Below are 115,343 nucleotides of genomic sequence, written 5' to 3'. Positions count from 1 at the left end.
CGCGGCGGCGCGGCGGATGACACCGCTGCACCAGCGTCTGGCCGTGCACGCCGCGCTGCGCCGGCGGCGAATCGAAAAATCCGCCGCCGAAGCAGGTCAGCCCTGCGGAATCAGCGTCGCCATCACGTGCTCGACATAGGCATCGAACTCGTCGTGATGCAGACGCGGTTGCCCGAGCTGCAACGAGAGCTGCAGGAAGCCGACGTAGGCGGCATAGGCCAGGCGGGCACGGTGCTGGGCATCGGCGCGCGCCATGCCGACCTGGCGGAAGGCCAGCATCAGATAGTCGAGGCGGCGCTTGGAGACGCGCTGCATCACCGGCTGCACCACCGGATGGTCGAGCGCCTTGAGCAGTTCGGAATAGATGGTGTGCGAACGCACCTCGTGCGCGACGCGGCGGAACAGCTCGCGCAGGCGGTCGCGCGGGTCCTCGACGGCTTCGACGCGGTTGAAGATCTCGTCGAGTTCCACCGTTTCCCAGCGCGCCAGCGCCGCGCCGAGCAGGGCGTCGCGCGACGGGAAATGCCAGTAGAAGCTGCCCTTGGTGACACCCAGCCGGCGCGCCAGCGGCTCCACCGCGACCGCGGCCACGCCGTCTTCGGCGATGAGATCGAGCGCGCCGCGCGCCCAATCGTCGGCGGACAGGCGCGGGGCGCGTTCGAGTTTCTTGTCGGCGGCAGGCATCGGGGGAGTCTAAACGGGTGCCGGGGGTTTGCAACGGGCGGCGGCGCCGAGCGGTGCCGCACGCCAGCGCACCCCTCCAGCGGAGAATTCCTTCTCCCGCCGGGAGAAGGTGGCGGCAGCCGGATGAGGGACGGGCGTCGCACGCTTGATGTCGAGGTGGCTGCCGCGCTCGTCCCTCATCCGCCTTCGGCACCTTCTCCCGCCGGGAGAAGGAAAAAATCGTGCCGACGGGGCGGCCGGTTTGGCCCAGGCCAACCACATGCTCCGGCCATTGCCGCAGGACACAAGCAACCATACGCATGCGTATTGACAGCGGCGCCAGACAATACAATACTGCCCCGTATGGTATCTGCCGCCCGCCATCGCGTGTCCGCCGCCGCAACCGCCCACGGGACGCACGTCCCCGCGCCGTTGCCGACCGCGCTCGCGAGCGACCGCTTCCCCGGCAATCCCGCGCAGCCGTCGATCCTCTACGCCCACGGCTTCGGCCAGACTCGCCAGGCCTGGAGCGCGAGCGCTGCGCGGCTGGCGGCGGCGGGTTTCGCCGGCCTGGCGTTCGACGCGCGCGGCCACGGCGACAGTCCGTGGAACGCGGCCGACGCGGCTTATTCGATGGAGCAGTTCATCGACGATGCGGTCGATCTGGCACTCACCCTGCCGCCACGCCCGGTGCTGGTCGGTGCGTCGATGGGCGGACTGCTCGGCCTGTTCGCCGAAGGCCACGCGACCGCCCCACTGTTTTCGGCCCTGGTGCTGGTCGACGTGACGCCCCGCTGGGAACCGCAGGGCGTCGAGCGCATCCTCGGTTTCATGAGCGCGCACCCGGACGGCTTCGGCAGCCTCGATCACGCCGCGGACGAAATCGCGCGGTACCTGCCGCATCGCCCCCGCCGCAAGACGCCCGACGAACTCGCACGGCTGCTGGTACGGCGCCCCGACGGCCGCTGGCGCTGGCACTGGGATCCGCGCCTGGTGGACGAAGTCGCCCGCCACGCAGACCGCTACCAGCCCATGCTGGCCGAGGCCGCGCGCCGCATCGGCATCCCCGTGCTGCTGGTCAGCGGCGGACGCAGCGATCTGGTCTCCGACGCCACCGTCGCGCATTTCATGGACCTGGTGCCGCATGCCCGGCATGTGCGCATCGAAGACGCGACCCACATGGTAGTGGGCGACAGCAACGACGCGTTCACCCAGGCCATCCTCGATTTCCTCACCGCGCTGCCCGGTGCCTCGGCCCCGGGCGGCGCACGCACCGCACCCTCCCAGGGAGTTTCGCCATGAGTCTCGTGCTGCCCTTCCTCGCCCTGCTGCTCGCCGGGCTGATCGCGGCGTACTACCGCGTCTCGCTCAAGACGTGGGCCGCACTCAGCGTCGCGGGCCTCGTCATCGCGGCGTTCTTCTCGCACTGGATCGCCACCACCGTGGCCGCCGTGCTATACGCCGCGGTCGCCGTCCCGCTGCTGCACACCGGCATCCGCCGCGCGAAGATCACCGCGCCGCTGCTGAAGATCTACACCCGGATGCTGCCGCAGCTCTCCGACACCGAAAAAACCGCGCTCGAGGCCGGCACCGTCGGCTTCGAGGGCGAGCTGTTCTCCGGCATGCCGAAGTGGCGCGACCTGCTGGCGCAGCCGAAGCCCGAACTCACCGCGGCCGAGCAGGCCTTCCTCGACGGGCCGGTGGAAGAGGCCTGCAAGATGACCAACGACTGGGACATCACCCACGTCCGCGCCGACCTGCCGCCGGAGCTGTGGGAGTACCTGGGCAAGAACAAGTTCTTCGGCATGATCATCCCGAAGGAATACGGCGGCCTGGGCTTCAGCGCCACCGGCCACTCGCGCGTGATCCAGAAGCTGGCGTCGATCTCGAGCGTGCTCTCGTCCACCGTCGGCGTGCCGAACTCGCTCGGCCCGGCCGAGCTGCTGCTGCACTACGGCACCGACGAGCAGAAGAACCACTACCTGCCGCGCCTCGCCGACGGGCGCGAGATTCCGTGCTTCGCGCTCACCGGACCGAGCGCGGGCTCCGACGCGACCTCGATTCCGGACTACGGCATCGTCTGCGAAGGCGAGTGGAACGGCGCGCGCGTGCTCGGCGTCAAGCTCACCTTCGACAAGCGCTACATCACGTTGGCGCCGGTGGCGACCGTCATCGGTCTCGCGTTCCGCCTGTACGACCCGGACAAGCTGCTCGGCGACCAGAGCGATCGCGGCATCACGCTCGCACTGATGCCGCGCGAAACGCCGGGGCTGCAGGTCGGCCGTCGCCACTTCCCGCTCAACTGCACCTTCCAGAACGGTCCGGTGCGCGGCCGCGACGTGTTCCTGCCGCTGTCGGCGCTGATCGGCGGCGAGGATTACATCGGCCACGGCTGGCGCATGCTGGTGGAGTGCCTCTCGGTGGGCCGCGCGATCACGCTGCCGTCCACCGCCAGCGGCGCGATGAAGATCGGTGCGCTGGCCACCGGTGCGTATGCGCGCATCCGCAAGCAGTTCGGCCTGTCGATCGGCCGCTTCGAAGGCGTGGAGGAGGCGCTCGCGCGCATCGCGGGCCACACGTATGCGGCGAGCGCGCTGTCGGGCGCCACGGCCGCTGCGGTGGACCGTGGCGAAAAGCCGGCGGTGCCGTCGGCCATCGCCAAGTACCACTGCACCGAACTCGGCCGTGAAGTGGGCAAGGACGTGATGGACGTGCTCGGCGGCAAGGGCGTGATCCTCGGACCGAAGAACTACGCCGGCCGCGGCTGGCAGGCGGCGCCGATTTCCATCACGGTGGAAGGCGCCAACATCATGACGCGCAGCCTGATGATCTTCGGCCAGGGCGCGATCCGCTGCCATCCGTGGGTGCTGAAGGAAATGGAGGCCGCCCAGCATCCGGACTCGGCCACCCGCCTGAAGGAATTCGACCGCAACCTGTTCGGCCACATCGGCTTCGCGATCTCCAACGCAGTGCGCAGCCTGGTGCTCGGGCTCACCGGCGCGGCGTTCGGCAAGGTGCCGGGCGATGCATACACGCGCCGCTTCTACCGCAAGCTCAACCGCTACTCGGCCAACCTCGCCCTGGTGGCGGATACCTCGATGCTCACGCTCGGCGGCAAGCTCAAGTTCAAGGAGTCGCTGTCGGCGCGCCTGGGCGACGTGCTGAGCCAGCTCTACATCGCAAGCTCGATGCTCAAGCGCTACGAGGATGCGGGCCGCCCGGCCGGCGACCAGCCGCTGCTGGCGTGGGCGCTGCACGACGTCAACCACAAGATCGAACTCGCGCTCTCCGGCGCGCTGCGCAACTTCCCGATCCGTCCGGTCGGTTACCTGCTGTGGATGCTGGTGTTTCCGTGGGGCCGCCGCGCCACCGCGCCGAGCGACCGCCTCGGTCACCGCATTGCCGCGCTGCTGCTCACGCCCAGCGACACGCGCGATCGCCTCGGCAACGGTGCCTTCCTGACGCCGGGCGCGTTGAACCCGGCCGGGCGCATCAACGCGGCGCTGCCGAAGGTGGTTGCGGCCGAACCGGTGGAACGCAAGTTCCTCAAGGCGGTGAAGGCCGGCGACATCACCGCACGCGAGTTCGAATCGCAGCTGCACGAGGCGCAGCTCAAGGGCGTCATCGGCGCGGACGAGGCGGAGCTTCTGCGCGAGCTGCAGGCGATCACGCTCGATGCGATCTCGGTGGACGATTTCGAACACCACGAGCTCATCGCCGCCACCCACGCCGAGGCCGAAGCCGCGCGACGCGGCCGCGCCGCGGCCTGAGGCCGGACACAGGCGGAGCCAGGTCGTGGACGAACGTCTGCCGATCTGGCTTTGCGGCGTGCACAGCCTCGGGTTTGCCCTGTTCCACCTCGCGTTCTGGCGATTGTTCGACTGGCCGCGCGACCTGCGGAGCTGTTCGGTGGCAACACGCGCGGTGACGCAGATCCTCAACCTGCGCCTGACCTATGTGTTCCTCGCGGTCGCCGCGGCGTGCTTTTTCCTCGCCGACGATCTGCTCGGAACGCGCCTCGGGCACTGCTTGCTGGGCGCGATGTCGCTGTTCTGGCTCGGGCGGTTGATCGAACAGGCCCTCTTTTTGCGTTTCAACCACTGGGGACTGCATGTCCTGTCGGTGTTGTTCGCGCTCGGCGCGGTGCTGTTCGCGTGGCCGTTGCTGGCCGCCTAGCGGACGCCTGCGACGAGTCGCCTCCACGTCACCGTCACGCAGCACCTCACTGCCTTCTGTCCCCCATCGTCATCGCGGCGAAGGCCGGGATCCGGCGACGTGGTTCTGCCAACATCAACACCAAGCAACGCCGCTGGATCCCGGCCTTCGCCGGGACGACGAGCAAAAGAATCGAGTCCAACCATGCCCTCCGTCCTCGCCCTGCACCGCCGCCTCGCCCGTTTGCCGCTCGGCATCTGGCTGTTCAGTCGCCTGGTCTGCTTCAAGGCACCCTACTTCGGCACGATCCGCCCGCACATCGACGTGCTCGAACCTGGCCGCTGCGAGGCCACGATTCCCGACCGCCGCGCGGTGCACAACCACATCGGCACCGTGCACGCGATCGCACTGTGCAATCTCGCCGAGCTCACCGCCGGGCTGATGACCGACGCTTCGATTCCCGGCAGCATGCGCTGGATTCCGAAAGGCATGCAGGTCGAGTACGTGAAGAAGGCGGTCGGCCGCCTGCGCGGCATGGCGACGCCGGAGTTCGCCCCGACCGACGCCGTGGCCGGCTACGACCTGCCCGTGAACGTGCAGGTGCGCGATGCTGCCGACGAGATCGTGTTCCGCGCCCGCATCCTCATGTGGGTGTCGCCGCGTCGCTAGCGGGCGCATCGCGCGGCGTGGCGGGCAGCCGCGCCTGTGCGCGGATCACGCGCCACGCACCGACGGTCATGCCCAGCGCCACCAGCGCCCCGACGCCGAACACCGCGGCGGACCCGAACACCGCCAGACCCTTGTAGACCCACGCAAACGTCACGTCGCCGGCACGGTAGATCACGGTGTCGATCGCTGCACCTGCTTTGTAGCGCCATTCGCGCGGCACCCGCGTGTAGATCGTCTCGCGCGCCGGTTTTGCCAGCGAAAACTCGCCGGCGCGCGTGGCCACCTGCACCATCCATACAAGGATCGGCAGCGGCGACGCCGCCAGCAGCGAGAAGCCGAGCAGGATCGCGAACGCCGGAATCAGCAGCGCGGGTGCCACGCCGTAGCGCGACAGCAGCCAGCGCGTCAGCCCGAGCTGGATGACGAGCGTGAGGGTATTGATCGCAAGATCGATGCGGCTGAAGAACGCCGTGGCCGCATCGTTCGTGGCGTAGGCCGCGCGCGCGATCGCGTTCTGCTCGTTGTAGAGCAGCGTCCCCACACCCACGCCGAAAATCATCAGCACGGCGAGCGCACGCAGCAGCGGCTCGCGCGCGACCAGCTTGAGACCGGCCATGATCTCGCCACCCATCGGCACCTCGCCGCTGGCAAGGCCCAGGCGCCGCTCGCGCGCCACCGCATACGGCCGCAACTGCATGATGAAGACGATGCACAGCGCAAGAAACACGGCCGAGACCAGCAGCAGGTTCGCGATGCCCACGCGCTCGACCAGCAGGCTGGTCAACGTGGGGCCGAGCATCGCACCCAGCGTGCCGCCGGCGCCGATGTAGCCGTACACGCGACGCGCATCCACATCGGCGAACACGTCCGCCATGAAACTCCAGAACACCGTGACCGCAAACAGGTTGAATACCGTCAACCACAGGAAAAACGCCATGCCGCGACCCGGCAGCTCCATCTCGAAGGCCAGATGGAACAGCAGCAGGCACGCGATGAAGACGCCGTAGACGATCGGCAGGAAGACCCGGCGCGGATAGCGGCTCACCAGCGCGCCGTACACCGGCTGCAGCGCGATCATGATGAAAAACGTGCAGGTGAACAGCACCTGCAGCACGAATTCCTCGAGCGCGACGCCGCGCGTGGCGAACCAGTCGATCATCGCCTGCGGGAACAGTGCGCCCAGATCGCGCGATGCACCCATCGCCTCGCGCACCGGACGCAGGATGTAGTACGCGGTCAACAGGAAAAAGAAATACAGGAACGCCCACAGCAGCGGCGGCGACTCGCGCAGCGTGTCGCGCACGTGCTGGATTCGGTGGACGGCACGCTCGGTCATGGATCGGCACTGCGGACGACGTGCGCGGACGTTAACCGACGCCCGCGCCGCATGCCAGCGCTGCGTTGCAGCAACACCGGTCGCGCGACCGCAGAGCAAAAGCTCTAGCGCACGCAACCACGATCGGCAATCCGCTCGCAACCGACCGCACGCCGTGACCGCAGCCGCGCCGCAACGCAAGGACTACGACTACATCATCGTCGGCGCGGGCTCGGCCGGCTGCGTGCTGGCCAATCGCCTGAGCGCGCGCCCGGAGATCCGCGTGCTGCTGCTCGAAGCCGGCCCGCGCGACTGGCACCCCTTCATCCACATGCCGGCCGGCATCGCAAAACTCGTCGGCAAGAAGGGCGTCAACTGGGACTACAGCACCGAGCCCGAAGCACAGCTGCACAACCGTCGTCTGTGGTGGCCGCGCGGGATGGTGTTGGGTGGATCGAGCTCGATCAACGCGATGTGCTACGTGCGCGGGAACCCGGCCGACTACGACGACTGGGCCGCGGGCGGCGCCACCGGCTGGGACTGGAACGGCGTGCTGCCGTGGTTCAAGCGCGCCGAGGGCAACACGCGTGGCGACAGCGCGCTGCACGGCGGCAGCGGGCCGCTTGGCGTCAGCGACCTGCGTTACACCAATCCGCTGTCGAGCGCGTTCATCGAAGCGGCGCAGCAGGCCGGCCTGCCACGCAACGACGACTTCAACGGCAGCACGCAGGACGGCGCGGGCTTCTACCAGGTCACGCAGCGCAACGGCGCACGCTGTTCGGCCGCGGCCGCCTACCTCGCGCCGGTGCGCGGTCGGCGCAACCTCACCGTCGTCACCGGCGCGCGCGTCAGCAAGTTGCTGGTCGAACGCGGCAGCGCCCGTGGCGTGATCTACTCGGCCGGCGGCGCGGCGTACTGTCACGTCGCCGCGCGCGAAGTGCTGCTGTGCGGCGGCGCGCTGAACTCGCCGCAGCTGCTGATGGTGTCGGGCATCGGCCCGGCCGACCACCTGCGCGAACACGACATCAAGGTGCAGGTGGACAGCCCGAACGTGGGCGAGAACCTGCAGGACCATCTCGACATCTGCACCCTGCAGCGCTGCCTGCAGCCGATCACCTACGACCGCGTCAGCGACTTCCGGATCGCCTGGAGCTACTACTTGCACCGCAGCGGCCCGGGCACGAGCAACATCGCCGAAGCCGGCGCCTTCGTACGCAGCCGCCTCGCCCCCGATGCGCGTCCGGACGTGCAGTTCCATTTCGTACCCGCCCTCCTCGACGACCACGGCCGCCATCGCATGCCCGGCGACGGCTACACGCTGCACGCGTGCGCGCTGCGGCCACGCAGCCGCGGTCGCCTGCGGCTGGCATCGCCGAGCGCGGGCGACAAGGTGCGCATCCATGCGAATTATCTCGGCGATCCCGAAGGCTTCGACCTCAAGATGATGCTCGAAGCCTTGCGCCTCTCGCGCGAGTTCCTCGCCCAGCCGGCGTTCGCGCCCTACCGCGGGGAGGAGATCTACCCCGGTGCGGACACCACGAGCGAGGCGGACCTGATCGACTATATCCGGCACAAGGCCGAGACCATCTACCACCCGGTCGGCACCTGCCGGATGGGCGACGATGCAGGCGCCGTGGTGGACCCGCAGCTGCGCGTGCGCGGCGTGGACGGCCTGCGCGTGGTGGACGCATCGGTGATGCCGACCCTCATCGGCGGCAACACGAATGCGCCGACGATGATGATCGCCGAGCGCGTGGCGGATCTGATCCTGGGCGAATCCGCGGTCGGCGCGGCTGCGGCCTGACGCCTCGCCGAAGCTCGCCGCGGAACTTCCCTTCTCCCGGCGGGAGAAGGTGCCCGGCAGGGCGGATGAGGGCGCCACCTCGCAGCGTGCAGCGATCTCTCACCAGGCAGCACTGCCGCACGTGCGTGGCGGAATGTCGAGGCGCGTCACCACGTGGCGCCCTCATCCGCCTTCGGCACCTTCTCCCGCGGGGAGAAGGAAAAAGCTAGCGCTCGAGCATCGGCGGCAGCGGGCAATGCAGGGCGGCGCAGATCATGCGCAGCAGCTCGGCTTCGGCGAGCGAGACACGGCCGTCCTGCGAGATCGCCGCCACCAGGCCCGCGACCAGCAGTTCCTTGCCACGCGGCTCCAGTGCGTCCAGGCGCGGCAACGCGGCACCGAGCGCCGCCGCCCAGTCGGCCGGCGGCGCATACCGCAGCGTGTCGTGCGGCAGCACCTGCGCGAGGCCGACGATGAACGCGCGCTGCGCGGCAACCGCATCGTCGTGCCCGTGTTTTGCGACGATCGAGAACAGCGCCGACAGCTCGGTCTGCAGTTCGACCAGCTTGCGCCGCCCGGTCGGCGCATGGCGCGAGGGGTCGAGCGCTTCGACGGTCTGCCGACGCAGCAGGCTCGCAAGACAGTACTCGAACAGGCCGATCGTGCCGTCGAGATGGATCAGCACGTCGACGCACGCAAGAAAGCGTTCGAGCTCCGGACGCGGGCGTCGCCGCAGCGCGGGAAACGCGAGCGATGCCAGCGGCAGGCGCAGCATCGGGTGCAGCGCCTGCGTGGCCGGTCGCCAGCGCGACACGGTGTCGGCGGTGTCCTCGTCGATGCGCGTGGCCACCTCGGCCAGCTGGCGCGCGGCGATGGCGGCGTCGCCGTCGATCAGCAAGGCCAGCACGACCGCCATGGCCTGGTCCTGGCGTTGCGCGGCGTCGTGCAGGGCCTGCGGCATGGCCGCGCCGATGGCGCTGGCGCGGCGGTAGTCGTCTGCAGCCGGCGTGCCCACCTGCGCGGCAACGCGTTGCGGATCCACGACGACCGAGGCCCGTCCGTCCGGCAACAAGGGGTCGGACGCGAGCCGGCTGCCGTCCGGCGCAAACCCGAGCGCGAGGTCTTCCTCGGCTGCGGACGGCACGTGCTGCGCCCAGCGTTTTGCCAGCGCTCCGAGCTGCTCGGGGCGGAAGCTGCGGTCCAGCGCGCGGATCCGATCGAGCAGCGGCGGGTGCGTGGCGAACATCGACGAGAACCCGATGCCGTCGCCGAACAGCATGTGGCTCACCTCTTCGGTGTCGGCCGCGACGAGTCTGGAACCCGCCGGCAGGCCGCCGATCTTCTTCAGCGCCCCTGCGATGCCGGCGGTCTGCCGCGTGAACTGCACCGCCGACGCGTCGGCCAGGTACTCGCGCGAGCGCGACACGCCAGCCTTGATCATGCGGCCGAAGAACACGCCGATGTAGCCGACCAGCATGATGCCCAGCGCCACCAGCAGGATGACACCCATGTTCCTGGAGTCGCGCCCGCCGCGCGAATGCTCCAGCACCTTGCGCCCCACGATGCCGAGCACGAGGATGCCGAACAGCAGCCCCATCAGACGGATGTTGAGGCGCATGTCGCCGTTGAGGACGTGGCTGAACTCGTGCGCGATCACGCCCTGCAGCTCGTCCCGATTGAGCCGCTCCAGCGCGCCGCGGGTGACCGCGATCACCGCGTCGTTGGCGCTGTAGCCGGCGGCGAAGGCGTTGATGCCCGCTTCCTGGTCCAGCACGTACACCTCGGGCATCGGCGTGCCGGACGCGATCGCGATTTCCTCCACCACGTTGCGCAGGCGGCGCAGCTTGAGGTCGGTGGTGTCGGCGTTGACCAGCGTGCCGCCCATCGAGCGCGCCACGGCGCTGCCGCCCGCACGCAGGCTGCCGATGCGCACGAGGCTGGCGATGCCGATGACCGCGAGCGTGATCAGCGAGGTCACAACGACGACGCCGACGACGGCGTCCATCGACATCGCGCCGACCGCGCGCTCCACGTCGTCGCCGCGCCGGGCGACACCGAGCGCCGCCAGCACGATCGCGTCGATCACCGCCACGATCGCGAGCACCGCGATCGCAAACAGCAGGACCAGCCGCCGGGAGGCCTTGCGCGCCCGGGCCTGGGCTTCGAAGAAATTCATCGCTGCTCCGTTGCGCTGCGGGACGACGCCGGGCGCCGCCGCCGGACCGGCCACGCCGCCCGGCAATGCCGGCGCGGCGTGGAAAACCGCGTTCAACCGCCGAACGAAACCTTCGGCGCTTCGCGCTTGTGCGCCTCGTCGGCGGCGATTTCCAGCAGCGCAGCGGGCTGGAAGTTGAACATCCCGGCGAGGATGGTGTTCGGAAACACCTCGCGCTTGTTGTTGTAGGTCATCACCGCGTCGTTGTAGGCCTGGCGCGCGAACGCGACCTTGTTCTCGGTCGAGGTCAGCTCTTCGGTGAGCTGCATCATGTTCTGGTTGGCCTTGAGGTCCGGATAGGCCTCGCTGACCACCATCAGCCGGCCGAGCGCGGCACCGAGCCCGCCTTCGGCGCCGGCCAGCTGCTGCATCGCGGCCGGATCGCCCGGGTTGGCCTTCGCGGCGCCCAGGCCCGTCATCGCCGCGGCGCGTGCGCGGATCACCGCTTCGAGCGTATCGCGCTCGTGGCTCATGTAGCCCTTGGCCGTTTCGACGAGGTTCGGGATCAGGTCGTAGCGGCGGCTGAGCTGCACGTCGATCTGCGCGAACGCGTTCTTGTAGCCGTTGCGCGACTGGATCAGGCCGTTGTAGATGCCGATCGCCCAGGCGCCGAGCACCACGGCCACCACGATCAGCAGGACGAACGAGAGCAAGAGCGAGGTCATGGGGAGTCTCCTGTGATGAATGCAGCGGCGCGCGGGCGCGGAAAACACCGCCGAAAACCGCGCTAGAATGCGATCACGCACCCAAGCATACGCAGGACATGCCGCGTACGATAGTCAGACTCCCGACGCTGCCGCGTGTGACGCGCGGCGTGCTCGCCGCCACGCTGCTGGCCCTGCTGCTGCCGACGGCGCAGGCGGACAACGCGGGCCAACCCCGCCCGCTCGCCGCCTCGCACCGCGCGCTGCTGTCCGAACGCGACCAGGGCGCGCTGGCCACCCGCATCGAAGCGCTCGGGCAACGCATCATCGACGATGCCAAGGTCAGCGGCATGGCGATCGCCATCGTGCAGGACGACCAGGTGCTGCTCGAACGCGGCTTCGGCGTGGTGCAGGTCGGTCGGCGCGACCCGGTGGACGCGGACACCGCGTTTCGCCTCGCGTCGCTGTCGAAGGCCTTCGCCGGCACGCTGACCGCGCTGCTGGTGCGGGACGGCGCGCTGCGCTGGGACACGCGCATCGCCGACCACCTGCCCGCCTTCAAGCTGCGCAACATGCAGCAGGCGCAGACACTGACGGTGAAGGACATCCTCAGCCACCGCGTCGGCCTGCCGCACAATACGCACGACCGCCTGCTCGAGGACGACGAACCCTATCCGCTGCTGGCCGCACGCCTGGCCGAAGCCAAGCCGATCTGCGATGCGGGCCAGTGCTACAGCTACCAGAACATCGCCTTCAGCCTGATCGGCGACATGACCTTCGCGGCCACCGGCGACTTCTATTCGCACCAGGTCGAGAAGCGCATCTTCCACCCGCTCGGCATGTACGGCGCCACCTTCGGTCGCGAAGCGCTGGAGGCAAGTCCGAGCTGGGCACGGCCGCACGTCAAGGCGCGCGGCGGCGGCTGGATGCCGGTGCGGCCGAAGGAAAACTACTACCGCATCCCGCCGGCGGCCGGCGTCAACGCCAGCATTCGCGACCTGTCGGTGTGGTTGCGCGCGCAACTGGGCGAGTATCCGGACGTCTTGTCCGACGACGTGCTCGCGAGCGTGCAGGCGCCGCTCGTGGAGACGCCGGGCGAAACCACGGCCTCGCCGTGGCGCCGCGAACGCCTGCGCGGCGCCCACTATGCGCTGGGCTGGCGCGTGTACGACTACGCCGGTCACACCGTCGTCTATCACGCCGGGGCGGTGCAGGGGTATCGCGCGATGATCGCGTTCCTGCCGGACAACGGCTTCGGCATGGCCGTGGTCTGGAACTGCGAAAGCGCGGTGCCGAGCGGCCTGCTGCCGACCGCGCTCGATCGTTACCTCGGCCTGCCGCAGCAGGACTGGCTGGAGCTCGACCGCTTCAAGACGCGCACGCGCAAGCGCGGCTGAGGCTGCACGACGCGAGGCAAGAGCCATATCGGTCGGCCAGGCTGTGCGTGCGGCACGCGATGCCGATCCGCAGGACGGATCCCGGACATCGCATCATGGGAACCCCTTCGATGCTTCGGATGTCGGATGTCGCGGCAGTCGCAGGCGTCCGGTCGGTGGCGGGCGGCGCGCCGATCCTGCGGGCGGCTCGAATCGACGGCGGCGCGCGCCGTGTCGATCACAGCCACGCAGGGCGGCACGCGGACATGAGGTCGATGCGGGGTCGAATCGGCGGACGTCGAATCGGTTGACGTCGAGTCAGATGAGATCGCTCGGGTGACGTCCGGCCTGGCTGCGCCGGCGGACGGGTCGGCTCCGTCGGAATGCTTGCGGCGCGAGTGCGCGTTCGATCGATTCCGGAAAGGCCTCTCTCCCCGCCTGGGCAAACGGGGAGAGAGTCCAGGGCGCGTTTCGCGCCGTCCGGCCTCAGAGGGCCGGTGCCACCGGAGCCGCCGGCATCATCGGGGCAGGCTTCTTGGCAGGCTTGCGGGCAGGCTTTTTCGCGGCCTTTTTCGCAGCGGGTTTCTTCGCAGCCTTCTTGGCGGCGGGCTTTTTCGCGGCTTTCTTGGCAGCCTTCTTGGCCGGCGACTTCTTCACGGCCTTCTTGGCGGATTTCTTCGCAGCCTTCTTGGCCGGCGACTTCTTCACGGCCTTCTTTGCCGCGCTCTTCTTCACCGCCTTCTTCGCGGCCTTCTTGGCCGGCGACTTCTTCACGGCCTTCTTCGCCGCGCTCTTCTTCGCGACCTTCTTGGCGGCGGTTTTCTTGGCGGCCTTCTTGGCCGGCGATTTCTTCGCGGCCGGCTTCTTCATCGCTTTCTTCATTGCCATGGTGAAACTCCTCGTCAGTTGGCTTTGGTGGAACAGTTGCCCAGCGGGCTATCGCCCTTGCTGCACGGCGCTCGTCACGCCGCATACGAAAACGCCCGGGCTCGTTCGAACCCGGGCGTCGTATTCGGAGAAAAGGGAGGCTTTCGCGAAGGTCGCGGCGCGGAATTCGGAGGAGACGGAGCCCCGAACCACCGGGGTGGAGTTCGTCGCGACATGGATGTCGCGTGCGTCGCTCGCTTTGTTGTCGACTCGAATCACCGCTTCTCTTGGAAGCTTCAGTTGCGCGAAACCTAAACATGCGTTGTGCGACTGTCAACAACCTTTCACAAACTTTTTTTCGCGTGCGCGCAGCGCGACGCAAGCGACCGGTGCCGGCACGTGCACCACGGCGCGTGCGCCGCGTCGCGATGCATGCGTGCGCCGCCGCGTGTGTCGCACGCGCGTTGCGAAAAGAGCACGGAAAAACAGGGCTCGCACCGCGTCGGGCACACGCGCGGTGCGCAGCGGCGACGTTGCCGCAGGGTCGCTTCGCATGCCGCCGCGGTGCGCGCGCGGCGACTGAATCGTTCCCGCTTTTTTTTCCGCACGGCGTCGCGCGCGCGCGGATTTCCTGCGCCGCACAAGCGCAAATGCGCAAAAGTGCGCGAAAAAAATCGACGTGCGGCGCGCGCCGGCGTGACGATGCACGCGCTCTGCGTACGCGGTGCGCGGATGCAGATGCAGCGGAGGCATCGGTCGACGATCGATCGCACATGCCGGCGACGCGCTCGCCGGGTTGCCGCCCACGACGCCCCGACCACGACGCCTCCGCACAGACCTACCCGCGGCCGGATGCCACCGATTCCGGTCGCCGGAAACGACTCCGGCCGCACAAGGCGGCCGGAAAATCGATGCGGACGATGCGCCGGGGCGCGATCAATGTTCCTCTTCCTCCAGCAGCGCGGCGTACTCGTCCGGGGTCAGCAGCTCCTCCATCTGACCCACGTCGTCGGGCTCGATCGTGAAGATCCAGCCGTCGCCGAAGGCGTCCTCGTTGATGGTTTCGGGCTTGTCCGACAGCGACTCGTTGACCGCCACCACCTTGCCGGCGATCGGGCTGTAGATGTCCGAGGCGGCCTTCACCGATTCCACCACCGCGCACGCCGCGCCCTGGTCGACGTGGTCGCCGAGGTCCGGCAGCTCCACATACACCAGGTCGCCGAGCTGGGCCTGGGCGTGCTCGGAGATGCCCACGGTAACGCGGCCGTTGTCGTCGATGCGCGCCCACTCGTGCGAGCGCAGGAACTTCAGATCGCCGGGAATTTCGTTCATCGCTCAAGCTCCAGGAAGGGGTCGGATCGCAGGCGCGGCGGATTGTACCTTGGCCCTGCGAACCGCGGCACGGGGTCGACGCGTCGCGCTCAGCCTTCGACGCCCGGCGCCGCCTTGCCGTCGCGCACGAAGGGGTACTTCACCACGCGCACCGGCACCTGGCGGCCGCGGATGTCCACCGTCACCGCGCCGACCTCGCCCGCCGGCACGCGCGCGAAGGCGATCGATTTGCCGAGCGACGGCGAAAACGTGCCGGAGAGGATCTCGCCGGTGCCCGATGCCGCCGTCACGGCCTGGCCGTGACGCAGCACGCCCTTGTCGTCGAGCACCAGGCCGATCAGCTGGCGCGGCGCACCGCCCGCCTTCTGCCGCTCCAGCACGTCGCGGCCGATGAAGTCGCGGCCTTCGTCGAGCGCCACCGTCCACGCAAGACCCGCTTCGAACGGCGACACGTCCTCGTCCATGTCCTGGCCGTAGAGGTTCATGCCCGCTTCCAGGCGCAGGGTGTCGCGCGCGCCGAGACCTGCGACCTTCACGCCCTCGCCGAGCAGCCGGTCCCAGAACGCGACGGCCTGCGTCTGCGGCAGCACGATCTCGAAGCCGTCCTCGCCGGTGTAGCCGGTGCGCGCCACGAACAGATCCTCGCCGTCCGATCCCTTTGCCTCGCACGCCACGAACTTGCCGAGTTTCTCGACCGCCACGCGGCTCTCGGGCGCGAGCAGCGCCAGCGTCTTGATCCGTGCCTGCGGGCCCTGCACGGCGATCATCGCCAGTTCGGGGCGTTCGGTGACGCTCACGCCGAACGCGGTGGCGTGGCGTTCGATCCATGCCAGATCCTTGTCGCGCGTGGAGGCGTTCACCACGAGGCGAAAGAAGTCCTCGCGCAGGAAGTAGACGATGAGATCGTCGATCACGCCGCCGCGTTCGTTGAGCATGCACGAGTACAGCGCCTTGCCTGGCTTGGTGAGCTTGTCGACCGAATTCGCGAGCAGGTAGCGCAGGAAGTCGCGCGTGCGGGCGCCGGACAGGTCGATCACGGTCATGTGCGAGACGTCGAACATGCCGGCGTCGCTGCGCACGAGTTTGTGTTCCTCGATCTGCGAGCCGTAACTGATCGGCATGTCCCAGCCGCCGAAGTCGACCATCTTCGCGCCGAGGGCGCGGTGGGTGTCGTTGAGTACGGTCTTGCGGGTCATGGTCCGGTCCGGTGCGGGGAAACGCGGATTATAGGAGAGGCCGGGGAGTCGGGAGTCGGGGGCGAGATTCGAGATTCGAGATTCGAGATTCGCAAGAGCCGCTACGTGCACGCGTGCGGAATCCCGGAGCGAATCACGAATCACCAATCCCGAATCACCAATCCCGAATCACAAATCCCCGCTCCGACGCACCAGCAGCCACACCGGCAGCAGGCCGATGCCGATCAGCAGCAGCGCCGGCCACGCGGCCTGCTCCCACAGGCCTTCGGCGGTGTAGCCGTGGATCTTCACCGCGAGCGTGTCCCAGCCGAACGGGCGCAGCATCAGGGTGGCGGGCATTTCCTTCATCGTTTCCACCAGCACCAGGAGCAGCGCGGCGAGCAGGCTCGGACGCAGCAGCGGCAGCACGATGCGGTGCAGGCGACGCCACGGACCGGCGCCGAGCAGGCGGGCGGATTCGAGCAGGTCCGGGCGCAGCGCGTGCAGGCCCGATTCGACGGTGTCGTGGCCGACCCGCAGGAAGCGCAGCGTCAGTGCCACCACCATGGCGGCGACGCTGGACGAGAGCGCCACGGTCCACCCCAGCGAGGCGGCGAGTGCGTGTTCGGCGCGCAGCAGCAACAGCATGCTCGCCACCGCCAGCACGGTGCCGGGGACGGCGTAGCCGAGGTTGGCGATGAAGACGGGGGCGCGCAGCCAGCGGTCGTGCGGGCGGCGGTGTTCGAGCAGCGCGAACGCGAGGCCGATCACCAGCACCACGCCGGCGACGGTGGCACCGATGAGTGCGGTGTTGGTGGCGACTTCGCCGAGACCGTCGGGCCATGCGCCGGCGGCGATCGCCCATTGCACCAGACGAGCGACCGGCAACACGAAGCCGAAACCGAAGACGAGCACGGCAAACGTGGTGGCGCCCCACGCGCGCGCGCCACGCAGGCGCAGGCGCGGCATCGCGCGCAGGCTGCGCTCGGCCACGCGCCCGCGGCCGCGCGTGAACCGTTCGAGCAGCAGCACGCCGGAGACCAGCAACAGCAACACGCACGCCAGCTGCGCGGCGCCGGGCAGCGAATACAGGCCGAACCACACCTTGTAGATGGCGGTGGTAAAGGTGTCGACGCCCAGGATGGAAACGGCGCCGAAGTCCGCGAGCGTTTCGAGCAGCGCGAGCGAGACGCCGGCGATCCATGCGGGGCGTGCCAACGGCAGCGCGACGCGGACGAAGGCACGCCACGGCGAATGACCGAGCGAACGCGCGGCGTCGAAGGCGGCGGCGCCCTGTTTCAGGAAGGCGGCGCGGACGACGAGATAGACGTAGGGATACAGCACCAGCGACAGCACGACGGCGGCGCCGCCGAGGCTGCGGATGTCGACGAGAGCGGCGCGGGATCCGCTCAGTGCGCGCCATGTCGATTGCACCGGACCCGCGTAGTCGAACAGGCCGACGTAGGCGAAGGCGGCGACGTAACCGGGCATGGCGAGCGGCAGCACGAGGGCCCAGTCGAGCCAGCGGCGGCCGGGGTAGTCGCAGCGCGCGGACAACCAGGCGAGCGAGACGCCGAGGACGGAGACGAGAAGGACGACGAGGACGGCGAGCGCTGCGGTGTTGAGCAGCACGTCGGTGAGCACGACGTCGCGCAGGTGCGCCCAGACGGCGGGTTGCGGATCGCGCCAGCTGGCAGCGAGCAGCAACAGCGGCGCGATCATCGGCAGGGCGAGCAGCCACGCGGCGAGGCGTGTGGGGCCGGCGGTGGTGCTCATCGAGAGGAAGCGTCGAGTGCCATGTGAGCGCATTGTCGCCGTGATGGCTGTTTCATGCTTGGGTTGGGTGTGGCCGTATCTCAACGAAGCACGCTACCCAGTTACCACATCAACCTAACATCGTCATTCCCGCGAATGCGGGAATCCAGTGCCTCTGCTCGGTTTGAGCTTCTTTAAGCGGGAAAACCAAGAAGGGGCACTGGATTCCCGCATTCGCGGGAATGACGGATTGAAGCGGATAGACCTTGCCGGACTCCGTCGACATCCGCAGAGCGCTACGACGTTCTACTCGGCAAACAGCTGCCCGGCGCCCTGCGCCACGCGTCCGCGCTACGACAATCCGAATCGACTCACTTCCACCCCGCCCGATCCATCAACTTCACCGCATCCGCCTGCCGCCGCCCGGCCTCGACCACGTTCACCGGATCGGCCTTGAAGGTGCTCCACGCCGCGACGATCGGGTCGACGCCGATGCCGGGCTTGGCCGGGAATTCGAAATTCAGGCGCGCGAATTCGTCCTGCGCTTCGTCCGACGCCAGCCATTCCAACAGCTTCTGCGCCTGTTCCTTGTGCTTCGAATGTTTCGTGATTCCGGCGCCGGACACGTTCACGTGCACGCCGGCATCGTTCTGGTTCGGCCAGAACACGGTCACCGGCAGGTCGGCGTCGTTCTTGATCAGGCGACCGAGGTAGTAGGTGTTGACCAGGCCCACGTCGCACTGCCCGGCGGCGATGGCGTTGATCAGCTGGGTGTCGTCGGCGAAGGGCGGCGCGGCGAGATTGGCCACCCAGCCGCGCAGCACGTCTTCGGTCTTCTCCGCGCCGAGGCGCGCGATCATCGTCGCGGTCAGCGACTGGTTGTAGACCTTCTTCGACGAACGCAGGCACAGACGCCCCTTCCACACCGGCTCGGCCAACTGCTCGTAGGTCGACAGATCCGTCGCCTTCACGCGCTCGGTCGAATACACGATGGTGCGCGCACGCAGCGACAGCGACACCCACTGCCCGTCCGGATCGCGCAGGTTCGAGGGAATCGCCGCATCGATCACAGGCGACGAGGTCTTCGCCAGCAGTCCACGCTCGGCCGCCTGCCACAGGTTGCCGGCGTCCACCGACATGAAGAGATCGGCGCGCGTGGCCTCGCCTTCGGCCGCCAGTCGCTCGATCAGCACCGGCGCCGAATCGGTGAGGTAGCGGATCTTCACGCCGGTTTCGGCGGTGTAGGTATCGAACATCGGCTTGATCAGCGGTTCCTGCCGCTCCGAATACACGATGAGTTCGTCCGCGCCGCGGACGATGCCGGAGGCCGCGAGCAGCAGGGCGGCGGTGACAAGCAGGCGCATGGCGCATCCTTTCGATCGAATGACCGAAAGATGATAGTCATTCTCATTTGCCAGGGCAATGCCGCGGCACCGCCCGCTCGGCGCGTTGCCCGCTCAGTCCACCGCGCTCACGCGCAAGGTCATCGCGTCGACCGCGTCCACGCGCACGCGCGTGCCCGACGGCAACTCCGGACCTTCGGCGATCCAGAACGCGTCGTCGATCTTGAGCCGGCCGCGGCCGTTCTCGATCGGCGTGTCGAGCGGGAACACGCGACCGATCAATTGCGCGGCGCGGCGATTGAGCAGCGGCTGGTCGGAGCTGCGCGGCGCGCGGCGCTTGCGCACTTCCCATCCCGCCCACACCGATGCCAGCGACAGGATGGCGAACACGATCCACAGGCCCGCGACGCCGAGCGAGGGCACCAGCACGTGCACGAGTCCCGTGCCGAGCGCGGCGAACCCCAGCCAGAGGAAAAACGTGCCCGGCGCGATCGCCTCCAGCGCGAACAGGGCCAGCGCGGTGGCCCACCAGAACCATTGCGAATCCAGCCAGTGCATGACGATCTCCCTGTGGCGAAACGTGTGGCGGCACGCCGGCCGCGGCGCGCGCTGCCGTCAGCCCTGCGGCACCCGCGGCGGAACCGGCTGCGTGGTGACACGCGACATGTCCGGCGCACGCGGCGCCGCTGCCTTCGGCGGCGGCACCGGCCTGGGCGCATCGCCGCGCACCAGTTCGGCGATGCCGGCGAGCGAGCCGAGGATGCCGGTGGTTTCCATCGGCAGCAGCAGCGTCTTCTGGTTCGGCGAGGTGGCGAACTCGCGCAGTGCCTCGACATATTTCTGCGCGACGAAATAGTTCACCGCCTGCACGTCGCCCTCGGCGATGGCGGTGGAGACCATCGTGGTGGCGCGCGCCTCGGCCTCGGCCAGGCGTTCGCGCGCTTCCGCGTCGCGGAACGCGGCTTCGCGGCGGCCTTCGGCGTCGAGCACGGCGGCCTGCTTCTCGCCCTCGGCCTTGAGGATGGCGGCGGCACGGAAGCCCTCGGCTTCGAGGATGTTGGCGCGCTTCTCGCGCTCGGCCTTCATCTGGCGCGCCATCGAATCGATGAGGTCGCGCGGCGGCTGGATGTCCTTGATCTCGATGCGGTTGACCTTGAGTCCCCACGGATTCGTCGCGTGGTCCACCACCGAGAGCAGGCGCGAGTTGATCTCGTCGCGCTTGGACAGCGATTCGTCGAGGTCCATCGAACCGAGCACGGTGCGGATGTTGGTCATCACGAGGTTGAGGATCGCGATTTCCAGCTGCGCCACTTCGTACGCGGCCTTGGCGGCGTCGAGCACCTGGAAGAACACCACGCCGTCCACCTTCACCACGGCGTTGTCCTTGGTGATGACGTCCTGGCTCGGCACGTCCAGCACCTGCTCCATCATGTTCATCTTGCGGCCGATGGCGTCGATCCACGGGATGATGAACCCCAGGCCCGGCGTCAGCGTGTGGGTGTAGCGGCCGAAACGTTCGACCGTGTATTCGTAGCCCTGCGGCACCGAGCGCACGCCCTTGATGATCGTGATCACCACGAAGGCGAGCAGCACCCAGATGAAGATGGTCATTTCAGTGGTGTCCCGAAGGTGGTTTCGAACGCGGATCTTAGCCGATGCCCCGAGCGGCCCGCGCGCTGCCGCCGCCCCCTCATGACCATGCGGCGGGCGCGATGTGACGGCCGACGGCGCTGACGCATCCGGACGCCTTGCGGCGTTCCTCTGTGCGAGGCGGCGCAGTCGGCCCGGCGGTGACACGAAATCGCTCCGTTTTGCGCATATGCACCGGGACGGCGGGCACCCGGCGCGCCGTCCGCCGCGGCCGGCACAACCCGCCAGGTCCGCCCGCACCATTCAAATTCCGTTAATTCCGGGCGTAAACTCGCCCTACAACCTGCCTGGAGAGTTCCATGAGCCCCCGTGCCCTCCCCCGCGCCGTTGCCCTCGTCCTGCTGGCCGGCTGCGGCTCCGCCGCGGCGATCACCAATGTCGAGAACAACGCCGGCATTCCTTTCAGTTTCTCCAACCCGGGCGCGCGCAGCCTGGGCATGGGAGGCGCGTTCCTCGGCCTCGCCGACGACGCCACCGCGGCCTACACCAATCCGGCCGGGCTCACCGGCCTGGGACTCGAACAGCAGGTCTCGATCGAAGGACGGCGCCAGGAGGTCGATACGCCATTCGCCAACGGCGGCTTCGCCGAGTTCGGTCCGCGCGGCGGCATTTCCGGCGTCGACTACGGCAGCGCGTCCGATTCGGTCAACGGCGTCTCGTTCCTCTCCTGGGTGCTGCCGCGCGAAGGCTGGTCGATCGCGCTGTACCGGCACGAACTGGTGAACTACGAATCGAGCTACCGCACCAATCCGACCGGATTCCTCGTCGACGATCTGGAATTCTTCCTGTTTCCGTACGATGCGCGCACGGATCTTGAGATCGTCAACTACGGCGTCAGCGTCGGCGTCGACGTCAACGACGTGATCGCGCTGGGCGCCGGCCTGTCGTACTACGACTTCGACATCGCCTCGAGCACCGCGCGTTTTGCCGCCGCCACCGCGGGCAATCCCGACGATCTGGTCTCGACCCAGCGCCAGAACGGCCAGGACAACGACATCGGCTTCAACCTCGGCGTGATGTTCCGCGTGTCGCCGCAGTTCAACATTGGCCTGGCCTACCGCAGCGCGCCGGAGTTCGACTACCGCGCCACCAATGTCGCCGGCGCGGCCTTCCAGCGCGACCTGCTCGGCGCCGGCGTGTTCACCGGCCAGACGCTCGCCGACAAACGCTCTCGATTCGAGGCGCCGGACATGTTCGGGCTCGGTTTCAACTGGCGTCCGAACGACAACCTCTCGATCAACCTCGACCTCAATCGCATCAACTATTCCAACCTGACGAACTCGGTGGACACCGCGTTCCTCAACAACCCCGGCGACCCGCTGACGCTCACGACCCAGATCGACATCGAATTCGACAACGGCGACGGCACCACGACGGTGATCCCCGCCGGCACCGAACTGCCGGACTTCGTCGCCTCGCAATTCCAGTCCGCCGTGGCGCGCACGGTGAAGGCGGACGACGTGTTCGAGCCGCGCCTGGGCGTGGAGTACTTCTTCTCCGAGATGAAATATCCGGTGTCGCTGCGCGCCGGCATCTGGAACGAAACCCGCCACACGCTGCGCTCGAAACTCGACCCGGGCCTGGACGCCAACGACGCCAGCGGCGAAGTGCGCGCCAACGCGATCCTGTTCTCCACCGGCCACGACGAAGTGCACTACTCGGCCGGATTCGGCATCGCGTTCCCGAGCTTCCAGCTCGACTTCGCCACCGACCAGTCCGACATGCAGGACATCTACAGCGTCTCGGCGGTGTGGCGGTTCTGAAGTACATTTAGCAACCTCAAACGGCGGTCATGAGGGCGCGGATTCGCGCCCTCCTCGCGACAAAGAGCGCTCCACAAAAAGCAACGGACACCTCGCGGTGTCCGTGCTTGTTCGATCCGTCGATCGCACCTTCGATGCCGCACGGCGGCGCGGCGTGCGCGCCGCCGTGCCTGGCATCAGAACTGGCGTCGGATGCCCAGCAAGCCCAGCAGCGCCAGCAGGGACGCGGTCAGCAGCAGACCGAGGGCAGACAGCGTCGGGATGTGCAGCGGCTGCGGAGTCGGCGGCGTGACGGTTCCGCCGCCGGTGCCGACGCCGTTCAACGTCACGTCCAGATCGCCGAATTCGGTCACGAAGGTCAGCGTCTGCGAGAACTCGCCCGCGTCCGTCGGCGAGAAGCCGTAGCCGACGATGCAGAACTCGCCCGGTTGCAGCGTGAACGGCAGCGCTGCGCAGGTGGTGCCGGCGTAATAGAACGGCGCGGTCGCTTCGCCGAATGCGGTCACTTCCACCGGCACGCCGCCGGTGTTGGTGATGGACACGCCCTGCTCCGTGACGGCGCCGCCTTCACCGACGCCGACTTCGCCGAAATCGATGGCGCCACTGAGCACCGCGCCGACGGTGAAGCCCGTGCCGCTCAGCGACACGTCGATGCTCGGAATGTCGACGTCCGCCGCGATCACGGTGACGCTCTGGTTGGCCGCGCCCGACGCCGTCGGGCTGAAGGTGAACTGCGCCGTGCAACTGTCGCCGGCGGCAAGCGAGAAGGCGCCGGCCGGGCAGGTGCCGCCGCCCGTGCGCGCAAACGGCGGGGTCGGGCCGGAGATGCCGTTGATGGAGGTCGCGGCATTGCCGGGGTTGCTGAGGGTGATTTCCTGCGGCGCGCTGGTATCGCCGACTTCGATATCACCGAAGTCGAGCGCAAGCGGGGCCACCGCGAGCTGACCGAGCAGACCGGTGCCGCGCAGGGTGAAGCCAGCGGAACCTCCGTTGTCGTCGCCGATGGCGATCGCTTCGCTGGCAAGGCCCGCCGCGGTCGGCTGGAACCGGTAGAACACGGTGCACGACTCGCCCGGCGCGAGCGCGAACGGCAGACTGCCCGGACAGCTACCGAAGGCCAGTTGCTCGAACGGCGCGGACGCCGTGGCGAAACTGACGACCTGCAGCGCGGCGTCACCGGTGTTGGTCAGCGTGACCATTTCCGATGCCGAGCTGTTGCCCACGGGGATGTCGCCGAAATCGAGCACGGCAGGCGCCACCGTCAGCTCGCCCAGCGTGCCGACACCCGAGAGATCGAAACTGCCGGCCCCCGGTGCGTCTGCGGTGACCGCGATCGTGTCCGCCGCCGCACCAGCCGCGACCGGTCCGAAGGTGTAGGCCAGATCGCAGCCGGTTCCCGGCGCCAGCGTGAACGGCACCGCGGCGCAGGTGCTGCCTGCATCGAGTGCGAACGGCGCCGTGGCGGCGTCGATCGCGGTGACCTCCAGCGACGCGGTGCCATCGTTGAACAAGGTGACCACCGAGGCGACACTGGTCGCACCCACCGCAACGTTGCCGAAGTCCACCAGCGCGGGCGCGATCGTGAGGTTGCCCTGCGTGCCGTTGCCCGACAGATCGATCGTGCCGCCGCCGGGCACATCGGCCGCCACAGCGATCGACGCTGCAGCCGGACCCGTGACCGCCGGCGAGAAGGTATACGCCAGCGTGCAACTGGCACCGGCCGCCAACGGGAACGGCGCCACAGGACAATCGCCGCTGCCGTCCGGCGCAAACGGCGCTGCCGCAGCATCGATCGAGGTGACGTTCAGCGGCGCATCGCCGATGTTCTCCAGTGTCACCGCCTGTGCGGCACTGGTGTCGCCCACCACCACATCGCCGAATGCGATGGCCGCAGGCGCGATCGACAGCTCGCCCTGCAGCACGACGAACGCGGTCGCGTCGTTGGGCGCGCCGGTGCCCGGGTCGTCGCTGAGCGCGTTGCTTTCGTTGCTGCCGTCGCGATCGGTGTCGAAGTTCACCGTGGCCTGGTTGTCGATGGACATGCCTGCCGTGCCGGCATCGATGGTCGCGGGGATGGTGATGGTCACCGTGGCGCCCGGCAGCAGGCTGCCGTTCCACGTCACCGGGTTCACTCCGGCCGCGGAGACCGTGCCGTCCGTCGCGGTGGGCGTGCCCAGCGTCAGACCCGCAGGCAGCGTATCGGTGAACTCGTCGCCGATGTTGTCCGGCTGCAGGCCGGTGCCGGTGTTGGTGATCTCCACCGTGTACGTGACGGCGCCGCCTTCCTCGAAGGTGCCGGCAACGGTCTTGGTGGCGGCCAGTTGCACGGTCTGCGCGGGGGCATCGCAGATCGCGGGCGTGACGGTGACCGACCAGGCGCGGATGTTGCCGGTGTCCCCGGAGAAGAAATCCTGCGCACGCAGTGTCCAGTTGCCGGTCATGTCTTCGCCGCGGAACGGGACAAACGAGGCATTCGGCACGAACGAGCCGGTAAACGGCGCGTTCGCCGTGAGCACCGTCTGGATATTCACACCGCCGCCGTCTTCGTCCAGGACGGTCTGGCAGAAGTTGTTGCCGCTGCCGTCGGTGTTGTTGATCGCGAGCACGGCGGTGCCGGCCGGCGACAGCAGGGTCAGCTGCAGGTCATTGACGAACGTATGGTCGAGGCCGACCGTCGTGCTGCCGACGTTGGCGTTGCAGGTGTCGCCATCGATGCTCATCGCGATGCGATAGACCGATCCCGCGTCGGCGACGGCGATCGCCGCGTCGACGGCTGCGCCCGGCGCCGTGCCCGTCAGGTCGGCGCCGTCGGGGATGACCACCGGAGCCCCGGCGTAGGACAGGGTTACGGGGGCGCCGGGAGCGCCGGCCTGGAAGCTGTGCACGAACGTCTGCGACGGTGCCCCACCGCCGGTGTACGTGACATCGAGGGTGAACTCGATCGACCCGCCGCACGTGACCGACGGATCCACGTAAAACGTGTAGGCGGTGGCGTTCGGCGCAGAGGCCGCAGCCGCCAGATCCGGATACGTCGACACACCGGAAAGGACGGTGACGCCGGGCGTGGCGCTGGACAACGTTGCCGAAATGTCGGTCGCCGTTGCGCCGCCGACATTTTCCAGCGGAATCACCAGCGACCAGTCCTCGTTGCCTTCGATGAAGGCATCGCCGTCGCCGACGATCTGCGTGGACACGACCGCACCTTCGGCCAGGAACGCTGCCGGCGCGACACCCAGTGTCTGCAAGGCAGGTGCCGGCATGACGATGCCGGCACCGGTGGTGCGATCCACACCCGGCACTTCGATGTCCAGTGCCGTGCTGATCAGCGCCGCGCGGATCTGTGCCGGTGTCGCCGCGGGATCGCCCTGCTTGAGCAGCGCGGCGATGGCGGCGGCATGCGGCGCGGCGGCCGAGGTTCCGTAGAACGGATTGAAGCCGGGGGCTGCCGTGGCAACACCGTCGGCCGCCGTGACGTCCGGTTTTTGCCGGACGACACCGCCGGTGCTGGTGCGATTGCCCGGCGTGAGTTCGACACCCGCCGGGTCGAGGATGATGCGACGCGGGCCGTCGGCGCTGAAGCTTTCGCTTGTGTCTGCCGTGGTGAACAGGCCGGGGAACGGGCCATCCCCCGACACGCCGTCCAGCGATGCCGCGGCAGGCGTCGCGGCGACGCTGTAGGCCTCGGCTGCGGCGCTGTGGCCGCGCGTGGTGCCGCCGGTGCTCAGGGCGTCGTCGAGTTCGCCGCGGAACAGGATCAGGTTGAACATCGGCGTGCTCGATGTCGCGCCAGCGGCGAACTGCGCCACGACCAGACGCTCGCCGGCGAACGCGCCGCCACCGATGAACTCGATCGGGAAATCGTCCCCGCCGGCACCGTCCTGCGTGTCCGTGCTGGCATCGAACACCGTCGTCAGCGCGGCATTCATGTCGTACAGGTCGTAGTCGGTCGAAGCAAGGCCCGTGGTTGCGTCGTAGTGCTCCGCCCAGATCAGGATTGCCGGCGTTCCGGATGACCCGGCCTCGATCAGAATCGATTGGCCGCCATCGCCGAAGTTGTGCACCGGCCCCGCGCCGGCGAGCGCGGGCGGCGTTCCGTTCGGCACGAAATCGCCTTCCCAGGTGCCCGAGGTGTTGTCGTCCTTGTTGCCTTCGTTGCCGGCCGAGGAAAAGTACAGCACGCCGCCGGCGGTGACCGTGTTGACTGCCTGCGCGATCGGGCCGTCCTGGAACGGCGACTCGGCCAGATAGATGATGTCGTCGACAATGATGTTGCAGCCATCGGCGGCCAGATCGAGGATGTTCTGCGCGAACTGCGCTTCGTTGGGCAGGGCGGTGGCGAAGCCGAGTTCCGCGTTCGGCGCCAGATCGTGGATGATCTCCAGCATGGCCGAGCCTTCGTCGCCGGAGCCGGCCTGGCCGGGCAGCACGTCCACGGCCGGCAGATCGTCGCTGCCCTGCAGCGTGGCGAGCGAATCGACACCGTCGGACAGTACGCACACCTTGACGCCCGCACCCGAGACGCCATAGACGTTGCGTGCGGCTTCCGCACCGTGGGTCAGGTCGCCTTCCGAGGTGTTGATCGCGTTGGTCATCGCCGGCACGGGCAGACGCACGCGCCGCACGTCCGTCAGCGCGGCGATCCGTTCCACCGCCTGCAACGGCATGCGCGCGAGCAGATGTGTGCGTGCGCTGCTGCGCCAGCTGACCTGTGCGTCGACGTTCTGCAGTTCGGTCAGCAGGCGCTTCATTCCGGTGGTGCCGGACAGGATGACCTCCACCTCGACGCGGCCGTCGGAGTCGGGCCGCACGAAGCGGAAGTCCGGCAGCGCGCGTGCACGCTGGTCGTCGCGGGCGTTGAGGATGCCGAGGAACAGCCGCGAATCGATCTTGCGCTGGGTGGCGCTCTTGTTGGCCTTGATCGAGCGCAGTACCGCCATCTGCTGCAATGCCGAGGCCTTGATCGCGGTGGCCGGCTGCATCTGCGCGGCGACGCGGGCACCGTCCGTATCGCGTTCGGGTGCGACGGCGTGTACCGGCATCGCCACGATGGCGGCGGCCAGCATCAGCGACGCGACCGGAAAATACGTCAACGCCCGCAGGCGCCCCGCGGCGCCTCGACCAATACCCTTCATGATGTCCCCATTCTGCACTGCTGCATTGCTGGTTGCGCTGCACCGCGGCATCCGCGCGGCGTGGCGTGCGATGTGCGGATCCGTGCGTCCTGACACGAACCGATCGATCGAGGTGCTCCCCCGCTCGAACCGTATCCAGCGAATGCACGACAGTCAACCCGGATGCGTCGACGCAGGCCCGGATGCACTCGCCGCATCAGGTGCGCTGCGCTGGCGCAGTCGATCCGCTCAGCGCGTGCGCTGCCACACGGCGCGGAATCGCGGCGAGAACAGCGCGGCATCCGGCTGCAACGAAGCGTTGGCGGCGCGCGCGGCGCGGATGTCGCGGCCGACGGCATCGAGTCGTGCGTCGAGGTCACCGTCGAGCACGCCGCTGGCGTGAAGCGCCGCGGCGCGCAGCAGATGGGCCTGGGCGCGCGAACGGCCATCGGCGAACCGCGCCGGATCCAGTTGCAGCAACGCGGCGTATTGGCCGCCCAGGTACTGCTCGACGGCGGTGACGAGGACCGCCGGTGCCGCGGACGCGGTGGCCTGCGCGGGCGCCGCAGCCGCAGCCGCAGCCGTGGGCGGCGGCGGGGCGGCAGGCGCGGTTTGCGTGGTCTGCGGCGAGGAGGGTGCTGGACGAGTCGGTGTCGCCGCCGCGGGTTTCGCCGTGCCGGAGGCCGCTGCTGCGGTGGCCGTTGCGTTTGGCTCGCTCGCACGCGTCGACGCGGCTGGCGGCGACGTCGATGGCGAAGGAGGTCGTGTGGATGTCGCAGCGGTGGTGCCGGAGCTCGGCGCAGCCGCGCTCGCGAGCTTGCGCCGGCAGTCGAGCATGCCGCGCTCCTGCTCGGCATCGAGCTTGGTGATGCCTGCGACGACGGCCGTGCTCGCGGCGTTGCTCCACAGCGGCAGCGCGCGCTCGCACGCCCCCTGGCGCCAGGCCGCGACGCCTGCGTAGTAGTGTGGAACGTAGACTGCGGTGCGCACGCCCTGGAACCGCTTGCGCGCATCCGGTGTCGGTTCCTCGGCGAGCGCGGCGCGGAATGCGGCCTCGGCGTCGGCCCAGTTCTCTTTCTCGAACGCACGCAGGCCGCGGTCGTAATCGCGTTTCCAGTCCGCGTGCGCGGGCAGCGCGCAGGCAAGACCCAACAACGCGATGCCGCACGCAAGCGAGCGCTTGCGGCGTGGCGGTCTACTGCGCATACCCTGCCCGCTTCAGATAGTCGGCCGCAGTGAGGGTGCGGAATGCGGCGCTCGTGGCCTGCGTCTTGCGCGCGTCGAGGGTGGCGACGACGGCCACCGGCTGCGCCACGTCGGGATGCCGGAAGCTCACCCGGTACGTGCCCGCGGGCGCGACCAGGCGCAGCGGCGTGCTGCGGTCGTCGGGCAGCGCGAGGGCCTTGCCGGTGCCCTGGTCGACGACCGATTCCACGTTCGCCCACGGCGTGGCATTGAGCACCAGCGTGCCGCTCGATGCGGCGATGCGTGCGTCCTCGGCCGCCTGCAGGCGCGTGCGCGCGGCGACGAAGCTCGCCTGCAACGCAACGATGTCGGCACTGGACGCGCCGAGCTGCTGCTGCAGCTGTTCGAGCACCGGCGGCAGCGGCGCCAGATCGGCCGGCGTCTTCGCCGCATCGATGACGGTGCCGATGCCGCGCAGGAAGCGCTCGCGCAACGCGCGCGCCTCGGCGTCGGCCGGGTCGAGGGTCTGCAGCGCCGTCAGCGCACTGCCGATGGCGCGGGCGCTGTCGGCGTTGAGCTGGCGGCGCGCGAGCAGCTCCTGCAATTCGGCCAGGCGCGCCGCACGCGAGGCGGCACGCTCGCCGCGATCGCGTTCGGCCTGGATCTGGCGCGTGGCGACGGCCAGCGCGCCGTCGTCCGGCCACGCGCCGGCGGCTTCGCGCAGCAATGCGAGGGCGTCGTCGTAGCGGGCTTCCTTCGCAAGTTCCTGCGCCGCATCGCGCACCAGCGACGGCAGTCCGGCGAGCAGGCGCGTGGCCTCGGCGTTGCCGGCGTCGAGGCTGCGCACGCGCAGCAGCGCATCGCGCGCGCTGGAGCCGGCCGGGGCGACGTAGCGCCGTGCATTGATCGCCGCACGCGCCTCGTTGAGGCCCTGCGCGATCTGCGCCTGGCGCTGGTCCAGCCGCTGCGCGAGGGCGTTGCGGGCGGCCGTGATGGCCGGATCCGGCTGCGCCAGCAGGGCCTGGTCGTAGCGTGCGAGTGCGGTGGCGATGTCGCCGTCGCCCGCCGCGGCCTGCGCCTGTTTTGCGAGCGCAGCCGCCACCGTGCCGCGCAGCGTGGCGGCGTCGGCGTTCGCGGCGTCGAGCTCGGCGAGCCGGGCGAGGCTTTCGAGTGCGTTGTCGCCGGCCGGTTCGGCGTAGTTGCCGGCGGCGATCTGGTTGCGCACCTGCGAAACGAAGCCTGCGATGCGGCTGCGCTGTTCCTCCCGTGCCAGGGCTGCGGCCAATTCCGCGTCGAGCGTCTGCCAGGCCGCTTCGCTCGAGAGATCGCTGGCGACGCTGCGCAGCTGCCGCGCTGCGTCGTCGAGCTTGCCGGCGGCAAGCGCGGTGCGTGCGGGTGCGAGGGCATCGGCGGCGATGGCGTCGAGCAGGGTTCGCGCCGGAGCGCTTTGCGCGTCCACCTCCATCGCCTGCCGCACCAGCGCAAGCGCGTTGTCGCCGCCGTCGCCGAGCACGCGCCCGGCGGCGCGCGCCGTCTGCGCCTGCGTCAGCAATTCGGCGACGCGGGCGTCGCGCACGGCGGCGAGTTTTCCGGTCTCGATGCGCTGGCGCAGCGACGCCAGCCGCGCGTCGTCCGGCCGCACCGCCAACGCCTCGCCGATGCGTGTTTCGGCGGCGGCGAAGTTGCCGTTCGCCAGCGCCTGTTCGGCCTGCGCCTGCAGCGTGTCGACGATGCGCTGCAGGCGTTCGTCGATCTCCGGCATCGCGCCGGTGGCGCTTTGCAGGGTCTGCAATTCCTCGAAGGCGTTGTCGCCGGCCGGCGCGATGAGCTTGCCCTGCTCCACCAGCAGGTCGACCTGCTTGAGCGTGTTGTTGGCGAGGCGGCGCATTGTGGGATCGAGTTCGTCGCGTCCGCCGAGCACGAACCACAGACCCGCGCCGACCAGCAGCAGCACGAGCGCGGCGGCCGCCGGCAGCAGCCACGCCGGGCGCTGCGGCCGGGCGCGCTTGCGCGTCGGTGCGTCCATGCGCACGCCCGGCCCGCTCGCGCGCGCGGCGGCACGCGCACCGTCGCTCGTCGCCGCACGCCGCACGTGCGAGGCATCGGCCGAGCCGGTGTTGATCTGGCTTTCGGAAAACCCCAGCAGGCGCAGCTGTTGCGAGGCGGTCTGGTTCGGATCGATCTGCAGGCGTGCGAGCATGGTCTCGCTGCCGGTCAGCTGCGCCTTGAGCTCGCGCACGAAGACATGCAGGTCGTCGTAGCGGTGGGCCGGCTCCTTCGCCAGCATGCGGTCGATGGTGGGCTGGAAGTGCACGAACTGCGGCGGCAGCGGCGGCGGCGGCGTGTTGATGTGCGCGAGCACCACGTTGAGCGGCGTCTCGCCGCCGAACGGCACGCTGCCGGTGAGCATCTCGTAGAACATCACGCCGAGGCTGTACTGGTCCGAACGGCCGTCGACATCGCCGCCCATCGCCTGCTCCGGGCTCATGTAGGTCGGCGTGCCGATCATCATGCCGGTCTGCGTGAGGCGCGTTGCCTGCGCGTCGCGCTGGCGGGCGATGCCGAAGTCGGTGAGCACCGGCGTGTGGCGGTCGCGGAAGAGAATGTTGGCCGGCTTGAGGTCGCGATGGACCACGCCATTGTCGTGCGCGAACTGCAGCGCGCCTGCGATCTGCACCACCACCGAAATCGCCTCGGCCAGCGACAGGCCGTCCTGCAGCTTGTCGCCGAGCGTGCCGCCGCCGAGATACTCCATCGCGATGTAGTTGATCGCGTCGTTCTGGACGATGTCGTACACGCCGACGATGTTCCGGTGCGGCAACTTCGCCATCGTGCGCCCTTCCATCAGGAAGCGCTTCTCGAAGTTGTCGTCGACGCCGGCGCGCCGCATCACCTTGATGGCGACGCGGCGCTCGAGCGAGGTCTGCGTCGCGAGGTAGACCGTCGCCATGCCGCCGACGCCGAGTTCGCGCACGAACTCGTAGCCCGGGATCTGGATGGACGGCTGGGTCATGCGCGCGCGGGGGCGAGGGACGGCTCGATCATAGCATCGGGTTGACGCGGGATCGGGCCGTCGCGTGTCATGGCGGAGGGCGCGGCAGCGGAGCGGAAATGGGTGGAGAGGAGTGAGAAACGAGTCGCCACGCCTCGCTCCGGTCCCACTCGTTTCTCGCTCCTCTCCACTCGCTCCCGCCGCACCTCGCCTGCCTCGCTGCCGGGAGCGGCGCCATCGCCGCCCCCGGCACGTTCATCCACTCAGTTGCACACGCCGCCGTAGATGCACGCGACCCACTCGGGATGATCGACGAACGGATTGCGGTTGCCCTGGTAGCTGTACACCACTTCGTTGCGCAGCTGTTCGGCGGTGTCGACCGGGTCCTGCTGGTGCCACAGCAGCAGCGTCGAGAGCTTGCCCATGTAGGCCACCGACGCGTTGCCGCCGGTGCCGACCACGAGCGAGAGATCGCTCGTGAGGCGCAGGTCCGGTTCGCTCGTCCCGGTGACGGCGTTGGTGCCGCCTTCGTAGCGCAGGTCCATGTAGAACATCGCGCGCGCGACGTTGCCCTTGAACTTGTGCCACACCTGGAACACGCTGGAATTTCCCCAGTTCGAGTTGCCCGGGTAGGTGCCGCTGCCGCCGCCCGCGCCGTTGGTGGCCGCGGTCGGATACTCGGTGCAGCTGGCGTTGCAGTTGTCGTACGGCTTGTTGCCGCGCGCGCTGTTGTAGCCGATGTCCGAGACCATGAGCATGTGCAGGTCGGTGTAGGCCGAATTGCTGGCGACATCGTTCGGGAAACCGAGCGAGTTGGGCCAGGTGTGTTCGCGGTTGTAGAAGTCGTTGCCGCCGGTCTGCTTGGCGAGCGAGGCGTTGCGGTAGATGTCGAGCACGCGGCTTGCATTCATCGGATCCTGGTCGGCCACGGCGAGGACGTCCCAGGTGTCGGTGCCGGAACCGGTGTACGGAAAGCGCACGTGGTCGTCGATCACCGGATGCAGCGAGCTGCGCAGCGCCGCCGCCGAGCCCGTGTTCACCGCGCCGTAGTAGCCGCTGCCCGACCCGATGGTGGTGAAGCTGCGCACGACGTTGCCGGCCAGTGCCGTCGGCGTGCCGTCCTGGTCGAGCACCTGGCTTGCGACGATGGTGAGCGTGCAGGTTTCGAGCGGCCCGAAATCGATCGACGGATTCAGCGTGAACGTGGTCGGACCGCCGCTGCGCACGACCGCATGCGTGCCGCTGGCGCCGCACGCGAGCCCGAACGCGCCGCTGCCCGCGGTGACGGGCTCGCTGAACGTCACGACGAGATTGCTGTCGACCGCCACATTGCTGGCGCCGCTCGCGGGCACGGTGGAAACGACCGTCGGCGCGCTGTCGCCGCCGCCCGACGTGTAGCTGCCGGCCAGCGTGACGCCGGAAAACGCGCTGTAGGCGCGCACCATCACGTGCCAGGTGCCGGACGCGGGCGATGCGAACGTGCAGGTTTCGTTGTTGCCCGAGAGATACGGCCGGCAATCGAACGTGGACGTGGTCGGCGCAGTGCCGTGGCGCACGTACAGGTCCGCGTCGCCGCTGCCGCCCGAGGTGGCGACGACGAGATTGCCGGCACCCGACGGCACCACGATGGTGTAGTTCAGCGCCGCGTTCGTCGCCGCGCCCAGGCCCGACACCGGCACGCCGTTGACGAGCACGTTGCCGCCGCCTCCACCGCCGCCGGACAGCGTCTGCCCCGGGTTGCACGCACCGAAGCTGCTCGCCGCCGGTGCGGCCCATGTGAACTGCGAATACGCCGTGCCCGTGCCCGTCAGCCGCAGCGAATGCCCGACCGGCGTGTCGGTGGTTTCCGATTGCGCAATCGCGCTGCTCGTCATGCCCGCCGCCGGCCCGTTGCTCGCCGTGAACGTGCCTTCGTAGCTCAGGAACTGCACCACCGCGTTGCTCGCGTCGACGAGCGCGAGCCCGTCCGGCCCGCCGTTCTGCAGGCCGGGGCTCGCGGGCACGGTGACCACCGCCGTGCCGTGCCCGCCGCACTGGTTCGTGGTGGTGCCCGACAGCGTGTACGTGGCATAGGTCGCGCCGCCGCTGCCGTTGTACAGGACGATCTTCCAGCCGGCCAGGTTCGTGCCGGCCGGCGCGATGATTTCGATCTTTTCGTTGCTGTCCGTGCCGACGTTGTCGTAGTGCAGCTCGTTGATGAAGACATCGGCATTCGCCGTGCCCATCGCGATCCAGAACGCGGCCCCCGCCGCGCTGCGCAAGCTCCGATGCATCATGTCCCCAACCTTTCCAGCAAGGCCGCAGTGCGGCGGAAGCGGTTGGCCTGACCCCCCGTGAACCCCCGGCCAGATGGGGCGAGACTAGCATCTGTCCGCGGCGGATTCGTGACGACTCGGGTCTGCGACCGTTTTGCGCACGCGCGCATCCTTATCGATCACAGGCACGCACCGCGCCGGCGACGGTCGCCCCAGCAGAGGACAACGGGTTCCAGTGACAGGGTCGAGTTTCGCCATCGATGTGCCCGACAGCCTGCTGCGCCGCGCGCGCGGCGGCGAGGCGGCGGCGTTCGAACAGGTGTATCGCCGGTTCGAGCGGCCGGTCTACACGCTCGGGCTGCGTCTGCTCGGCGATCCGGAGGAGGCCATGGACATGCTGCAGGATGCAATGCTGAAGGTGTGCCGACGCATCGGCGAGTTCCGCGGCGAATCCCCGTTCTGGGGCTGGCTGCGGCAGATCGCGCTGAATGAGGCGCTCATGCGGCTGCGCCGTCGCGCGCCGCTGGATTTCGTTGCCGAGGTGCCCGAACCGCAGCACGACGACGACGCCGCGCTGCCGTCCCGCGCCGCCGACGGCGCCGCGCTCGAACGCGCCCTCGCGCAGTTGCCCGACGTGACGCGCAGCGTGCTGTGGCTGTACCACGCCGAAGGCTTCACCCACGAGGAGATCGCGGCGCAGATGGGACGCACGGTGAGTTTTTCAAAATCGCAGCTGATGCGCGGCATTCGACGCCTGCGCGTGCTGCTCGATGTCGATGTCGAGGTGATGGCCCATGTCTGACCGTCCCGAGTCCGGGCGCGGCCCGCTGCCCGCACAGGCCCTGCGCGCCCTGCCGCTGGCCACGCCGCCGCGCTCGGCGTGGCCGGCGATCGCCGCGCAGCTGCCCGCCGCCGCGCGTGCGGCGCCGCGCCCGCGCATGATGCGATGGGCCGCGCTGGCCGCGGCGCTGGCCGTGCTGTGCGCGCTGCCGCTGTGGCGCGACGGCACACCCACGGACCCCGTGCGCCCGACCACGCCCGTTTTGACCGAGGCCGGAACCGGGCCCATCTCCGATCCGCTCGACGCGCTGCTGCGCGAATCGGCACAACTGGAGGCATGGCTGGCGTGGAGCGGCAACCTCGCGAGCGAGTCGGGCGCAAGCGTGTCGGTGGAACTGGACGTTCGCGACCGCATCGCGACGATCGACGCACTGCTTGGGCGCCCCGACCTCGACCCCGCCGCGCAGCTGCCGCTGCTGCAGGAGCGCCTGGTGCGCCTGCGTCAGCTTGCCGGCCTGCACAACACGCGCCAGTTGCTCGCTGCCAACGGCGACGAGGCGATGGCCGCGCCGGTGGCCGTGTTCTGACGCGTCCCGCCGTTCCTTCCCATCGCATCCGCCGCCGCACGCGGCACGTCGCCATCCGGAGATCGACCATGTTGCACACCCGCCTCGCCATCGCCCTGTTCGCCGCGGTCGCTGCGGCGCCCGCGTTCGCGCAGACCGCACCCGCCGCGCCGTCCGCACCCGCCGCGCCCTCGGCACCGGCCGCTCGGGTCGCGCACGACGATCGCGCCGCGGTGCAGGCCGCGCTCGAACGTCGCGCCGCGGCGCTTGCACAGGCGCGCAGCGCTGCATCGCGGTCGCCGGAGGCGCGCGCCGCGGCTGCCGCGGCGGCGACACCCGAAGCGCGCGTCGCCGCGCAGGCCGCGCTGGCCGAACTCGATGCGGCGCGGCAGGAATTGCGCATCGCGTCGGCACGCGTGGCCGAACTGCACTCGGTGGCGGCGCGCGAACAGATCGAGACCGCCCTGCGACGCCCGGTGTTCGCGCGCCCGGCGCTGGGCATCGTGATGGGCCGGGACGAGGACAGCGGCGTGAAGCTGCTCGCCGTCACGCCCGACAGCCCGGCAGCGAAGGCCGGCCTGCGTGCCGGCGATCGCCTGCTGCGCATCGACGGCGAGGCCATCGCCGCCGACGGCGCCGACGCGCGCCTCGCCGCCGCGCAGGATCGGCTCGCCGACCTCGACGAAGGCGACACCGTGCGCCTGGAATGGCAGCGCGACGGCAAGCGCCAGGAGAGCGAACTCGTGGCGAAAACGCTGTCGGGCATCACCGTCTGGAACGGGGCGCAGCTCGAACGCCTGGCCGACATCGAACTGCCGCTGGACATGGACATGGCACTCGGTCGGCTCGCGCCGCTCGCAGGCTGCGGCGACGACGGCCGCCACTGCGAATTTTCCGCGTTTACCGAAGCCTGGCGCTGGCACGGACTGCAGCTGGCGCAGGTGGGTCCGGAACTCGGGCGTTACTTCGGCACCGATCGCGGCGTGCTGGTGCTCGCGGCGCCGGACGAATCGATGGCCGCGCTCCGACCCGGCGACGTGATCCAGCAGGTCGACGGCGAACGCGTCGACACCCCGCAGGAAGCGATGCGCGCGCTGCGCGGCAAGGAGCCCGGCACGGCGGTCGGCATCACCCTGCTGCGCGACCGCAAGGCGCAGCGCGCCAGCGTCGACGCACCGAAGAGGATGCGCTTCGCGTTTCCGGCGCCGCCGGCGCCTCCCGCGCCGCCTGCGCCGCCCACGCACGCAGCGCCCCCGGCCCCGACATCACCGAGCGCCCCGCCCTCCCCGCCACCGCCGCCTCCGCTGAGTGGCGAAGACCGCGGACGCGGCGTATTGCAGCAAGTGCTGCGCTGACATCGCGTCGCTTTGCGCTGCAGAAAAATGCGCGACAGCCTGACCCGTCTCATCGCATGCGAGCAGGGATCGGGCGACTTCGGGAGCAGCGGAATGAGACCTTCGATGCTCTTGCCCCGGGACAACGCTGGGATACGTTCGCAACGGTGACACGACGATTGGATACTTGCGTTGCCACCTTGCAGTTTGTTGCCGGCGTCAATGAGGGCGCGGCCTGCGCGGCGTAATTGACGCCACACGGGACCGGGCCCGGGGTTTATTCGAATCCGTCCGAGAGCACGGGTTCGGGCACGGGCTGCAGCGCCGCGTCGTAGCGCTGCACCGAGGTACGAATGCCATCGATCTCGGTCAGCACGATCAACTGGCCGCTGCGCGACACGAAAATGCGCTGGCCAAGATCGTCCAGCCACACGCGTTCGACTTCACTGCTGAAATCCGGGTGCGAAAGCACGCGCTCGTCGGCAAGCGTGAGCAGTTCGGCACCCCGCCACGTTGCATCGACGACGCCCGATGGCAGCGTGCCAACGCGTTCGAAGCCTGACGTCGCATAGACATCGCCGTTGCCGGTGACCATGGCGTCACCGCCGGGCGACACGCGCAACGGCGCCTGAACGCCGCCGACATAGTCACCGCCGTGCGCCTCGAAGCTACCGTCCTCGGCGATGGCGTGCCACGCGATGTACGCGGGATTGCTCACCCGCTCCAGGTAGTACAGCCTGCCCGACGATGCGCTCCACGCCGGCGCGTGCAGCGCGTCGCCGCTGTCGACACGCTCGATTGCCCGCCCGGCTGCGTCGATGCTGATGAACTGGGAGTAGTAGCCGTCGGGGTGCACGGCGCACACCACGAGGTACTCACCGGCCACGGCGATGCCGCAGCCTGATTCGGCGGTTTCGAACGGGAACGCGCCTTCCACTGGCGCGTCTGCCGCGAGACTGACCACCCCTACAGATCCATTCGCGTACTGCAGGTAGACGGCTGCGTTGCGTGGCGAGTACGCCATCGACGATGGCGCACCCTGCAGGCCGATGGACGCATCCCAGCGCTGGTGCGGCGTGGACCAGACGAAGAGCGTCTCGTGCTGGCGCGAGAGCAGGAACAGGCGCCCATCCTCGGCAAGCACCGCGTCGTCGGCACGCACGTCCACTGTCAGGGGCGCGACGCCGACGTTGCCAAGGCCTTCGAGTTCGACCTCCACCACGTTCGACCAGGCCGACGACTGCGCGCCGTTGCGCGCCCGCACGCGATAGCGGAAGGTGCCGACGTCGTCGATCGCGCGATCCATGTGGCCCAGTTCGTTCGCTCCGGCGACCCCCACCTGCGACCACGCGCCGCCGCCGCGCTGGCGCTCGACCACGTACCCGTTCTCGCCCGACACGTCGGACCATGCCAGCGCGACGGCCGTGAGGGATGCGCGATCCAGGCGCAGCACCGGCGGCTGCAGCACCGCGGGCGCCACGATGCCGAAGGCGGCATCCAGCACGCTGAAGCTGGGCATGCCGTCGACTGAGGTGATGAGCACGGCCCGGTTGCCGCGCACGAACATGTCCTCGTACGCGCCTTCGACGACCAGGCTGCGCTCCACGGCGTAGTACGGCGACCACTTCTGTATCGTGGTCGGAGACGCATACTCCGGCTCCCAGCCGCTGCCGACATACTCCGGCTCGCGCACGGTGAACAGCACGCCCTGCGCATTCCAGTGGGCGCGCACGATGTCGTTCGACAGCGCGTCGATGGTCTCGAACGTGGCACTCGAATAGATCAGCCCGTTGCCATCGACGAGCAACTGGCCGTTGTGCGACAGGGCAATGAATTCGCCGTTGAAGTAATAGTTGTTGTCTTCCGGCGCGCCAAGGACACCGTTGCCCAGATAGCTGCGGCGCGATCCACCGACGTAGAGCAGGTTCCGCGCATCGTCGTAGAAATGGTAGCGGTCGTAGCAGCACCCGAGCGGCGTCAGCAGCAGCGCGCCGGACGGACCGTACAGCCACTGGTCCTCCCAGCTGCCGTTGTTCAACGCAAGCAGGTCGTTGTCCATCGCGATCAACGTGTCGACGGACTGCGGCGTGACCACGTGCGGCACGGCCGTCGACCCTGCGTTCGCGAGATCGACGCGGTAGATGGTGCGACTGGCGGCACCGACGTACAGGCGATCGAGCGCCGGCGCGTACTCGATGATGCTGGCCGCTTCGGGCAATGCGATGGAGCCGAGGTAGGTCTGCGTGGTCATGTCCCAGCGGAACACGCTGTGGTGTGCCTTGCTCAGCAGATAGATCACGCCATCGCCGTCGATGGCAGCGTCGTCGACCGAATAGGCCAGGCCCAGCGGCGATATCGGCTGGCCCGGTTCGTTGGGCGTGAGGGCCGCCAACGGCACGATCTCGACGCCGACCTTCGTCGCCTGCGACGCGTCCTCGTGAAACGCAAAGACGTTGGCGCCGCGCACCACGATGTCGCGCGCGGCGCGCTGCAGCGTATGCCGACCGGTTTCGAGCAGGGTGTTCGAATAGGCGACGAGCATGTCGTCGTCCAACCCGATGGGAATGTCGCTGCCGTGGAACGCAAGATCGTCGAGCGACCGCGCCAGCGAGTTGGCGTAGGTCAGGTCGTTCGCGTGGTAGACCGTGCCGGAGTCGTCCACCACGCGGTCGCCGTCGGGGAAGGTCCAGGTCTTCGATGCGCCGGGGTAATCACCGTGATACGGGCTCGCGCCACCGGCGACGAAATTACCGGTGTTGTCGTACTCCACGTAGGTGATGTCGGAGGGACTGACCCCCTGCGAACGGCCGAACAGCCGGTTTGCGCTCGTGGAAATGGACGCGCCGTGGAGGCTGTCGATGTAGTTCTCGATCTCGTCGATGCGCTGCAGCGTGCCGATGTTCACCGACATCACGCGCGCGTAGTAATCCGACGTGGCATTGACGAACAGCAGCGCGCCGTCCACATGCAGGCTGATGATGTCGCTGGCGGTGTTCTGTACGTGCGTGAGCCCGCCGCCGGTGAGCGTCATCCGTTCGACCTTGCGCCCGGACGCGACGAAAAGATGGCTGCCTGTGACAACGAACGCACTCGGAATCTCGGCCAGCGGGATCGGCGCCAGCCACTGCCGCGTGGCGAGGTCGTACCGCATGATCTGCGCCGGCGACTTGCGCAGCAGGTAGGCGATGTCGCCCTGGGTCTGCAGGTCGTACCACACCGGGATCGGCTGGCTTTGCGCCTGCCCGGGGCCGGATGCTGCCGTCGCCGCGAAGGCGAGCAGCAGCATGGAAAGGACACGGCGCACGGGTGCGCACGCGCGCGCAGCCGCGTGGAACATGGATGTGATGCCTTGCATGGACGATCCCCGATCGTATCGGGCGCGGCCGTTGCGGCACCCCCCTGTCCTGCAAGTATATCGGCACGGGCCGGTGGCGCCTGCCCCCGCGCGGGGGGCAGGCGCATGTGGGAAATGTCGCTCAGGCTCCGCGACGCACGCGCAGGCACGCGAGCAGCATCACCGAAAGCGCCAGCAACAGCATCGCCCAGCGCCCGTCGACCGGGATGTTGAGCGGTTGCGGGACCGGCGTCGGGCCGGGCGTGCCGCCGCCCTGCACGAGGGTGCTGGCCGACGACGAGGTGTCGCCCGGGGTCGGGTCCGGCGTGTCGCTCGACACCGAGGCGATGTTCACGACGGTCGACGGGCCGGTGTAGTCGTCCGGCACCAGGAACGTGGCGAGCACGGTGCGGGCGTCGCCGACGGCGAGGGTGCCGAGCGCACACGGGAACGCCGTCGCGCAGTCGCCGCCGTTGCCGACGAAGACCAGACCCGCCGGGGTCGGATCGACCAGCACCACGTTGTCCGCCGCGTCGGGGCCGAGGTTGGTGACGACGATCGAGAACACGATCTGCTCGCCGGCGTCCGCGTTCGCCGGGCCGGTCTTGAGCACCGCGAGGTCGGCCGAGGTCGCGCCCTGCGGTACGGTGATCGTGACCACGGCGGTGTCGCACACCGGCGTCGGCGTCGAGGTGTCGCAAACGCGGTAGGTGTACATGGTCACGCCGAAGAAGTCCGCGTCCGGCGTGAACGTGATGCTGCCGTCCGGATTGACCACGGTGCTGCCGTCCGGCGACGGCACCGTCACCGTCACCGAGGCCGGATCGAGCGGCTGGCTGGCGCTGTCGTTGGCGAGCACGTCGGTGGTGACCGGCGTGTCCTGCGGCGTGGTGTCGCTGTCGTCCGCCGCGGCAATCGCGCCTTCGCCCACCTCGATCGTGACGACGGCGGTGTCGCAGACCGGCACCGGGATCGTGGTGTCGCACACCTCGTAGGTGTAGGTGGTTTCGCCCGAGAAACCGTCGTTCGGCGTGAAGGTGATGCTGCCGTCGGGATTGACGACGAGGTTGCCGTCCGGCGACGGCACCACGATGGTGACCGATCCCGGATCGAGCGGCGGGCCCGAGCCGGTGTCGTTGCCGATGACCGGCACGGTGACCGGCGTGTCCTGCGGCGTGGTGCCGGTGTCGTCGTTGGCGATCACGGTGCTGCCGCCGACCACGATGGTGACGAGCGCGGTGTCGCACTGCGGCGTCGGCGTGGAGAGGTCGCACACCACGTAGCTGTACGTGGTGGTGCCCGCGAATCCGGGATTCGGCGTGAAGGTGATGCTGCCGTCCGGATTGACCACGGCCGTGCCGTCGGCCGACTGCGCCACGATGGCGACCGAGCCCGGATCGAGCGCCGGACCGGTGCTGGTGTCGTTGCCGAGCACACCGAGCGTGATCGGGGTGTCCTGCGGCGTCGCGCCGCTGTCGTCGACCGCCGTCACGGTGCTGGTTCCGACGGTGATCGTGACCACCGCCTCGTCGCACACCGGCACCGGCGCAGACGTGTCGCACACCAGGTACGAGAACGTGGTAACGCCGGAGAAACCGGGAGTGGGCGTGAAGGTGATGCTGCCGTCCGGGTTGACCACGGTGCTGCCGTCCGGCGACGGCACGGTGACCACCACCGAGCCCGGATCGAGCGGCAAATCCGTGCTGCTGTCGTTGCCGAGCACGGGCACGGTGACCGGCGTGTTCTGCGGGGTTTCGTCGTTGTCGTTGAGTGCGGCGACGACGTTCGGCGGAATCGTGATCGTGACGAGCGCGGTGTCGCACACCGGCGTCGGCGTGGACACGTCGCAGACCTGGTACACGTAGGTCGTGGTGCCGGAGAAGCCCGGATTCGGGGTGAACGTGATGCTGCCGTCGGGGTTCGCCACGGCAGTGCCGTCGGGCGACGGCGTGACGATGCTGACCGAGCCCGGATCGAGCGACGCACCGGAGCTCGAATCGTTGCCGAGCACCGGCGTCGTCACCGGCGTGTTCTGCGTGCTGCTGTCGAAGTCGTTGTTGGCGACCACGGTGCTGGCGCCGACGGTGATCGTGACCACGGCGATGTCGCACAGCGGGGTCGGCGTCGAGGTGTCGCAGACCTGGTAGCTGTACGTGGTGACGCCGGAGAAGTTCGGCGCCGGCGTGAACGTGATCGTGCCGTCCGGGTTGACCACGGTGGTGCCGTCGGGCGACGGCGTGGTGACGACCACGGACCCAGGATCGAGCGGCGCACCGGTGACGGTGTCGTTGCTCAGCACCGACGTGGTGACCGGGGTGTTCTGCGGCGTGTTGTCGGCATCGTTCAACGCGTCGATGTCGTTCGGCGCCACGGTGATCGTCACCACGGCGGTGTCGCACACGGGCGTCGGCGTCGACAGGTCGCAGACCTCGTAGCTGTAGGTGGTGGTGCCGGAGAATCCGTCGTTCGGCGTGAACGTGATGCTGCCGTCCGGATTCACGACGGTGCTGCCGTCGGGCGACGGCACCGTGACGGTGACGCTCGAAGGATCGAGCGGCGCGCCGGTGGTGCTGTCGTTGCCGAGCACCACGGTGGTGACCGGCGTGTTCTGCGGCGTGCTGTCGGCGTCGTCGACGGCGACCACGAGGTTGTCGCCGACCGTGATCGTGACCACCGCGGTGTCGCACACCGGCGTCGGCACGGACGTGTCGCAAACCTGGTAGCTGTAGGTCGTGCTGCCGGAGAAGCCGTCGTCCGGGGTGAACGTGATGCTGCCGTCCGGATTGACGACCGTGCTGCCGTTCGGCGACGGCACGGTGACGACCACGGACGCGGGATCGAGCGGCGCGCCGGTGGTGGTGTCGTTGCCGAGCACGGGCGTGGTGACGGGCGTGTTCTGCGGCGTCGTGTCGCTGTCGTCGTTGGCGGCGACGAGGTTGTCGCCGATGCTCACCGTCACCACGGCGCTGTCGCACACCGGCGTCGGCGTGGACAGGTCGCAGACCTCGTACGTGTACGTGGTGGTGCCGCTGAAGCCCGGGTTCGGCGTGAAGGTGATCGTGCCGTCCGGGTTGACCACGGCGCTGCCGTCCGGCGACGGCACGGTGACCGCGACGCTGGCCGGATCGAGCGGCGCGCCGTTCGGCAGCACGGTGTCGTTGCCGAGCACGGGCGTGGTCACCGGCGTGTTCTGTTCGGTGACGGCGCCATCGTCCACGGCGGCGACCACGTTGGGCTCCACCGTGATCGTGACGAGCGCCGTGCTGCACACCGGCACCGGCGTCGACAAGTCGCACACCTGATAGCTGTAGCTCGTGGTGCCGCTGAAGTTCGATGCCGGCGTGAACGTGATGGTGCCGTCCGCGTTCGGCACCGCGCTGCCGTCCGGCGACGCGGCAACGACGGTGACCGAGGTCACGTCGAGCGGCGCGCCGGTGCTGCTGTCGTTGAGTAGCACGGTGGTGGTGACCGGCGTGTTCTGCGGCGTGGTGTCGCTGTCGTCCTGCAGGTCGAGCGTGTTGTCGCCGACAGTGATCGTGACCACGGCCTGGTCGCAGACCGGCGTCGGCACGGACACGTCGCACACCTGGTACGTGTAGGTGGTGGTGCCGGAGAAGTTGGTGTTCGGGGTGAATTCGACGCTGCCGTCCGGGTTCACCACGAGTGTGCCGTCCGGCGACGGCGTGACGATGCTCACGCTGCCCGGATCGAGCGCCGCGCCGTTCGGCAGCACGGTGTCGTTGTCGAGCACGGTGGTCGTCACCGGCGTGTTCTGCGGCGTGGTGTCGGCGTCATTGAGCGCCGACACCACGTTCGGCTCCACCGTCACCTGCACCACGGCCTGCACGCACACCGGATCCGGCACGGACGTGTCGCAGACCTGGTAGATGTAGGTGGCCACGCCCGAGAAATCCGGGTTCGGCGTGAAGGTGACCGTCCCGTCGGGATTCGGCACGGCGGTGCCGTCCGGCGACGGCGTGACGATGCTCACCGAACCCGGGTCGAGCGGCGCGCCGGTCGGATCGACGCTGTCGTTGCCGAGCACGGTGGTCGTCACCGGCGTGTTCTGCGGCGTGTTGTCGGTGTCGGGATTGGCGACCACGGTGTTCGGCTCGACCGTGATCGTCACCAGCGCGGTGGCGCAGACCGGCACCGGCGTCGAGAGGTCGCAGACTTCGTACGAGTACGTGGTGACGCCGCTGAACCCCGGGTCCGGCGTGAACGTGACGGTACCGTCCGGATGGGCGACGGCGTTGCCGTCCGCCGACTGCGCGACGATCGAGACCGAGCCCGGATCGAGCGGTGCGCCGGTGCTGCTGTCGTTGAGCAGCACGGTGGTCGTGACCGGCGTGTTCTGCGGCGTGGTGTCGCTGTCGTCCTGCGTGGCGATGGTGTTCGGGTCCACCGTGATCGTGACGATGGCCTCGTCGCACACCGGCGTCGGCGTGGAGAGATCGCAGACTTCGTAGGTGTACGTGGTGGTGCCGGAGAAATTGGTGGCCGGGGTGAATTCGATGCTGCCGTCCGGGTTCACCACGAGCGTGCCGTCCGGCGACGGCGTCACGATGCTGACACTGCCCGGATCGAGCGCTGCGCCGCCCGGCAGTACGCTGTCGTTGCCGAGCACGGTGGTGGTGACGGGCGTGTTCTGCGGCGTGGTGTCGCCGTCGTTGAGTGCGGAGACCACGTTCGGGTCCACGGTGATCGTGACCTGTGCCGCATCACACACCGGCGTCGGCGTGGACAGATCGCAGACCTGGTACGAATACGTGGTGGTGCCGGAGAAGTTCGGCGCAGGCGTGAACGTGATGCTGCCGTCCGGATTCACCGTGGCCGTGCCGTCGGCCGACGGCACGGTGATCGTAACGCTGCCCGGATCGAGCGCCGCACCGGTGGTGGTGTCGTTGCCGAGCACGGCGGTGGTGACCGGCGTGTTCTGCGGGGTGCTGTCGCTGTCGTCGACGGCCGCGACCAGATTGGCGCCGACCACGATTTCCACCGTCGCGGTGTCGCACACCGGCGTCGGGGTCGAGAGATCGCAGACCTCGTAGGTGTACGTGGTCGTGCCGCTGAAGCCCGGGTTCGGCGTGAAGGTGATCGAACCGTCCGGATTCGGCGTGGCGGTGCCGTCCGGCGACGGCGTGACGATGGCCACGCTGCCCGGGTCGAGCGGCGCGCCGCCCGGCGGCACGGTGTCGTTGCCGATCACGGGCGTGGTGACGGGCGTGTTCTGCGCAGTGCTGTCGCCGTCGTCGACGGCATCGACGGTGTTCGGCGCCACCGTGATCGTGACCGTCGCGGTATCGCACAGCGGCGTCGGCGTCGATGTGTCGCACACCTCGTAGCTGTACGTGGTGACGCCGGAGAAGTTCGGCGCCGGCACGAAGGTCACCGTGCCGTCCGGGTTCGGCGTGGCGGTGCCGTTCGGCGACGGCGTCACGATGCTGACGCTGGCAGGATCGAGCGGCGCGCCGGTGACGGTGTCGTTCTGCAGCACCACGGTGGTGACGGGCGTGTTCTGCGCGGTGCTGTCGCTGTCGTCGTTCGCGACGAGGGTGTTGCCGCCCACGGTGATGGTGACCGTGGCGATGTCGCACAGCAGCTGGTTCGGCGCCGGCAGGCAGACCTGGTAGGTGAATGTCACCGGGCCGCTGAAACCGGGCACCGGCGTGTAGGTGTAGCCGCCGTTCGGCCCGAGCACGAGACTGCCGCTCGTCGGCGGAGTGACGATGCTGTATGTCGAGCCCGGTGCTGCGGTGTCGTTGCCGGCGACCGTGGACACGAGCGGGGTGTTCTGCGGCGTGGATGCGGTGTCGTTCTGCGCATCGGGGCCGACCGCGATGGTCACGGTGGCCGGGTCGCAGAGGGTCTGGTTCGGTGCCGGCAGGCACACCTGGTAGGTGAACGTATCGATGCCGGAGAAACCCGGGTTCGGGAAATAGGTGTACGTGCCGTTGGCATTGAGCACCACCGAACCGCCGGCGGGCGCCGTCACCTGCGTGTACTGCGCGCCGGGTGGCGCGATGTCGTTGCCGGTGACGGTACCGGGCAGCGGGGTCTGGTAAGGCGTCTGCGCGTTGTCGTCGTTGGCCTGCGGTCCGACGGCCACGGTGACGGTGGCGGTGTCGCACACCGGTGTCGGCGTCGAGCTGTCGCACACGCTGTAGACGTATGTCGTGATCCCGGTAAAGCCGGCCGCCGGCGTGAACGTGATCGTGCCGTCCGGATTCGGCACCGCGGTGCCGTTGTTGCTGTTGACGATGGTCACCGAGGCCGGGTTCAGCGGCGGCGCCCCGCCGGCCAGGTCGTTGGCGAGGACCGTGGTGGTGACCGGCGTCTGGAACGGCGTCGTCGCGCTGTCGTCCACCGCCTGCGGCGCGGCACCGACCGGCGTGGTTTCGTTGTCGGCATTGTTGCCCGGCGACGGATCGGTGGTGCTGCTGGTCACGCTGGCGGTGTTCGACACCGGATTGGCACCGGCGTAACCCGCCGGCACGCCGAGCGTCAGCGTGATGGTCGGCGCCACGCCCGCGGCGAGCGTGGCGCGCGTGCACGTGACGGTGCCGGCGGCGAAGCCGCAGCTCCAGCCGGTGCCGGCGGCGCTGACGAAGGTGAGGCCCGCGGGAATCGTGTCGCTGACGCTGACCGCGCTGGCCGTGGACGGCCCGTTGTTGGTGACCGTCAGGGTGTAGGCGATGCTGCCGCCCGGCACCGCGGTGACGTTGCCGTCGGCCTTCACCAGCGCCAGATCCGCCGCCGCGATGGTGGTGTTGACGGTGGAACTGTTGTCGCCCGGCGTCGGGTCGACGATGCCCGGCGGCACCAGCACGGTGGCGGTATTGGCAATCGCCGTGCCCGTGCCGTTGACCGTGGCCTGCACGATCAGCGCGCAGCTCGCGCCGCTGGCGAGCGAGGCGATGCTGCCGGACAGCACCTGGCCGGCGAACGCGAAGCTGCCGGTGGCGCAGCCGGCGACGGTGCCGGTCGGCGTGGCCGAGACCAGGGACAGCCCGGTGTACTGCGACGGCAGCGTGTCGCTGATGGCGACATTGGCCGCGGTGGCGGGTCCGGCGTTGGTGACGGTGAGCTGGAACTGGATCGTCTGGCCGTTGTCGATCGTGATCGGCGTGCCGACGAAGGTGCCGCCGGTGCCGGCGCGCTGGGTCTTGACCATCTGCAGGTTGGCGTTGAGCAGCACGGTGTCGACCGCGCAGCCCAGGTACGGCTGTGCGGCGGATGCGCACTCGGCCGTGGTGGTGCCGGTGGGCGGTGTGCCGTTCTGCGGATCGCCGCCGCCGCCGGCCTGGGCGCGGTTGACCACGGGCGTCGCGGCCGACGCCGTGACCGTCGCGCTGAAGCTGATCGTGACGCTGGCGCCGGCCGCGAGCGACGCGCCCGAGGTGCAGGTGATGACCTGCCCGGCCACGGTGCAGGTGAAGCCGCCGGAGCTGAAGTTCGCCGGCGGCGTGACCCCGGCAGGGAGCACGTCGACCACCGTGATGGTACCGCTCGATGCGGTACCGCCGGTGTTGCTGACCACGAGATTGAACGTCACCGCACTGCCCGGATTCACCCCGCCGGCCGGATGCGACTTGGCGAGGCGGATCTGCGCGGCGTTCTGCGCCACGTCGATGTCGAGCGCGCAGCCGGCCGGGGTGTTGTCGGCGGTGCAGGCGTTGACGGCGGCATCGTCGGCCACCGCGCCCAGATCCGGATCCCCGCCGCCGGTGATGCGCGCCTTGTTGGTGTAGAGCGTGCCCGCGGTCACCGCGCTGGCGTTGGCGACGAGGCTGAACTGGCTGAAGCCGCCGGCCGGGATGCTCACCGGCGAGCTGCAGGTCACGGTGACGGTGTTGGCATCGCGCACGCAGGCCCAGGCCGCGGCGTTGGGGCCGCCGAGCGTGAGCGCCACCGGCCAGGTGAGGCCGGCCGGCAGCACGTCGCGCAACGCGATCGTGCCGGTGGACGCCGCGTTGCCGGTGTTGCGCACGATGAACTGGTACGTGGTCTGGCCGTTGACCGGGACGAAGTTCTGGCCGTCGTCCTTCTCCAGGCGCAGGTCCACGCGGCCGACCGGCGAAGTCAGCGATGCGCAACCCGACGCCACGTCCGAATACGCCGTCGCCGGCGGCACCGGCGCGGGGCAGGCGCCGACGGTGGTGGTGGTCGGCAGGCCCGGCTTGGTCGGATCGCCACCGCCGCCGACACCGGCGCGGTTGGTCAGCGCCGACGGCGCCGTGCCCGCGACCTGCACCGGGAACACCAGCGCCGCCGACGCACCGGCGGCAAGCACCGGCGTGCTGCGGTCGCACTGGAAAAAGGCCGGCGTGCCGGCCGTGTAGGTGCAGCTGAAACCGCCGGTGACGAAGGGCGAGGTGCCGGTGTAGGTGAGCCCCGTGGGCAGTACGTCGACCACGCGGATCGCACCGGCCGTCGGCGCGGCGCCGAGATTGGTGACGGTGACGGTGTAGCTGGCGTTGCCGCCGGCGATCATGTTCGCGCCGCCGGACTTGGTGATGCCCAGCAGCGGCGCGTTGATCGTGTCGGCATCGGTGGCGCAGCCGGCCGGCGTGTTGTCGCCGGTGCAGGCGCCGGCGCTGCCGGCCGTGGGGGTGGGCTTGCCCGGATCGCCGCCGCCGCCGACGCGCGCGCGGTTGACCGCGGCGGTGCCGTTGCTGCCGATCACGTTGGCGGCAAACGAGAAGCTGCTGCTGCCGGCCGCCGCGATGACGGTGGCGGACGTGCAGGTGACGACGTTGGTGGCCGCGGTGCAGGCCCAGTTGGCAGCCTGCGGCCCGGTCAGCGGCACCGCGCCGTTGGCGATGGACAGCCCGCCGGGCAACACGTCGACGATGGTGATGGTGCCGGCGCTCGCGGCGCTGCCCACGTTCGAGACCGTGAGGCTGTAGATCGAGGTGCCCGGCGACACCAGCGTGGTGCCGCCGTTGGACTTGGCCAGGCGCAGATCGGGCGCGCACAGCGCGCCGGGCACGACGCCGGGCGTGTCGGGCGTGACGAAGGCGCTGGTGCCGCCGTTGTAGCCGCTCGCCTCGTAGGTGTCGTTGGCGCCGTTGGTGGTGCGGCCGGGACGGCCGCCGTCGAGCGTGGCGTTGATCGCCATCGCCGCCGGCGAGAACGCGACGAAGCCGCCGCCGCCGCCGCCGCCCGGTCCGTGCCGGCAGGCCACCGCGCCGGTGCAGCCGGTGCCGGTCCAGTTGGCCCAGGCGTTGCCGCCGTCGCCGCCGGACGCGTTGATCGTGGCGGTGCCGCCTTCGATCGAGTAGATCACCACCGAACCGCCCGCGCCGCCGCCGCCGGCCGCGTCGTTGCCGACGTTGTAGGCGTGCGCGCCGCGCGCGTCGATGATGCCGGGGCCCGTCACGCTGCGTGCACGCAGGATCACCACGCCGCCGCCGGCCGCGCCGGACGAGCAGCGCGCGCCGGCCTGGTCGCCGTTGCCGGAGGTCGTGATCGGACAGGCCATGGCCTGGTTCTCGTGCACGCCCGGATCGACGGTGGCGTTGTTGCTGCCGCCCGAGCCGCCGCCGCCGCCGAGGAACACGCGGCTGAACGACAGCGTACCGGCATAGCCCGCGCCGCCGCGGCCGTTGGTGTCGTTCAGCGGCCGGTTGTACGGCCGTCCGCCGAGGCCGCCGGGCGCGTAGTTGCCGCCGCCGCCGCCGCCCGCGTTGTACTGGTTGTTGTTCGAGCCGCCGTCGGTGCCGCCGCCGCCCGCGTTGCCCGGCGCGCCGCGCGCGCGCGAGCCGTCCGGGTAGCCTTCCGCGCCGGTGTTGAGCCGCACCAGGTTGGTGCCGGCCGCGATCGGCGCATTCGTGTTCTGGAAGCCCCAGCTGTCCTTCACCGCGAGGAACCGCGGCGTGCCGGCGATGCCCTCGCCCTTGCCGCCGTGCGGGCGTACGGTGTCGGCGGACGACCGCCAGTCGGTGTCCGGACTGTTGGCCTCCGAGCCGAAGCCCGCACCGCCGCGGAAGCCCTTGCCCGCGACGAAGATCGCGCGGTTCGGATTGTTCTCGATCGTGGCGCCGACGCCGTCGCCGAGGGTCAGCGTGTCGCGCACGTCCATCGCCACCACGCCGCCGGTCTCGCCGGTGGCCCCGACGCCCAGCCCCCAGGCCGGCGCGGTCACGCCGCGCGCCGTGGTGCTGATGTACTGCGGCACCCGCACCACCTGGTAGCGGCGCTGGCCGAGCGTGGCGGTGGCGGGCGCCTGGGTGTAGGCATGGGTCAGCGCCGGCGAGAACGTGATCGCGTTCCCGACCACGGTGTCGACCCGCACGAATTCGTGCCGACCGGCGTTGCCGATTGTGGTGGTGCCCTGCCCGGTGCCGGTGCCGGCGCCGTAGTTGCTGTTGTTGGAGGCGTTGATCGCCCCGTCCTGCATCTGGATCACCAGCAGCAGGTCGCCGACCGCCACGCCCGTGGCCGAACCGCGCGTGTCGCGCGTGCCGAGCGTGAGGCCGGTGGCGCCGGCGGCGAGGTTGCCGTTGCCCTGGTAGTAAGTGTTGACGATGCCGGTCGCATCGCCCGAACCGCTGCTGCCCGGCAACGCGCACACGGCCTGCGCCTGTGCGGACAGCGGCAGCGCCAGCGAGGCCAGCAGCGCCAGGACCGCGACTGCTGTCGCGCGCCGGACACCGGAGACCGCCGCAAAAACGGCACGCAGGGAGACGGCGACGCGGAGGCGCCGATTCGGACTGAGCATGAGTTGGAACCCCCGGATCGCGTTTTTGGTGGGTGTCGCGTGCGATCGGGCGGCATTCTAAAGGCGTGAAAACGATTTCGTGATGACCGTCACACACGTTTGCACATGTGTGACGAAGCTCACGTTCTGCGCGGATCCCGCATCACGTCTGGGTTTCGCAGGCCGTGACCCGGCGCACGCTGCTCACCGCCAATTGAAAACAAATGTCACGGACGACAGGTTTTGTGCGGACCTTGCGTTTTGCCACGTACGTCCCCGTACCCGAGCCCTCGCGCCGGAGCAGTGCCCCGTCGCGAGGGCGGTGCGCGCTCGGACGCGGGTGCCTCACGGCGCGCGTTCGAAGCGCCGCAGCTCCCGGTCCACGTCGGCGCGCACCTGCGCGGCGTCGAAGCTGCGGGCGTTCGCGAGCGCGAACATGCGCTCGTACAGCAGGTCGTCGTCGACGGTCTCGAACATCGCCAGGCTGGCCGGGCCCCGCCACAGACGCGCATCCCAGGCCGCGCGCACCTCGCGCCAGAACGGGGCGGTGCGTTGCCAGTAATCGCGGCCGGCGGTGAAGTCGTGGTCGGTGATGCGGGTGTAGGTGTTGACGCCCAGTTCCTTCGCCAGCGGCGTGATGCTGCCGTCGGCGGCGAGGATGCGCTTGGTGTTGTCCTGCTCGTGCACCCAGCCGGCGGGCGTGACGATGTGGCGATTGATCACGTCGAGCACCTGGTAGTCGCTGCGCGTGGTGTATTCGCGGCGCGGCAGCGGGCGCCAGGTGGGCGCCGAGGTCCAGGTGGCGACGGCGCCGTCGTGGGTCCAGCGGCCGGTGCCGCCGTAACGCGGGGAATCGTCGACGTGGTAGACGATCTGGGACCAGGCGCCGGTGCGGTCTTCGGCGGCGATGTCGACGCGTTCCCACTGTTCCTCGCCGCGGAAGCTGACGATCTGCGCGGGTTCGTACTGCCAGTCCTGGCGCCAGTGCTTGATGACGTGGCGGTCGTCGTCGTCGCCCATCACGAGGATGTGCTGCAGCGAGATGAAATCGCCGCGGTCTTCGATGACGTTGACCCACTCGGTGGCGCCGCTGTGGTGGGGTTCGTGGAGTTTGTAGTTGGCGGCGAGGGCGACGGTTTCGCGGAAGTCGAAGTCGACGCGGTAGTCGCCGGCCATGGCGAGGATGGCGGTGCGGTCGCGGTTGAAGGCGGTGGTGTCGCGTTGCGGCGCGGGTGCGGCGTCTGCCTTCGTGATCGGCGGCGGTGTGGTGGCGCACGCGGTGAGCGCGAATGTCGCCGCGAGGGCGAGCGAGTGTTTGATGTTCATTGCAAGAAGTTCCGGATTCGTAAGAGTTCGCTCTTGAGCCCTTCTCCCTCGAGGGGGAAGGGCTCAGGGGCTTTCAAGCCAGCGCAGCGGCGCGCTGGCAGCAACAGTCATGCGGCAACGGTTCGAGCGTCGCGTGCTCCGCCAGCGCGAAGCGCCGCGCGCAGGCAAGGCCCAGCACCGACAGCCGCGCCGGTGTCTGCGCATCGAGCAGATCCACCCCACCCACCCTCGCCCGCTGCAGGCGCAGCACGCGCGCGGACGACGTCCGCATCGGCGCCTCGCGCCGACCACGCTCGCGCACGATCGCGTCCCCGGGCAACGCCGCCAGCAGCGTCTCCCACGCGAGGAAATCGCTGTCCGGCAGCAGCCACAGACTCGCCAGCGTGTCGCCGTCGGTGTCGAGAAAGCGCAGGCACTCGTGCGGCCCGTCGCTATCGACAGCCACCGACGCGACGACACGTTCCGCCGCCACCAGCCCGACGAGCTCGCGCCGTGCCGGCCACGGCGCCTGCGGTGCCAACCACGTACGGCTCTCGCGCTGCGCGTAGACGTACAGCACCACGCCCAGGTCGGCGAGTGCGTCGCCGAGCCACAACCAGCGACACGGCGTGGCGCCGGTCGCTGGCGGGGACAGCACACGCAGATGGGTCGGCGCGACGCTGCCCATGGCCGTTACCAGCGTAGGTCGAGCGACACCGAGGCGCTGCGGCCCGGTGCAGTGAAGCGGTCGAGCGCGGCGCTCGTCGAACTCAGCGACGACGCATCCGACCAGTCCCAGTAGTGCTTGTCGGCGAGGTTGAACACACCGCCGTTGAGACGCACGTGCTCGGAGAACTCCCAGTGCAGCAGCAGGTCGGCGACGCCGTACCCTGGCGGTGCAAACGTCGGTGCCGCACCGTCGGCCGGCGCTTCGATGCGCCGCTTGCGCTGCGCGAAGCGGCCGACGAGTTCGGCACCGAAGCGGCCGTTGTCGTAGCCCAGACCGAGCACGGCGCGCGTGGGATCCACCGATGCCAGCGGCACGTCCGCGGTCTTGTCGTCACCTTCGGCGTACGAGATCGCGGTGCGCAGCGACAGATTCTCCAGCGCATCCGACCACAGGCCGAGGTTCACGCCGGCCTTCAGCTCGATGCCCTTGATCTCGACCTCGGCGATGTTGCGCGACTGGAACTGCATCAGCCCGGTGAGCGGATCGTCGCCGACGTACATCAGCGATTCGATGAAGTCGTCGTACTGGTTGTAGAACGCGCCGAGGCTCATGTAGGCGTGCTCGCCGCTGGCGCGCAGGCTGATCTCGACGCCGTCGCTGGTCTCGGGCTTGAGGTCCGGATTCGGCAGCGCCGTGTACCCGAACGCGATGTTGGTGAAGCCGATGTTGGCATCGTCGTACGGCGGCGAGCGGAAGCCCGCGGTGTAGGCGCCGTAGAGCGACCACGTGTCGTCGAAGCGCCACACCGCGCCGAACTTCGGCGACACGCGCGTCTCGGTGATGCCGGTGGCGGCAACGCCCGGGTTGTCTTCCGCGAAGATGTTGTCGATGCGCGGATCGAGATCGTAGTGATCCACGCGCAGGCCGGGCGTCAGCGACAGGTTGCCGATCGTGATTTCGTCCTGCACGAACAGCGCGGCCTCGGTGGTGCGGCTGACCGGGAAATCGCGCACCGGGAACACGTCGGGCGAGATCACCGGCGTGGTGACGCCGGTGGTGAGGTTGGTCGCGGTGCCGTCACGCTTCTGGCGCGTGTCGGTCTGGATCACTTCGACACCGTAGGTGAGCGCGTGTTCGGCGCTGCCGGTGGCGAAGTCCTTGTGCAGCACGGCGTCGATGCCGTACACGCGCTGGTCGAAATTGAACTCGCGCTGGCGCAGTGTGACCGCACCGGGCACGCCGCCGGCCAAACTCTGGCGTTCCTCGCGCGTGTACTGCGTGGTCTCCGAATCCTGGCGGTAGACCTGCCAGTGGCCGCCGTCCGCAAAGCCGAACCCGAGGTTCTCGAACTCGTGTTCGAGTGCGATGCGCGCACGCGTCTGGCGGTCTTCGCCGAGCAGCGCCTGCGTGACCGCCGACGGCGACGGGCCACCGAGGAAGACCGGGCCGAGCGAGCTCTGCGCATCGGTGTCGGCGGTGCTTTCGTTGCCGTCGATGGTGAGGCGGAAGCGCTGGTCGTCGCTGGCCTTGTAGACGAACTTCGCCAGCACGTTGCCGCCGCCGGTGCTCTGCGGATTCGGCGTGGTGCGCGCGGAACCGGCAACATCGTTCTCGCCCTGGTTGTCGCGCTCCTGGCCGTCGCGGCGCGTGGCCACGAGCAAGGTCGAGAAGCGATCGCCGCTCCACGCGTGCGTGGCGGTGGCAAACGCGCTGTCGTCCTCGGTGTCGAAGCCGGTCTTGAGGCCGACGTAAACCGGGTTGCCGAACAGCGCGGTGTAGTCCTCGGGATCCTTGGTCACGAAAGACACGACACCGCCGAGGGCATCGGAGCCGTACAGCGCCGACGATGGGCCGCGCAGGATTTCGACGGACTTCAACTCATCCAGGTCGATCAGGTCGCGGCCGGCGGCGGAGAAGCTGCCGATCGAGAAGCCGTCCGACAGCGGAATGCCGTCCACGCGCAGTTGCACGCGGTTGCCGCCGAGGCCGCGGATGCGCACGTCCTGGATGCCGAAGCGGCCGTTCGAGAAACCGACCGAGACGCCGGGCTCGTAGCGCACGAGGTCTTCGAGGTCGTTGACCAGTTCGCGGTCGAGGCGCTCGCGGTCGATCACTTCCACCGTGGCCGGCACGTCGGCGATTTCGCGCTCGGTGAGCGTCGCGGTGACGGTGATGCGATCGAGGCTCGACGTCGAGAGGTCGGCGGCATCGGGCGCAGGCGCGGCCGAGGCGGCGGGCAGCACGGCGAGACCGCCGAGCAGGGCGAGGAACAGCGGGGTGTGACGCATTGAAACTCCAGGCGCGCAGGTTCCCGGGACAGGAACGGGTGCAGGAAACGAGGCGGCTGGCGCGCGGGAGGCCCGCGATGGGTGCTTGCGACCGTGTGGACAACGAGCAGCTTGAGCGCATCGCACGCGCCGGGCCACCTGGCGTGCATGCGATCGGCCGGCACAGGGCCGGCACGGCGTTGTTATTTCGTGAGGATCAGCTTGTCGTTCTGGGTATGGCGCAGGCGGTATTCCTGATCGCCGTGCTGGATGATCACCTCGCGCTCGCCCTGCAACAGCTCGCGGCTGTCGACGCGCTGGCGCGAGGCAGTGGTCATCGCCCGGGGCACGGTCGGAATGATGGACGGGGCAACGGAAAAGACGTGGCTCATGTCGCGGTCTCCGGGTCGACGCTGCGGCTGCAGCTGTTGGCGGAGACGATGATAATGATTCTCATTCGCCAGTCAAGCGGTGACAGATGGGTGCCTAGACGCGTACCCAGGCACGCGCTGGCCTGGGAGGTGGCTCCCTCATCCGGCTGCCGCCACCCTCTCCCGCCGGGAGAAGGGCTTCTGCGTGTCGCGCTCGCAGACGTTGAGCGCTCGTGCATGTCTCGTGAACAACTCCAGGCTTGTCGAGGTCTCCGACGGTGCAGTCCTTCTCCCGCCGGGCGAAGGTGGCGGCAGCCGGATGAGGGACGGCCTCGCACCCGCCCGGATGCTCACCCAAACACCGCCTCGATCCGCGTCAGCGTCGCATCATCGAGCTGTCCCATCACATCAATCGCCGTCAGGTTCTGCGTGATCTGCTCGGTGCGCGACGCACCAAGAATCACCGAACTCACGTTCGGGTTGTGCAGGCACCACGCGATGGCCAGCGGCGCCGGCGCCACGCCGAGCTCCTGCGCGATCGCGACGAATCGCGCCACCTTTGCCTCCCGCGTCTGCTTCTCGCCGCGGTAGAGCATGCGCTCGCGGAAGCCGTTGTCCGCGCGCGCCAGGCGCGAGTCGTCGGGCAGCGCCTGCGCCCCGTACTTGCCACTCAGCAGCCCGGACGCCAACGGCGACCAGGTCGTGGTGCCGAGGCCAAGTTCGGAATACAGCGGTGCGTACTCGACTTCGACGCGCTCGCGATGCAGCAGGTTGTATTCGGGTTGCTCCATCGTCGGACCGTGGAGACCGTGCTGGCGCGCGATCGTCGCCGCCTCGCGGATCTTCTCGGCCGACCATTCCGACGTGCCCCAGTACAGGATCTTTCCGGCGCGCACGAGGTTGTCCATCGCCCATACCGTTTCGGCGATCGGGGTGTCGGGATCGGGACGGTGGCAGAAGAAGAGATCGAGGTACTCCACGCGCAGCCGCCGCAACGCCGCGTCGCAGGCGTCGCGCACGTGCTTGCGCGAGAGCCCGCGCTGGGTCGGCGCCGGGTCGTCCACGGCGCCGAAGAACACCTTGCTCGACACACACCAGGCGTCGCGCGGCAGGCGCAGATCGGCGAGCGCATCGCCCATCACGCGCTCGGCCTCGCCGTTCGCGTAGGTTTCGGCGTTGTCGAAGAAATTGATCCCGGCATCGAAGGCGCAGGCGATCAGCTCGCGCGCCTCGCCGCGTCCGACCCTGCCGCCGAACGTGATCCACGCGCCGAACGACAGTGCGGACAGCCTCAGGCCGGAATTTCCGAGACGGCGGTACTGCATGGAACCACTCCGCGGGGACGATCCGCCGAGTGTACGTCCGGGCGGCGTCAGTGGGTCGTCGGCGCCGGCTCCGGCGCGGCGCAGCGCAAGCCGTCCGAGGTGGCGACAGCGGCCGGCTCCATCGGTGTCGCAGGGTCGCGCGGCACGAGCGCCGCGAACAGGTCCGGATCGTAGCCGACCACTACCGACTGCGCAGTGACAAGCTGCGGCACCGAATCGCTGCGCAGCGTGCGCAACACTCCTGCGGCGTAGGGGTCTCGATCGACCACGCAGTCGCGGTACGCGACGCGATTCGCCCGCAGCCACTGGCGCGTGCGCTCGCACCAGGGACAGGTGCTCGTCGACAGCAGCACCACCGGACTGCCGACGGCGGCAACGAGTGCCGCGAAATCGCCATCGCGGCGGGGGGGCTCCTGCGTCAGCCACTGCGTGGCGCGCAGCACGCCGCTTCCGGCAACGAACCCGGCCAGCGGCACGAGGGCACACACCACGACGATCCAGATCACGCGCTTGATCATGTTGTCTCCGGGTCGATGCGGGCGGTGCACCGCCCGCATCGAGGTTGCACTGTAGTTATGCGCCGCAGGACTTCTTGCACGCGGTGTATTGCGCGACACAGGCGGCCTTGCCCGAGCCGACGGCGTCGGAGAGGCAGGCGGCCTGATCGAGGCTGCAGCTCTTGAGGCAGGCTGTGTTGCCGGCCGCGAACGCCACGCCGCTGCCCAGGGCAAACAGGAAGGACAGGGCGACCAGCGCCGTACGGATGCGGATCTTCATGATGTGACTCTCCTTGATGAATGAAGCGAACTCCGACGCTCCGGCCGGAGTGCGGCGAATGCCGCCAGGCGCACGGCAGAATTGCAGTGCGCCTGACAAGGCATACGCTGCAATGCGTGACGCGGATCACGATTTTCGAGACAACCGTGATGTGACGCACAGTTTTTTGGGGTCTACGGGCGCAGTGCCCCGCCGGAGCCTGCTAGACTGCGCATCCCCATCGGGGAGTAGTCCCGGCCCGCCGTCTGCGGGCCGTCGCGGCGTCAACACACTTGGTCCACAGACCATGGCGCCGCGGGTGCGAATCGGACGAGACCGCTGGTTGATGCGATGCCGCCCCGCCGGGCCGGCGCCGTGTCGACCATCGCGTTTCCGTCGCCCGGCCCGCATCGAGATCCGCCCTTGGACACCCTGCTCGTTTCGACCTTCGCCGTCGCAATCGCTGAAATCGGCGACAAGACGCAGTTGCTGTCGCTGCTGCTCGCCGCGCGCTACCGGCGTTTCTGGCCGATCGCCGTCGGCATCTTCGTCGCGACCGCACTCAATCACTCGCTGGCCGGCTGGATCGGTGCGCTCGTGGCCTCGTGGCTGTCGCCCGCGACGCTGACATGGCTGGTGGCGCTGTCGATGTTCGCCGTCGCGCTGTGGACGCTCAAGTCCGACACGCTCGACGACGCGGATGCGCCGGCACCGCGTTTCGGTCCCTTCGTCGCGACCACGGTGGCGTTCTTTCTGGCCGAAATCGGCGACAAGACCCAGATCGCGACCGTGCTGCTGGCGGCGCAATACAGCCCGCTGTGGCTGGTGGTGGTCGGCAGCACGCTCGGCATGCTGCTGGCCAACCTTCCGGTCGTGGCGCTCGGCGCGCGGTTCGCGAACCGTCTGCCGCTGCGCGCCGCACGCTACACCGCGGCGGCGGTGTTCGCCGCGCTCGGCGTGTGGGTGCTCGCGACGCGGCTCTGACCTGCCGTCCGGCGGGCCGATCGCGACGCCGCGTCGCCGCGCCTTGCGCGCGGCGCGCGCGGCGGCATACCCTGCCGGTTGGGCCTCCGCGCGGGAGGCAGGGGATCGTCATGCTGCATATCCTGTTCGGGCTGTTCGGATTGGCGGTGCTGATCGGCATCGCGTGGCTTTGCTCCAACAACAGGGGCAAGGTCGACTGGGTGCTGGTGGGGACCGGCATCGGGCTGCAGATCGCCTTCGCGGTGCTGGTGCTGATGGTGCCGGGCGGGCGCGAGGTGTTCGATTCGCTCGGGCACGGCTTCGTCGCCATCCTGAGCTTCGTCGGGGAAGGCTCGAAGTTCATCTTCGGCGATCTGATGGACACCTCGAAATTCGGCTTCATCTTCGCGTTCCAGGTGTTGCCGACGATCATCTTCTTCGCCGCGTTCATGGGCGTGCTGTATCACCTCGGTGTGATGCAGGCGATCGTGCGCGGCATGGCCTGGGCCATCACCAAGGTGATGCGCGTGTCGGGTGCCGAAACCACCTCGGTGTGCGCATCGGTGTTCATCGGCCAGACCGAGGCGCCGCTGACCGTGCGGCCGTACATCTCGCGCATGACCGAATCCGAGCTGATCACGATGATGATCGGCGGCATGGCGCACATCGCCGGCGGCGTGCTGGCCGCGTACGTCGGCATGCTCGGCGGCGGCGATGCGGAACAGCAGGCGTTCTACGCCAAGCATTTGCTCGCCGCGTCGATCATGGCCGCGCCGGCCACGCTCGTGATCGCGAAGATCCTGATCCCGGAAACCGGCACGCCGCTGACGCGCGGCACGGTGAAGATGGAGGTCGAGAAGACCACCAGCAACGTCATCGACGCGGCTGCCGCCGGCGCGGCCGACGGCCTGCGTCTGGCGCTGAACATCGGCGCAATGCTGCTTGCGTTCATTGCCTTGATCGCGCTGCTGAACGCACCGCTGACGTGGTTGGGCGAAGTCACGGGCCTCGCGTCGGCACTGGGACGCCCGACCGACCTGGCCAATCTTCTCGGTCTTCTGCTGGCGCCGCTGGCGTGGGTGATCGGCGTGCCGTGGCAGGACGCCACCGTGGTCGGCGGCCTCATCGGGCAGAAGGTCGTGATCAACGAATTCGTCGCGTACCTGCAGCTCGCCGACATCGTGAACTGCAAGACGACGGGCGTGGCGCTGACCAATCAGGGTGCGCTGATCGCGACCTATGCGTTGTGCGGCTTCGCCAACTTCAGCTCGATCGCGATCCAGATCGGCGGCATCGGCGGGCTGGCGCCGGAGCGGCGGCAGGACCTGGCGCGCTTCGGCCTGCGCGCGGTGCTGGGCGGTTCGATCGCGACGTTCATGACCGCGACGATTGCCGGCGTGATCTACATGCTGCAGCACAGCGCCGAGGCGGCGAACGCGGTGGCGTGTGCGGTGACTCCGTAAGGACTGCATCGCGTCTGGATCGCGGACGGGCGTCAACGCCACAACACCCTTCCCCGTCGTCCCGGCGAAAGCCGGGACCCAGCGGCGTTCCTCCCGTTGTCCTCGGCAACGACCTGCGAAAGCAACGTCGCTGGGTCCCGGCGTTCGCCGGGACGACGGTAAGGTAGAGCGCGAACGTTCGGATCAGACCCGCGTTTCGATCCGCTTCAACCCGAACAAGGGCCGCAGCCACGCGACACGCCGCACGATCTCGTATCCCGCCAGACACCCGGCAAACGTCAGCGCCACCAGCAGCGGCCCCTCGGCCGCCGGACTCATCCCGAGCGGCTTGAGGTTGTGCGCAAACACCACGATCAGCGTCTGGTGCAGGATGTACACCGGGAACACCGCGTCGCGCAGGTAGCGCAGCGCGGAGCTGTCCCGCCGCAGGTGGCGGCGCGCGACACCGAAGATCGCCACGATCGTGCACCACTGCTGCACCGCCCACAGCACGCGCTGCAGCAGCTTGAGCCCGATGGCCGGGTCGTCGGCCGCGTACAGCCAGAAGTACCACACGATGTAGATCCAGCTCGCGCACGCCAGCCCGAGCGCGACCCGGCGAACGCGAACCATCGCATCCCACACCGGGGTCGCACGCGCAACGAGCCAGCCGAGCAGGAACAGCGGCAGGTACTGCGCGTGGTTGTACCAGTCGTCGACCAGTCCGTGCGTCGATTCGAAGCGCGCCACCAGCAGCAGCCGCGCCACGGCGAGGTACAGCAGCGGCCACAGCAGGACGCCCATTCCCGACAGCGCCCGTTCCGCAGCGGTGCGCGCGCGCTCGATCGCGCGTTGCGGCAGCAGCAACACGCCAGCCAGCACCAGCGTGTACACCCACAGGTAGGCCACGAACCACAGGTGATTCCACGTCGGCGTGTCGATGCACTCCTCGCCGCGGCAGACATTCGCGGTCACGTAGAGCCTGTAGAAGTGCCACCAGCCACCGTCGTAGCCCGCCTTCTCGACGATCTCGTAGTAGGTCTGCGGCGGCACCACCACAAACATGCCGAACAGCAGCGGCACCAGCAGCCGCCATGAACGCCGTCGCAGGAATCCTTCGCGCCCCTTGCCCAGAAGGAACGCCGTGGCCGCGCCCGACACGACGAACAGCAGCGACAGCCGCCACGGCGAACTGAGCAGCATGAACGGTTCCAGCGTGTCGCTTGCGTGCGGGCTTTTGACATGCCAGTCCCAGGTCACGTAGTACATGCCGACGTGGTAGAGCACGAGCAGCCCGAAGGCGCAGACGCGGACCCAGTCGAGATCGTAGCGGCGTTCCATGGACGTTCCGGTGATGGCGAAGTCGCCACCCTGGCGCGGCCGCGACGCGCGACGCCATTGCCGGGTGACCGGCCGAGCGGGCCGAGGGACGAGCCGCACGCTGCCGGGGGCCAGCCGCGCCCGTCGCGACCAGCCGCGTCCGTAGAATGCGCGCCATGCCCGACGTCGCTCCGCCCCCGCGCAACGCCTACGAACGCTACCTGCCGTGGCGACGCTGGTTCGAGATCGGCTTCTGGCTGGCGGTGATCGTCGCCAACGCCGTCGGCAACAGCATCACCGTGCTGATGGACGTGCGCCGCGCGGGCCTGGACACGCAGGCCTGGGAACCGGCCGTGTGGGAAACCTCCAGCGCACTGCTTTGGATGGCCATCATCCCGTGCGTGGCGTGGTTCACGCGGCGCGTCCCGTTCCAGTGGCACGGCGTGCCGCGGTACCTCGCGCTGCACGTCGGATTTTCGGTGGCGATGTGCGTGCTGCACGTGGTCGGCATGGTGGCGCTGCGCATGCTGGCGTACCGCGCGATGGGATCGAGCTACGACTTCGGCGCCTGGCCACTCGGATTGCTCTACGAATACCTCAAGGACATCCGCGACTACGCCGGCATCGTCGTCACCATCGAAGCTTACCGATTCGCGTTGCGCCGTCTGCAGGGCGAAGCCACGCTGCTGGCCGCGCCGGACGAAGGCCCGCCGCTGGAACCGGTCGAACGCCCGGAACGCTTTCTCGTGCGCAAGCTCGGGCGCGATTTCCTCGTTGCCGCCAACGATATCGAGTGGCTGCAGGCCGCCGGCAACTACGTGAATCTGCGCGTGCGCGGCCACGACTACCCGCTGCGCAGCACGATCGCCGGCATCGAAGCCCGGCTCGACGGCGGCCGCTTTGCCCGCGTGCACCGCAGCTACATCGTCAACCTCGACCGTGTCGCCTCGATCGAGCCGCTGGACTCGGGCGACGCGCGCATCCACCTGCACGACGGCACCGCCCTGCCCTGCAGCCGGACCTATCGGCAGGCGCTGCGCGAACGCACCGGCGACTGAGCGGCGCGGCGGCACGCGGTAAACTGCGCGCATGTTGATCGGCCCGTACCGCATCGACCCGCCCGTCGTGCTCGCACCGATGGCCGGCGTCACCGACAAGCCCTTCCGCCAGCTGTGCAAACGGCTCGGCGCGGGGCTGGCCGTGTCGGAAATGACCACGTCCGATCCGCGCATGTGGTCGACGAAAAAAAGCCTGTGGCGCATGGACCACGTCGGCGAGCCGGACCCGATCAGCGTGCAGATCGCCGGCGCCGACCCGCGCGCCCTGGCCGATGCCGCGCGCTTCAACGCCGACCACGGCGCGCAGATCATCGACATCAACATGGGCTGCCCCGCAAAGAAGGTCTGCAACGCGTGGTGCGGCTCGGCGCTGCTGCAGCACGAAGACCTCGTCGCACGCATCCTCGATGCCGTGGTCGGCGCGGTCGAGGTGCCGGTGACGCTGAAGATCCGCACCGGCTGGGATCGCGAGCACAGAAACGGACTCACCGTCGCGCGCATCGCCGAACAGGCCGGCATCGCGGCGCTCGCGGTGCACGGCCGCACCCGTGCCGATCTCTACAACGGCGAGGCCGAATACGACACCATCGCCGCGATCAAGGCCGCGATCTCGATCCCGGTGTTCGCCAACGGCGACATCGATTCGCCGGACAAGGCCGCGTTCGTACTGCGCCATACCGGCGCGGACGCGGTGATGATCGGCCGCGCCGCGCAGGGCCGTCCGTGGATCTTCCGCGGCATCGCCCACTACCTCGCCACCGGCGACCTGCTGCCCGAACCCGACGCCCGCACCGTCGGCGACATCCTCCTCGGCCACCTCGACGCGCTGTACGCGTTCTACGGCGAAGAGGCGGGCGTGCGCATCGCGCGCAAGCACCTCGGCTGGTATGCGAAGGATCGGCCGGAGAATGCGGCGTTCCGGCAGGTGGTCAACCGGGCCGACAGCGCCGACGCGCAGAGGCGGCTGACGGCGGATTATTTCTCGGCGCTGGCCGCGGGTGCGCCGGCGGAGCTGCCGAAGGCCGCGTGAGCCCAGTGCCGGGCGCGCTTCGTCGCACCCCTCGCGATTCGTTCCACTGTGCGGTCGTGCAGCCTCAGTCGACTGCCGGATTCCAGATGCGCTGCCACAGCAACGGCAGGCGGTCGCCCGCGCGGACCGTCCACACGCGCTGCTCGGGCGGAATCGCCTGCCATGCACCGTCGCGGCGCTCGGCCACGACAAAGGTGAAGCTGTAGTCGGGTTCCTCGCCCATGCGCAGGTCCGACAGCACGAGGCGGTCGTCATCCACCGTGGCCTTCATGAAGCCGTGGTTGAACCAGCGCAGGCGCTCGACCGTCGGCACCTTGCTCGCAGCGGCGAGCGCGGCGGTGTCTGAGAGGTAACGGCGAAAACGCATCGGGCGGCCATTGTCGGCTACCAGCGAGTACTCGCCTTCGACGAAGCCGTCCGGCGTCATCGCCACGACGCGCCACAGCAGCGTGTTGAGCGGCGACGGCACCGAGAAGCGCGGCGCGTCCTGCAGGCCGAGTGCCGCGAGCGAGGCGTCCGCCACACGTTCGATCTGCCATTTCGCGATGAGCGACCAGCCCAGGTAGGCCGTGCTCAGCACGAGGCCGGCGACGACGAAACGCTGCGCCGCGCGGCGTGCACCGAGGAATGCCGCCGCGACGACGCCAAGCAGCAGCCACAGCGTGTACGCCGGATCGATGATGAACACGCTCGACCACATCGTCGGCGGCGGCATCAACGGCCACAACAGCTGCGTGCCGTAGACGGTGAAGGCATCGAGCAGCGGATGCGTGACGAGCGCGAGCTGGATCGCCCACAGCCACGCACGCGGCGCCCTGCGCACGGGCGTCCAGCGCGTGCGCAGCAGGCGCCACAGCAGCCAGCCGAACGGGATCAGCACCAGCAGCGAATGCGAGAAGCTGCGGTGCCAGGTCATCACCGCGACCGGGTCGTCGATCAACGCAAGCGGGAGCACGTCGAGGTCCGGCAGCGTGGCGAGTGCGGCGCCGACGGCAAGCGCGCGGCGGCGGTGGGCGGCGCGCACGACGACGGCGGCGACGCTCGCGCCGAGGACGATCTGGGTCAGGGAATCCATGGGTGGACTCTACCCAACCCACCGCGCTTTCGGTGCAGCGATCGCGCCGAAACGCCCCAGACTTGCCTCGGTCCGCACACCACATTCCTTCTCCCGTCGGGAGAAGGAATTCAGGCTGGCAGCGCTGGCTCCGAACGCGCCGGACTTGCTTCGGTCCGCACGACACATCCCTTCTCCCGGTGGGAGAAGGTGCCGGCAGGCGGATGAGGGCGCCACATCGCAATCGTGAGAGGCGCAGGGTCGGAGCGGACTCGCTCTCGATCATAGGTTTGCACCGGACGTCGTAGCGACGGAATGTTCGGGCCAGCACGTACCGACTCGTCCTCATCCGGCTGCCGCCACCTTCTCCCGTTGGGAGAAGGAACTCAGGCTCGAGCGTGCGGCTTTGAACGAAGCGAATGCGGAGCGAGCAAACTCAAGCGTCGCCCGACCACAACGCGCGGATCGCCGCGATGCCTTGCGCGCCGTGTTCGCGCGCGATCGCAAGGTCCTCCCGCCGCAAGCCGCCGAGCGCGTAGATCGGCAACGCCACCTGCTCGCGCAGCGCCGCGAATGCGGCCCAGCCGAGCGGCCTCGCATCCGCATGCGTCGGTGTCGGCGCGATCGGGCCCGCGACGGCAAAGTCCGCGCCCAGCGCCTGCGCATGGTGCAGTTCGTCGAGCGTGTGGCAGGACGCGGCAAACACGGCATCGAGCGCCGGCCGCCGCGTGAGCGACATCAGCTGCGAGGCGGTGGCATGCAGCCCGCAACCGTATGCGGCGCAGAGCGCAAGCGTGGCATCGAGATCGCCGCCGAGCCGGCCGCCGAGCAGCAGTTCGGCGCGCTGTTCGCGCAGCTGCGGCTTGAGCGCGGCGACCAGTGCCGCCGCGGCGTCCGCACCGAGCGCCAGCGCTCGCAGCTGCACACGCCGCACGCCGCCACGCACGGCTGCAAGCAGGGTGTTGGCGAAGGTGTCGAGATCCGGACCGGGCTCGGGCGTGATCAGGTACTCCGCAGGCTGCAGCAGCGCCGCCACGACCGGCCTGTCCGCCGCGGGCATCGCATAGGCGTGCAGCCGCTCGCGCGGCACCCATGCCAGCGCCTGCCCTTCGAGCCCGCGCGCACGGCCGGTGAAGCTGCGCACGCAGGACACGTCGAGCAGGATGCGTTTGTGGGGATACGCATGCGGCACCGCGATCAGCGGATCGATCGCACCGATCTCGATGCCGACTTCCTCGCGCAGTTCGCGCGCAAGGGCTTCGTGCGGCGTCTCGCCCGGCTCCACCTTGCCACCGGGAAACTCCCACAGCCCCGCCAGATCGCGCCCGTCGCCGCGACGCGCCAGCAGGATGCGGCCGCGCGCATCCTTGAGGATGCCGGCGGCGACGTGGATCGGTGCAGCCGTGATTCGTGATTCGCGATTCGCGATTCGTGCAGCGGTCACGGCAGCGTGGTCCGCCGAAGTGAACGCGTGAACAGCACGGTCCGCACGCGCGACGCCTTCGTTGTCGACGAATCCCGAATCACGAATGCCGAATCACGAGTCTCCAACCCTCAGGCCAGCTGCCCGTGGCAATGCTTGAACTTCTTGCCCGAGCCGCACGGACACGGGTCGTTGCGCCCGACCTTCGGCGCATCGCGCAACGTCGGCGAGACCGCGCCTGCCGCCTGCGCCGCCTGCACCTGCGCGGCTTCCTCGTCGGCGCCCAGGCCGCCGCTGTCCTCGTGCTGGAACTGCATGCGGCGCGCCTGCGCCTCCATGCGCTGACGATCGGCCGCTTCCATCGCGGCCACTTCTTCCTCCGAGCGGATGCGCACGCGCGCGAGCAAGGTCGTCATGTCGCGCTTGATCTTGTCGAGCATCTCCGAGAACAGCTCGTAGGCTTCGCGCTTGTACTCCTGCTTCGGCTGCTTCTGCGCGTAGCCGCGCAGGTGGATGCCCTGACGCAGGTAGTCCATGCGCGCGAGGTGCTCCTTCCAGTTGGAGTCGACCACGTTGAGCATCACGTGTTTTTCCAGCGAGCGCATCATCTCCGCGCCCATCTGCGCTTCCTTGTCGGCGAACAGCGCGTCCACCGCCTGCATCACGTGCGCGGCGATTTCCTCGGCGGTGATTTCCTCCTTCTCGCGCAGCAGCGACTGCAGGTCGAAGCGCAGGCCGAAGTCGGTTTCCAGCTCCTTCTCCAGCGCCGGCAGGTTCCACTGCTCGTCGATGGATTCGGGCGGCACGTGCTTGTGCACCACGCCGCGCACCACGTCCTCGCGCACGCCGGCCACGGTGTCCTGCACCGAGTCGGTGTCCAGCAGCTCGTTGCGCTGCTGGTAGATGACCTTGCGCTGGTCGTTGGCGACGTCGTCGTATTCGAGCAGCTGCTTGCGGATGTCGAAGTTGTGGCCTTCGACCTTGCGCTGCGCCTTCTCGATCTGGCGGCTGACGAGGCGATCCTCGATCCGGTCGTCCTCCTTCATGCCGATGAACTTCATCGCGCGCTGCACCCAGTCGGCGGCGAAGATGCGCATGAGGTTGTCTTCCAGCGACAGGAAGAAGCGGCTGGACCCCGCGTCGCCCTGGCGACCCGAGCGGCCGCGCAGCTGGTTGTCGATGCGGCGCGATTCGTGGCGTTCGGTGCCGATGATGTGCAGGCCGCCGGCGGCCAGCACTTCGTCGTGGCGCTTCTGCCATTCGGCCTTGACGCGGGCGCGGTCGAGTTCGGTCGCATCCTCGCCCAGCGCGTGCAGCTGCGCTTCGAGCGATCCGCCGAGCACGATGTCGGTACCGCGGCCGGCCATGTTGGTGGCGATCGTCACCGCACCCGGCGCACCGGCATTGGCCACGATGTGCGCCTCGCGCTCGTGCTGCTTGGCGTTGAGCACCTCGTGCGGGATGCCGGCCTCGCGCAGCAGGTTGGCGAGCAGTTCGGAGGTTTCGATGGACGTCGTGCCCACCAGCACCGGCTGGCCGCGCTTGTGGCAGTCCTGGATGTCCTCGATGATCGCCTGGTACTTCGCCGGCTTCTTGAGGAACACCAGATCCGGCGCATCCTTGCGCACCATCGGACGATGGGTCGGGATCACGACCACCTCGAGCCCATAGATCGACTGGAACTCGTAGGCCTCGGTGTCGGCCGTGCCGGTCATGCCCGAGAGCTTCGAATACATGCGGAAGAAGTTCTGGAACGTGATGCTCGCGAGCGTCTGGTTCTCGCGCTGGATCGGCACGCCTTCCTTCGCTTCCACGGCCTGGTGCAGGCCGTCGGACCAGCGCCGGCCCGGCAGGGTGCGGCCGGTGAATTCGTCGACGATGATGACTTCGCCGTCGCGCACGATGTATTCCACGTCGCGCTGGTAGAGCACGTGCGCGCGCAGCGCGGCGTTGAGGTGATGCACCACGGCGAGGTTGGAGCCCGAATACAGTCCGTCGCCTTCGGCGATGATGCCGGCCTCCAGCAGCAGCTCTTCCGCGTGCGACATGCCGGTTTCCGACAGGTGCACCTGCTTGGATTTTTCGTCCGCGAAGTAGTCGCCCTCGCTGTCTTCGGCCGCCTGCCGCTGCAGCTTCGGCACGATGCGGTTGACCTTGACGTACAGTTCCGGCGATTCGTCGGCCGGACCGGAGATGATCAGCGGGGTGCGCGCTTCGTCGATGAGGATGGAGTCGACCTCGTCGACGATGGCGAAGTTGAGGCCGCGCTGGAAACGGTCGTCCTTCGACAGCGCCATGTTGTCGCGCAGGTAGTCGAAGCCGTATTCGTTGTTGGTACCGTAGGTGATGTCGGCGGCGTAGGCACCCTTCTTGTCCGAGTGCGGCATGCCCGGATACACCACGCCCACCGTCAGGCCGAGCCAGGTGTAGACCTTGCCCATCCAGGCCGAGTCGCGGCGTGCGAGGTAGTCGTTGACCGTCACCACGTGCACACCCTTGCCGGCGAGCGCGTTGAGGTACACCGGCAGCGTGCCGACGAGGGTCTTGCCTTCGCCGGTGCGCATCTCGGCGATCTTGCCCATGTGCAGCACCATGCCGCCGATCAGCTGCACGTCGTAGTGGCGCATGCCGAGCACGCGGCGCGCGGCTTCGCGCATGGTGGCGAAGGCTTCGGGCAGCAGCTGGTCGAGGGTTTCGCCCTTGTCCAGGCGGGCGCGGAATTCGGCGGTCTTGCCGCGCAGGGTGTCGTCGTCGAGCTTCTCGAACTCCGGCTCCAGCGCGTTGATGCGCTTGACGTTCTTGCTCAGCTGCGTGAGCAGGCGTTCGTTGCGGCTGCCGAAGATGCTGGTGAGGAGCTTGTTGAACATGCGGGGTTCCGGAAAGGACGATGGGCGGGCGGCGCGACGCGGCGCGCCCGACCGGGCAAAGACGGGGATTTTAACCTGTGGGAGCCGGGAGGGCGAATCAAGGCGGGGGCGATGGGGAAATGCGGCGATCGGATCGGCTGCGCCGTCGATCGATCTGTCGCCCGGACGCCCGGCGCTTGCCGCTGTCCCCACTCTGGGTTCCTTCTCCCGGCGGGAGAAGGAATTCAGGCTGGCCGGGTTGGCGCTGGTTGCAGCGCTTAGCGTGGCGCGAGGCGCGGCGCCCGGAAGGAACTCACCCCCGCGCGTTGCGCAGGTACTGGCTCGGATTGACCACCTTGCCGTTCAACCACACCTCGAAGTGCACGTGGTTGCCGGTGGCGCGGCCGGTGGAGCCCATCTTGGCGATCACGTCGCCGGCCTTCACACGCTCGCCTTCCTTCACCAGGTTCTGCTGGTTGTGCGCGTACAGCGTGCGGTAGCCGTTACCGTGGTCGATCTCGACGACATTGCCGTAGCCGGACCGCTTCCCGGCGAAATAGATCACGCCATCGGCGACGCTCAGCACGTCGGACCCGCGCGGGCCGTTGAAATCGACGCCACGGTGAAACGCGCTGTAGCCGCTGAACGGATCGGCGCGTGTGCCGTAGCCCGACGAGGCATAGCCGGACCGCACCGGCAGGCCGGTCGGCAGCAGGGCTGCATCGAGGTCGCGATCGGACAGGAGGCTTTCGAGCAGCAGCAGCTGTTCGGACTGCATCGACAGGCGCATGCCCAGCTCGTCGATGGAGGAGTGCAGCTCGGTTCCGGTCGGCACCGCGGCCAGAGCGTCGGTCTGCGGACCGCCGACGGCGGGGGTGTCGGCGAAATTGAATTCGCCATCGTCCAGACGTGCGATCTGGGTCAGGCGTTCGCCGAGGGCGTTGAGCCGGGTGGCCTGGGCCTGCAGTTCGGCGAGCTTGATCGCCATGGCGTTGAGTTCGCGCTGGGCATCGCCGCGGGCGGCGTCGAGTTCGTCGCGTTGCTGCTCGATCTCCTCGCGCAGGGTCTGTGCCTGGACACCGTTGTCGCCAGCGACGAGGCTGGCTGCGTAACCCACTCCCGCACCGAGCGAGAGGATTCCCAACAGTCCCGCCGCAAACAGCGCGATGGTGCGGGGCTGGTCGAAAGAAAACTTCTGCGGAGCCCGAAGGAACTTCGCTACGATGATGACGTTCATCGATACCACACTGATTCTGATCGTTCGCCCATGCAGCGCTTCAATCCATCCACCGCCGGTCCGTCCACCTTCCGTGCGGCCCTGACGGCCGCCACCTCCGGCGATACGGGCAGCGTGGTCGAGCGTGCCGCGCATCTGCGGACACTCGACAAGCAACTGCGCCAGTCCCTGCCCGAACCGCTCGCATCCCACGTCAGATTGGGAAACGTGCGCGACGGCAGGCTTGTCTTTCTGGTCGATTCGCCGGTGTGGAAAGCCAAGCTGCGTCTGTACGCCGACGTCATCCGAGACGCGGCATCGGCAGCTGGAATTTCCGCCAGCGCAATGACCGTGAAAGTGGCAACGATGCTGCCCGTCCCCCCGGACGCGGCATCGCCTTCACCCCTAACCCAGGCCGCGCGCGATGCATTGCGGGCGGCGGCGGCAACAGTGGAAGACCCGGAATTGAAGTCGCAGCTGTTGACCATGGCCTCCGTGGCCTGATTGTTCGTCCGTGCGGGCCGATGGCCCGTGCCCCCGAGCGGGGGGCGTGTCTTTATTTCACACTTTCGGGCGGTTTGCTAGTCGCCAATTCGCAACACTGTGCATTTCGCGACAACGCTTCGTCGCAAATGTGAGACGTGTCACAGGCAAACGGCGTACGTCGGACCGGAACCGGTCGCGTGCATTGCACGCTGCCCGGCCGGCATCCGGCGAGCGAAGTGGATCGACACGCAGTCGCCCGGCCCGGGCGCGCGCTCAGAGCGCGGCGTGGGCCGGATGCGCGTACGAGATCGGCGCGGCGTCGTTGTCCTCGTAGGTGACCTCTTCCCAGGCCGTCTGGTCCGCCAGCAGCGTGCGCAACAGGATGTTGTTGAGCTGGTGGCCGGACTTGTAGCCGTAGAAGGCACCCACGAGGCTGTGGCCGAGCAGGTAGAGGTCGCCGATGGCGTCGAGGATCTTGTGCTTGACGAATTCGTCCTCGTAACGCAGGCCGTCTTCGTTGAGCACGCGGTAGTCGTCGAGCACGATGGCGTTGTCCATCGAACCGCCCATCGCGAGGTTGCGCTCGCGCAGCATCTCGATGTCCTTCATGAAGCCGAAGGTGCGGGCGCGCGACACTTCCTTCACGAACGAGGTCGTGGAGAAGTCGATCTCGGCCTTCGAGAGGTTCTTGGAAAACACCGGGTGGTTGAAGTCGATCGAGAAGCCGACCTTGAAGCCGTCGAACGGCTCGAAGCGGGCCCACTTGTCGCCGTCTTTCACGGTGATCGTGCGCTTGATGCGGACAAAGCGCTTGGCTGACGCCTGTTCCACGATGCCGGCCGACTGCAGCAGGAAGACGAACGGGCCGGCGGAGCCGTCCATGATCGGCACTTCCGGCGCGGACAGATCCACGTAGGCATTGTCGATGCCCATGCCCGCGAGCGCGGACAGCAGGTGTTCGACCGTGGCCACGCGCGCACCGTTCTCCATCAGCGTGGTGGAGAGCATGGTGTCGCCGACGTTTTCCGCGGTGGCGCGGATATCGACGGGAACGGGAAGATCGGTGCGGCGGAAGACGATGCCGGTATCGACGGCGGCGGGGCGCAATGTCATGTAGACCTTGTCGCCCGAGTGCAATCCGACGCCGGTGGCGCGGATGGCGTTTTTCAGTGTTCTTTGTTTGATCATTACGGTGCTATCTCCGGGGCAGGAGCGCGGCAAAAAGCGTCCGGAGAATAGCATGGCGCCACTGGCCGACAAATGCTCCGCGCGGCGGAATCGCCACGCCATGTCGCTTTTCTGCAACATCCTGCCGTCATGCTGGCCACCCCGTTCCGCCTCTCGGCGCCGTCCGCGTGCTCCCGTCCGCACGTGAAAGCCGCGCCGGCGCTCGAATTCGCGCCGCGCCGGCCGCGTCCGCGGTCCGGTCCGGGCAGGCGTTTGCACGACTGAACCGGACCTGACGCGCGTTTTGCACGATCAGTCCGCCTGGCGCCGGAGGAAGGCCGGAATGTCCAGGTAATCGATCGCAACGTCGTTCGACGGCGCCTCGTGGCGGTTCCGGGACGGTGCCGTGGCCACGTGCGAGGTGGTTCCGGGCATCGGCTCGGCCATCGCGCCGTAGTCGATGGCGCCGGTGGTGGCATTTCGCACGAGTTTCACCTGCGGGCGCTGGTGCATCTCGCGCTCGCCCCGCTCCGGCGTCTTGACCGGCTGGCGCACGGCGACGCGGTTGAGGCCGGTCGCCACCACGGTGACGCGGACTTCGTCCTGCATCTCGTGGTCGAGCACGGTGCCGATGACCACCGTGGCGTCTTCGGACGCGAATTCGTCGATGGCGCGGCCGACTTCGTCGAATTCCCGCATCGTGAAGTCCGGGCCGGCGGTGATGTTGACGAGGATGCCGTTGGCGCCGGCCAGGTTCACATCGTCGAGCAGCGGGTTGCTGATCGCCTTCTCGGCCGCTTCCATCGCGCGTTCGTCGCCGCGCGCCGTGCCGCTGCCCATCATCGCCATGCCCATCTCGGACATCACGGTGCGCACGTCGGCGAAGTCGACGTTGATCAGGCCCGGTCGGACGATCAGGTCCGCGATGCCCTGCACCGCGCCCTGCAGCACGTCGTTGGCAGCGCGGAACGCCTGCACCATCGTTGCCTCGCGGCCGAGCACGGTGATGAGCTTCTCGTTCGGGATGGTGATCAGCGAGTCGCAGTGGTGGCTCAGTTCCTCGATGCCCTTGAGCGCCACCTGCATGCGGCGGCGGCCTTCGAACGGGAACGGCTTGGTGACCACGGCCACGGTGAGGATGCCCATTTCCTTCGCGAGCTGGGCCACGACCGGGGCCGCGCCCGTGCCGGTGCCGCCGCCCATGCCGGCGGTGATGAACACCATGTCGGCGCCTTCCAGCGCTTCGACGATGCGCTCGCGGTCTTCCAGCGCGGCCTGGCGACCGACTTCCGGATTCGCGCCGGCGCCCAGCCCCTTGGTGACGTTGCCACCGAGCTGGAGGATCTGTTTCGCGCCGACGTTGCGGATCGCCTGCGAATCGGTGTTGGCGCAGATGAACTCCACACCGTCGACATTGGAATTGACCATGTGCGCCACGGCGTTGCCGCCGCCGCCGCCCACACCGATCACCTTGATTACCGCGTTGGGTGCCACTCGATCGACCAATTCGAACATTGCCTGTTTCCTCCGTAAAACAACTAGCCCTGTGTTTGGATGCGATGCCGGTCAGTTCCAGGAACCACACGGGCGTCAGCCTCGTCGCTGCGCTCGTCTATTCCCTGTTGCTGCCGGCAGCGCGTGATGTTTGGTGCGCTTGCCGTGTTGCTGTGTGTTGCCGATGTCTGCCCTGCCCGCTTCCGTCTTCTGCTTCCGTCTTCTGCTTTCGTCTCGCGCTTTCGTCTCGCGCTTTCGCGACCAACTCGCCGCTTGCCTCTACCCCTCTTCCGTCATTCCCGCGAATGCGGGAATCCAGCGCCCCTTCTTGGTGTTGCTCTCCGCTGCGTCGCCAACCGATCAAGTCAAAGTCAGAACCGAGAAGGGGCACTGGATTTCCGCATTCGCGGGAATGACGGGTGGGTGGTGTCGCGAGAACCGCGTTCCTGCGTCACACACCCGCTCGTCACGCCGCACGTATCGCGCAGACCTGTCGCGCCACGTCGCTCGTCAGAACTCCCCCCGATACCAGTTCTTGACCTTCGACCAGAACGTCCCCGCCCTGCCCGGCGCACTTGCCGGACGGCGCGGGTTCTCGATCTGGCTGCCCCACAACAGCAGGCCCACGCCGGTGGCATGCACCGGATTGCCCACCACTTCGCCCAGGCCCGTCACGTACTGCGGAATGCCGATGCGCACGGGCATGTGCAGCATTTCCTCGGCAAGCTCGGTGACGCCTTCCATCTTCGCGGCGCCGCCCGTCAGCACGAGGCCGGCGCGCACCAATTCCTCGAAGCCGGAGCGGCGCAGCTCCGCCTGCACCATCTCGAAGATTTCCTCGTAACGGTTCTGCACCGCCTCCGCCAGCGCCTGCCGCGCGAGACGCCGCGGCGGGCGATCGCCCACGCTCGGCACCTGGATCGATTCTTCCGCGGTGGCGAGCTGCGCGAGCGCGCAGGCGTAGCGCACCTTGATTTCCTCGGCGTGCGGCGTCGGCGTGCGCAGCAGGTGCGCGATGTCGTTCGTCACCTGGTCGCCCGCGATCGGCAGGCTCGCGCTGTGCCGGATCGCGCCTTGCGCGAACACGGCGATGTCGGTGGTTCCGGCGCCGATGTCGACCAGCGCCACTCCGAGTTCCTTCTCGTCCGTGGTCAGCACGGCCTGGCTCGATGCGAGCGAGCCGAGGATCAAATCGTCGACCTGCAGCCCGCAACGGTTCACGCACTTGCCGATGTTCTGCGCCGCGCTCAGCGCGCCGACCACCAGATGGGCGCGCACTTCGAGCCGCACGCCCGACATCCCCACCGGATGACGGATGCCTTCCTGCGAGTTGTCGACGATGTACTCCTGCGGAATCGCATGCAGGATGCGCTGGTCGCTCGGAATCGCCACGGCCTTCGCCGCTTCCAGCACGCGATCCATGTCGGCGTAGGTGACCTCGCCGTCCTTGATCGGCACGATGCCCGGCGAGTTCTTGCACTGCGTGTGGCTGCCGGAGATCGACGCATACACGCTGCGGATCTCGCAGCCCGCCATGAGTTCGGCTTCCTCGATCGCGCGCTGGATCGAATTGACCGTCGATTCGATGTCCACCACCACGCCGCGCTTGAGCCCGTGCGAGGCGTGCGAGCCGATGCCGATCACCTCGATCGGATTGCCCGGCGAAAACTCGCCGACCAGCGCCACCACTTTCGAGGTGCCGATGTCGAGGCCGACGATCAGCGATTTGTCGCCCTTGCGGTTCATGCGTTAACGCCGGGAATGGGGAATCGGGAGTCGGGACGCGGGGTGGAGCCGGGAATCGGGAATCGGGACTCTGGAGTCGTCGGGATCAGGAACGGCGCATGTGCGGGTCCGCGAAGGGGCGGGGTAACGAAGGTCAGGTCGGGCGTTGCCACCCGCTCTTCATCGATTCCCGACTCTCCATTCCCGACTCCCGGCTCCGCCGCCCAATGCACCGCGAAGCCGTTGGTGTAGCGCAGATCGATGCGCTCGAACGGGCGGCGTTCGGTGAGCAGCTGCGGCAACACCCGCACCAGCCGCGCGAGCCGCTCCTGCGGCTGTGCGCTGCGGCCCACCATCACGCGTGCACCGTTGCCCAGCACCAGGCTCCAGCTGCCGCGCGCGGACAGACGCGCACCGCGCACCTGCAGGCCGGTCCCGGCGAGGATGCGCAGGGCGTTGGCGTGGAACGCCACCACCTCGGCGATGCGCTCGTCCGGTCCGAACAGCTCCGGCAGGCCTTGCAGATCGTCGCCACCGGGGGCGCGGAACAGCTGGCCGTGATCCGACAGCAGGCGATCGCCGTCCCAGCGCGCGAACGCGCGGTGTTCGGCGACCGTGATGTCGAGCACGTCGGGCCAGCGCTTGCGCACCTCCACGCGCTCCACCCACGGCAGCGACGCAACCGCGGAGCGGACTTCGGCGAGATCGACCGCGAAGAAACCCTTTCCCAGCTGCGCCGACGCCGCGGCGCGGATCTGCTCCGCACTCACGCGTTCGTACTGCGCGGTGACGCGCAGGGTCTGCAACGGCCAGTGGTCCGAGGCGATCCAGCCGTTGAGCACGGCGACCACCGGCAGCGTCACCAGCGAGAGCGCGATGACCCAGGCAAGCAGGCGGGCGAGGCCGTGCATCAGCGGCCCTCCGGGGCGGGACTGGTGATTGGTGATTGGTGATTCGTGGAAGAGCGGGCGACATGCTCTTTCGAATCTCGAATCGCGAATCCCGAATCCCGAGAAACGGCGGGCAGCGACGTTTCCAGCACGCGCCAGCACAGTTCCTCGAAATCGATGCCGACCGCGCGCGCGGCCTTTGGCACGAGCGAGTGGCTGGTCATGCCGGGCGCGGTGTTCACCTCGAGCAGGAAATCGCGACCTTCGCCGTCGCGCATCAGGTCGACGCGGCCCCAGCCGCTGCAGCCGACCGCATGAAAAGCCGCGAGGGCGAGCCTGCGCATCCGAGCTTCGGCTGCGCCCTCGAGGCCGGGGCAAACGTATTGCGTGTCGTCGGCAACGTACTTGGCGTGGTAGTCGTAGTATTCGGTGGCCGGCACGATGCGGATGCTCGGCAGCGCGACGCCATCGAGGATGCCTACGGTGTATTCGCCGGCGCCGTTGTCCGTGCCCTGCTCCACATCACCATGGATCAGTTGTTCCATCAGCAGTTCGCCGGGGTACTTCGCGGCGAGTTCGACGGCGGCATCGAGGTCCTTGTCGTCGAACACGCGGCTGACGCCGACGCTCGAGCCTTCGCACGCCGGCTTCACGATCACCGGCAGGCCGAGTTCGCGTGCGGCGACATGCACATCGTCGCCTTTCGACAGGCGCCTGTAGCGCGGCGTCGGAAGATCAAGCGCCAGCCACACCTGCTTGCTGCGGATCTTGTCCATCGCGAGCGCGGTGCCGAGCACGCCAGAGCCGGTGCACGGCACGCCGAACGCTTCGAGCAGGCCCTGCACCACGCCGTCTTCGCCGCCGCCCTTGTTGCCGTGCAGGATGTTGAAGACGCGGTCGACCAGCTGGTTGCGGAGGGCTTCGATCAGCGCCGGAATGCCGTCAACCGGAAAGGCATCGACACCGCGCGCGCGCAGCGCATCGACGACGTTGCCGCCGGAGTCCAGCGAGACCTCGCGTTCGGACGAGGTGCCGCCGAGCAGCACGGCGACGCGACCGAAGTCGGCGCTGTTGGCGATGCGCTGCGGCGGGATGGTGATGCTGTCGTTCATGCCTTGCCTCCATGCAGTCCGTGCGCGGCGAGTTCCTGCGCCGCGTGGCCGATGTCGCCGGCGCCGGCGAGGATCAGCAGATCGCCGTCCTGCAGCACGCCGGGCAGCACGTCGGCGAGTTCGCGCGGATGCGGCACGAGCACGGGATCGACCTTGCCGCGCGCGCGGATGGTGCGTGCCAGCGCCTTGCCGTCGGCGCCGGGAATCGGCGTTTCGCCGGCCGGATAGACCTCGGTCAGCACCAGCGCATCGACCTCCGCCAGCACGGCAGCGAAGTCGTCGAGCAGGTCGCGCGTGCGGCTGTAGCGGTGCGGCTGGAACGCGACCACCAGACGCTTGTCCGGCCAGCCGGCGCGGGCCGCGGCGAAGACGGCGGCCAGTTCGCGCGGATGGTGGCCGTAGTCGTCGACCAGCGTGGCGCTGCCGTGTTCCAGGCTCAGTTCGCCGAGCAGGTTGAAGCGCCGGCCGATGCCCTGGAAGTTCTCCAGCGCACGCGCGATGGCGCCGGCTTCGACACCGAGCTGCCAGCCGATCGCGGCCGCGGCGAGCGCGTTCTGCACGTTGTGGCGTCCGGGCAGGTTCAGCGTCACCGGCTGCGGCGCGGCGCCGGGCAGGCACAGCGTGAAGCGGCTGAAGTTGCCCTGCTGCGTGACGTTTTCCGCGCGCACTTCCGCATCCGGCGCGTGGCCGTAGGTGATGACGTGGCGCGGCATCTCGGCGGCGAGTGCGCGCACTTCGTCGTCGTCGATGCACAGGATGGCGAGGCCGTAGAACGGCAGGCGGTGCAGGAATTCGGAAAACGCGGCCCGCACGTTGGCGAAGTCGTTGTTGTAGTTTTCGAGGTGATCGGCATCGATGTTGGTGACGACGGCGATGAGCGGGGTGAGGCGCAGGAACGATCCGTCGCTCTCGTCGGCTTCCGCCACGAGCCATTCGCCGCCGCCCAGGCGCGCGTTGGCGCCTGCCGACAGCAGCTGGCCGCCGATCACGAAGGTCGGGTCCATGCCGCCTTCGCTCAGCACGCTGGCGACGAGGCTCGTCGTCGTTGTCTTGCCGTGCGTGCCGGCCACGGCGATGCCGCGGCGGAAGCGCATGAGTTCGGCCAGCATTTCCGCGCGCGGGACGATCGGAATGCGCTGCGCGCGCGCGGCCTTCAGCTCCGGGTTGTCGCGCCGGATCGCGCTGGAGACGACGACCACATCCACGCCCTCGACGTTGACCGCGTCGTGTCCGAGCGCCACCGTCGCTCCCATCGCCGCCAGCCGTCGCGTGGCCGCAGACTCGCCCTTGTCCGAGCCCGACACGCTGTAGCCGAGCGTGCACAGCACTTCCGCGATGCCGCTCATGCCGACGCCACCGATGCCGATGAAGTGCACGCGGCGGAAGGCGCTGGCGAAATCGCTGCCGGCACGGAGACGTTTCATGCACTGGCCTCGGCAAGGATTTCGTCGGCGACGCGTTCGGCCGCCTCGGGGCGGGCCAGCGCGCGCGATGCGTTGGCCCACTGCAGGCGCAGGGCGGGATCGGCGAGCGGCACGCGCAGGCTGTCGGCAAGACGCTCGGCGAACGCGTCGCTCTCGGGCACCAGCGCGGCCGCGGCGTGGGTCACGAGAAATTCGGCATTGCGCGTCTGGTGATCGTCGGCGGCATGCGGGAACGGCACCAGCACGCTGCCGACGCCGGTGGCGCACACTTCGGCAAGCGTCAGCGCGCCGGCGCGGCAGATCACGAGATCGGCCCAGGCATACGCGTGCGCCATGTCGGCGATGAAGGGCTCGATCGTCGCCGCGATTCCGGCCTGCGCATACGCCTGCGCGGTGCGCTCGGCGAACTGCTCCCCGCACTGATGCAGCACCTCCAGCCGCGCCTCGGCGCCAAGCATCGCGAGCGCCTGCGGCACGCCATCGTTCAGTGCGCGCGCGCCTTGGCTGCCGCCGAGCACGAGCACGCGGACCGGACCGCTGCGCCCGGCCAGGCGTTCGTCCGGCGACGGCAGCGCGGCGATCTCGCGGCGCACCGGATTGCCCACCGTCACGGGCTGCAGCACGGCGGCGAAGCTGCCGGGAAACCCCTGCAGCACGCGCCGCGCGAGCCGCGCGAGCACGCGGTTGGTGAGGCCGGGCACGCGGTTCTGCTCGTGCACCAGCAGCGGCAGGCCCGAAAGCCGCGCGGCAAGGCCGCCGGGGCCTGCGGCAAACCCGCCGAAACTGATCACCGCGCGTGGACGATGCCGGCGCAGCACCGAGCGCGCCTGCCACACCGCGCGCAGCACGCGCAGCGGCGCGGTGAGCGTGGACAGCGACCCTTGTCCGCGCAGTGCGGAGATCTCGATGGTTTCCAGTGCGAAACCCTGCGCCGGCACCAGCCGCGTTTCCATGCGGCCGCGCGCACCGAGCCAGATCACCGGCACGCCGCGATCGCGCAGCGTCCGCGCCACGGCCAGGCCCGGAAAGATGTGTCCGCCGGTGCCGCCGGCGAGGATGGCCACGGGCGCGGCGCTCATCGCATCGCTCCCAACGTGGGTTCGACGCGGCCGCGCACCGGACCCATCACCGGCGTCGGCATGCCGGCGAAATTCGGCACGGGCGGTGCCGGATCGAGTTCGTCGGCGTCGAGCGTGGCCGCGTTCACGCCGTGGCGCAGGCGTGCCACCTGGCGCTCGGTGCGATCGATCTCGAAACTCACGCGCAGCAGCAGCCCGATGGCCGCGCACGTCATCAGCACACTCGATCCGCCGGACGAGATCAGCGGCAGGGTCAGGCCCTTGGTCGGCAGCACGCCGAGGTTCACGCCGATCGAGACCAGCGCCTGCAGCCCGATCCACAGCGCCACCCCGAAGGCACAGTAGCCCGCGAAATGGCGGCCCAGCTCGACCGCGCGCAAGCCCAGCCAGCAGGCGCGCCCCACGAGCAGCGCGAACAGTCCGATCACCAGCAGGATGCCGGCGAAGCCCAGCTCCTCGGCGATCACCGCGAAGATGAAATCGGTGTGCGCCTCGGGCAGGTAGAACAGTTTCTGCACGCTGCCGCCGAGGCCGACGCCGAGCCACTCGCCGCGGCCGATCGCGATCAGTGCCTGAGTGAGCTGGAAGCCGTCGTTGAACGGATCGGCCCACGGGTCGAGGAACGAGGTCAGCCGCTTGACGCGGTACGACTCCGACATCGCCGCCACCGCCATCATCGGTGCGGCCACCAGCATCGGTGCCACGAGGTTGCGCACGCGCACGCCGCCGAGCCAGATCATGCCGCCGGTGATCGCGCAGATCAGCAGCGCGGAACCGAAATCCGGCTGTGCAAGCAGCAGCACCACGAGCCCGCCTGCGATGCCGAGCGGCTTGATGATGCCCCACCAGCGCGTCTGCACCTGCTCGCGGTAACGCACGAGGTAACTCGCGAGCCACACGATCAGCAGCAGCTTCACCACCTCGACCGTCTGGAAATTCGACACGCCGAGGTTGATCCAGCGGCGCGCGCCGTTCACCGTCACGCCGAGCACCGGAACGAACACCGCCACCAGCAGCAGGAAGCACAGCAACAGCAGCAGCTGGCTGCTGCGCTCCACGTGCTTGAGCTCCAGCCGCGCGATCGCGAATGCGATGGCCACGCCGCCGCACAGGAACACCACGTGACGCAGCAGGAAATAGAACGGACCGACCTCCAGGCCCTCGGCGATCGCGATCGAACTGGACGCGACCATGATCAGCCCGAGGCTTGCGAGCGCCACCGCCGTGCCGAACAGCACGCGGTCGTAGCGGCCCTCGATTTCGCCGAGCCGGAACGCCTGGCGCACGCGCTCGGCGTTGAACAGGCCGTTGAACACCGGAGCGTCCATCACCGCACCTTCAGGGTCGCAAGACCCACGAGCACGAGCACCACGGTGATGATCCAGAAGCGCACGATCACGCGCGGTTCCGGCCAGCCCTTGAGCTCGAAGTGATGGTGGATCGGTGCCATGCGGAAAATGCGTTTGCCGGTGAGCTTGAAGCTCGCGACCTGCGCGATGACCGAGAACATCTCGATCACGAACACGCCGCCCATCAGCGCCAGCAACACTTCCTGCCGCACGATCAGCGCAATGGTGCCGAGCGCGGCACCGAGCGCGAGCGCGCCGATGTCGCCCATGAACACCATCGCAGGATAGGTGTTGAACCACAGGAAGCCGAGCCCGGCGCCGGCGATGGCGGCACAGATGATCGTCAGCTCGCCCGCGCCCGGCACCTGCGGCATCTGCAGGTAGCTGGCGAAGACCGCATTGCCCGCGACGTAGGCGAACACGCCCAGCGCGCACGCCACGAGCGCCGCCGGCATGATCGCGAGTCCGTCGAGGCCGTCGGTGAGATTGACCGCGTTGGAGAATCCGACGATGCCCAGGTAGGCCACGGCAACGAACCCGATCCCGAGCGGCAGCGCGAAATCCTTCAGCAGCGGCAGGTAGAACGTGGTGTTGGACGGCGCATCGGCCGTGTAGTACAGCACCAGCGCCGCGGCGAGCCCGAAGATCGACTGCAGCAGATACTTCCAGCGCGACTTCAGGCCGTTCGGATCGCGCCGCACGATCTTGATCCAGTCGTCGAGCCAGCCGATGGCACCGAACGCGACGGTGACCGCAAGCACGATCCAGATGTAGCGGTTTGCCAGATTGGCCCACAGCAGCGTTGCGATCAGCACCGCGAACAGGATCAGCGCGCCGCCCATCGTCGGCGTGCCTGCCTTGGAGAAATGCGACTGCGGGCCGTCGGTGCGGATCGGCTGGCCGCCGTGCTTGACACTCGCGAGTTTGCGGATCGCGTACGGTCCGAACAGCAGCGACACCGCCAGCGCGGTCAGCGCAGCCAGAATCGAACGCAGCGTGATGTAGTTGAACACGGCGAACACGCCGGCGAACTGTTCGAGCCAGCGTGCGAGTTCAAGCAGCATGATGCACCCCGCTGCTCTCCGCGCCCAGCAACATGGCGACGATGCGATCCATGCGGCTGCCGCGCGAGCCCTTCACCAGGCAGATCACGTTGCCGTGCAGCGCGTCGCGCAAGGCGTCGGCGAGACCGGCCTGATCGTCAAAATGCCGCGCGCCGGGACCGAAGGCCCGGGTTGCCGCGGCGCTGAGTTCGCCGACGGTGAACAGGCGGCGGATGCCCGCATCGCGCGCCGCGTCGCCGACCTCCGCATGCAGGTGCCGCGCGCCTTCGCCGAGCTCGCGCATGTCGCCGAGCACGAGCCAGGCTTCGGCGCCGGATTCGCGCCGTGCTGCGGCCGCAAGGCTCGCGATGGCCGCGGCCACGGAGCCGGGGTTGGCGTTGTAGCTGTCGTCGAGCAGCAGCGCGCCGCTCTCGAGCCGGTGCGGCTGCTGGCGTCCGGGCACGCGCGGCGCGGCGGCGAGCCCGGCCGCGATGGCCTGCAGCGGCGCGTCGGCCGCAAGCGCGATCGACGCCGCGGCGAGCGCGTTCATCAGCTGGTGACGCCCACCCAGCGGCAGCGCGACGGCAATCTCGCCGATCGGCGTGTGCAGCGTGAACCGCGTGCCCTCGTCCGAGGCTTCGATGGCGGTGGCGAACACCTCGGCGGTGGCGTCGATGCCGAAGCGCACTACCCGGCGCGGCGCGGCGCGCTGCGCGAAATACGGGCCGAAGGCGTCGTCGGCATTGATCACCGCCACGCCGTCCGGCGGCAGGGCGTCGTAGATCGCTCCCTTTGTCTGCGCCACGCCCAGCAGCGAACCCATGCGCTCCAGATGCGCCGCGGCGACGTTGTTGACCAGCGCGATGCGCGGCCGCGCGATGGCGGCAAGATAGGCGATGTCGCCGGGCTGGCCCGCGCCCATCTCGCAGATGCCGAAGCGCGCGTCTTCGGGCTGGTCGATCAGCGCCAGCGGCAGGCCCAGCTCGTTGTTGAAGTTGCCGGGATTGGCGTAGGTGCTGCCGACCTGCGACAGGATCGCGTGCGTGAGCGTCTTCGTCGACGTCTTGCCGTTGCTGCCGGTGATGCCGATGACGGTGGTGCTGCGCGTTTCGGCAAGCGCGGCGGCGATGTCGCCGAGCGCGGTCTGCGTGTCGCCGCAGACGATCTGCGGCAGATCCGCGTCCACCGGCCGCGCGACCAGCGCCCCCGCCGCACCGCGTTCGGCGGCCGCGGCGACGAATGCATGGCCGTCGACCTGCTCGCCGCGCAGCGCGACGAAAAGCCCGCCGGCCTCGACCGTGCGCGAGTCGATCCCGACGCCGCCCACCGTGGCGTCGGCGCCGAGCAGGCGGCCTTCGCACCAGCCGGCGGCATCCGATAGCAGGAACGGCCTCATGCGCGCGTCTCCAGCGCGGCGCGGGCGTGCGCGAGGTCGTCGAAGGGATGCTTGATGCCGTCGACTTCCTGGCAGGGCTCGTGGCCTTTGCCGGCGATCAGCACCGTGTCGCCGGGCAATGCGGCGGCGATGGCGGCGATGATGGCCTTGGCGCGGTCGCGCTGGATGAAGATCCGAGCAAGAGCCCCCCCTTCAGCCTGCCGGCAGCTTCCCCCGCGTTGCGGGAGAAGCGTTCCTTCGATGCGTGCCGCCGAAGGGTTCGAGGTGTTGGCGTCGAGGGGGACTGCTGCCGTGGCGAAGCCCGCGACGATCTCGGCGACGATCGCGTCGCCCGGTTCGCGTCGCGGATTGTCGTCGGTGACGATGACGACATCGGCGGCGGCGTCTGCGATGCGCGCCATCTGCGGACGCTTGCCGCGATCGCGTTCGCCGCCGCAGCCGAACACGCAGAACAGCCGGCCGGCGGTGTGCGAGCGCAGCGTCGCGAGCGCCTGTTCGAGTGCGTCGGGGGTGTGGGCGTAGTCGATCACCACCAGCGGTGTCGCGGCGTCGCCGCCGAGTCGGCTCATGCGGCCGGGCACGGGTTCGAGCGCGGCGAGTGCGTCGACGATGTCCGCGAACGCCCAGTCGAGCGCGAGCAGCGTGCCGGCGACCGCCAGCAGGTTGTCGACGTTGAAGCGGCCGAGCAGGCGGCTGCGCACCGGCAGGCTGCGACCCTCGTGGATCAGGTCGAAGTGCAGGCCGGCCGCATTCGGCACGATGGCGTCGGCACGCAGCGTCGCCTGCGCACCACGCGAGCTCAGCGTGATCTGCCGCGGCGCGGCGCCGCGGCGCGTGGCGAGTGTCGGGCCGAAGGCATCGTCGATGTTGATCACTGCCGCGTCGAGCGTGGGCCAGTCGAACAGCAGCGCCTTGGCCGCGCCGTAGGCCGCCATCGTGCCGTGGTAGTCGAGGTGGTCGCGCGTGAGGTTGGTGAACACGGCCACGTCGAACGCCACCGCGTCGACACGGCCCTGGTCCAGCGCATGCGACGAGACTTCCATCGCCACATGGCTGGCCCGCGCGTCGCGCATGCGTGCGAGCAGGCCGTGCACGCCGATCACGTCCGGCGTGGTGCGCTCGCCCGCGGCGATGGCACCGTGCAGGCCGGCGCCGAGCGTGCCGATGCTGCCGGCGACGGCGCCCGCATTGCTGAACGCCTGCGCCAGCAACTGCACGGTGGACGTCTTGCCGTTGGTGCCGGTGACGCCGATGACGGTCAGCGCGTGCGACGGTGCCCCGAAGAATCGATCGGCCATCGCGCCGAGTGTGGCGCGCAGGCCGGGCACGGGAATGGCGGCATCGGGCAGCACGATGTCGTCCGGAGCCGGCGGCTCGAACAGCACGCACGCGGCGCCGGCGGCCAGCGCCTGCGGTGCGTGGCGCAGGCCGTGCGTGCTGCCGCCGCCGAGCGCGACGAACGCGGCACCCGGCGTCACCGCGCGGCTGTCGAGCGTGAGCGCGTCGATCTCGATCGGCGGTGCGTGGCTGTCGCCGAGCAGCATGTCCAGGCGCATCACGGCGTCGCTCCGGGTGCCGAGGCGGCGGCAGTGGGCACGCCGATCGCCTCGGGCATGGGGTCCGAATCGGGCACCTGTTCGGCGGTTGGATCGGTTGGCGCCGGCGCCGCCGCATACCACTGCTGCACGTTGTCCGGCTGCACGTCCATGAGCCGCAGCGCGCCGTCCATCACGCGATGGAACACGGGCGCGGCCACCGCGCCGCCGCCGTACACCAGGGCGCCGGCGGCGTCGAACGAATTCGGTTCGTGGATCACCACCGCGGTGACGAACTTCGGTTGCGAGGCCGGCACCAGCCCCACGAACACGGCGGTGTATTTCTTGTCGGCATAGCCGCCGCCGGCGGCCTTGCGCGAGGTGCCGGTCTTGCCGCCCACGCGGTAACCGAGCACGTTGGCGCGCGTGGCGGTGCCGCCCGGCGCGGTCACGCCTTCGAGCATGGTCAGCATCTGCTGCGCGAGTTCCGGATCGATGATCTGCTCGGACGGATTGTTGGCGTCCTTCACGAAGGTCGGCTCGATCAGGCGCCCGCCGTTGCCGATCGCCGCGTACGCGCGCGCCAGCTGCAGCAGCGTGGTGTTGAGGCCATAACCGTATGAGATCGTCGCCTTCTCGGTCGGGCCCCAGGTGTTCGGGCCGGGCAACACGCCGGCCGATTCGCCGGGAAAGCCGCTGCCGCTCGCCTGGCCCAGGCCGAAGCGGCGGTACATGTCGTACTGGTGCTCGTTGCTCAGGGTCGACGCGATCTTCGTGGCGCCGACGTTGGAGCTCTTGGACAGCACGCCGGACACGGTGAGCGTGCCGTAATTCTTGAAGTCGCGGATCGGATAGCCGGCGATGGAGATGTAGCCGGGTGCGGTCGGCACCGGTGTGTCCGGCGTGAACTTGCCGGCCTCGATCGCGGCGGCGATGGTGAACGATTTCATCACCGAGCCGGGCTCGAACACGTCGGTGAGCGCGCGGTTGCGGTGGCTGCCGGCGTCGCCGGGTTCGCGCAGGTTGGGGTTGTACGAGGGCTGGTTGACCATCGCGAGGATTTCGCCGTTGGACACGTCCAGCACCACGATCGAACCGCTCGCCGCCTGGTTTTCGGTCAGCGCGGTCTTGAGCTCGCGGTAGGCCAGGTACTGGATGCGGCGATCGATGCTCAGCGCGAGCGCCTGCCCCGGTTCCGGCGCGCGGATCAGGTCGACGTTCTCGACGATGCGCCCGCGCCGGTCGCGGATCACGCGCTTGGCGCCGGGCGTGCCCGACAGCCAGTCCTCGAACGCGAGCTCGAGACCTTCCTGGCCGTGGTCGTCGATGTTGGTCTTGCCGAGCACATGCGCCACCACCTCGCCCAGCGGGTAGTAGCGGCGGAACTCGCGCTGCGAAAACACGCCCGGAATGCCGAGTTCGAGGATCGCGTCGGCGTCGTCCGGATTCATGTGCCGGCGCAGGAACATGAATTCCTTGTCGGCGCGCTCGGACAGGCGCTGGGTCAGCGTGTCGAGGTCGATGTCCACCGCCTCCGCCAGCTGCGGCAGGCGGTCGGTGTGCTGCAGCAGCTCCAGCGGGCTGCACCAGATCGACTCCACCGGCGTGGACACCGCCAGCGGCTCGCCGTTGCGGTCGGTGATCATGCCGCGCGAGGTCGGGATCTCGATCTCGCGCAGGAAGCGCGCGTCGCCCTGCTGCTGGTAGAAGTCGTCGTTGAGCAGCTGCATGTCGACCGCGCGCGCGATCAGCACCGTGGCGCCGAGCCCGAGCACGGCCACCACGGCCAGCAGCCTGGCCCGCGTGTTGACGCCGCGTGTCCGCCTCATGGCTTGATCACCACGATGTCGGCGCTGTCGGGAAACTTCATGCCCAGCTGCTGCGCGGCCACCTGCTCGATGCGGCTGGTCTCGGCCCACGTGGCCTGTTCCAGCTGCAGCCGGCCGAACTCGATGTCGAGCTCGTCGCGCTCGCGCTCCAGACGGCTGGACTGGATGAAGAACTGGCGGTGCTCGTGGCGCGTGTAGACCACGCCGATCGCACTGCCGATGGTGGCGAGGATCAGCACCGAGAACACGACGAGGCGCACGCTCACTGCAGCTTCTCCGCCACGCGCAGGACCGCGCTGCGGGCGCGCGGGTTGTGCGCCAGCTCGTCGGCGTCGGCGGTGATCGCGTCGCCGACAGCGCGCAGCGTCGGCACGAACGCCGTGGGTTCGGGCAGGCGGCGGTTGCCCGGCGGCGCCTTGGCGAGCTCGGCGATGAAACGCTTCACCGCCCGATCCTCGAGCGAATGGAAACTGATGACCGCGAGTCTCCCGCCGATGTGCAGGCGGGAGACCGCGGCGACCAGGCCTGTGTTCAAGTCGTCCAGTTCGCGGTTGATGAAGATCCGCAGCGCCTGGAACGTGCGCGTGGCCGGATGCTTGTGCGGATCGCGTCGGCCGATGGTGGCGGCGACGAGATCGGCGAGCTCGGCGGTGGTGGCAAGCGGCGACGGCGACGCGGCGCGCGCCACGATGGCGCGGGCAATCCTGCGGCTCTGCTTTTCCTCGCCGTACGCCCACAACACGTCCGCGATCTCCCGCTCGTCCGCCTGCGCCAGCCACTGCGCAACAGGCATCCCCGTCGCCGGGTCCATCCGCATGTCCAACGGACCGTCCTGCATGAAGCTGAAACCACGCTGCGGCTGGTCGATCTGCGGCGAGGACACGCCCAGGTCGAACAGCACGCCGTCCAGCCCGGCGTCCGTCTCGCTCCAATCCGCCAGCCCGGCAAAACTGCCCTGCCGCACCGCCACGCGCGCATCGCCGGCAAACTCGCGCTGCGCCACCGCAATCGCCTCGGGATCCTTGTCCATCAGCAGCAGCCGTCCCGCCGGCCCCAACCGTTCCAGCACGCCGCGCGCATGCCCGCCGCGACCGAACGTGCCGTCCAGATAGCGCCCGTCCCCGCGTACGTTCAGCCCCGCGAGGGTCTGGGCGTACAGCACCGGGACATGAGCGCGGGGGAGGTCGCCACCGGCGCTCATCCGGACTACAGCGTCAATCCGAGCATCGCCTCGCTGATCTCGTCTTCCCCGATGGTCTGACGGATCTGCGCGAGGTGCGCCTGCTCGCTCCACAATTCGAACTTGCTGCCCATCCCGAGCAGCACCGCTTTCTTCTCGATGCCGGTGGCGTTGCGGTGGCTGCCGGGCAGCAACAGGCGACCGCTGCCGTCCACGTCGACGAAGGTGGCCGCGCCGACCAGTTTCAACTGGAGGTTGCGATGCACCTTGATGGCCTTCGGCAGCTTGTTCACCTCGTCGCGCACCGTTTCCCACTCCGCCGGCGGATAGAGCCAGAGGCATCCGAGTTCGTAGGGGTTGTAGGTGACGACCAGGCGGTTGGCGCCCACGCGCGCGACGAGATCGCGATAGGCCGTCGGAATGGCCAGTCGCCCCTTGTCGTCGATGGTGATTGCTGTTTCGCCCTGGAACATACGCCACGAAAACCCACTTCTTCCCCGGATTTCACACGAGGCGCCACCTTAGCACTCGCAAAGGGGCTGTCAATCGAAATTTCGACGTGAATCACGTCACGCAACTGATTGGCGTGATTGGGGTTTTTCGACTCGTCGCAGGATCTGCGACAAAGCTGTTGCAGGACAGGGATTTAGCGGCTGTTTATGAGAAAAAGGGCGAGATTTTGCTGAACGGGATGGCAGGAGGCGCGACGCGCGGCGTGACGCGGCGTAGTGGTGGAAATGCGCGAGGTACGCGTGCGGCAACCCTCCTCTCCGCCATCCCGGCGAAGGCCCACTGCTGTCCGACAAGAACGTCTTGTTGCGTCGCGGACACCCCTCATGCCGCTGTTCCGGGCCAAGCGACGCTCGACCGACTCGATCGCAGAACCTCCCCACCGTCGTCCCGGCGAACGCCGGGACCCAGTGACGTTTCTTTGGCTTCAACCCGAAAGAGAGCAGTACCGAGCAACGCCGCTGGGTCCCGGCGTTCGCCGGGACGACGGTGGGGAGGAAATGCGAGATTCGAGTCTCACTCGGCGTTGCTGTGGTGAAGCGCGCGCCGCGCTGCGCTGCGTTGGCACGACGTTTCAACCAGACAGCAGTGGGCGAAGGCCGGCGTGCAGCACGCGCTGACGTTCCGCGCGCGCGGAACGTCAGCGCCCGGCAGGCCTTGCAGTGTCGAGCTGAGCGAGCGCCTGCTTCAGATCACGCACCGCACATTCGTCGACCACCGACGACGTGCCGCCGCGCGAGGCGCCGAACCACATCGCCGTGAAACCCGGCTGGGCGGCGGGGTTATCGATACCGGGCTTGAACCGGTACTGGCGCGCATTGGCAATCGCCCATTCCTCGACCAACGCGACCAGTTCGGCGTCGTTCGCACGCGCCTGCGGGCGCACGCGCACGTCGAGGATGCGATGGCCGGAGGTGGTGCCGTCGGCCTCGATGATCATGCCGACGGCCGCGCAACTCTCGACGCGCCGATGCAACAGCTTGTCCGAATACCGCGGCGGCTTGCCGCCGACGCGTTCCGCGACCCACAGATTGTCGCTGCCATGCTCGACCAGCAGCAGGCTTTCGTCGCTCGCGGCAACGCCCGACGGTTCGGACACCTGCTCCGCCAGCGCCGGCCCCGCAAGCAAACATGCCGACAACACGCATGCCGACAGCCCTCCCGCGATCTTCACAATCTTCATGTCCTGCTCCCGTTGCATGTGGTGTGCAAAACGATCGCTGCAGCGTAGCCGAAGTTCCGTCGCCGGAATGCCGGACGCGTCACGCTCCGGCGTCACGCTCCGGCATCATGCCCCGCCGCCGCTCAGAGCTCGCCCAGGCCTTCCGCCACGCCGTCCGGCCCCACGGCGAGCAGGCGCAGCGTGTTCGTCGCGCCGAGCTTCTCCATGTGGTCGCCGCTGGTGATCAGCACGCGATCGCCGTCGGCCAGCAGGCCGAGCGAGAACAGGTGCCGCACTGCGGCGCGCGCCGCCTTGCGCGGGGATTCGCCTTTCGAGTCGAACTCGATCGGGAACACGTCGCGCATCAGGCCCATGCGGCGGCGCGACGGCACGTGCTTGGACAGCGCATAGATCGGCACGCTGGAGCGGAAGCGCGAGAGGTAACGCGCGGTGCCGCCCGACTCGGTGAGCGCGATGATCGCGCGCACCTGGATGTGTTCGGCGAGGAACATCGAGGCCATCGCGATGGCCTGGTCGGTGCGCTGCAGTTCGCGCGGCGCGGATTCGAAATCGTGGTCGGGTTCGAACTGGCGTTCGGCGCCGAGGCAGATGCGCGCCATCGCTTCCACGGCCTTTACCGGGTAGCTGCCGGCCGCGGTTTCCTGGCTCAGCATCACGGCATCCGTGCCGTCGATCACCGCGTTGGCCACGTCGAGCACTTCGGCGCGTGTGGGAATCGGCGATTCCACCATCGACTGCAGCATCTGCGTGGCGGTGATGACGAGTTTGTTGCGCGCCAGCGATTCGCGAATGATCTTCTTCTGCAGGCCGGGCAGTTCGGCGTCGCCGATCTCGACGCCCAGGTCGCCGCGCGCCACCATCACCACGTCGCTGGCCTCGATGATCTCGCCGAGGTTCTCGATGGCCTCGGCGCGTTCGATCTTGGCCACGAGGTGGGCGTCGCTGCCGGCGTCGCGCGCCAGTGCGCGGGCTTCGTCCATGTCGGCCGCGGAACGGCAGAACGACACGGCGAGGAATTCGACGCCCAGTTCCGCCGCGAGCCGGATGTGGGCGCGGTCGGCCTGGGTCAGCGCGCCGAGCGAGAGGCCGCCGCCGAGGCGGTTCAGGCCCTTGCGGTCGGAGAGAAAGCCGTCGGTGAGCACGGTGGTGTGGATGGTGTCGCCGTCGATGCGGTCGACCTTCAGGCTCATGAGGCCGTCGTCGAGCAGCAGCGTGTCGCCGGCAAGCACATCGTCGACCAGGCCGAGATAACTCACGCCCACGCGCGTGGCATCGCCGGGCGCGGCGTCGGCGCGGCACTCGAGCGCGAATTTCTCGCCCGCCTTCAGCGCCACCTTGCCGATGGCGAATTTCTCGATGCGGATCTTCGGGCCCTGCAGGTCGCCGAGGATGGCAACCTCGCGCCCCGCGGCGAGGGCGGCCTCGCGCACGCGCGCCACGCGTGCGGCGTGTGCCTCCGCCGTGCCGTGGGAAAAATTCAGGCGCACGGTGTTGACGCCGGCGCGCAGCAATTCCTCCAGCACGCCCGGTGCGTCGGTGGCCGGCCCCAGTGTGGCCAGGATCTTGGTGCGTCGCTTCTGTGCGCTCATCGTGCCTCCCGGATACCATCGATAACGCTAGCACAGCCACGAGATCTCCCGATGGATTTTGTCGAACGTGCCGATGCCCTCGGCGCGCGCCTGCAGGCCCTGCCCGACCTCCCCGTGCTCGACGGCGCACGCGTTCGGCTGCGGCCGGTGCGCGACGACGACGTCGACGGCCTGTTCGCGATCTTTTCCGACGCGCGCGTGATGCGGTACTGGAGCCGTCCCGCGATGACGTCGCGCGAGGAGTCGGTGGCGTATGCAGCCCGGATGCGTGCGGGCTTCCGCGCACGCGAGGTGTGTGCGTGGATCGTGGCGGACGCGGCGGACGATCGCTGCCTCGGCCAGGTCACGCTGTACGAGATGCGTGCCCGGCATTTCCGCTGCGAGATCGGTTATGCGTTGCGCGCGGACGCGTGGGGCCGCGGCCTTGCGCAGGAATCGATCGGTACGGCGCTGGACTGGGCGTTCGGTTGGCTCGGACTCAACCGCGTGGCGGCAGACGTGGCGCCCGGCAACGACGCCTCGGCGCGCGTGCTGGAGCGGCTCGGATTCCGCCGCGAGGGCACGCTGCGCGAGAACTTCTGCAACCAGGCCGAACTGCAGGATTCGCTGGTGTTCGGTCTGCTGGCGCGGGACTGGCAGGCACGGCGCGCCGCAACGGGCACCGCGCGCCACGCACCCGCCGCCACGTGAGCGCAGGCCCGCACGAGGCGTCCCGCACCGCCGACGGCGACAGCGGTCCGGCGCGAAAAAGTGGCGAAGCCGGCCGATAAGCCGGGTTCTGTCTGGGACAGTCATTCCTCTAGGCGCTGCGTCGCCGCAGCGCTCAAGCAGCCTACCCGGATGCGCCACGGGCCGTGGCATCGCATCCCTATTTGGCCTTGCTCCGAGTGGGGTTTGCCGTGCCGGTCCGTTGCCGGACTCGCGGTGCGCTCTTACCGCACCATTTCACCCTTGCCGTCCTGCCTGCGCAGTCTTGGGCGGTATCTTTCTGTTGCACTTTCCGTCGGCTCGCGCCGCCCAGGCGTTACCTGGCACTCTGCCCTGCGGAGCCCGGACTTTCCTCGACATCCCGAAGGATGGCGCGACTGCCTGGCCGACTTCGCCGCGCGCAGTGTACCCCGATGGCGCGCCGCGTGCGGCACGGCGCGGCGGCGCTGTCCGGCGGCGACGGCGTCCGGCCGTGGTCCGCGTCGCGGTCAGTCCGAGGCCAGCGCGGGGCCGGTCGCCTCGGCGATGGCGCGCAGCAGCCGGTGCAGGCGCGAGCCCGCGTCCGCGCCGCGGCGTCCGTCCTGGTTGCGTGCGTCGGCCTCCAGCATGCCGATCAGTTCCTCGCGCACGTCCGGCGCGAGCTCGAGCGACGCCGCGTAGGCCGCCCGGCGGTGCACGGGCACCTCGACGGCAGCCTCGAACGCTGCGCGCAATTCCAGCCAGCGGGCGTGATCCATGTCTGCTTCCTGCGTGATCTGATTGACGTTCCGTCGTCGATCGGCCCGCGGATCAGGGTGCCGTCGCGCGCTGCAGCACCGTGCGCGCGGCGCCGCCCAGGTGCAGGCGGTTGCGTGCGGCGTCGTGCACGGCACGCAGCACGGCGACGCGATCGGCGGCGGCCGGGATGCAGGCGGTGGCGCCGCCGAGCAGGGCCTGCTGCGCCCAGGCCACCTCGTCCGGCACCAGCGCCACGATGCGGGTGCGCCGCGAGGCCCCGTGGATGCGCCGCAGCTGGGCCGCGACGCACGCCAGCGGCACGTCGCGCAGGTCGACCACCGCCACGTCCGGACCGAGCATCACGAGTTCGCGGATCGCCTGCGGCGTCATCGCAAGCTCGGCCTGCACGGTGATCATCGGACTCGGCGCGAGCAGCAGGTCGGCGTCCGCGCCGCCGTGGCCGAGCGCGACCACGCGCAGCGGAAACGGGCAGGGGCTGGTGCTGCGGCGCACGGACGCGGCGTCGCGCGCCGGCGCTGCCTGCGTCGCCGCGCCCCGGACGGGGGCCGGTCGCGTGCGGGCGGGCGGCGGACGCAGGTCGAACGGTGTGAGCGGAACGGCGCAAGTCACGGTGCAACCCCCTCGATGCTGTTAATGCTGTTACCTACGCGGGGGGCGTCGAGCGCGGATCATGCCTCGCGCGGGCGAGGCGGGGCTCTTGTGAATCAGGGCCTTGCGTGGGCGTTCAGCGGATCGGCACGTCGTGGGCGCGCTCGGGCGCGGGCTCGGGCTGCAGGGTGTAGTGCCACCATTCGAGCGGATAGTTGACGAAGCCGTGGCGCGCCATGGCCGCGCGCAGGCGGTCGCGGTGGCTGCGCTGGGCAGGGTCGAGGCCGGCGGCATCGGTGTGGGCGCGCGGATCGAAGAAATCGAAGTCCGTGCCCATGTCGAGCGCCACGCAGCTGCCGTCGGCATCGCAGCGCAGCAGCGTCACATCGAGCGTGGCGCCCCGGCTGTGACCGGACCGCTCGGCGATGTAGTCGCCGAGCAGCGCCGACTTGTCGAGGTTGGGGTAGTACGCCGACCGGGTGCGCTGGTCGTCCGCATCGCGCGCCCACGCGACGAAGTCGCGCACCGCCCGCTCCGGACGGTAGCAGTCGTACACGCGCAGCCGGTAGCCGTCGCGGCGCAGGTCCGCTTCCACGCGCGCGAGCGCGGCGGCGGCCGGCCGCAGCAGCAGGCACCGTGCCGCACCGTAACCGGCGATCGGGCGTCCGACGAAGTTGTCGCTGCCGGCGTACCGCATGTCGACCGACAGGTCGGGAACGAGCGCGTGCACGTCGACGAAGCCGGCGGGGCCGGGCTCGCCGGTCTGCGGCACGCGCGCGCAGCCGGCAAGCAGGAGCGCGGCGGCGGCGCCCAGTGCGCGAACGGCGCTCGCCGCACGCATCGCGTCAGTCGCAGCCGCGCACGCGGGTGAACGCGAGGTCGGCATAGTCGTAGCTGAAATCGGCCTGCGGATCGACGTGCGAGAGCGTCAGGCGCACGTCCGCACCGCCGTCGGCCGCGGCAAACGCGAGCCACGGCTCGGCATCGACGCTCGGGTCGTCCCAGTCGACGAGATCGCGCGCGCCGACGCGCTGCACGGTGCCGACCAGCCGCGGCGATTTGCGCGCGCGGAACACCACGCGCTCGCCCTCCGCGCACAGCCGCACCTCGCCGAACCACGGATCGCGGTAGACGCCGAGCCACGGGCCCAGTGCGGCCGGCGCCGTCGGCGCGCGTGCCGCCGCATCGCGCGGCGCGCTCCCGCCCGCGCTCGCCTCCGCCCGCTCGGCCGCCAGCGCGTCGGCGTAGTACGCCACGCCGCGCTGCTGCCCCGGCGCGGTGAAATGCTTGACCAGCGCTTGGCCGAGCACGGTGCGCGCATCGCTGCCGTCGCCGTTGATCAGGATCACGAAGCCGCTGCGCCGGTCCGGCAGCAGCGTCAGCAGCGAATACATGCCGGCGAGCGTGCCGGTGTGCGAGACGCGGTATTCGCCGTCGACGTCCGAGAGGCGCCAGCCGAAGCCGTAGGCGAGAAAGTGGCCGTCGTCCCAGGCGCGCTGCCGCGCCGACAGCGGCATCGGCATGTGTGCCGTCCACAGCATGCGCCGCTGTTCGGGCGAGAGCCACGGCGCGCCGGACGGCAGGGTGTGGTCCGGGTCGAGCCAGACGCGGGCCCAGCGCAACATCGCCCCGAGGCTGCAGCGCACGCCGCCCGCGGCCGCCGAGGTGCTGGCCGGCACCACCGCCGCGTCCTCGCGGATCACGCGGTTGCCGTCGCCCTCGCGCATGTGCGGTTGCGCGACATTGCCGACGGCGTCGAGCCCGAATTCGCCGACGCGGCAGCGCGCCAGTCCCAGGGGCTCGAACACTTCGCGCTGCAGCAGCGTCTCGTACGGCGCACCGCCCGCGGCCGCGGCCACTTCGCCAGCCACCACGTACAGCAGGTTGTCGTAGCTGTAGTGCGCGCGGAAGCTGTGGGTGGGTTTCAGGTGCGCAAGGCCCGCGAGGATGTCGGCGCGCGTGTAGGCATTCGGCTCCGGCCACAGCATCAGATCGCCCGCACCCTCGCCGAGGCCGCTGTTGTGGATCAGCAGATCGCGCACCTGGATCTCGCGCGTGACCCACGGGTCGTGCATGCGGAACGCGGGCAGGTGCCGGGTCACCGGGTCGTCCCAGCGCAGCCTGCCGGCATCGACGAGGCGCGCCAGCAGCGCGGTGGTCATGGCCTTGCTGTTGGACGCGATCTTGAACAGCGTGTCGCGGTCGATGGCCTTGCCCTCGCCCGCGCGCAACTCGCCGGCGGTGCGGACGTAGCTGACCTCGCCGTCGGTGATCACGCCGACGGCGAGCCCGGGCAGGCGGTAGCGTGCCATCGTGTCGTCGAACATGGCATCGAGGTCGGCGCGGGCATCGGCCCGGACCCCGCTCCACCCGAGCAGCGCGCAGCACAGCAGCAACGTCCGGCAGCCCATCCCGCACCTCGTTCTCATGGCGCCGGTTCGATACCCGGCCCGCGCGCGGCCTCGCCGGCCAGCATGGCCTCGACCGTCTGCCGTTCCCGCACCACGGCATGGCACCCGGCATCGACCAGCACCTCGGCGGGCAGCGGGCGGGAATTGTATGTCGACGCCATCGATGCGCCGTAGGCACCGGCGCCGAGGATCGCGACGAGATCGCCCGCGCCGCACATCGGCAGGTCCCGATCGACGGCGAAGGTGTCCGAGCTTTCGCACACGGGGCCGACGACGTCGTAGCGCCGCGTGGACGCCTCGCGCGCATGCAGCGGCACGATGCCGTGCCAGGCGTCGTAGAGCGCCGGTCGCAGCAGATCGTTCATGCCGGCGTCGAGAATCAGGAACGGCCGCTCCGCGCCCGGCTTCACGCGGATGACACGCGTGAGCAGGATGCCCGCGTCGGCAACGAGCCAGCGGCCGGGTTCGAGCACCAGCGTGCCGTCGAAGTCCGCGAAGGCGGAACGGATCGCGTCGGCGTAGTCCTGCACCGGCACGGGAGCCGGCGCGTGCAGCGCGTAACGCACGCCCAGACCGCCGCCGACATCGATGCTGCGGACCGGATAGCCGGCGGCATCGAGTTCCTTCCGGAAGCCGGCAACATGGCCCAGCGCCTCGCGGAACGGATCGAGTTCGACGATCTGCGAGCCGATGTGCATGTGCAGGCCGTCGAGCCGCACGTAGGCGCATTCGGCCGCGTCGGCGAAGCAGCGCCAGGCCTCGTCGCGGTCGACGCCGAACTTGTTCTGCGCGCGTCCGGTGGAAATCTTGGCGTGCGTGCGGGCGTCGACATCGGGGTTCAGGCGCAGCGCGGCGTTCACGAGCGTGCCCAGGCGCGAGGACACGCGGCACAGCAGATGCAGCTCGTCGCGCGACTCGATGTTGAAACGCCAGATGCCGGCCTCGACGGCCGCGACGATCTCGGCCTCCGTCTTGCCGACGCCGGAAAACACGATGCGTTGCGCGGGAATGCCGGCGCGCAGCGCGCGTTGCAGCTCGCCGCCGGAGACGATGTCCGCGCCGAGGCCGGCATGGGCCATCAGCGCGAGCACGGCGAGGTTGGGATTGGCTTTCACCGCGTAGCAGATGCGCGCATCGAGCCCGCGCACCGCCTGCTGCAGCTCCGCGATGCGCGCGCGGATCGTCGCGGACGAATAGACGTAGGTCGGCGTGCCGACGGCGTCGGCGAGCGCATGCAGGTCGACGCCGTCGAGCCGCCAGACGCCGTCCTGTTCCGTGATGGGGGTCAAGGCAGGTTTCCTGGGCGCGCGCGCCCGATGACGCCGCGGTCCGTCCCTGGACCGCGGCGGGGACGCTCAGAAATTCAGGGACACCAGCAGTTGCGCGTAACGCGGGGACTGGAAGCTCGTGGCCTGGAGGAAGGACTCGTTCGGCTCGCCGATATCGGCATCGGCCTCCTGATCGACCTCGATCTTGCGTTGCTGGTCGAACAGATTGAAGACCGAGAGCTTCACGCGCAGATCCACGTCTTCGCCCAGCTCCTGCAGATACGTCACGCTGGCACCGACTTCGTACGTCCACGGCAGGCGGCCGTAGCCGCCGCGCGGCGAGAGCCGGTAGACGCGTTCGGACGGCGTGTCGGACGTGCAGTTCTCCACGCAGACGTAGAAGCTGTGGTAGTTCGTGCCGTCGAAGGGGTTGCCGACGCCGAAGCCGGTGATCGGTCCGCCCGAACTGGCATTGAGCGTGGCACCGACCTGCCAGTGGTCGCCGAGCGCGTACGAACCGCGCACCTTGATCTGGTGGCGGCGGTCGCTCGGCAGGTAGCCGTAGCCATCGAGATTCACGAACGGATCGTCGAAGTTTTCGGTGCGGCCGGCATCGGCGAAGTCGGTATCGGAGTTCACCGGACCTTCGGCGTTGCCGCGGCTGTAGGCCAGCGTGTACGAGGCATTGAACGCCCAGACATCGTCCCAGACGCGGTCGATCTGGAATTCCAGCGCCTTGTAGTTGCGGCGCGGCTTGTCGAAGCCGCGCTCGCCGACGTAGTTGCCGTCGTCGTCGTACAGCGCCCACCCGGCCTGCGAGGTGTCGATGGTGACGTAGCCGTCGTTCTCGCCGTCGCAATCGCTGTCGGTGTAGACGGTGACCTCCTCGCCCGGGTTGCCCATCACGTAGCCGACCGAACCGGGCTCGCCGTCGCAGAGGATGCCGTTGGACGTGATCTCCATGTCGTCGATGGCGTTGTGCAGCTTGCGGTAGATGCCGCGCACGCCCCAGGACCAGCGTTCGCCGAGCATGCCCTGGTAGCCGAGGATCAGTTCGTCCTGGTACACCGGATCCATGTCGGCATCGACCTCGCCGCGCAGGTCGCCGACCGTGCCGTCGCCCTGCGAGTTGTCGACCGGTCCGATCTGTGCACCCAGGATCGGCAGCAGATACTCCTGGCCGTTGTTGACCAGTTCCTCGTAGCCCTCGAATGCGTAGAACACGCGCTCGTCGAGGAAACCGCCAGCCTGCTTGATGTTGATGACGTTCGCCACCGGCAGGAAATAGCGCCCGAGATTGCCGAACACCTTCGAGGTGCCCTCCCCGTTCACGTCCCACGAAAACCCGAGGCGCGGCGCGAACATGTCGTCGATCTTGATGTAGCTGTCGCCTTCGCCGTTCTTGTTGTCGAAACCTTCCAGGCGCGCGCCGAGATTGAGCACCACGTTGTCGGAGACCGACCAGTTGTCCTCGATGTAGTAGGCCGAGTTCTCGGTCTCGAACTCGCCGTCGACCTCCAGCCGTCGCGTCCGCACGTAGGCCTCGACGCCCTCGGGCACGACGCCGCCGTTCGCCAGCGTGGCACCGGGCGTGGTGGAGAACACGTCGTAGCGCAGCCCGCCCGGGCCCGGGTTGAAGCGGCTGTACTCGGACGTGTTCACTTCGCGATCGAGGCCGAAGCGCAGCAGGTGGTCGCCGAGCGCCCATTCGAAGTCGAAGCGCAGCGCTTCGCGGTCGTCGACGCGATCCTCGATGATCGAGCTGATCGTGCAGCCCTGGTCGCCGCGCAGCGGCGCCGGACGGTTGTCGAACACGCGGTTGCAGTTGATGTCGTTGGTGCTGTTGACCGAGCGGTTGCGCTCGTTGCCGCCGTACAGCACCTTCATCGACAGGTCGTCGGTGAGGTAGCCGGTGTAGGTGAGCGCGTAGTTGTCGCCGCCCGATTCGGTGAAGGTGGTGTTGCTCAGCGGGCCGCGCGTGCCCGTGTCGAAGTCGTAGCCGTAGACGTCCGTGACCGCCTCGTTGCCGTCGGAGAAGGCGAGCAGTTCGAGCAGGTGGTTGTCGGTGATCTGCCAGTCGAGCTTGGTGCCCCAGAACCCGTCGTCGTTGCTCTCGTCGCTGAAGGTGCTGCCGCTGTTGGAGGTGTTCACCGGCTGGTAGTCGCGCGCCTCGTACATCGCGAAGAAGAACAGCCGGTCCTGCACGATCGGGCCGGACGCGAACACGTTGAGGCTGCTGCGGTCGTATTCGTCGCGGCTGGCGGCGATGTAGCGGTTGCCGTCGGCGTCGTAGCGGTCCTCCGCGGCCGATTGCAGCGAGCTCGGCTCCCACAGCACTTCCGCGCCGAATTCGAACTCGTTGGTGCCGCTGCGCGTCACCGCGTTGATCACGCCGCCCGTGGTGCGGCCGAACTCGACCGAATAACCGCCGGTCTTGATCTGGAATTCCTTGTAGAACGCATACGGCACCGACGAGAAGCCGACGCGGTTGTAGAAGTCCGTGACGTTGAGGCCGTTGATGTAGACCGAGTTCTCCGCCGCCGACGAGCCGCCGAACGACATGCCGCCGAAGGCCGGATCGCCTTTCACCAGGCCCGGCGCGAGGAACGCGACCGCAAGCGGATCGCGCTCCACCGGCAACACCTGCAGCTGCTCGCGGGTGAGGTTGGTGGCCGATTCGGTCGAGGTCACGTCGATGGCGGCGAGCGCGTTGGAGGCGACCACCTCCACCACGTCGAGCGAGGTGGTGTTCAGCGGCACGGTGAGGTTGGTCGAGTTGCCGAGGCTGATGCGCACGTCCTCGACGCGGGCGGAGCGCACGCCGTCCTTCTCCACCTCGAGCACGTAGTCGCCGATCGGCAGGAAGGGGAAGCGGAAGCCGCCGTCGGCGTCCGCGCGCACGGTGCGGGTGAGGCCGGTGTCGGTGTTGCGCACCGTGACCGTGGCGCCCTCGACCGCGCTCTCGCCGGCGCCGAGCAGCTGGCCGCTCAGCGCGCCGTCGTTGCTCGCGGCAGCGGCGGGCTGCAGTGCGGCCAGCGAGGCCAGGCACAGTCCCAGCGCTGCGACCAGCGCCGTCTTTCGCAACGTTCCTGCGTGCATGTCGTTCCCTTCCCCGGAGCGGTGTTGATGGAGGCCTAGCGGGCCGCCGCGGCATCGGGTGCCGGCAGCGGTTCCCACGCGAAGTTGTAGTCCCACTGGTCGAAATAGAGGTTGCCGCCGTCCCACTCGACTTCGCCGCGCTGCGAGTCGACCGTTTCCGAGCGCGGGTGCCGCTTGGGCGGATCGAAGTCGCGCGCGTAGTCGTCGTTGAAGGCGATGCGGTAGCCGTCGAGGCCGCCGAGGTAGAACCAGCGCAGCGCCGGGTCGTCGCTGGCGAGCAGGCCGCGCGTCACGTCCATCGGCACCCAGCCGTGCGGCGCGAGGTACAGCCAGCCCCAGTCGTGCATCGAGTCGTAGCCGTCGCCGAAGAATTCCCAGCCCGACTGCCAGCGCGCCGGGATGCCGTTGAGGCGCAGCAGGGTCATCAGCAGCAGGGTCTGCTGTCCGCAGTCGGCGTGGCCGGCGTGCAGGGCGTAGTCGCCGATGTTGGAAAGGGTCGAGTACTCGCGCGCGACCGCCCACGGAATGCGATCGACGGCTTCGAAGAGTTTTCGCGCGATGTGCGCCGGATTTGTTTCGTCGCCGACGACGCGTTCCGAGAACGCGCGCATGGCCGGCGTGAAGACGATGTGCGGCGGGCGCTCGGCGGTGAACTCGGCGAGCTCGGCCGTGGACGGGGACGGCGTGACGCGCTCCGGATCGATGGCGTGGTACTGGCCGGACAGCGTGACCTCGTAGCGGATGGAAAACTCGGTGGGCTGGCCGGCGACGGCGGTGCGTTCGAGGTAGGCGGTGCGCTGCAGCGTCGCCTCCGGCGCGATGCGGGCGTCGGCAGGCGTGCTCGCCAGCAGGCGGATGTGGTCCTGCTGGCCGGCGATCGCACGCGGAAACGGCAGCCACGCACGCAGGGTACTGCCCGCCGGCGCCGCATCCGGGTCCACGGTCAGCGTGTAGGTCACGCGCACGCGCTGCGGCAGGGCGTGGCTGGCGTTCGCGGCGAGCGCCGCGCGGCGCAGCGCGGCGTGGTAGGGATGCAGCGCGTACAGCGGGCCGTCGGGCGCAGGCGCGAATGCCGCGGACCGGCGCGCGGCGGCCTCCGCGTCGAGGCGGAACAGGTTGGAGACGGCGCTCTTGAAGTAGAACGTGTCGCCGTCGATGACCTGCTTTTCGAGCAGGCCGGCCGCGTCCCAGCGCTCGAAATCGGCGTCGCGGTAATCCGGCACCTGCTCGCGCAGGCGCCGCTGCACGGCCGCGGCGTCGAGCGGAAAATCCAGCCGGATGCGGCGCATGCGTTCGCGTTCGAACGCGATGTCGCGCGCAAGCGGAGCGTCGGCCGGGACCTGTGCGAGCAGGTCGTCGATGCGGCGTTCGGCCAGCGCGAACTGGCCGGCATCCACGGTGGCGATGATGCGCCGCAGCGACTCGTCCGGCGACTCGGGCTGGCTGCGCCCGTGTGCGCCGACGGCGCCGACGCAAAGCACGCAGACAAGCGCGGCGCGCAGGATGGCGTGCTGTCGCCACTGCCGCTCCGGACGCCCCCTCGTGCGTGCGCTGCTTTTCACGGCGTGCTGGCCCTGCCAATCTGCCCCCGATTGGCACTGTGTAACACGCGCGTCACGGCGTGGTCAATAAATTATTCCTCGTTGCCAACTGCGGAGAAATTAGTATTCTGCATCGATACGGACGCGCTCCCGACGCCTCACGGCCGGGACCGGCGCCCACGCGCGCAACGGGGACTCGATGATCCGGACGGTGTGGCCTTTTCTGGCGGTGGTGCTGCTCGCGGCCGGTGCGTTCCCCGCGCTCGAACGGCGCACGGGCTGGCGCGTGTTCGAATTCCTGCCGCCGATCGTGCTGACCTACCTCGTCGTGATGCTGCTCGCGGTGGCCGGGACGTGGACCGCGACCGACGCGATCCGCGAGGCACAGGACGCGATCACCACGCACGCCCTGCCCGCGCTGCTGTTCCTGCTGATGGTCACGTGCGATCTGCGTGCCATCGTCGCGCTCGGACCGCGCGTGCTCGGCGTGTTCGCGTGCGCGATGCTGAGCATCTGCGCCGGGCTGCTGCTGACCTTCGTGCTGTTCCGCAGTGCATTGCCTGCCGACGCGGCGAAGATCTTCGCCGCGCTCAATGCCACCTGGGTGGGCGGCACGGCCAACCTGCTGGCGGTCAAGCAGGCGATCGGGTTGCCGGACAGCGCGCTCGCGTCGGCCCTGCTGACGGACGCGGTGTGTTATTCGCTGTGGGTGGTGGCGCTGTTCGCGACCGCGCCGCTCGCGCACGCGTTCGATCGGTGGTCGGGCGCCTCGCGACGTGTGCTGGCGGCGGGCGACACGCTGGAGCGGGTCGAACCGGTCGCGATGCTGTGCGCGCCGCCGCCGCCCGCCGACCTGCCGGGCGTGGCGCCGGGGCAGGTGCTCGCGTGGCTCGGCATCGCCTTGTCGGTGGCGCTCGGTGCCCAGGCCGTGGCACGGGCACTGCCCGGGATCGCGATCCTGTCGCCGACGACGATCACCGTGCTGCTGGCCACGCTCGCCGGCCTTCTGGTTGCGCGCACGCCGCTGGCCAGGATGCCGGGGCCGGCACCGATCGCCTCCTCGCTGCTGGCGCTGATCGTTGCGGTGATGGCATCGAAAAGCGATTTCTCCGGTCTCGCGGCGGCGCCGCTGTTCATCCTGTGCGGCCTGTGCGCGCTCGCGATCCATGCCGCCCTGCTCGCCGGCGCGGCGAAGCTGTTCAAGTTCGACCTGGCGCTGTGCGGCATCGCGTCGCTGGCGCAGATCGGCGGCGTGGCGTCGGCGCCGATCCTGGCCGCGGCCTACCGCCCGGCGCTGGTGCCGGTCGCGGTCCTGCTCGCGCTGCTCGGTTACATCCTCGGCACCGGCGTGGGTTTGGTCATGGCGCCGCTGCTGACGTCGCTTGCTCCCGCCGGAGGTGGATGATGCGTTTGCTGTTGCTCCTGATGGCGGTGTTCGTCGGCGGCTGCGCGACGCGGCCCGTGCCCGTCCCGCCGTCCGCCACGACGGCATCGCTCGTCGGCGTGCGTGCCGAACAGCTCGATCCGGCGTACTGGATCGCGCGCCAGGACGACGCGCAACGACGCCGCATGACCGCCGCCGCGATCGCCGCGCAGAACGCGCGCATGGTCGCCGACGATCCGGCCGTGCACGACCTGGCGGCGGTGCCCGCCACGCTGCCGCGCGCCGACATCGAGGCCGCGATCCGCGCGTTGTCGGCGCCGCCGACACGCGCGCTGTTCGACGGCGACGGCAACCCCGTGCCGCAGGCGACGCTGGACGCGCTCGCGGACGACCTTGCACTGGAGACCATCGGCGCCAACGTCGCGCCCGCGTTCGCCCTGGTCACGCAGCGCGCCGACCTGCGCACGTTCCCAGCGACACTGCGCGTGTTCAGCACGCCCGGCGACACCGACATCGACCGCTTCCAGGAAAGCGCACTGTTCCCCGGCACGCCGGTCGCGGTGCTGCATCGCAGCCGCGACGGTGCGTGGAGCTTCGTCGCGAGTGCGCTGTACCGAGCGTGGATCGAGTCGCGCTTCCTCGCATCGGGCGAGCGCGCGACGGTGCTCGACTACGCCACGCGCGAGCCGCACGTGGTGGTGACCGGCGCCACCGCGCGCACCGTCTTCACGCGCGAGCAACCACAGGTCTCCGATCTGCAGCTCGACATGGGCGTGCGCGTGCCGCTGCGCGCCGACTGGCCGGCGGACGTGCCGGTGAACGGCCAGCATCCGCTGTCCTCGTACGTGATCGAGCTTCCGATCCGCGGCGCGGACGGAGCACTCGCGCTGGTTCCTGCGCTGCTGCCGAAAACCGCCGACGTGGCGACGGACTATCTGCCGTACACCGAAGCCAACCTGTTGCGCCAGGGCTTCAAGTTCCTCGGCGAACGCTACGGCTGGGGCCACGCCGACGGCACGCGCGACTGCAGCGGCTTCGTGTCGGAGGTCTATCGCGCCGTCGGCCTGGTGCTGCCGCGCAACACCGGCGACCAGGCCCGCAGCCCGGCGCTCGATCGCATCGTGTTCGAACCGAACACCAGCCACGCGCGGCGCCTGGCGGTGGTGCGCGGCCTCGACGTCGGCGACCTCGTCTACATCCCCGGCCACGTGATGATGGTGATCGGGCGCGAGAACGACTCCACCTTCGTCATCCACGATGTCACCGGCGTGAGCGTGCGCGGTGCCGACGGCGCAGCGACACGCGTGCCGCTCAACGCGGTGTCGGTGACGCCGCTCGAATCCCTGCTGGCCGGCGACGGCACCCCGCTCGTCGACCGCATCACCGCCATCCAGCGCGTCCGCGCGCCGACCCCTCCCTGAGCACCGCATGCCTGAGCACCGCATGAAAATCACCGACATCCAGCTCGCCATGCTGCGCGTCCCGCTGAAGACGCCGTTCAAGACCGCGCTGCGCAGCGTGGCGGCGGTGGAGGACATCATCGTCACCGTGCACACCGACACCGGCCACGTCGGCTACGGCGAAGCCGCCGCCACGGCGGTCATCACCGGCGACACGCACGGGTCCATCGCCGAGGCGATCGGCCGCTACATCGCGCCGCGCCTGATCGGGCAGGACATCGCCAATCTCAATCGCAACGTGCACCTGATCCAGACCGCGCTGGAACGCAACACCAGCGCCAAGGCCGCGGTCGAGATCGCGATCTACGACCTGTGGGCCCAGCTGTACGACACGCCGCTGTACCGCATGCTCGGCGGCGGCGATCCGGTGATCGCCACCGACATCACCATCAGTGTCGACTACATCGACAAGATGGTCGCCGATTCGGTCGCCGCGGTGGAGCGCGGCTTCGAGTCGCTGAAGATCAAGGTCGGCAAGGACATCGGCGTGGACATCGAGCGGGTGAAGGCGATCCATGCCGCGGTCGAGGGCCGCGCGCTGCTGCGGCTCGACGCCAACCAGGGCTGGACCGCGAAGCAGGCGGTGCACGCGATGCACCAGCTCGAGGATGCCGGCGTGCACCTGGAACTGCTCGAACAGCCGGTGCGCGCGCGCGACATCGACGGTCTCAAGTACGTGGCCGACCGCGTGCACACGCCGGTGATGGCGGACGAGTCGGTGTTCGGCCCGGCGGAAGTCGTCGATCTCATCCAGCGCCGCGCCGCCGACATCATCAACATCAAGCTGATGAAGACCGGCGGCATTTCCAACGCCATCCGCATCGCCGACATCGCCGCGCTCTACGAGGTGCCGTGCATGATCGGCTGCATGATCGAGACCAGCATCAGCGTGGCGGCGGCGGTGCACGTGGCGGTGGCGAAATCGCACATCGTGACCAAGGTGGACCTTGACGGCCCCTCGCTGTGCACCTTCAATCCGGTGGACGGCGGCGTGCGCTTCGACGAATCGGAAATTTCCATCACCGACGCGCCGGGCCTGGGCATCCGCGGCGTGCGCGGGCTCGAACCGATGCCGGCGCCCGGCGAGTGATGCGCGCATGACGCCGCTGATCAAGATCCGCTCCGAGCGCGACCAGATGTCGGCGATCGAACGCCGCATCGCCGACTACGTGCTCGACAACGCGCACCTGCTGCGCGACTACTCGTCGCAGCAGCTCGCGAGCGCGCTCGGCATCAGCCAGTCGAGCGTGGTGAAGTTCAGCCAGAAACTCGGCTTCAAGGGCTACCCGGACCTCAAGTTCTCGATCGGCGAAGCGCTCGCGCGCGACGGCGGCGGCGATGCGGACGCGCCGATCGCGGCCGACGCCACGGGCGGCCACGCCGCGCTGGCCGACGCGCTGTGGCGCGAGAAGGCCGCCGCCGGCGAAGAGACCCGCCTGCTCAACCCCGACGCCACGATCGACGCGGCGGTCGACGCACTGCACGGTGCGCAACGTATCTTCGTCTGCGGCTTCGGCGCCGACGGCATCGCGGCGCGCGAGTTCGCGCTCAAGCTCGCGATGCTCGGCAAGCTCGCGCTGCACGAGACCGATCCCTTGCCGATGCTGGCGCATCTGGCCGGCGCGGGCCGCGACGACGTGCTCGTGCTCTTCTCCGAACAGGGCAAACACGCGGCACTCGCGCAGTTGGCGCGGCAGTTCCAGCTCGGCGGCGGACGCCTGCTGTCGGTGACGCGCCACACCGCCAATCCGCTGCGTGCGCAGGCGGACGTGGCGCTGGTGGTGTCGGCGCATTCGGCCATGCTGCACGTGGAACCGCTGTTGTACCGCGCGGCGCTGAACCATCTGCTCGATGTCCTGTTCGTGCTGCTGTTCCGCCGCGACGATGCGACGCAGGCGCGCTTCGCGACCCAGGTGGAACGCATCGCGCATCTGCTGGACCCGTGACGGCGTCGGCGTCACGCCCGGCGGCGGGAAGACGGCGCGGCGGTGATGCGGCGGTTGCGTCTGTCCGGATCTTCCGGTTCGATGTAGCGAAGTTCGCGAAGGAGTCGTGCATGCGCCACCCGCTTTCCACTCGTGTCGCCGTCCTGATGGGCATCGCGTCCGCGGCCCCCGCACTGCAGGCGGCCGACACTGCTGCCGACGCCCTGCCCTGGCACGACGCCGCGCAGATGGTCGTCGTCACGACGCCAAACTGGAACGCCGACCACGGCACGCTCCGGACGTTCACGCGGGAGGGCCGGCGCTGGCATGCGACCGGCGTGGCGTTCGACGTGACCGTCGGCCGCGCCGGCCTGGGCTGGGGCATCGGACTGCATCCGCCGCAAGCGGAGGGGCCGCGCAAGGCCGAAGGCGACGGCCGCGCGCCGGCCGGCGTGTTCGCCATCGGCACCGCGTTCGGTTATGCGGACACGGCCGACACCGCGCTGAACTACACGCCGATGACCGCGACCGACTGGTGCATCGACGTGGCCGACTCGCCGCTCTACAACAGCATCGTGGACACGCGCGAGGTCGGCGAGGCCGCGGTCGAGGGCAGCACCGAGCCGATGCGGCGCGACATCCACGTCGATGGCGACCAGCGCTACCGGCAGGGCTTCGTTATCGAACACAATCCGCGGCGCGAGGCCGCGGCCGGCAGCTGCATCTTCGCGCACCTGTGGAGCGCGCCCGGCGTGCCCACCGCGGGCTGCACGGCGATGGCGGACGCGCACATGCGCGCGCTGCTGCGCTGGATCGATCCGGCGCAACGGCCGGTGTTCGTGCAGCTCACCGCGGAGGACTATGCGCGGCTGCAGGCGGCATGGCGCCTGCCCGCGCTGCCGGACGCGTCGACGTGAGCGCGCGCGGCGAGCACCTGGCGGCGGCCGAGAGCGGCGGCGGCGCGGGCTTCGAACGCGTCGTCGGGCGCTGGCAGATCCTCGGACTGTCGATCAACGATGTGGTGGGCAGCGGCATCTACCTGCTGCCGGCCGCGACCGCGCTGCTGCTCGGGCCGGCCAGCCTGTGGGCGGTGCTGCTGGCGGGGCTCGCGGTGTGCCTGCTCGTGCTGACCTATGCGCAGGCGGCGAGTTATTTCGACCAGCCCGGCGGCTCGTACCTGTACGCCCGCGAGGCGTTCGGACCGTTCATCGGGTTCGAGGTGGGCTGGATGATCTGGCTCACGCGCGTGGCGTCGGCCGCGGCGCTGAGCAACGGGCTTGCCGCGGCGGTGGCGCATGTCTGGCCGGCGGCGAAGGACGGCCTCGGGCAGGCGACGGTGGTGACCGTGTCGCTGGTGCTGCTGACCGTGGTCAACGTGGTCGGGGTCAAGGCGGCGGCGCGCTTCGGCATTGCGCTCGTGGTCGGCAAGCTGGTGCCGCTGCTGCTGTTCGTGCTGCTCGGCGCGTTCCATGCGGACTGGTCGCTGGCGCTGGCGGTGGGCCTGCCGCCGCTCGGCAATCTGGGCGAGGCGGCGCTGCTGCTGCTGTTTGCGTATGCCGGCTTCGAGAACATCCCGGCGGCCGCCGGCGAGTACCGCAACCCGCGTCGCGACGTGCCGTTTGCGCTGGTGACGATGATCGTGGTGGTGACGCTGCTGTATGCCGCGGTGCAGCTGGTGGCGCAGGGCACGCTGCCCGGGCTTGCGCAGTCGTCGACGCCGCTCGCGGACGCGGCCGCGGGCTTCGGCGGCGCGTGGTTCGCGCTGTTGCTGACGGTGGGCGCCACGGTGTCGATCCTCGGCACCACGAGCAACACGATGCTGCTCGGCCCGCGCTTCCTGTACGCGCTGGCGGCCGACGGGTTCGGCCCGCGCGTGCTGGCACGCATCCATCCGCGCTTCCACACGCCGGCGGTGGCGATCGTGGTGCAGGGCGTCATCGCGCTGGCGCTCGCGCTGTCCGGATCGTTCGTCGCGCTGGCGCTGCTGTCGGTGGTGACACGGCTGGTGGCGTACATCGGCACCTGCGTGGCGGTGCTGGTGCTGCGGCGGCGTCACGGACACCGTCCGGGCGCGCTGCAGTTGCCGGGCGGCGCGGCGATTCCGGTCGCGGCGCTGGTGCTGTCGCTGGGGCTGCTCGCGAGCGCGAGCCTCGCCAATCTCGCGGCCGGCGCGGTGGCGATGCTGGTGGGGGCGGGCATCTACCTGGTGCAGCGCCGCGCCGCGGGCTGAGCGGCGCGCCGTCACGCCTGTCCGCGTGCCGCGTCCTGGTCCGTAACGGTATGCTTGCGTCTTCAACCAGAGGATTTCCGCGATGTCCTTCCAGACTGTTCCGGCCGGCCAGGGCCTCAAGTGGCTTACCGAATCGGTGAACCTCGTTCTGCGCAACCCGGGGCCCTTCGCGCTGATGGGCGTGGTGGTGGCCGTGGTCAGCCTCGTGCCGCTCCTGGGCAGCCTTGCGCTCGCCATCCTCGGGCCGGCGCTCTACGGCGGCATCATGTATGCGGCGCGCGAGCAGGACGGCGGCGGCACGGCCGACTTCAAGCACCTGTTCCAGGCCTTCAACGAACCCGGCAAGCTGCCGAAGATGCTGATGCTGTGCCTGCCGGGCATCGCGGCCGGCATCGTGATCGGCATCCTCGCGGTGATCTTCCTCGGCGGCGCCCTGCTCGGCGCGGGCATCACCGGCGCCACCAATTCCGGCGGCGCGGTGGTCGGCGCGGGACTGGGCGCGGGCTTCCTGCTGTTCTTCGTCATCGCGCTGGCGATCGGCGTGTTCGCGTACGCACTGACGTTTTTCGCGACCCCGCGCGTGATGCTCGACAACATCGAGCCGATCCCGGCCATGCAGGAAAGCCTCAAGGCCTGCCTCGCCAACATCGGCGCGATCCTGGTCTACGTCGGCATCCTGCTGCTCGTGGCGATCGTGGTGATGGTGGTGATCGGTTTCGTTTCGCCGATCCTGGCGCAGCTGCTGCTGACGATCGCGTTCGTCCCGGTGGTGTCGGTGGCGATGTACCGCGCCTGGCGCGACGTGTTCCGCGGCAGCGTCACGCAGGAAATCGCACCGGTCGACGCACCCCCGCCGCCGGCCCCGCCGTCGCCGCCGCCGAGTTTCGAAGCCTGACCGGTTCGTCGCTGCGCTGAAAACGACAACGGCTCGTCTCTGCGGACGAGCCGTTGTTCGTTGTGCGACGGCGAAAACCGGCCCGTGCCCGGATTCAGAACCCGTACTGCGCCAGCAGGAAGGTCTCGCCACGGTTGCGGCCGCCGGTGTTGGCGTTGGAGAGATGGCGCAGCGACAGCGCGACACGGCCGAAGTCGTAGCCGATGCCGGTCTGGAACTGGAAGTGGTTGGAGAGGATGTCGTTGTCGACGTCGGCGTAGGCGATGCCGCCCTGCGCAAACCAGCCGCGCCAGGTGAAGCGCTTCGAGGCCGAAATCCAGACCACGTCCGGGGTGCGGATGGCGGGGGCATCGCGCTCGTCGATGTAGCCGGCCATGAACTCCCACGGGTGGACCTGTTCGGTTTCCCAGCTCACCGTGGCGAGCCAGGAGCCCTCGCCGTCGATCTCATCGACCGGGCCCACGCCGACATGCCAGCCGGCCTGCGCGGCAGGGGACAGCAGGACGCCGGCGAGCAGTGCGCCGGCAAGATAGGTCAAACGCATCGCGCACATTCCTCGGGGTTGGAAGACCGCGCATCTTACGCCGCAGCGCAGCATGCGCAAATGCATGGCCGTGCGGCATGTCGCGCGGGGCGCGAATCCGCGACAATGCACGGATGCGACCGATCCGGCCTTCGACACCCAGCGCACGCGCCCTGCACACCGCGGTGGGGCGCGATGCGTGAGCCCGCGCTCGATCTCTCGCCCTCGCCCGGCGACGACGTCAGGCACACCACCTGCTACATGTGCGCCTGCCGCTGCGGCATCAAGGTGTGGCTCAAGGACGGCCGGATTCGCTACATCCAGGGCAACCCCGAGCACCCGGTGAACCGCGGCGTGCTGTGCGCCAAGGGCTCGGCCGGCATCATGCAGCACTACTCGCCGGCGCGGCTGTCGAAGCCGTTGCTGCGCGTGGGCGAGCGCGGGTCGGGCGAGTTCCGCGAGATCGAATGGGACGAAGCATTGCAGCTCGCGACCGACTGGCTGAAGCCGATCCGCGAACGCAATCCCGACGAACTGGCGTTTTTCACCGGTCGCGACCAGTCGCAGGCGCTCACCGGCTGGTGGGCGCAGCAGTTCGGCACCATCAACTACGCCGCGCACGGCGGGTTCTGTTCGGTGAACATGGCCGCAGGCGGGCTGTACACGCTGGGCGGCTCGTTCTGGGAGTTCGGCGAACCGGACTGGGAGCACTCGCGCTACCTGATGCTGTGGGGCGTGGCCGAGGATCACGACTCCAATCCGATCAAGCTCGGCCTGGGCAAGCTCAAGGGCCGCGGCGCGAAAGTGGTGGCGATCAATCCGGTGCGCACCGGCTACGGCGCGATCGCGGACGAGTGGATCGGCATCCGGCCGGGCACCGACGGCCTGTTCGCGTTTGCGCTGATCCACGAATTGCTGCGCAACGACCGCGTGGACCTCGAATACCTCGTGCGCTACACCAATGCGCACTGGCTGGTGATCCGCGACCCGGGCGCCGCGGACGACGGCCTGTTCGCGCGCGATGCCGAGGGACGCGCACTGTGCTGGCACGTGGCGCGCGACGCGGCGACACCTGCGTCGATCGACACGCCGGCAAGGCAGGCCGGCGTCGCACCGGCCGAGGGCATCGACGTCTCGCCCGCCATCGTCGGCGATTACACCCTGCCCGACGGACGCAGGGCGACGCCCGTCTTCCACCTGCTCGCCGAGCGCTATCTCGACCCGCAATTCGCGCCCGAGGCCGTCGCGGACACCTGCGGCATTCCGGCCGACACCATCCGGCGCATCGCGCGCGAACTCGCGGCGGCCGCGTTCGACGATCCGTTTTCGTTGCCGATCGAATGGACCGACAGCCACGGCCGCACCCACGCCGAGATGATCGGCCGCCCGGTGAGTTTCCACGCCATGCGCGGCATCAGCGCGCACAGCAACGGCTTCCACACCTGCCGCGCCATCCACCTGCTGCAACTGCTGCTCGGCGCGGTCGATACGCCGGGCAGTTTCCGTTTCCAACCGCCGTTTCCCAAGCCGATCCCGCCGGCGAACCGTCCCGGCAGGTCGCGCCGCGACAACGGCGCGCTCGACGCCGCACCGCTCGGCTTCATCCACTCGCCCGACGACCTGCTCGTCGACGAACACGGCCGTCCACGCCGCATCGACCACGCCTATTCGTGGGCCTACCCGCTGGCCGCGCACGGCATGATGCACAGCGTGATCCGCAACGCCTGGGCCGGCGACCCGTACCGCATCGACACACTGCTGATGTTCATGGCGAACATGAGCTGGAATTCGTCGATGAACACCACGCAGACGATGCACATGCTCACCGACAGGGATGCCGACGGCGCGTACCGCATCCCGCACATCATCTATTCGGACGCGTATGCGAGCGAAATGGTGGCGTACGCGGACCTCGTGCTGCCGGACACCACGTATCTCGAACGGCACGACTGCATCAGCCTGCTCGACCGCCCGATCTCCGACGCCGACGCCGCGGCCGACGCGATCCGCCAGCCGGTGCTGGCCACCGACGCCGAGAATCCGGCGCGCGATGTGCGCCCGTTCCAGTCCGTGCTGCTCGATCTGGGCGCGCGGCTCGGCCTGCCCGGCATGGTGGACGCGAACGGCGCGCCCGCGTACCGCGACTTCGCCGACTACATGGTGCGGCACGAACGCGCGCCCGGCGTCGGCCTGCTCGCCGGCTGGCGCGGCGCGGACGGGCAATCGCACGGCAAGGGCCCGCCGAATCCGCAGCAGCTGCAGCGCTACATCGAACACGGCGGCTTCTGGCACCTGCCGGTTCCCGCATCGGCGCGGTACTACAAGATGGCCAATCGCGACTACCTGCAGTGGTCGCAGCAGATGGGCTTCATCGGCAATGCGGAACCGATCGTGCTGCAGCTGTATTCGGAAACGCTGCAGAAATTCCGATTGGCGGCGCAGGGCCATGGCGCCGTGCAGCCGCCGCCCGAGCATCGCGCGCGCGTGGCGACGTATTTCGATCCGCTGCCGATCTGGTACGAGACGGTCGACGCATCGGCACCCTCACCCGCCTCAAAAGCCCCTCTCCCCCCGGGAGAGGGGTTGGGGAGAGGGTTCGGTACGGACTCGACGCCCGGCTCTCGCCCCGACCCATCAAGTCGCGTAGCCCCATACGCCCATGCGGCATCCGTCGAGGTTGAACGCACGACTCCGCCCGAACCCTCATCCGCCGCTGCCCGTTCGGCCGATGGCAATCGGCCTCACCGTTCTCCCGCCGGGAGAGGGGAAGCAAACGCTGCGGCGAATGACGGGAATGCGTCGAAACACGAACCCTTCCCGCTGTACGCCATCACCCAACGCCCCATGTTCATGTACCACGCCTGGGGCTCACAGAACGCGTGGCTGCGCCAGATCGCCACGCGCAACTACCTCTACCTGCACCCCGACACCGCGCGCGCCCACGGCGTGGCGAACGAGGACTGGGTCGACGTCACCTCCCCCAACGGCACCATCACCGTGCAGGTGAAAGTCGCCGCCAACGTGCAACCCGACACCGTCTGGACCTGGAACGCGATCGGCAAACGCAAGGGCGCCTGGCGCCTGGCAAAAGACGCCCCGGAATCCACGCAGGGCTTCCTTCTCAACCATCTCATCTCCGAACGCACCCGCGCCGACGACTACGCCAATGCCGATCCGGTCACCGGCCAGGCCGCGTGGTTCGACCTGCGCGTGTCGATCCGCAAATCCACGCGCACCGATCTGGCCGAACCGCAGTTCGCCCCGCTCGACCTCGGTACTGCGAACAACGCACCACTGCGCTACGGCGCAGGTTTCCGCCGCAAGGACCACGCATGACGATGCTGCCGCCGCCCGCATCGCGGACGGGCGCAAAAAAACTCGGCCTCGTCATCGACCTCGACACCTGTGTCGGGTGCCACGCCTGCGCCACCGCGTGCAAGCAGTGGAACTCCGGCGGCGTCGCCGGGCCGGTGACGGACGAAGACCCGTACGGCAAGGAGCCGTTCGGCGTCTGGTTCAACCGCGTGCACAGCTACGAGGTGGAACCGGCCGCACCGGACACGCCCGCGATGACGGTGCATTTCCCGCGGTCGTGCCTGCACTGCGAGACGCCGGCCTGCGTCACGGTGTGCCCCACCGGCGCCAGCTACAAACGTGCCGAGGACGGCATCGTGCTTGTCGACGAGGACAAGTGCATCGGCTGCAAGCTGTGTTCGTGGGCGTGCCCGTACGGTGCGCGCGAGTACAGCGCGGTCGAGGGCGTGATGAAAAAATGCACGCTCTGCGTGGACCGCATCTACAACACCCACCTGCCCGAGGCCGAACGCGAACCGGCCTGCGTGCAGGCGTGTCCCACGCGTGCGCGGCATTTCGGCGATCTGGGCGATCCCGAATCGGACGTGTCGAAGCTCGTCGCGGCACGCGACGGGGTCGACCTGATGCCGGAGCTCGGCTACAGGCCGGTCAACAAGTATCTGCCGCCACGGCCGCGGCGCGGTGCGACCGGCACGCCGGAGGCACCGCGCGACGACGCGCTCGATCCGGCCAAGCTCCCGCCGGTGCTGCGCTGGCTCGATCGGGTGCTGTCGCGGTGAGCGGTTGTCGCGTGGACACCTCGAAGTTCCGTCATCCCGGCGTTTGCCGGGATGACGATGAGGACAAATCCAACGTCATTGCGGAACACGTCATCGGTCAACCGGGAGCCCAATCATGCTGATCTCCACCACCTCCACCGTGCAGCCGCACACGGTCGAAAAGTACCTCGGCCTCGTCAGCGGCGAAGCCATCCTCGGCGCGAACGTGTTCAAGGATTTCTTCGCGGGCATCCGCGACGTGCTCGGCGGCCGTTCCGGCAGCTACGAAAAGGTCCTGCGCCGCGCCAAGCAGGAGGCGATGGAAGACATGCTCGACCAGGCGCGCGGGCTCGGCGCGAACGGCGTGATCGGCGTGGATCTGGACTACCAGACCATCCAGCTGCAGGACGGCGGCGCGATGATGATGGTGTCGGTGTCCGGCACCGCCGTGCGCGTGACGGGCGCCTGATCGACGATGCATCCTGCGCTGTCGGTCATCCTGTTCACCACGCTGTCGGGCACCGGCTACGGGATGCTCGCCTGGTTCGGGCTGCGCTGCGCATGGTCGCCGCTTGTGCCCGACCGCACGCTGCTGGTGATGGTGTTCGGCACGGCGCTGGCTCTGATCACCGTCGGCCTGTTCGCCTCGGTGGCGCATCTTGGAAAACCGCTGCGCGCGTGGCGCGCCTTCAGCCAGTGGCGCAGTTCGTGGCTCTCGCGCGAAGGCGTGCTGGCGGTGCTCGGTTATGCGCCGACGCTGCTGCTGTTCGCGCTGCTGTGGCGCGGCGGCGACGGTGCGTGGACGCGGGTCGCCGGCGGCGCGACGGCTCTGTTCGCGCTCGCCACGGTGGCCTGCACCGCGATGATCTACGCTTCGCTCAAGCCCGTTGCCGCATGGCGCCACCGCGGGGTGGTTCCCGGGTATCTGGGCTTTTCGCTGCTCGGCGGCGCGTGGATGCTGGGATTCCTGCTGGCACTGCGCGGCATGGTGCCCGCGCGCGATGCGCTCGGCGCGAGCGCGACCGTGCTGCTGCTCGGCCTTGCCTTGCTGGCGCTCAAGCTGCGCTACTGGCGCGACACCGACGCTGCGCCGTTTGCCAGCGATGCCGAACGCGCCACGGGCCTGGGTGCGTTCGGCACCGTGCGCAGTTTCGAGGCGCCGCACACCGAAACCAATTACCTGCTGCGCGAGATGGGATTCGTGCTCGCGCGCAAGCATGCGACGCGCCTGCGTACCCTCGTGCTGCTGCTCGCGTTCGCGCTGCCGGCGCTGGCGTTGGCCCTGGCGCTGCTGTGGCCCGCGGCGTCGCTGCCTGCGCTGATGGTGGCCGCAGCGACGTTCCTGCTCGGCGCCTTCGTCGAGCGCTGGCTGTTCTTCGCGCAGGCACGCCATACCGTGGCGCTCTACTACCGCGCGGGCGAATCCTGACGCGCGCCGGGCAGCGCATGGCCGCACAATCGGTCCGAGTTCACAGGGGATTCACCCCCGCACACCGCCC

General features: G+C 69.2%; 79 protein-coding genes, 1 other RNA gene, 2 pseudogenes and 1 riboswitch. Of the genes and pseudogenes, 27 read left to right on the top strand and 55 right to left on the bottom strand.

Annotated features, from left to right (window positions below; translation table 11 throughout):
• Positions 1–96: 96 nt before the first annotated feature.
• The gene (locus HNQ52_RS11855; protein ID WP_183961385.1) at positions 97–684 is read right to left on the bottom strand and encodes a TetR/AcrR family transcriptional regulator; all 588 of its coding nucleotides are present in this window, start codon (positions 682–684) and stop codon (positions 97–99) included.
• 330 nt (positions 685–1,014) lie between these two features.
• On the opposite strand from HNQ52_RS11855, the gene HNQ52_RS11850 reads away from it, so the two are divergent.
• The 4 genes from HNQ52_RS11850 to HNQ52_RS11835 all read left to right on the top strand — a co-directional run bounded on the left by HNQ52_RS11850 (position 1,015) and on the right by HNQ52_RS11835 (position 5,487).
• The gene (locus tag HNQ52_RS11850) at positions 1,015–1,965 is read left to right on the top strand and encodes an alpha/beta fold hydrolase (protein ID WP_425486500.1); all 951 of its coding nucleotides are present in this window, start codon (positions 1,015–1,017) and stop codon (positions 1,963–1,965) included.
• Positions 1,962–4,433, top strand: a complete 2,472-nt coding sequence (locus tag HNQ52_RS11845; RefSeq protein WP_183961383.1) for an acyl-CoA dehydrogenase — start codon at positions 1,962–1,964, stop codon at positions 4,431–4,433. Before HNQ52_RS11850 ends, HNQ52_RS11845 begins: the two co-directional genes overlap by 4 nt.
• 25 nt (positions 4,434–4,458) lie before the next feature.
• Positions 4,459–4,839, top strand: coding sequence for a hypothetical protein (locus HNQ52_RS11840; protein ID WP_183961382.1), 381 nt, complete (start codon positions 4,459–4,461; stop codon positions 4,837–4,839).
• 183 nt (positions 4,840–5,022) lie between these two features.
• Positions 5,023–5,487 carry a hotdog fold domain-containing protein gene (locus HNQ52_RS11835; RefSeq protein WP_183961381.1) on the top strand — a complete coding sequence of 155 codons (465 nt, stop codon included), beginning with the start codon at positions 5,023–5,025 and terminating at the stop codon, positions 5,485–5,487.
• Here HNQ52_RS11835 and HNQ52_RS11830 read toward each other — a convergent pair.
• Positions 5,462–6,823, bottom strand: a complete 1,362-nt coding sequence (locus tag HNQ52_RS11830; protein WP_183961380.1) for an NTP/NDP exchange transporter — start codon at positions 6,821–6,823, stop codon at positions 5,462–5,464. The two genes, HNQ52_RS11835 and HNQ52_RS11830, sit on opposite strands and share 26 nt — an antisense overlap.
• Before the next feature lie 154 nt (positions 6,824–6,977).
• Here HNQ52_RS11830 and HNQ52_RS11825 point away from each other — a divergent pair, with 154 nt between their 5' ends.
• Complete coding sequence (locus tag HNQ52_RS11825) at positions 6,978–8,606, top strand: GMC family oxidoreductase (protein WP_343059342.1); 1,629 nt, start codon at positions 6,978–6,980, stop codon at positions 8,604–8,606.
• A 205-nt stretch (positions 8,607–8,811) separates the two neighbouring features.
• Here the strand turns inward: HNQ52_RS11825 and HNQ52_RS11820 are convergent, their stop codons facing one another.
• Positions 8,812–10,761, bottom strand: coding sequence for a M48 family metallopeptidase (locus HNQ52_RS11820; RefSeq protein ID WP_183961378.1), 1,950 nt, complete (start codon positions 10,759–10,761; stop codon positions 8,812–8,814).
• 92 nt (positions 10,762–10,853) lie between these two features.
• A complete protein-coding gene (locus tag HNQ52_RS11815) occupies positions 10,854–11,465 on the bottom strand; it encodes a LemA family protein (RefSeq protein WP_183961377.1) in 612 nt (203 codons plus the stop codon).
• 98 nt (positions 11,466–11,563) lie between these two features.
• Here HNQ52_RS11815 and HNQ52_RS11810 point away from each other — a divergent pair, with 98 nt between their 5' ends.
• Entirely contained in the window at positions 11,564–12,841 is a 1,278-nt protein-coding gene (locus HNQ52_RS11810) for a serine hydrolase domain-containing protein (protein WP_183961376.1), read from the top strand.
• A gap of 465 nt (positions 12,842–13,306) precedes the next feature.
• Here HNQ52_RS11810 and HNQ52_RS11805 read toward each other — a convergent pair whose 3' ends face one another.
• The 7 genes from HNQ52_RS11805 to HNQ52_RS11775 all read right to left on the bottom strand — a co-directional run bounded on the left by HNQ52_RS11805 (position 13,307) and on the right by HNQ52_RS11775 (position 20,903).
• Positions 13,307–13,690, bottom strand: coding sequence for a hypothetical protein (locus tag HNQ52_RS11805; RefSeq protein WP_183961375.1), 384 nt, complete (start codon positions 13,688–13,690; stop codon positions 13,307–13,309).
• A 933-nt stretch (positions 13,691–14,623) separates the two neighbouring features.
• Positions 14,624–15,019, bottom strand: coding sequence for a glycine cleavage system protein GcvH (gcvH, locus tag HNQ52_RS11800; protein ID WP_183961374.1), 396 nt, complete (start codon positions 15,017–15,019; stop codon positions 14,624–14,626).
• Between the two features lie 89 nt (positions 15,020–15,108).
• Positions 15,109–16,215: a glycine cleavage system aminomethyltransferase GcvT gene (gene gcvT / locus HNQ52_RS11795; RefSeq protein ID WP_183961373.1), complete on the bottom strand. Its 1,107-nt coding sequence runs from the start codon at positions 16,213–16,215 to the stop codon at positions 15,109–15,111.
• Positions 16,216–16,383: 168 nt separating this feature from the next.
• Complete coding sequence (locus HNQ52_RS11790; protein ID WP_183961372.1) at positions 16,384–17,970, bottom strand: ABC transporter permease; 1,587 nt, start codon at positions 17,968–17,970, stop codon at positions 16,384–16,386.
• A gap of 350 nt (positions 17,971–18,320) precedes the next feature.
• Positions 18,321–19,313: an extracellular solute-binding protein gene (locus HNQ52_RS11785; RefSeq protein ID WP_183961371.1), complete on the bottom strand. Its 993-nt coding sequence runs from the start codon at positions 19,311–19,313 to the stop codon at positions 18,321–18,323.
• Between the two features lie 93 nt (positions 19,314–19,406).
• Positions 19,407–19,850 carry an NfeD family protein gene (locus tag HNQ52_RS11780; protein WP_183961370.1) on the bottom strand — a complete coding sequence of 148 codons (444 nt, stop codon included), beginning with the start codon at positions 19,848–19,850 and terminating at the stop codon, positions 19,407–19,409.
• A 57-nt stretch (positions 19,851–19,907) separates the two neighbouring features.
• The gene (locus tag HNQ52_RS11775; protein ID WP_183961369.1) at positions 19,908–20,903 is read right to left on the bottom strand and encodes an SPFH domain-containing protein; all 996 of its coding nucleotides are present in this window, start codon (positions 20,901–20,903) and stop codon (positions 19,908–19,910) included.
• A 338-nt stretch (positions 20,904–21,241) separates the two neighbouring features.
• On the opposite strand from HNQ52_RS11775, the gene HNQ52_RS11770 reads away from it, so the two are divergent.
• A complete protein-coding gene (locus tag HNQ52_RS11770; RefSeq protein ID WP_183961368.1) occupies positions 21,242–22,705 on the top strand; it encodes an OmpP1/FadL family transporter in 1,464 nt (487 codons plus the stop codon).
• Between the two features lie 176 nt (positions 22,706–22,881).
• Here the strand turns inward: HNQ52_RS11770 and HNQ52_RS17455 are convergent, their stop codons facing one another.
• The 4 genes from HNQ52_RS17455 to HNQ52_RS17450 form a co-directional block, all read right to left on the bottom strand.
• On the bottom strand, positions 22,882–27,795 hold the full coding sequence (locus tag HNQ52_RS17455; protein WP_183961367.1) for a choice-of-anchor D domain-containing protein: 4,914 nt from the start codon (positions 27,793–27,795) through the stop codon (positions 22,882–22,884).
• A 270-nt stretch (positions 27,796–28,065) separates the two neighbouring features.
• Positions 28,066–29,022 (bottom strand): hypothetical protein, encoded by a 957-nt coding sequence (locus HNQ52_RS11760; RefSeq protein WP_183961366.1) that lies wholly within the window; start codon positions 29,020–29,022, stop codon positions 28,066–28,068.
• Positions 29,012–32,014, bottom strand: a complete 3,003-nt coding sequence (locus HNQ52_RS11755) for a serine/threonine protein kinase (RefSeq protein ID WP_183961365.1) — start codon at positions 32,012–32,014, stop codon at positions 29,012–29,014. The genes HNQ52_RS11760 and HNQ52_RS11755 overlap by 11 nt, the downstream gene beginning before the upstream one ends.
• A 242-nt stretch (positions 32,015–32,256) precedes the next feature.
• On the bottom strand, positions 32,257–34,269 hold the full coding sequence (locus HNQ52_RS17450; protein WP_183961364.1) for an endonuclease: 2,013 nt from the start codon (positions 34,267–34,269) through the stop codon (positions 32,257–32,259).
• A gap of 214 nt (positions 34,270–34,483) precedes the next feature.
• Between HNQ52_RS17450 and HNQ52_RS11745 the strand changes: the two genes are divergently transcribed.
• The 3 genes from HNQ52_RS11745 to HNQ52_RS11735 all read left to right on the top strand — a co-directional run bounded on the left by HNQ52_RS11745 (position 34,484) and on the right by HNQ52_RS11735 (position 36,949).
• Positions 34,484–35,050 (top strand): sigma-70 family RNA polymerase sigma factor, encoded by a 567-nt coding sequence (locus HNQ52_RS11745; RefSeq protein ID WP_183961363.1) that lies wholly within the window; start codon positions 34,484–34,486, stop codon positions 35,048–35,050.
• Entirely contained in the window at positions 35,043–35,615 is a 573-nt protein-coding gene (locus tag HNQ52_RS11740; RefSeq protein WP_183961362.1) for a hypothetical protein, read from the top strand. Before HNQ52_RS11745 ends, HNQ52_RS11740 begins: the two co-directional genes overlap by 8 nt.
• Before the next feature lie 68 nt (positions 35,616–35,683).
• Positions 35,684–36,949: a PDZ domain-containing protein gene (locus HNQ52_RS11735; RefSeq protein WP_183961361.1), complete on the top strand. Its 1,266-nt coding sequence runs from the start codon at positions 35,684–35,686 to the stop codon at positions 36,947–36,949.
• A gap of 256 nt (positions 36,950–37,205) precedes the next feature.
• Here the strand turns inward: HNQ52_RS11735 and HNQ52_RS11730 are convergent, their stop codons facing one another.
• The 9 genes from HNQ52_RS11730 to HNQ52_RS11690 all read right to left on the bottom strand — a co-directional run bounded on the left by HNQ52_RS11730 (position 37,206) and on the right by HNQ52_RS11690 (position 57,679).
• Positions 37,206–40,214 (bottom strand): fibronectin type III domain-containing protein, encoded by a 3,009-nt coding sequence (locus HNQ52_RS11730; RefSeq protein WP_183961360.1) that lies wholly within the window; start codon positions 40,212–40,214, stop codon positions 37,206–37,208.
• A 190-nt stretch (positions 40,215–40,404) separates the two neighbouring features.
• The gene (locus HNQ52_RS11725) at positions 40,405–50,985 is read right to left on the bottom strand and encodes an Ig-like domain-containing protein (protein WP_183961359.1); all 10,581 of its coding nucleotides are present in this window, start codon (positions 50,983–50,985) and stop codon (positions 40,405–40,407) included.
• Positions 50,986–51,309: 324 nt separating this feature from the next.
• Positions 51,310–52,290: a DUF6607 family protein gene (locus HNQ52_RS11720; RefSeq protein ID WP_183961358.1), complete on the bottom strand. Its 981-nt coding sequence runs from the start codon at positions 52,288–52,290 to the stop codon at positions 51,310–51,312.
• 73 nt (positions 52,291–52,363) lie between these two features.
• On the bottom strand, positions 52,364–52,957 hold the full coding sequence (locus HNQ52_RS11715) for a Hemin transport protein (protein ID WP_183961357.1): 594 nt from the start codon (positions 52,955–52,957) through the stop codon (positions 52,364–52,366).
• A 5-nt stretch (positions 52,958–52,962) separates the two neighbouring features.
• Entirely contained in the window at positions 52,963–55,227 is a 2,265-nt protein-coding gene (locus HNQ52_RS11710; RefSeq protein WP_183961356.1) for a TonB-dependent hemoglobin/transferrin/lactoferrin family receptor, read from the bottom strand.
• 182 nt (positions 55,228–55,409) lie between these two features.
• Positions 55,410–55,544 carry a hemin uptake protein HemP gene (hemP, locus tag HNQ52_RS11705; RefSeq protein ID WP_246387813.1) on the bottom strand — a complete coding sequence of 45 codons (135 nt, stop codon included), beginning with the start codon at positions 55,542–55,544 and terminating at the stop codon, positions 55,410–55,412.
• Positions 55,545–55,927: 383 nt separating this feature from the next.
• Positions 55,928–56,902 (bottom strand): aldo/keto reductase, encoded by a 975-nt coding sequence (locus tag HNQ52_RS11700; protein WP_183961354.1) that lies wholly within the window; start codon positions 56,900–56,902, stop codon positions 55,928–55,930.
• 47 nt (positions 56,903–56,949) lie between these two features.
• Positions 56,950–57,420, bottom strand: coding sequence for a glutaredoxin family protein (locus HNQ52_RS11695; protein WP_183961353.1), 471 nt, complete (start codon positions 57,418–57,420; stop codon positions 56,950–56,952).
• Between the two features lie 55 nt (positions 57,421–57,475).
• A complete protein-coding gene (locus HNQ52_RS11690; protein WP_183961352.1) occupies positions 57,476–57,679 on the bottom strand; it encodes a hypothetical protein in 204 nt (67 codons plus the stop codon).
• A 210-nt stretch (positions 57,680–57,889) separates the two neighbouring features.
• Positions 57,890–58,051, top strand: a riboswitch (yybP-ykoY riboswitch).
• A 30-nt stretch (positions 58,052–58,081) separates the two neighbouring features.
• Between HNQ52_RS11690 and HNQ52_RS11685 the strand changes: the two genes are divergently transcribed.
• Together HNQ52_RS11685 and HNQ52_RS11680 are read left to right on the top strand one after the other, a co-directional pair.
• Entirely contained in the window at positions 58,082–58,642 is a 561-nt protein-coding gene (locus tag HNQ52_RS11685; RefSeq protein ID WP_183961351.1) for a TMEM165/GDT1 family protein, read from the top strand.
• Positions 58,643–58,752: 110 nt separating this feature from the next.
• The gene (locus HNQ52_RS11680; protein WP_183961350.1) at positions 58,753–60,084 is read left to right on the top strand and encodes a NupC/NupG family nucleoside CNT transporter; all 1,332 of its coding nucleotides are present in this window, start codon (positions 58,753–58,755) and stop codon (positions 60,082–60,084) included.
• A gap of 183 nt (positions 60,085–60,267) precedes the next feature.
• Here HNQ52_RS11680 and HNQ52_RS11675 read toward each other — a convergent pair whose 3' ends face one another.
• A complete protein-coding gene (locus HNQ52_RS11675; RefSeq protein WP_183961349.1) occupies positions 60,268–61,404 on the bottom strand; it encodes an acyltransferase family protein in 1,137 nt (378 codons plus the stop codon).
• Between the two features lie 155 nt (positions 61,405–61,559).
• On the opposite strand from HNQ52_RS11675, the gene HNQ52_RS11670 reads away from it, so the two are divergent.
• Complete coding sequence (locus HNQ52_RS11670) at positions 61,560–62,441, top strand: LytTR family DNA-binding domain-containing protein (protein WP_183961348.1); 882 nt, start codon at positions 61,560–61,562, stop codon at positions 62,439–62,441.
• Between the two features lie 31 nt (positions 62,442–62,472).
• Positions 62,473–63,471 (top strand): tRNA dihydrouridine synthase DusB, encoded by a 999-nt coding sequence (dusB, locus tag HNQ52_RS11665; protein ID WP_183961347.1) that lies wholly within the window; start codon positions 62,473–62,475, stop codon positions 63,469–63,471.
• A 64-nt stretch (positions 63,472–63,535) separates the two neighbouring features.
• Here the strand turns inward: dusB and HNQ52_RS11660 are convergent, their stop codons facing one another.
• From HNQ52_RS11660 to HNQ52_RS11645, 4 genes are all read right to left on the bottom strand, one after another.
• Positions 63,536–64,546 (bottom strand): metal-dependent hydrolase, encoded by a 1,011-nt coding sequence (locus tag HNQ52_RS11660; RefSeq protein ID WP_183961346.1) that lies wholly within the window; start codon positions 64,544–64,546, stop codon positions 63,536–63,538.
• 415 nt (positions 64,547–64,961) lie between these two features.
• The gene (locus tag HNQ52_RS11655; RefSeq protein WP_183961345.1) at positions 64,962–65,969 is read right to left on the bottom strand and encodes a Nudix family hydrolase; all 1,008 of its coding nucleotides are present in this window, start codon (positions 65,967–65,969) and stop codon (positions 64,962–64,964) included.
• 110 nt (positions 65,970–66,079) lie between these two features.
• Positions 66,080–68,815, bottom strand: a complete 2,736-nt coding sequence (gene secA / locus HNQ52_RS11650; RefSeq protein WP_183961344.1) for a preprotein translocase subunit SecA — start codon at positions 68,813–68,815, stop codon at positions 66,080–66,082.
• A 292-nt stretch (positions 68,816–69,107) separates the two neighbouring features.
• Positions 69,108–70,031 carry a M23 family metallopeptidase gene (locus HNQ52_RS11645; RefSeq protein WP_183961343.1) on the bottom strand — a complete coding sequence of 308 codons (924 nt, stop codon included), beginning with the start codon at positions 70,029–70,031 and terminating at the stop codon, positions 69,108–69,110.
• A gap of 30 nt (positions 70,032–70,061) precedes the next feature.
• Here HNQ52_RS11645 and HNQ52_RS11640 point away from each other — a divergent pair, with 30 nt between their 5' ends.
• Positions 70,062–70,514 carry a DciA family protein gene (locus tag HNQ52_RS11640; protein ID WP_183961342.1) on the top strand — a complete coding sequence of 151 codons (453 nt, stop codon included), beginning with the start codon at positions 70,062–70,064 and terminating at the stop codon, positions 70,512–70,514.
• A gap of 255 nt (positions 70,515–70,769) precedes the next feature.
• Here the strand turns inward: HNQ52_RS11640 and lpxC are convergent, their stop codons facing one another.
• The 17 genes and pseudogenes from lpxC to pyk form a co-directional block, all read right to left on the bottom strand.
• Positions 70,770–71,684 carry a UDP-3-O-acyl-N-acetylglucosamine deacetylase gene (gene lpxC / locus HNQ52_RS11635; protein ID WP_183961341.1) on the bottom strand — a complete coding sequence of 305 codons (915 nt, stop codon included), beginning with the start codon at positions 71,682–71,684 and terminating at the stop codon, positions 70,770–70,772.
• Positions 71,685–72,121: 437 nt separating this feature from the next.
• A pseudogene (gene ftsZ, locus HNQ52_RS11630) lies at positions 72,122–73,178 on the bottom strand (cell division protein FtsZ); the annotation flags it as partial.
• Between the two features lie 489 nt (positions 73,179–73,667).
• Positions 73,668–74,903 (bottom strand): cell division protein FtsA, encoded by a 1,236-nt coding sequence (gene ftsA / locus HNQ52_RS11625; RefSeq protein WP_183961339.1) that lies wholly within the window; start codon positions 74,901–74,903, stop codon positions 73,668–73,670.
• Positions 74,900–75,793, bottom strand: coding sequence for a cell division protein FtsQ/DivIB (locus HNQ52_RS11620; RefSeq protein ID WP_183961338.1), 894 nt, complete (start codon positions 75,791–75,793; stop codon positions 74,900–74,902). Before HNQ52_RS11620 ends, ftsA begins: the two co-directional genes overlap by 4 nt.
• Positions 75,793–76,884, bottom strand: coding sequence for a D-alanine--D-alanine ligase (locus HNQ52_RS11615; RefSeq protein ID WP_183961337.1), 1,092 nt, complete (start codon positions 76,882–76,884; stop codon positions 75,793–75,795). Before HNQ52_RS11615 ends, HNQ52_RS11620 begins: the two co-directional genes overlap by 1 nt.
• Complete coding sequence (gene murC, locus HNQ52_RS11610) at positions 76,881–78,308, bottom strand: UDP-N-acetylmuramate--L-alanine ligase (protein ID WP_183961336.1); 1,428 nt, start codon at positions 78,306–78,308, stop codon at positions 76,881–76,883. Before murC ends, HNQ52_RS11615 begins: the two co-directional genes overlap by 4 nt.
• Positions 78,308–79,387 (bottom strand): annotated as a pseudogene (gene murG / locus HNQ52_RS11605) (undecaprenyldiphospho-muramoylpentapeptide beta-N-acetylglucosaminyltransferase); the annotation flags it as partial. The pseudogene murG and the gene murC, both read right to left, overlap by 1 nt.
• Positions 79,384–80,715: a putative lipid II flippase FtsW gene (ftsW, locus tag HNQ52_RS11600; RefSeq protein ID WP_183961334.1), complete on the bottom strand. Its 1,332-nt coding sequence runs from the start codon at positions 80,713–80,715 to the stop codon at positions 79,384–79,386. The pseudogene murG and the gene ftsW, both read right to left, overlap by 4 nt.
• A complete protein-coding gene (gene mraY / locus HNQ52_RS11595; protein ID WP_183961333.1) occupies positions 80,715–81,800 on the bottom strand; it encodes a phospho-N-acetylmuramoyl-pentapeptide-transferase in 1,086 nt (361 codons plus the stop codon). The genes ftsW and mraY overlap by 1 nt, the downstream gene beginning before the upstream one ends.
• Positions 81,790–83,175 carry a UDP-N-acetylmuramoyl-tripeptide--D-alanyl-D-alanine ligase gene (locus tag HNQ52_RS11590; RefSeq protein ID WP_183961332.1) on the bottom strand — a complete coding sequence of 462 codons (1,386 nt, stop codon included), beginning with the start codon at positions 83,173–83,175 and terminating at the stop codon, positions 81,790–81,792. Before HNQ52_RS11590 ends, mraY begins: the two co-directional genes overlap by 11 nt.
• Positions 83,172–84,731, bottom strand: coding sequence for a UDP-N-acetylmuramoyl-L-alanyl-D-glutamate--2,6-diaminopimelate ligase (locus HNQ52_RS11585; RefSeq protein WP_183961622.1), 1,560 nt, complete (start codon positions 84,729–84,731; stop codon positions 83,172–83,174). Before HNQ52_RS11585 ends, HNQ52_RS11590 begins: the two co-directional genes overlap by 4 nt.
• Positions 84,731–86,539 carry a peptidoglycan D,D-transpeptidase FtsI family protein gene (locus HNQ52_RS11580; protein ID WP_183961331.1) on the bottom strand — a complete coding sequence of 603 codons (1,809 nt, stop codon included), beginning with the start codon at positions 86,537–86,539 and terminating at the stop codon, positions 84,731–84,733. The genes HNQ52_RS11585 and HNQ52_RS11580 overlap by 1 nt, the downstream gene beginning before the upstream one ends.
• On the bottom strand, positions 86,536–86,799 hold the full coding sequence (gene ftsL / locus HNQ52_RS11575) for a cell division protein FtsL (RefSeq protein WP_183961621.1): 264 nt from the start codon (positions 86,797–86,799) through the stop codon (positions 86,536–86,538). The genes HNQ52_RS11580 and ftsL overlap by 4 nt, the downstream gene beginning before the upstream one ends.
• 2 nt (positions 86,800–86,801) lie before the next feature.
• Positions 86,802–87,740, bottom strand: a complete 939-nt coding sequence (gene rsmH, locus HNQ52_RS11570) for a 16S rRNA (cytosine(1402)-N(4))-methyltransferase RsmH (RefSeq protein ID WP_183961620.1) — start codon at positions 87,738–87,740, stop codon at positions 86,802–86,804.
• A gap of 5 nt (positions 87,741–87,745) precedes the next feature.
• Positions 87,746–88,192 carry a division/cell wall cluster transcriptional repressor MraZ gene (mraZ, locus tag HNQ52_RS11565; protein WP_183961330.1) on the bottom strand — a complete coding sequence of 149 codons (447 nt, stop codon included), beginning with the start codon at positions 88,190–88,192 and terminating at the stop codon, positions 87,746–87,748.
• Between the two features lie 677 nt (positions 88,193–88,869).
• Complete coding sequence (locus HNQ52_RS11560; protein ID WP_183961329.1) at positions 88,870–89,508, bottom strand: hypothetical protein; 639 nt, start codon at positions 89,506–89,508, stop codon at positions 88,870–88,872.
• Positions 89,509–89,534: 26 nt separating this feature from the next.
• A complete protein-coding gene (pyk, locus tag HNQ52_RS11555) occupies positions 89,535–91,001 on the bottom strand; it encodes a pyruvate kinase (protein ID WP_183961328.1) in 1,467 nt (488 codons plus the stop codon).
• Between the two features lie 51 nt (positions 91,002–91,052).
• On the opposite strand from pyk, the gene HNQ52_RS11550 reads away from it, so the two are divergent.
• Positions 91,053–91,691, top strand: a complete 639-nt coding sequence (locus tag HNQ52_RS11550; RefSeq protein ID WP_183961327.1) for a GNAT family N-acetyltransferase — start codon at positions 91,053–91,055, stop codon at positions 91,689–91,691.
• 61 nt (positions 91,692–91,752) lie between these two features.
• On the opposite strand, the gene rnpB is transcribed toward HNQ52_RS11550, so the two are convergent.
• From rnpB to HNQ52_RS11510, 8 genes are all read right to left on the bottom strand, one after another.
• Positions 91,753–92,102: RNase P RNA component class A (gene rnpB, locus HNQ52_RS11545), an RNA gene on the bottom strand.
• A 95-nt stretch (positions 92,103–92,197) separates the two neighbouring features.
• Entirely contained in the window at positions 92,198–92,446 is a 249-nt protein-coding gene (locus HNQ52_RS11540) for a hypothetical protein (RefSeq protein WP_183961326.1), read from the bottom strand.
• Between the two features lie 52 nt (positions 92,447–92,498).
• Positions 92,499–93,056: a hypothetical protein gene (locus HNQ52_RS11535; RefSeq protein WP_221282048.1), complete on the bottom strand. Its 558-nt coding sequence runs from the start codon at positions 93,054–93,056 to the stop codon at positions 92,499–92,501.
• A 115-nt stretch (positions 93,057–93,171) separates the two neighbouring features.
• Entirely contained in the window at positions 93,172–93,876 is a 705-nt protein-coding gene (locus HNQ52_RS11530; RefSeq protein ID WP_246387798.1) for a M15 family metallopeptidase, read from the bottom strand.
• 4 nt (positions 93,877–93,880) lie between these two features.
• The gene (locus HNQ52_RS11525; RefSeq protein ID WP_183961323.1) at positions 93,881–95,446 is read right to left on the bottom strand and encodes a serine hydrolase domain-containing protein; all 1,566 of its coding nucleotides are present in this window, start codon (positions 95,444–95,446) and stop codon (positions 93,881–93,883) included.
• Between the two features lie 14 nt (positions 95,447–95,460).
• Entirely contained in the window at positions 95,461–96,735 is a 1,275-nt protein-coding gene (gene lysA / locus HNQ52_RS11520; protein ID WP_183961322.1) for a diaminopimelate decarboxylase, read from the bottom strand.
• Positions 96,736–96,801: 66 nt separating this feature from the next.
• Positions 96,802–99,813, bottom strand: a complete 3,012-nt coding sequence (locus tag HNQ52_RS11515) for a TonB-dependent receptor (RefSeq protein WP_183961321.1) — start codon at positions 99,811–99,813, stop codon at positions 96,802–96,804.
• 35 nt (positions 99,814–99,848) lie between these two features.
• On the bottom strand, positions 99,849–101,294 hold the full coding sequence (locus HNQ52_RS11510) for a transglutaminase-like domain-containing protein (RefSeq protein ID WP_425486499.1): 1,446 nt from the start codon (positions 101,292–101,294) through the stop codon (positions 99,849–99,851).
• A 271-nt stretch (positions 101,295–101,565) separates the two neighbouring features.
• Between HNQ52_RS11510 and HNQ52_RS11505 the strand changes: the two genes are divergently transcribed.
• The 7 genes from HNQ52_RS11505 to HNQ52_RS11475 all read left to right on the top strand — a co-directional run bounded on the left by HNQ52_RS11505 (position 101,566) and on the right by HNQ52_RS11475 (position 109,248).
• Positions 101,566–102,759: a DUF819 family protein gene (locus HNQ52_RS11505; protein WP_343059339.1), complete on the top strand. Its 1,194-nt coding sequence runs from the start codon at positions 101,566–101,568 to the stop codon at positions 102,757–102,759.
• Positions 102,756–104,159 carry a C40 family peptidase gene (locus HNQ52_RS11500; RefSeq protein WP_425486494.1) on the top strand — a complete coding sequence of 468 codons (1,404 nt, stop codon included), beginning with the start codon at positions 102,756–102,758 and terminating at the stop codon, positions 104,157–104,159. Before HNQ52_RS11505 ends, HNQ52_RS11500 begins: the two co-directional genes overlap by 4 nt.
• 22 nt (positions 104,160–104,181) lie before the next feature.
• Positions 104,182–105,288 carry a dipeptide epimerase gene (locus tag HNQ52_RS11495; protein ID WP_183961318.1) on the top strand — a complete coding sequence of 369 codons (1,107 nt, stop codon included), beginning with the start codon at positions 104,182–104,184 and terminating at the stop codon, positions 105,286–105,288.
• Between the two features lie 7 nt (positions 105,289–105,295).
• The gene (locus HNQ52_RS11490; protein WP_183961317.1) at positions 105,296–106,144 is read left to right on the top strand and encodes a MurR/RpiR family transcriptional regulator; all 849 of its coding nucleotides are present in this window, start codon (positions 105,296–105,298) and stop codon (positions 106,142–106,144) included.
• 110 nt (positions 106,145–106,254) lie between these two features.
• Complete coding sequence (locus HNQ52_RS11485) at positions 106,255–107,040, top strand: L,D-transpeptidase family protein (protein ID WP_183961316.1); 786 nt, start codon at positions 106,255–106,257, stop codon at positions 107,038–107,040.
• Positions 107,004–108,353 carry an APC family permease gene (locus HNQ52_RS11480; protein ID WP_183961315.1) on the top strand — a complete coding sequence of 450 codons (1,350 nt, stop codon included), beginning with the start codon at positions 107,004–107,006 and terminating at the stop codon, positions 108,351–108,353. Before HNQ52_RS11485 ends, HNQ52_RS11480 begins: the two co-directional genes overlap by 37 nt.
• Positions 108,354–108,435: 82 nt before the next feature.
• Positions 108,436–109,248 carry a BPSS1780 family membrane protein gene (locus tag HNQ52_RS11475; RefSeq protein ID WP_183961314.1) on the top strand — a complete coding sequence of 271 codons (813 nt, stop codon included), beginning with the start codon at positions 108,436–108,438 and terminating at the stop codon, positions 109,246–109,248.
• Between the two features lie 94 nt (positions 109,249–109,342).
• On the opposite strand, the gene HNQ52_RS11470 is transcribed toward HNQ52_RS11475, so the two are convergent.
• Positions 109,343–109,792 (bottom strand): acyloxyacyl hydrolase, encoded by a 450-nt coding sequence (locus HNQ52_RS11470; RefSeq protein ID WP_183961313.1) that lies wholly within the window; start codon positions 109,790–109,792, stop codon positions 109,343–109,345.
• A 174-nt stretch (positions 109,793–109,966) separates the two neighbouring features.
• Here HNQ52_RS11470 and HNQ52_RS11465 point away from each other — a divergent pair, with 174 nt between their 5' ends.
• The 4 genes from HNQ52_RS11465 (at position 109,967) to HNQ52_RS11445 (ending at position 115,273) form a co-directional block, all read left to right on the top strand.
• The gene (locus tag HNQ52_RS11465; protein WP_221282047.1) at positions 109,967–113,107 is read left to right on the top strand and encodes a molybdopterin oxidoreductase family protein; all 3,141 of its coding nucleotides are present in this window, start codon (positions 109,967–109,969) and stop codon (positions 113,105–113,107) included.
• Entirely contained in the window at positions 113,104–113,865 is a 762-nt protein-coding gene (locus HNQ52_RS11455) for a 4Fe-4S dicluster domain-containing protein (protein ID WP_183961312.1), read from the top strand. The genes HNQ52_RS11465 and HNQ52_RS11455 overlap by 4 nt, the downstream gene beginning before the upstream one ends.
• Positions 113,866–113,980: 115 nt before the next feature.
• Positions 113,981–114,313 (top strand): YbjQ family protein, encoded by a 333-nt coding sequence (locus tag HNQ52_RS11450; RefSeq protein WP_183961311.1) that lies wholly within the window; start codon positions 113,981–113,983, stop codon positions 114,311–114,313.
• A gap of 6 nt (positions 114,314–114,319) precedes the next feature.
• Entirely contained in the window at positions 114,320–115,273 is a 954-nt protein-coding gene (locus HNQ52_RS11445) for a dimethyl sulfoxide reductase anchor subunit family protein (RefSeq protein WP_183961310.1), read from the top strand.
• Positions 115,274–115,343 lie beyond the last annotated feature (70 nt).

The sequence above is a fragment of the Chiayiivirga flava genome, from assembly GCF_014202825.1.
GTDB lineage: Bacteria > Pseudomonadota > Gammaproteobacteria > Xanthomonadales > Xanthomonadaceae > Chiayiivirga > Chiayiivirga flava.
The sequence above is the reverse complement of the archived record's forward strand: the minus strand, read 5'-3'. Positions and strand labels throughout refer to the sequence as shown.

What these genes read in the sequence shown, in the direction of transcription:
- ftsA (WP_183961339.1), bottom strand. Translation starts at nt 74,903, where the DNA reads ATGAACCGCAAGGGCGACAAATCGCTGATCGTCGGCCTCGACATCGGC.
- HNQ52_RS11790 (WP_183961372.1), bottom strand. Translation starts at nt 17,970, where the DNA reads ATGAGCACCACCGCCGGCCCCACACGCCTCGCCGCGTGGCTGCTCGCC.
- HNQ52_RS11445 (WP_183961310.1), top strand. Translation starts at nt 114,320, where the DNA reads ATGCATCCTGCGCTGTCGGTCATCCTGTTCACCACGCTGTCGGGCACC.
- HNQ52_RS11660 (WP_183961346.1), bottom strand. Translation starts at nt 64,546, where the DNA reads ATGGATTCCCTGACCCAGATCGTCCTCGGCGCGAGCGTCGCCGCCGTC.
- HNQ52_RS11770 (WP_183961368.1), top strand. Translation starts at nt 21,242, where the DNA reads ATGAGCCCCCGTGCCCTCCCCCGCGCCGTTGCCCTCGTCCTGCTGGCC.
- HNQ52_RS11670 (WP_183961348.1), top strand. Translation starts at nt 61,560, where the DNA reads ATGCCCGACGTCGCTCCGCCCCCGCGCAACGCCTACGAACGCTACCTG.
- HNQ52_RS11830 (WP_183961380.1), bottom strand. Translation starts at nt 6,823, where the DNA reads ATGACCGAGCGTGCCGTCCACCGAATCCAGCACGTGCGCGACACGCTG.
- HNQ52_RS11700 (WP_183961354.1), bottom strand. Translation starts at nt 56,902, where the DNA reads ATGCAGTACCGCCGTCTCGGAAATTCCGGCCTGAGGCTGTCCGCACTG.
- HNQ52_RS11735 (WP_183961361.1), top strand. Translation starts at nt 35,684, where the DNA reads ATGTTGCACACCCGCCTCGCCATCGCCCTGTTCGCCGCGGTCGCTGCG.
- HNQ52_RS11620 (WP_183961338.1), bottom strand. Translation starts at nt 75,793, where the DNA reads ATGCACGGCCTCGCCCGCCTGCTTGCCTGGGTCATCGCGCTCTCGCTG.
- HNQ52_RS11550 (WP_183961327.1), top strand. Translation starts at nt 91,053, where the DNA reads ATGGATTTTGTCGAACGTGCCGATGCCCTCGGCGCGCGCCTGCAGGCC.
- HNQ52_RS11775 (WP_183961369.1), bottom strand. Translation starts at nt 20,903, where the DNA reads ATGACCATCTTCATCTGGGTGCTGCTCGCCTTCGTGGTGATCACGATC.
- HNQ52_RS11495 (WP_183961318.1), top strand. Translation starts at nt 104,182, where the DNA reads ATGAAAATCACCGACATCCAGCTCGCCATGCTGCGCGTCCCGCTGAAG.
- hemP (WP_246387813.1), bottom strand. Translation starts at nt 55,544, where the DNA reads ATGACCACTGCCTCGCGCCAGCGCGTCGACAGCCGCGAGCTGTTGCAG.
- HNQ52_RS11525 (WP_183961323.1), bottom strand. Translation starts at nt 95,446, where the DNA reads ATGGGCTGCCGGACGTTGCTGCTGTGCTGCGCGCTGCTCGGGTGGAGC.
- secA (WP_183961344.1), bottom strand. Translation starts at nt 68,815, where the DNA reads ATGTTCAACAAGCTCCTCACCAGCATCTTCGGCAGCCGCAACGAACGC.
- HNQ52_RS11755 (WP_183961365.1), bottom strand. Translation starts at nt 32,014, where the DNA reads ATGACCCAGCCGTCCATCCAGATCCCGGGCTACGAGTTCGTGCGCGAA.
- HNQ52_RS11715 (WP_183961357.1), bottom strand. Translation starts at nt 52,957, where the DNA reads ATGGGCAGCGTCGCGCCGACCCATCTGCGTGTGCTGTCCCCGCCAGCG.
- HNQ52_RS11720 (WP_183961358.1), bottom strand. Translation starts at nt 52,290, where the DNA reads ATGAACATCAAACACTCGCTCGCCCTCGCGGCGACATTCGCGCTCACC.
- HNQ52_RS11615 (WP_183961337.1), bottom strand. Translation starts at nt 76,884, where the DNA reads ATGAACGACAGCATCACCATCCCGCCGCAGCGCATCGCCAACAGCGCC.
- HNQ52_RS11730 (WP_183961360.1), bottom strand. Translation starts at nt 40,214, where the DNA reads ATGCTGCTGCTCGCCTTCGCGGCGACGGCAGCATCCGGCCCCGGGCAG.
- gcvH (WP_183961374.1), bottom strand. Translation starts at nt 15,019, where the DNA reads ATGAACGAAATTCCCGGCGATCTGAAGTTCCTGCGCTCGCACGAGTGG.
- HNQ52_RS11785 (WP_183961371.1), bottom strand. Translation starts at nt 19,313, where the DNA reads ATGCGCCTGCTTGTCACCGCCGCCCTGCTGCTCGCGGCCTCCGGCATC.
- HNQ52_RS11585 (WP_183961622.1), bottom strand. Translation starts at nt 84,731, where the DNA reads ATGCGCCTGGACATGCTGCTCGGCGACAGCCACGCACCGCCGATCGAG.
- HNQ52_RS11480 (WP_183961315.1), top strand. Translation starts at nt 107,004, where the DNA reads ATGGCGCCTGCCCGCGCTGCCGGACGCGTCGACGTGAGCGCGCGCGGC.
- ftsW (WP_183961334.1), bottom strand. Translation starts at nt 80,715, where the DNA reads ATGGACGCTCCGGTGTTCAACGGCCTGTTCAACGCCGAGCGCGTGCGC.
- HNQ52_RS11455 (WP_183961312.1), top strand. Translation starts at nt 113,104, where the DNA reads ATGACGATGCTGCCGCCGCCCGCATCGCGGACGGGCGCAAAAAAACTC.
- lpxC (WP_183961341.1), bottom strand. Translation starts at nt 71,684, where the DNA reads ATGATCAAACAAAGAACACTGAAAAACGCCATCCGCGCCACCGGCGTC.
- dusB (WP_183961347.1), top strand. Translation starts at nt 62,473, where the DNA reads ATGTTGATCGGCCCGTACCGCATCGACCCGCCCGTCGTGCTCGCACCG.
- HNQ52_RS11450 (WP_183961311.1), top strand. Translation starts at nt 113,981, where the DNA reads ATGCTGATCTCCACCACCTCCACCGTGCAGCCGCACACGGTCGAAAAG.
- HNQ52_RS11680 (WP_183961350.1), top strand. Translation starts at nt 58,753, where the DNA reads ATGCTGCATATCCTGTTCGGGCTGTTCGGATTGGCGGTGCTGATCGGC.
- rsmH (WP_183961620.1), bottom strand. Translation starts at nt 87,740, where the DNA reads ATGAGCGCCGGTGGCGACCTCCCCCGCGCTCATGTCCCGGTGCTGTAC.
- HNQ52_RS11515 (WP_183961321.1), bottom strand. Translation starts at nt 99,813, where the DNA reads ATGCACGCAGGAACGTTGCGAAAGACGGCGCTGGTCGCAGCGCTGGGA.
- HNQ52_RS11640 (WP_183961342.1), top strand. Translation starts at nt 70,062, where the DNA reads ATGCAGCGCTTCAATCCATCCACCGCCGGTCCGTCCACCTTCCGTGCG.
- HNQ52_RS11820 (WP_183961378.1), bottom strand. Translation starts at nt 10,761, where the DNA reads ATGAATTTCTTCGAAGCCCAGGCCCGGGCGCGCAAGGCCTCCCGGCGG.
- HNQ52_RS11580 (WP_183961331.1), bottom strand. Translation starts at nt 86,539, where the DNA reads ATGAGGCGGACACGCGGCGTCAACACGCGGGCCAGGCTGCTGGCCGTG.
- gcvT (WP_183961373.1), bottom strand. Translation starts at nt 16,215, where the DNA reads ATGACCCGCAAGACCGTACTCAACGACACCCACCGCGCCCTCGGCGCG.
- HNQ52_RS11855 (WP_183961385.1), bottom strand. Translation starts at nt 684, where the DNA reads ATGCCTGCCGCCGACAAGAAACTCGAACGCGCCCCGCGCCTGTCCGCC.
- HNQ52_RS11760 (WP_183961366.1), bottom strand. Translation starts at nt 29,022, where the DNA reads ATGCGCAGTAGACCGCCACGCCGCAAGCGCTCGCTTGCGTGCGGCATC.
- mraY (WP_183961333.1), bottom strand. Translation starts at nt 81,800, where the DNA reads ATGCTGCTTGAACTCGCACGCTGGCTCGAACAGTTCGCCGGCGTGTTC.
- HNQ52_RS11805 (WP_183961375.1), bottom strand. Translation starts at nt 13,690, where the DNA reads ATGAAGAAGCCGGCCGCGAAGAAATCGCCGGCCAAGAAGGCCGCCAAG.
- HNQ52_RS11810 (WP_183961376.1), top strand. Translation starts at nt 11,564, where the DNA reads ATGCCGCGTACGATAGTCAGACTCCCGACGCTGCCGCGTGTGACGCGC.
- HNQ52_RS11740 (WP_183961362.1), top strand. Translation starts at nt 35,043, where the DNA reads ATGTCTGACCGTCCCGAGTCCGGGCGCGGCCCGCTGCCCGCACAGGCC.
- HNQ52_RS11470 (WP_183961313.1), bottom strand. Translation starts at nt 109,792, where the DNA reads ATGCGTTTGACCTATCTTGCCGGCGCACTGCTCGCCGGCGTCCTGCTG.
- HNQ52_RS11845 (WP_183961383.1), top strand. Translation starts at nt 1,962, where the DNA reads ATGAGTCTCGTGCTGCCCTTCCTCGCCCTGCTGCTCGCCGGGCTGATC.
- HNQ52_RS11590 (WP_183961332.1), bottom strand. Translation starts at nt 83,175, where the DNA reads ATGAGGCCGTTCCTGCTATCGGATGCCGCCGGCTGGTGCGAAGGCCGC.
- HNQ52_RS11725 (WP_183961359.1), bottom strand. Translation starts at nt 50,985, where the DNA reads ATGCTCAGTCCGAATCGGCGCCTCCGCGTCGCCGTCTCCCTGCGTGCC.
- HNQ52_RS11645 (WP_183961343.1), bottom strand. Translation starts at nt 70,031, where the DNA reads ATGAACGTCATCATCGTAGCGAAGTTCCTTCGGGCTCCGCAGAAGTTT.
- HNQ52_RS11540 (WP_183961326.1), bottom strand. Translation starts at nt 92,446, where the DNA reads ATGGATCACGCCCGCTGGCTGGAATTGCGCGCAGCGTTCGAGGCTGCC.
- HNQ52_RS17450 (WP_183961364.1), bottom strand. Translation starts at nt 34,269, where the DNA reads ATGATGCATCGGAGCTTGCGCAGCGCGGCGGGGGCCGCGTTCTGGATC.
- murC (WP_183961336.1), bottom strand. Translation starts at nt 78,308, where the DNA reads ATGAAACGTCTCCGTGCCGGCAGCGATTTCGCCAGCGCCTTCCGCCGC.
- HNQ52_RS11475 (WP_183961314.1), top strand. Translation starts at nt 108,436, where the DNA reads ATGTCCTTCCAGACTGTTCCGGCCGGCCAGGGCCTCAAGTGGCTTACC.
- HNQ52_RS11465 (WP_221282047.1), top strand. Translation starts at nt 109,967, where the DNA reads ATGCGTGAGCCCGCGCTCGATCTCTCGCCCTCGCCCGGCGACGACGTC.
- HNQ52_RS11530 (WP_246387798.1), bottom strand. Translation starts at nt 93,876, where the DNA reads ATGCGTGCGGCGAGCGCCGTTCGCGCACTGGGCGCCGCCGCCGCGCTC.
- HNQ52_RS11780 (WP_183961370.1), bottom strand. Translation starts at nt 19,850, where the DNA reads ATGCACTGGCTGGATTCGCAATGGTTCTGGTGGGCCACCGCGCTGGCC.
- mraZ (WP_183961330.1), bottom strand. Translation starts at nt 88,192, where the DNA reads ATGTTCCAGGGCGAAACAGCAATCACCATCGACGACAAGGGGCGACTG.
- HNQ52_RS11690 (WP_183961352.1), bottom strand. Translation starts at nt 57,679, where the DNA reads ATGAAGATCCGCATCCGTACGGCGCTGGTCGCCCTGTCCTTCCTGTTT.
- HNQ52_RS11485 (WP_183961316.1), top strand. Translation starts at nt 106,255, where the DNA reads ATGCGCCACCCGCTTTCCACTCGTGTCGCCGTCCTGATGGGCATCGCG.
- HNQ52_RS11490 (WP_183961317.1), top strand. Translation starts at nt 105,296, where the DNA reads ATGACGCCGCTGATCAAGATCCGCTCCGAGCGCGACCAGATGTCGGCG.
- HNQ52_RS11500 (WP_425486494.1), top strand. Translation starts at nt 102,756, where the DNA reads ATGATGCGTTTGCTGTTGCTCCTGATGGCGGTGTTCGTCGGCGGCTGC.
- HNQ52_RS11835 (WP_183961381.1), top strand. Translation starts at nt 5,023, where the DNA reads ATGCCCTCCGTCCTCGCCCTGCACCGCCGCCTCGCCCGTTTGCCGCTC.
- HNQ52_RS11675 (WP_183961349.1), bottom strand. Translation starts at nt 61,404, where the DNA reads ATGGAACGCCGCTACGATCTCGACTGGGTCCGCGTCTGCGCCTTCGGG.
- pyk (WP_183961328.1), bottom strand. Translation starts at nt 91,001, where the DNA reads ATGAGCGCACAGAAGCGACGCACCAAGATCCTGGCCACACTGGGGCCG.
- HNQ52_RS11815 (WP_183961377.1), bottom strand. Translation starts at nt 11,465, where the DNA reads ATGACCTCGCTCTTGCTCTCGTTCGTCCTGCTGATCGTGGTGGCCGTG.
- HNQ52_RS11695 (WP_183961353.1), bottom strand. Translation starts at nt 57,420, where the DNA reads ATGATCAAGCGCGTGATCTGGATCGTCGTGGTGTGTGCCCTCGTGCCG.
- HNQ52_RS11710 (WP_183961356.1), bottom strand. Translation starts at nt 55,227, where the DNA reads ATGCGTCACACCCCGCTGTTCCTCGCCCTGCTCGGCGGTCTCGCCGTG.